The sequence below is a fragment of the Aquabacterium olei genome, from assembly GCF_003100395.1.
GTDB classification, from domain to species: domain Bacteria; phylum Pseudomonadota; class Gammaproteobacteria; order Burkholderiales; family Burkholderiaceae_C; genus Aquabacterium; species Aquabacterium olei.
Window position 1 is genome coordinate 168401 of the sequence record NZ_CP029211.1, and the last position, 113430, is coordinate 281830.

103 protein-coding genes (2 of these 103 only partly in view) are annotated in these 113430 nt (G+C 67.3%); 55 read left to right on the top strand and 48 right to left on the bottom strand.

The window, feature by feature from the left end; translation table 11 throughout:
* Positions 1-481, bottom strand: partial view of a pentapeptide repeat-containing protein gene (locus DEH84_RS18115; protein ID WP_109038612.1) — the 5' portion only. Its footprint begins 125 nt before the window's first position; 481 of the gene's 606 nt are visible here — the first part of the coding sequence; it begins with the start codon at positions 479-481; its stop codon lies off the left edge, out of view.
* Between the two features lie 77 nt (positions 482-558).
* Entirely contained in the window at positions 559-2439 is a 1881-nt protein-coding gene (locus tag DEH84_RS18120; RefSeq protein WP_218929804.1) for a methanol/ethanol family PQQ-dependent dehydrogenase, read from the bottom strand.
* Between the two features lie 388 nt (positions 2440-2827).
* On the opposite strand from DEH84_RS18120, the gene DEH84_RS18125 reads away from it, so the two are divergent.
* The gene (locus tag DEH84_RS18125; RefSeq protein ID WP_109038613.1) at positions 2828-3457 is read left to right on the top strand and encodes a response regulator; all 630 of its coding nucleotides are present in this window, start codon (positions 2828-2830) and stop codon (positions 3455-3457) included.
* A gap of 19 nt (positions 3458-3476) precedes the next feature.
* Here DEH84_RS18125 and DEH84_RS18130 read toward each other — a convergent pair whose 3' ends face one another.
* Together DEH84_RS18130 and DEH84_RS18135 are read right to left on the bottom strand one after the other, a co-directional pair.
* Positions 3477-4469, bottom strand: coding sequence for an FAD:protein FMN transferase (locus tag DEH84_RS18130; RefSeq protein WP_109038614.1), 993 nt, complete (start codon positions 4467-4469; stop codon positions 3477-3479).
* On the bottom strand, positions 4466-6604 hold the full coding sequence (locus tag DEH84_RS18135; RefSeq protein ID WP_109038615.1) for a 4Fe-4S binding protein: 2139 nt from the start codon (positions 6602-6604) through the stop codon (positions 4466-4468). Before DEH84_RS18135 ends, DEH84_RS18130 begins: the two co-directional genes overlap by 4 nt.
* A gap of 332 nt (positions 6605-6936) precedes the next feature.
* On the opposite strand from DEH84_RS18135, the gene pedF reads away from it, so the two are divergent.
* On the top strand, positions 6937-7413 hold the full coding sequence (gene pedF / locus DEH84_RS18140; RefSeq protein ID WP_109038616.1) for a cytochrome c-550 PedF: 477 nt from the start codon (positions 6937-6939) through the stop codon (positions 7411-7413).
* 156 nt (positions 7414-7569) lie between these two features.
* Positions 7570-8430, top strand: a complete 861-nt coding sequence (locus tag DEH84_RS18145) for a substrate-binding periplasmic protein (protein WP_109038617.1) — start codon at positions 7570-7572, stop codon at positions 8428-8430.
* Between the two features lie 6 nt (positions 8431-8436).
* Here the strand turns inward: DEH84_RS18145 and DEH84_RS18150 are convergent, their stop codons facing one another.
* Positions 8437-9579, bottom strand: coding sequence for a methyltransferase (locus DEH84_RS18150; protein ID WP_109038618.1), 1143 nt, complete (start codon positions 9577-9579; stop codon positions 8437-8439).
* Between the two features lie 103 nt (positions 9580-9682).
* Between DEH84_RS18150 and DEH84_RS18155 the strand changes: the two genes are divergently transcribed.
* Both DEH84_RS18155 and DEH84_RS18160 read left to right on the top strand, forming a co-directional pair.
* The gene (locus DEH84_RS18155) at positions 9683-10330 is read left to right on the top strand and encodes a DUF47 domain-containing protein (protein WP_109038619.1); all 648 of its coding nucleotides are present in this window, start codon (positions 9683-9685) and stop codon (positions 10328-10330) included.
* Between the two features lie 16 nt (positions 10331-10346).
* On the top strand, positions 10347-11357 hold the full coding sequence (locus tag DEH84_RS18160; protein WP_109038620.1) for an inorganic phosphate transporter: 1011 nt from the start codon (positions 10347-10349) through the stop codon (positions 11355-11357).
* Between the two features lie 72 nt (positions 11358-11429).
* Here DEH84_RS18160 and DEH84_RS18165 read toward each other — a convergent pair whose 3' ends face one another.
* The 4 genes from DEH84_RS18165 to glpD are packed head-to-tail and all read right to left on the bottom strand — an operon-like array spanning position 11430 to position 15084.
* Positions 11430-11876, bottom strand: a complete 447-nt coding sequence (locus tag DEH84_RS18165) for an SRPBCC family protein (protein WP_109038621.1) — start codon at positions 11874-11876, stop codon at positions 11430-11432.
* A 23-nt stretch (positions 11877-11899) separates the two neighbouring features.
* On the bottom strand, positions 11900-12454 hold the full coding sequence (locus DEH84_RS18170) for a DUF924 family protein (protein ID WP_245932828.1): 555 nt from the start codon (positions 12452-12454) through the stop codon (positions 11900-11902).
* Positions 12455-12469: 15 nt separating this feature from the next.
* A complete protein-coding gene (locus tag DEH84_RS18175; RefSeq protein WP_109038622.1) occupies positions 12470-13513 on the bottom strand; it encodes an NAD(P)H-dependent flavin oxidoreductase in 1044 nt (347 codons plus the stop codon).
* A complete protein-coding gene (gene glpD, locus DEH84_RS18180; protein ID WP_109038623.1) occupies positions 13501-15084 on the bottom strand; it encodes a glycerol-3-phosphate dehydrogenase in 1584 nt (527 codons plus the stop codon). The genes DEH84_RS18175 and glpD overlap by 13 nt, the downstream gene beginning before the upstream one ends.
* A gap of 86 nt (positions 15085-15170) precedes the next feature.
* Between glpD and glpK the strand changes: the two genes are divergently transcribed.
* Positions 15171-16661 (top strand): glycerol kinase GlpK, encoded by a 1491-nt coding sequence (gene glpK / locus DEH84_RS18185; protein ID WP_109038624.1) that lies wholly within the window; start codon positions 15171-15173, stop codon positions 16659-16661.
* A gap of 27 nt (positions 16662-16688) precedes the next feature.
* Here the strand turns inward: glpK and DEH84_RS18190 are convergent, their stop codons facing one another.
* From DEH84_RS18190 to DEH84_RS18200, 3 genes are all read right to left on the bottom strand, one after another.
* Positions 16689-18200, bottom strand: a complete 1512-nt coding sequence (locus DEH84_RS18190; RefSeq protein WP_109038625.1) for a protein adenylyltransferase SelO — start codon at positions 18198-18200, stop codon at positions 16689-16691.
* Positions 18201-18412: 212 nt separating this feature from the next.
* On the bottom strand, positions 18413-19411 hold the full coding sequence (locus DEH84_RS18195) for a response regulator (protein WP_109038626.1): 999 nt from the start codon (positions 19409-19411) through the stop codon (positions 18413-18415).
* Positions 19408-22821, bottom strand: a complete 3414-nt coding sequence (locus DEH84_RS18200; protein WP_109038627.1) for an MHYT domain-containing protein — start codon at positions 22819-22821, stop codon at positions 19408-19410. The genes DEH84_RS18195 and DEH84_RS18200 overlap by 4 nt, the downstream gene beginning before the upstream one ends.
* 204 nt (positions 22822-23025) lie before the next feature.
* Here DEH84_RS18200 and DEH84_RS18205 point away from each other — a divergent pair, with 204 nt between their 5' ends.
* Positions 23026-25878, top strand: a complete 2853-nt coding sequence (locus DEH84_RS18205; protein ID WP_159099063.1) for a bifunctional diguanylate cyclase/phosphodiesterase — start codon at positions 23026-23028, stop codon at positions 25876-25878.
* A 10-nt stretch (positions 25879-25888) separates the two neighbouring features.
* Here DEH84_RS18205 and DEH84_RS18210 read toward each other — a convergent pair whose 3' ends face one another.
* Genes DEH84_RS18210 through moaA form a run of 3 tightly spaced genes read right to left on the bottom strand, consistent with a single transcriptional unit; the run spans position 25889 to position 29156 of the window.
* A complete protein-coding gene (locus DEH84_RS18210; RefSeq protein WP_109038629.1) occupies positions 25889-26143 on the bottom strand; it encodes a MoaD/ThiS family protein in 255 nt (84 codons plus the stop codon).
* 25 nt (positions 26144-26168) lie between these two features.
* A complete protein-coding gene (locus DEH84_RS18215) occupies positions 26169-28160 on the bottom strand; it encodes a type IV pili methyl-accepting chemotaxis transducer N-terminal domain-containing protein (protein WP_109038630.1) in 1992 nt (663 codons plus the stop codon).
* Between the two features lie 12 nt (positions 28161-28172).
* Positions 28173-29156, bottom strand: coding sequence for a GTP 3',8-cyclase MoaA (moaA, locus tag DEH84_RS18220; protein ID WP_109038631.1), 984 nt, complete (start codon positions 29154-29156; stop codon positions 28173-28175).
* Positions 29157-29343: 187 nt separating this feature from the next.
* On the opposite strand from moaA, the gene DEH84_RS18225 reads away from it, so the two are divergent.
* The 11 genes from DEH84_RS18225 (at position 29344) to DEH84_RS18275 (ending at position 43265) form a co-directional block, all read left to right on the top strand.
* The gene (locus tag DEH84_RS18225; protein WP_109038632.1) at positions 29344-30066 is read left to right on the top strand and encodes a response regulator; all 723 of its coding nucleotides are present in this window, start codon (positions 29344-29346) and stop codon (positions 30064-30066) included.
* 100 nt (positions 30067-30166) lie between these two features.
* Complete coding sequence (locus DEH84_RS18230) at positions 30167-31435, top strand: MFS transporter (protein ID WP_109038787.1); 1269 nt, start codon at positions 30167-30169, stop codon at positions 31433-31435.
* A 24-nt stretch (positions 31436-31459) separates the two neighbouring features.
* Positions 31460-32914, top strand: a complete 1455-nt coding sequence (locus DEH84_RS18235; protein ID WP_109038633.1) for a NarK family nitrate/nitrite MFS transporter — start codon at positions 31460-31462, stop codon at positions 32912-32914.
* A gap of 30 nt (positions 32915-32944) precedes the next feature.
* Entirely contained in the window at positions 32945-36757 is a 3813-nt protein-coding gene (locus DEH84_RS18240) for a nitrate reductase subunit alpha (RefSeq protein WP_109038634.1), read from the top strand.
* Between the two features lie 18 nt (positions 36758-36775).
* Positions 36776-38299 carry a nitrate reductase subunit beta gene (narH, locus tag DEH84_RS18245; protein ID WP_109038635.1) on the top strand — a complete coding sequence of 508 codons (1524 nt, stop codon included), beginning with the start codon at positions 36776-36778 and terminating at the stop codon, positions 38297-38299.
* A 3-nt stretch (positions 38300-38302) separates the two neighbouring features.
* Positions 38303-39034: a nitrate reductase molybdenum cofactor assembly chaperone gene (gene narJ / locus DEH84_RS18250; protein WP_109038636.1), complete on the top strand. Its 732-nt coding sequence runs from the start codon at positions 38303-38305 to the stop codon at positions 39032-39034.
* Positions 39031-39732 (top strand): respiratory nitrate reductase subunit gamma, encoded by a 702-nt coding sequence (gene narI, locus DEH84_RS18255; protein ID WP_109038637.1) that lies wholly within the window; start codon positions 39031-39033, stop codon positions 39730-39732. Before narJ ends, narI begins: the two co-directional genes overlap by 4 nt.
* Positions 39733-39780: 48 nt before the next feature.
* Entirely contained in the window at positions 39781-40578 is a 798-nt protein-coding gene (locus DEH84_RS18260; protein ID WP_109038638.1) for a peptidylprolyl isomerase, read from the top strand.
* Positions 40579-40595: 17 nt separating this feature from the next.
* Positions 40596-41291, top strand: coding sequence for a carbonic anhydrase (locus tag DEH84_RS18265; protein WP_109038639.1), 696 nt, complete (start codon positions 40596-40598; stop codon positions 41289-41291).
* Between the two features lie 31 nt (positions 41292-41322).
* Positions 41323-42039, top strand: coding sequence for a Crp/Fnr family transcriptional regulator (locus DEH84_RS18270; protein ID WP_109038640.1), 717 nt, complete (start codon positions 41323-41325; stop codon positions 42037-42039).
* Positions 42036-43265, top strand: a complete 1230-nt coding sequence (locus DEH84_RS18275; RefSeq protein ID WP_109038641.1) for an NnrS family protein — start codon at positions 42036-42038, stop codon at positions 43263-43265. Before DEH84_RS18270 ends, DEH84_RS18275 begins: the two co-directional genes overlap by 4 nt.
* Here DEH84_RS18275 and ubiT read toward each other — a convergent pair whose 3' ends face one another.
* From ubiT to DEH84_RS18300, 5 genes are all read right to left on the bottom strand, one after another.
* On the bottom strand, positions 43266-43730 hold the full coding sequence (ubiT, locus tag DEH84_RS18280) for a ubiquinone anaerobic biosynthesis accessory factor UbiT (protein ID WP_109038642.1): 465 nt from the start codon (positions 43728-43730) through the stop codon (positions 43266-43268).
* Positions 43727-44632: a ubiquinone anaerobic biosynthesis protein UbiV gene (ubiV, locus tag DEH84_RS18285; RefSeq protein ID WP_245932802.1), complete on the bottom strand. Its 906-nt coding sequence runs from the start codon at positions 44630-44632 to the stop codon at positions 43727-43729. The genes ubiT and ubiV overlap by 4 nt, the downstream gene beginning before the upstream one ends.
* A 14-nt stretch (positions 44633-44646) precedes the next feature.
* Positions 44647-45648, bottom strand: a complete 1002-nt coding sequence (gene ubiU / locus DEH84_RS18290) for a ubiquinone anaerobic biosynthesis protein UbiU (RefSeq protein WP_342755640.1) — start codon at positions 45646-45648, stop codon at positions 44647-44649.
* A 98-nt stretch (positions 45649-45746) separates the two neighbouring features.
* Positions 45747-47096 (bottom strand): type II toxin-antitoxin system HipA family toxin, encoded by a 1350-nt coding sequence (locus DEH84_RS18295; RefSeq protein ID WP_109038645.1) that lies wholly within the window; start codon positions 47094-47096, stop codon positions 45747-45749.
* A gap of 3 nt (positions 47097-47099) precedes the next feature.
* Entirely contained in the window at positions 47100-47369 is a 270-nt protein-coding gene (locus DEH84_RS18300; protein WP_109038646.1) for a helix-turn-helix domain-containing protein, read from the bottom strand.
* Positions 47370-47508: 139 nt separating this feature from the next.
* On the opposite strand from DEH84_RS18300, the gene DEH84_RS18305 reads away from it, so the two are divergent.
* The 5 genes from DEH84_RS18305 to arsB are packed head-to-tail and all read left to right on the top strand — an operon-like array spanning position 47509 to position 50431.
* Positions 47509-47859: an ArsR/SmtB family transcription factor gene (locus DEH84_RS18305; RefSeq protein ID WP_109038647.1), complete on the top strand. Its 351-nt coding sequence runs from the start codon at positions 47509-47511 to the stop codon at positions 47857-47859.
* A 12-nt stretch (positions 47860-47871) separates the two neighbouring features.
* Entirely contained in the window at positions 47872-48375 is a 504-nt protein-coding gene (locus DEH84_RS18310; RefSeq protein WP_109038648.1) for an ArsI/CadI family heavy metal resistance metalloenzyme, read from the top strand.
* A gap of 9 nt (positions 48376-48384) precedes the next feature.
* A complete protein-coding gene (locus tag DEH84_RS18315) occupies positions 48385-48879 on the top strand; it encodes an arsenate reductase ArsC (protein WP_109038649.1) in 495 nt (164 codons plus the stop codon).
* A gap of 6 nt (positions 48880-48885) precedes the next feature.
* A complete protein-coding gene (locus DEH84_RS18320) occupies positions 48886-49389 on the top strand; it encodes an arsenate reductase ArsC (protein ID WP_109038650.1) in 504 nt (167 codons plus the stop codon).
* Between the two features lie 10 nt (positions 49390-49399).
* Entirely contained in the window at positions 49400-50431 is a 1032-nt protein-coding gene (gene arsB / locus DEH84_RS18325; RefSeq protein WP_109038651.1) for an ACR3 family arsenite efflux transporter, read from the top strand.
* Positions 50432-50446: 15 nt separating this feature from the next.
* Here arsB and DEH84_RS18330 read toward each other — a convergent pair whose 3' ends face one another.
* The 6 genes from DEH84_RS18330 to DEH84_RS18355 all read right to left on the bottom strand — a co-directional run bounded on the left by DEH84_RS18330 (position 50447) and on the right by DEH84_RS18355 (position 55723).
* On the bottom strand, positions 50447-51070 hold the full coding sequence (locus DEH84_RS18330) for a LysE family translocator (protein WP_109038652.1): 624 nt from the start codon (positions 51068-51070) through the stop codon (positions 50447-50449).
* Positions 51071-51116: 46 nt separating this feature from the next.
* A complete protein-coding gene (locus DEH84_RS18335) occupies positions 51117-51869 on the bottom strand; it encodes an anaerobic ribonucleoside-triphosphate reductase activating protein (protein WP_109038653.1) in 753 nt (250 codons plus the stop codon).
* Positions 51820-52011 (bottom strand): anaerobic ribonucleoside-triphosphate reductase, encoded by a 192-nt coding sequence (nrdD, locus tag DEH84_RS19695; protein ID WP_109038654.1) that lies wholly within the window; start codon positions 52009-52011, stop codon positions 51820-51822. Before nrdD ends, DEH84_RS18335 begins: the two co-directional genes overlap by 50 nt.
* A gap of 20 nt (positions 52012-52031) precedes the next feature.
* Positions 52032-53813 carry a ribonucleoside triphosphate reductase gene (locus DEH84_RS18345; RefSeq protein WP_170119689.1) on the bottom strand — a complete coding sequence of 594 codons (1782 nt, stop codon included), beginning with the start codon at positions 53811-53813 and terminating at the stop codon, positions 52032-52034.
* Between the two features lie 149 nt (positions 53814-53962).
* Complete coding sequence (locus DEH84_RS18350; protein WP_109038655.1) at positions 53963-54445, bottom strand: GreA/GreB family elongation factor; 483 nt, start codon at positions 54443-54445, stop codon at positions 53963-53965.
* Between the two features lie 21 nt (positions 54446-54466).
* Entirely contained in the window at positions 54467-55723 is a 1257-nt protein-coding gene (locus DEH84_RS18355; RefSeq protein ID WP_245932803.1) for a M16 family metallopeptidase, read from the bottom strand.
* A 193-nt stretch (positions 55724-55916) separates the two neighbouring features.
* Here DEH84_RS18355 and DEH84_RS18360 point away from each other — a divergent pair, with 193 nt between their 5' ends.
* The gene (locus DEH84_RS18360; protein WP_245932804.1) at positions 55917-56723 is read left to right on the top strand and encodes an NYN domain-containing protein; all 807 of its coding nucleotides are present in this window, start codon (positions 55917-55919) and stop codon (positions 56721-56723) included.
* A gap of 102 nt (positions 56724-56825) precedes the next feature.
* Positions 56826-56978: a hypothetical protein gene (locus DEH84_RS19215; RefSeq protein ID WP_159099064.1), complete on the top strand. Its 153-nt coding sequence runs from the start codon at positions 56826-56828 to the stop codon at positions 56976-56978.
* Between the two features lie 276 nt (positions 56979-57254).
* On the opposite strand, the gene norR is transcribed toward DEH84_RS19215, so the two are convergent.
* On the bottom strand, positions 57255-58805 hold the full coding sequence (norR, locus tag DEH84_RS18370; RefSeq protein ID WP_109038658.1) for a nitric oxide reductase transcriptional regulator NorR: 1551 nt from the start codon (positions 58803-58805) through the stop codon (positions 57255-57257).
* A gap of 154 nt (positions 58806-58959) precedes the next feature.
* On the opposite strand from norR, the gene ytfE reads away from it, so the two are divergent.
* The 6 genes from ytfE to DEH84_RS18400 all read left to right on the top strand — a co-directional run bounded on the left by ytfE (position 58960) and on the right by DEH84_RS18400 (position 65179).
* The gene (gene ytfE / locus DEH84_RS18375; protein ID WP_109038659.1) at positions 58960-59613 is read left to right on the top strand and encodes an iron-sulfur cluster repair protein YtfE; all 654 of its coding nucleotides are present in this window, start codon (positions 58960-58962) and stop codon (positions 59611-59613) included.
* A gap of 15 nt (positions 59614-59628) precedes the next feature.
* The gene (locus DEH84_RS18380) at positions 59629-59811 is read left to right on the top strand and encodes a hypothetical protein (protein WP_109038660.1); all 183 of its coding nucleotides are present in this window, start codon (positions 59629-59631) and stop codon (positions 59809-59811) included.
* A gap of 285 nt (positions 59812-60096) precedes the next feature.
* A complete protein-coding gene (locus DEH84_RS18385) occupies positions 60097-60969 on the top strand; it encodes a c-type cytochrome (RefSeq protein WP_109038661.1) in 873 nt (290 codons plus the stop codon).
* A 15-nt stretch (positions 60970-60984) separates the two neighbouring features.
* Complete coding sequence (locus DEH84_RS18390; RefSeq protein WP_109038662.1) at positions 60985-62364, top strand: cbb3-type cytochrome c oxidase subunit I; 1380 nt, start codon at positions 60985-60987, stop codon at positions 62362-62364.
* 6 nt (positions 62365-62370) lie between these two features.
* On the top strand, positions 62371-63171 hold the full coding sequence (locus tag DEH84_RS18395) for a CbbQ/NirQ/NorQ/GpvN family protein (RefSeq protein ID WP_109038663.1): 801 nt from the start codon (positions 62371-62373) through the stop codon (positions 63169-63171).
* Between the two features lie 4 nt (positions 63172-63175).
* Positions 63176-65179, top strand: a complete 2004-nt coding sequence (locus DEH84_RS18400) for a nitric oxide reductase activation protein NorD (protein WP_109038664.1) — start codon at positions 63176-63178, stop codon at positions 65177-65179.
* Between the two features lie 18 nt (positions 65180-65197).
* Here DEH84_RS18400 and DEH84_RS18405 read toward each other — a convergent pair whose 3' ends face one another.
* Positions 65198-66442 (bottom strand): MFS transporter, encoded by a 1245-nt coding sequence (locus tag DEH84_RS18405; protein ID WP_109038665.1) that lies wholly within the window; start codon positions 66440-66442, stop codon positions 65198-65200.
* A 158-nt stretch (positions 66443-66600) separates the two neighbouring features.
* Here DEH84_RS18405 and DEH84_RS18410 point away from each other — a divergent pair, with 158 nt between their 5' ends.
* From DEH84_RS18410 to DEH84_RS18420, 3 genes are all read left to right on the top strand, one after another.
* Positions 66601-67092, top strand: a complete 492-nt coding sequence (locus DEH84_RS18410; protein WP_109038666.1) for a hypothetical protein — start codon at positions 66601-66603, stop codon at positions 67090-67092.
* Between the two features lie 120 nt (positions 67093-67212).
* Entirely contained in the window at positions 67213-68190 is a 978-nt protein-coding gene (locus DEH84_RS18415) for a GlxA family transcriptional regulator (RefSeq protein WP_109038667.1), read from the top strand.
* A gap of 142 nt (positions 68191-68332) precedes the next feature.
* Positions 68333-68881, top strand: coding sequence for a cysteine hydrolase family protein (locus tag DEH84_RS18420; RefSeq protein ID WP_109038668.1), 549 nt, complete (start codon positions 68333-68335; stop codon positions 68879-68881).
* 9 nt (positions 68882-68890) lie between these two features.
* Here DEH84_RS18420 and chrA read toward each other — a convergent pair whose 3' ends face one another.
* Positions 68891-70261: a chromate efflux transporter gene (gene chrA, locus DEH84_RS18425; protein ID WP_109038669.1), complete on the bottom strand. Its 1371-nt coding sequence runs from the start codon at positions 70259-70261 to the stop codon at positions 68891-68893.
* A gap of 131 nt (positions 70262-70392) precedes the next feature.
* Between chrA and modA the strand changes: the two genes are divergently transcribed.
* The 8 genes from modA to DEH84_RS18465 all read left to right on the top strand — a co-directional run bounded on the left by modA (position 70393) and on the right by DEH84_RS18465 (position 78670).
* Positions 70393-71142, top strand: a complete 750-nt coding sequence (gene modA / locus DEH84_RS18430) for a molybdate ABC transporter substrate-binding protein (RefSeq protein WP_109038670.1) — start codon at positions 70393-70395, stop codon at positions 71140-71142.
* Positions 71143-71395: 253 nt separating this feature from the next.
* Positions 71396-71602 carry a hypothetical protein gene (locus DEH84_RS18435; protein WP_109038671.1) on the top strand — a complete coding sequence of 69 codons (207 nt, stop codon included), beginning with the start codon at positions 71396-71398 and terminating at the stop codon, positions 71600-71602.
* Between the two features lie 129 nt (positions 71603-71731).
* Positions 71732-72427, top strand: coding sequence for a PEPxxWA-CTERM sorting domain-containing protein (locus tag DEH84_RS18440; RefSeq protein ID WP_245932805.1), 696 nt, complete (start codon positions 71732-71734; stop codon positions 72425-72427).
* 27 nt (positions 72428-72454) lie between these two features.
* On the top strand, positions 72455-74743 hold the full coding sequence (locus DEH84_RS18445) for a TonB-dependent receptor domain-containing protein (RefSeq protein WP_109038672.1): 2289 nt from the start codon (positions 72455-72457) through the stop codon (positions 74741-74743).
* Positions 74744-74791: 48 nt separating this feature from the next.
* Complete coding sequence (locus tag DEH84_RS18450; protein ID WP_109038673.1) at positions 74792-75880, top strand: hemin-degrading factor; 1089 nt, start codon at positions 74792-74794, stop codon at positions 75878-75880.
* Entirely contained in the window at positions 75877-76749 is an 873-nt protein-coding gene (locus DEH84_RS18455) for a heme/hemin ABC transporter substrate-binding protein (RefSeq protein ID WP_109038674.1), read from the top strand. Before DEH84_RS18450 ends, DEH84_RS18455 begins: the two co-directional genes overlap by 4 nt.
* Positions 76746-77864, top strand: coding sequence for a FecCD family ABC transporter permease (locus DEH84_RS18460; protein ID WP_109038675.1), 1119 nt, complete (start codon positions 76746-76748; stop codon positions 77862-77864). The genes DEH84_RS18455 and DEH84_RS18460 overlap by 4 nt, the downstream gene beginning before the upstream one ends.
* A 14-nt stretch (positions 77865-77878) precedes the next feature.
* Complete coding sequence (locus DEH84_RS18465; RefSeq protein WP_109038676.1) at positions 77879-78670, top strand: heme ABC transporter ATP-binding protein; 792 nt, start codon at positions 77879-77881, stop codon at positions 78668-78670.
* A gap of 4 nt (positions 78671-78674) precedes the next feature.
* Here the strand turns inward: DEH84_RS18465 and DEH84_RS18470 are convergent, their stop codons facing one another.
* Both DEH84_RS18470 and DEH84_RS19220 read right to left on the bottom strand, forming a co-directional pair.
* Entirely contained in the window at positions 78675-80009 is a 1335-nt protein-coding gene (locus DEH84_RS18470; RefSeq protein ID WP_109038677.1) for a replication initiation protein, read from the bottom strand.
* Positions 80006-80251, bottom strand: coding sequence for a hypothetical protein (locus DEH84_RS19220; protein ID WP_159099065.1), 246 nt, complete (start codon positions 80249-80251; stop codon positions 80006-80008). Before DEH84_RS19220 ends, DEH84_RS18470 begins: the two co-directional genes overlap by 4 nt.
* 521 nt (positions 80252-80772) lie before the next feature.
* On the opposite strand from DEH84_RS19220, the gene DEH84_RS18475 reads away from it, so the two are divergent.
* Together DEH84_RS18475 and DEH84_RS18480 are read left to right on the top strand one after the other, a co-directional pair.
* Entirely contained in the window at positions 80773-81900 is a 1128-nt protein-coding gene (locus DEH84_RS18475) for an AAA family ATPase (RefSeq protein ID WP_245932806.1), read from the top strand.
* Positions 81897-82964: a ParB/RepB/Spo0J family partition protein gene (locus DEH84_RS18480; protein ID WP_109038679.1), complete on the top strand. Its 1068-nt coding sequence runs from the start codon at positions 81897-81899 to the stop codon at positions 82962-82964. Before DEH84_RS18475 ends, DEH84_RS18480 begins: the two co-directional genes overlap by 4 nt.
* Before the next feature lie 138 nt (positions 82965-83102).
* On the opposite strand, the gene DEH84_RS18485 is transcribed toward DEH84_RS18480, so the two are convergent.
* The 5 genes from DEH84_RS18485 to DEH84_RS18505 form a co-directional block, all read right to left on the bottom strand.
* The gene (locus DEH84_RS18485) at positions 83103-85277 is read right to left on the bottom strand and encodes a site-specific integrase (RefSeq protein WP_109038680.1); all 2175 of its coding nucleotides are present in this window, start codon (positions 85275-85277) and stop codon (positions 83103-83105) included.
* 631 nt (positions 85278-85908) lie between these two features.
* The gene (locus DEH84_RS18490) at positions 85909-88362 is read right to left on the bottom strand and encodes a catalase (protein WP_109038681.1); all 2454 of its coding nucleotides are present in this window, start codon (positions 88360-88362) and stop codon (positions 85909-85911) included.
* Positions 88363-88482: 120 nt separating this feature from the next.
* Positions 88483-89691 (bottom strand): MFS transporter, encoded by a 1209-nt coding sequence (locus tag DEH84_RS18495; RefSeq protein WP_109038682.1) that lies wholly within the window; start codon positions 89689-89691, stop codon positions 88483-88485.
* The gene (locus DEH84_RS19725) at positions 89688-90188 is read right to left on the bottom strand and encodes a GntR family transcriptional regulator (protein ID WP_109038683.1); all 501 of its coding nucleotides are present in this window, start codon (positions 90186-90188) and stop codon (positions 89688-89690) included. The genes DEH84_RS18495 and DEH84_RS19725 overlap by 4 nt, the downstream gene beginning before the upstream one ends.
* Positions 90188-91585, bottom strand: coding sequence for an aminotransferase-like domain-containing protein (locus DEH84_RS18505; protein WP_109038684.1), 1398 nt, complete (start codon positions 91583-91585; stop codon positions 90188-90190). The genes DEH84_RS19725 and DEH84_RS18505 overlap by 1 nt, the downstream gene beginning before the upstream one ends.
* A 350-nt stretch (positions 91586-91935) precedes the next feature.
* Between DEH84_RS18505 and DEH84_RS18510 the strand changes: the two genes are divergently transcribed.
* From DEH84_RS18510 to DEH84_RS18560, 11 genes are all read left to right on the top strand, one after another.
* A complete protein-coding gene (locus DEH84_RS18510; protein ID WP_109038685.1) occupies positions 91936-92418 on the top strand; it encodes an MSMEG_0572/Sll0783 family nitrogen starvation response protein in 483 nt (160 codons plus the stop codon).
* A gap of 23 nt (positions 92419-92441) precedes the next feature.
* Positions 92442-93485, top strand: a complete 1044-nt coding sequence (locus tag DEH84_RS18515) for a Nit6803 family nitrilase (protein ID WP_109038686.1) — start codon at positions 92442-92444, stop codon at positions 93483-93485.
* A 75-nt stretch (positions 93486-93560) separates the two neighbouring features.
* Entirely contained in the window at positions 93561-94658 is a 1098-nt protein-coding gene (locus DEH84_RS18520; protein ID WP_109038789.1) for an MSMEG_0568 family radical SAM protein, read from the top strand.
* A 15-nt stretch (positions 94659-94673) separates the two neighbouring features.
* Complete coding sequence (locus tag DEH84_RS18525; RefSeq protein ID WP_109038687.1) at positions 94674-95261, top strand: MSMEG_0567/Sll0786 family nitrogen starvation N-acetyltransferase; 588 nt, start codon at positions 94674-94676, stop codon at positions 95259-95261.
* Positions 95258-96313 (top strand): sll0787 family AIR synthase-like protein, encoded by a 1056-nt coding sequence (locus DEH84_RS18530; RefSeq protein ID WP_109038688.1) that lies wholly within the window; start codon positions 95258-95260, stop codon positions 96311-96313. The genes DEH84_RS18525 and DEH84_RS18530 overlap by 4 nt, the downstream gene beginning before the upstream one ends.
* Entirely contained in the window at positions 96310-97500 is a 1191-nt protein-coding gene (locus DEH84_RS18535) for an MSMEG_0565 family glycosyltransferase (protein WP_109038689.1), read from the top strand. The genes DEH84_RS18530 and DEH84_RS18535 overlap by 4 nt, the downstream gene beginning before the upstream one ends.
* On the top strand, positions 97493-97783 hold the full coding sequence (locus DEH84_RS18540) for an MSMEG_0570 family nitrogen starvation response protein (RefSeq protein WP_109038690.1): 291 nt from the start codon (positions 97493-97495) through the stop codon (positions 97781-97783). The genes DEH84_RS18535 and DEH84_RS18540 overlap by 8 nt, the downstream gene beginning before the upstream one ends.
* A 53-nt stretch (positions 97784-97836) precedes the next feature.
* Positions 97837-99126: an MSMEG_0569 family flavin-dependent oxidoreductase gene (locus DEH84_RS18545; RefSeq protein ID WP_109038691.1), complete on the top strand. Its 1290-nt coding sequence runs from the start codon at positions 97837-97839 to the stop codon at positions 99124-99126.
* Between the two features lie 75 nt (positions 99127-99201).
* Positions 99202-99924: an acyl-CoA dehydrogenase family protein gene (locus DEH84_RS18550; protein WP_109038692.1), complete on the top strand. Its 723-nt coding sequence runs from the start codon at positions 99202-99204 to the stop codon at positions 99922-99924.
* Between the two features lie 2 nt (positions 99925-99926).
* Positions 99927-101369 carry a cytochrome c oxidase accessory protein CcoG gene (ccoG, locus tag DEH84_RS18555; protein WP_109038693.1) on the top strand — a complete coding sequence of 481 codons (1443 nt, stop codon included), beginning with the start codon at positions 99927-99929 and terminating at the stop codon, positions 101367-101369.
* Positions 101366-102274, top strand: coding sequence for a DMT family transporter (locus DEH84_RS18560; RefSeq protein ID WP_245932808.1), 909 nt, complete (start codon positions 101366-101368; stop codon positions 102272-102274). The genes ccoG and DEH84_RS18560 overlap by 4 nt, the downstream gene beginning before the upstream one ends.
* Positions 102275-102312: 38 nt before the next feature.
* On the opposite strand, the gene DEH84_RS18565 is transcribed toward DEH84_RS18560, so the two are convergent.
* The 12 genes from DEH84_RS18565 to DEH84_RS18620 all read right to left on the bottom strand — a co-directional run.
* Positions 102313-103776, bottom strand: a complete 1464-nt coding sequence (locus DEH84_RS18565) for an NAD-dependent succinate-semialdehyde dehydrogenase (protein ID WP_109038694.1) — start codon at positions 103774-103776, stop codon at positions 102313-102315.
* 54 nt (positions 103777-103830) lie between these two features.
* Entirely contained in the window at positions 103831-104442 is a 612-nt protein-coding gene (locus DEH84_RS18570; protein ID WP_245932809.1) for a GntR family transcriptional regulator, read from the bottom strand.
* A gap of 153 nt (positions 104443-104595) precedes the next feature.
* Positions 104596-105609, bottom strand: coding sequence for a porin (locus DEH84_RS18575; RefSeq protein WP_109038791.1), 1014 nt, complete (start codon positions 105607-105609; stop codon positions 104596-104598).
* 108 nt (positions 105610-105717) lie between these two features.
* Positions 105718-106827: an ABC transporter ATP-binding protein gene (locus tag DEH84_RS18580; protein WP_109038696.1), complete on the bottom strand. Its 1110-nt coding sequence runs from the start codon at positions 106825-106827 to the stop codon at positions 105718-105720.
* Positions 106817-107626 (bottom strand): ABC transporter permease, encoded by an 810-nt coding sequence (locus DEH84_RS18585; RefSeq protein WP_109038697.1) that lies wholly within the window; start codon positions 107624-107626, stop codon positions 106817-106819. The genes DEH84_RS18580 and DEH84_RS18585 overlap by 11 nt, the downstream gene beginning before the upstream one ends.
* Positions 107616-108497, bottom strand: a complete 882-nt coding sequence (locus DEH84_RS18590) for an ABC transporter permease (RefSeq protein ID WP_109038698.1) — start codon at positions 108495-108497, stop codon at positions 107616-107618. Before DEH84_RS18590 ends, DEH84_RS18585 begins: the two co-directional genes overlap by 11 nt.
* Positions 108498-108557: 60 nt before the next feature.
* On the bottom strand, positions 108558-109601 hold the full coding sequence (locus DEH84_RS18595; protein ID WP_109038699.1) for an ABC transporter substrate-binding protein: 1044 nt from the start codon (positions 109599-109601) through the stop codon (positions 108558-108560).
* A 40-nt stretch (positions 109602-109641) separates the two neighbouring features.
* Positions 109642-109956, bottom strand: a complete 315-nt coding sequence (locus DEH84_RS18600; protein ID WP_109038700.1) for an NIPSNAP family protein — start codon at positions 109954-109956, stop codon at positions 109642-109644.
* Positions 109957-109958: 2 nt separating this feature from the next.
* Positions 109959-111434, bottom strand: coding sequence for an aldehyde dehydrogenase (locus tag DEH84_RS18605; protein ID WP_109038701.1), 1476 nt, complete (start codon positions 111432-111434; stop codon positions 109959-109961).
* 17 nt (positions 111435-111451) lie between these two features.
* Positions 111452-112489, bottom strand: coding sequence for an LLM class flavin-dependent oxidoreductase (locus tag DEH84_RS18610; RefSeq protein ID WP_109038702.1), 1038 nt, complete (start codon positions 112487-112489; stop codon positions 111452-111454).
* Between the two features lie 23 nt (positions 112490-112512).
* A complete protein-coding gene (locus tag DEH84_RS18615; protein WP_109038703.1) occupies positions 112513-113406 on the bottom strand; it encodes a flavin reductase family protein in 894 nt (297 codons plus the stop codon).
* Positions 113403-113430, bottom strand: the final stretch of a protein-coding gene (locus DEH84_RS18620) for an alpha/beta fold hydrolase (RefSeq protein ID WP_109038704.1). It continues 818 nt past the right edge of the window; the window shows 28 of its 846 coding nt (coding positions 819-846); its start codon lies off the right edge, out of view; it ends in the stop codon at positions 113403-113405. The genes DEH84_RS18615 and DEH84_RS18620 overlap by 4 nt, the downstream gene beginning before the upstream one ends.

A 113430-nucleotide genomic window follows, 5' to 3' on the forward strand; every position in this document is an offset into this window, starting at 1 on the left:
CCTCCTGCAAATTGGCACCCGCAATGCGCGCCCTGGCAAGCCATGCAAACTGCAAGCGCGCCATCTCGAGGTTGGCACCCGTGAAGTCGGCCTCACTGAAGTCGCTGCGCATCAGGCGTGCCTGATCGAGGTCGGTTCCGACAAGGCGGGCCCTTCTAAACGTGGCGGCAGGGGCGTTGACATGGTTCATCTTCGCCGCCGTGAGGTCGGCATCGTCAAGCAGTGCACCAGCGAGGTTGGCAGCGTGCAGGTCTGCACGGATCAGTTTGGCCCCGGTGAGGTCCGCACCCACCAGATTGGCCCCGGCCAGCCTTGCGTGCCGGAGATCCGCCCCGGGACAACGGGTGTAGGGCCAGATGGGACAACCGTTGACCACCATCGGCACAAAGCCCGGGCTCTCCCCTGCAGGGGGCGCGGCACGCAGGCCGGTGGTGAAAAGCGCTGCAGCAATGATGAGCAGACGCGCGACGCAGAAAGCCATGGCGGGTTCTCCGGTGGAAGTAAGTGCGCAGAGCAGGGGCATGGCCCCCGCTCTACCTGTTGCAAGTTGGGAAACGCTTACTTCCTGGCCTTCGGCAGCTTGAAGGCCCAGAACGACCCACCCTGTGTGACCTGCTTGGTCAAAGCTGCCATGTCACCGCCCCACAGCGGCACCGCGCCACCAAAGCCACTCGATACGCCGATGTACTGCTCGCCATCGGTTTCCCACGTGACCGGCACCGAGACGATGCCGGAGCCCGTCTGGAACTTCCACAACTCCTTGCCGGTCTTCGCATCGAAGGCCTTCACGTAGCCGTCGGTGGTGCCGGTGAAGACGAGGTTGCCGGCGGTGGTCAGGGTCCCGGCCCACAGGGGGAAGGTCTCCTTGTGCTCCCACGCGATCTTGCCGGTCTTCGGGTCAATCGCGCGCAAGATGCCCACGTGGTCATCGAACAGGCGCTTGATGCGGAACCCCTGCCCCAGATAGGCTGAACCGGGCTTGTAGGTCAGGTGCTCGGTCCAGTAGTCCATCGCCCAGTGGTTGGCCGGAATGTAGAACAACCCGGTATCGGGGCTGTAGGACATCGGATGCCAGTTCGTGCCTCCCAGAAACGGCGGCGAGACGAATACGGTCTCGCCCTTTTCCTGCCCGTCCTTGGGCTGGGGTGGGCGATTCCCCGTTTCCACGGGACGCCCGGTCTTCAGGTCAATGCTCTTGGCCCAGGTGATCCCGTCCACGAATGGCCATGCACCGATCAACGATGTCGGCTTGTTGGGATAGCCGCTGCCTGTGGCCAGCTTGGTGCGGTCGGTCACATAGAAGAAGCCATTGCGGTCGGCGTGTGCACCGGCCTTCACCAGCTTGCCGTTCTTGTCCTTGTACTCGAACAGCACGATCGAGTTGTTGCCGGAAAAGTCCCAGGCATCGTTCGGGGTGTGCTGATAGAAGCCTTTGAGCTCGCCATTGGATGCATCCACATACGCCTGTCCCGAGGTGAACAGACTGTCCCAGTTGCGGGGGTCGTCGCCTTCCTTCGTGCGCTTCCAGGTGTTCCACGGCGCGGGGTTGCCAGCGCCGATGACAATGGTGTTGGTCTCGACGTCGAAGCTCGCCGTCTGCCAGGGCGCGCCTCCACCGTGGCTCCATGCCTCGACGAGTTTGCCGTCCTTGTCACGGGGCCACGAGGGGGCCTTCGGGTCACCGGTGTACGAGCCGTCCTTGCCATTCAGACGGCCCTTGTGGCCCTCCACGAACGGCCGGGCCCACACCTCTTCTCCGGTCTCCGGGTCGCGTGCGAACAGCCAGCCCACCACACCGAACTCATCGCCTGACGACCCGTGGATCAACAGCACGCGGCCCGTCTTCTGGTCCTTCACGACGAACGGTGCACCGGTCATCGTGTAGCCCACCTTGTGATCCGCAAAGCGTTCCTTCCAGATCAGCTTCCCGGTGTCCTTGTCCAGCGCGATGATGCCGGCGTCCAGGGTGCCGACGAACAGCTTGTTGCCGTAGATCGCTGCGCCGCGGTTCACCACGTCACAGCACGGGCGGATGTCGTCCGGCAGCCGGGCTTCGTACTCCCAGAGTCGCTTGCCGGTCCGCACGTCCACGGCGAACACGCGCGAATACGAGGCGGTGATGTAGGCCACACCATCGTGCACCAGCGCCTGGCCTTCCTGACCACGCTGCTTCTCACCGCCGAACGAGAAGCTCCATGCCGGGACGATGTTGGCGACGTTGTCCTTGTTGATCTTCTTGAGCGGGCTGTGGCGCTGTGCCTTCATGCCCATGCCGTAGCTCAGCACATCGCCTGTCGTCTTGTCGTCGTTGACGATGTCCTCCCAGGTTACCTTTCTGGCTTCGGCGGCCGCACCAATCAGCAGGCAGGCAGCCGCAATCAGAGTAAGAACGGGGCTCGCTGTCCTGCGATGCGAGGCGGGCTTGAGGAACATCGTCATGGAGGGTCTCCAGTGTTTGTGAGGTGGAACAGGTGTGCGGGTCTGCACACGGTGTTCAAAACGCACCTCTCATGCCCATCCGACCCGGGATTCAGGGAATTCTTCCCTTGCCGATCGGGAAGCCTTCCTGAAATGATCTCGGGCTGCAAACCCAAGTCCGGATTTCCATCAAAGTCGTCAGCCGCGACGGTGCATCGAACCCGTCATCGGATCGAATCCCGACTGGCTCAGTCAATGAGCCTAAGTGGCAACCCGCAATATCGCCCCGCGAGACGCTCCAGATGGCGGTCAGCTGACATGGCCTGGGACATCCGGTGCTTCAAATTGGCACGCGATCTGTCGCGACATCAATGCACAGGCCATCACAAAGAAAGGCAACGAGATCGAGATGACGATCAACGTGATGTTGGTGGACGACCATGCCGTGGTCCGCGCTGGCTATAAGCGCCTGATCGACAACGAGCCCGGCCTTCGGGTGATTGCCGAAGCCGAGTGCATTGCCGAGGCACAGGAGGCCATGCGATCACACGAGGTGAACGTGGCGGTGATGGATCTGGCTTTGAGGGGGGAAAGTGGCATCGAAGGCATCAAGCGCCTGGGCGGACGCTACCCTCATCTCCGCATCATGGTCTTCAGCATGTACGACCACTGCGTGTATGTGAGCCAGGCTTTGCGGTACGGTGCTCTTGGCTATGTCACGAAATACGCTCGCCCGATGGAGATGCTGTCGGCGCTGCGCAAGGTGGCTGCGGGGCAGCGGGCCCTGTCCTCGGACATCGTCGAGATCCTGGCTCAGCACGCAGCAGGCGGCGGATCCCCGCTACACGACCTGACGCCTCGCGAATTCGAGATCCTTCGCATGACGGCCAATGGCCTGACACCCAACGACATCGCCGCCCACATCAAGCTGAGTCCCAAGACCATCTTCAATCAGCTGTCGGCCATCCGATCGAAGCTGAACGTCCGATCAGACATCCAGCTCTACCGCCTGGCCCTGGAGGAAGGCCTGGTCGACTGAGCGATCGCGTCGTGGCCGCTCAGATCTCGCGCAGCCCGGCCGTGACGCCCCGGTTGCCCTGCTTGTCCACCCACAGCACGTCCACGCCCCACTGCCTGGCCAGCGTGTCGACCTGATCCGGCCCGGCCACGAAAAACACCTTGGTGAGGGCATCGGCCAGCGCGCCGCTCGGCGCCGCCACCGTCACCCCCGAAAGCCCGAGCGGCGATCGGCCAGTGCGCGGATCGAAGATGTGGTGGTTGCGGAAGTCGGCCGTGAAGGTCGTGGTGCTGTCCGCCGACGTGGCGAGCGCCCGGCCATCGGCCACCAGCCGGGTGATGAAGCGGGATTCGTCGCGCGGATCGGCCACGCCCAGCACCCACGGCACCTGGCGCACGCTGCGCCCCACCGGCAGCCATTCGCCGGTGTCGATCAGGGCGTGCTGCACCCCATAGGACTGCAGCAAGGCCTTCACGCGGTCTGCCGCGTGGCCTTGCGCAATGCCGTTGAGGGTGATCCCCATGCCCTTTTGCGAGAAGCGGATGCGCTCAGGCTCGACCTGCATGTTGCGCCAGCCCACCAGCGCCCGTGCCGCGGCCAGCCGCCGTTCGTCCGGCACACCGCCACGCCGCCGGGCGCCCTCGAAGGCATCCCACAGCGGTTGCACCGTGACGTCGAACTTGCCATCGCAGCGCGCCGAGATGGACTGCGCCACCTCCAGCACCTTCACCAGCTCGGCCGGCGGCTTCTTCAGCTCGCCCTTGTCGTTCAACTGCCGCACCGCGCTGTCTTCGCGGAACAGGCTGAGGATCTGGTCGAGGTGCTGCAGCAGCGCGACCGACTCGTCCAGCGCATCCGCGAGCGCACCGATGTCGGAATGGGCGGCCTTGAGGGTCAGCGTCGTGCCGAATCCTTGCAGGCGGCGCTCGCGCCACACCAGTTCGGTGGTGGCCGGCGCGGTGTGACCTGTGCCCAGCGCCCAGAGGGTGCCCAGGCCCATGGCCTGGCAGAGGCGACGGCGGGTCGTGTTCATGCCACCTGCTCCTTGATTGTTCTGATGGGTATCGTCTGCCCCTTTCGGGCGCTGATCAATGGGGCACAACGCGTATCGCTGTCATGAATTGCCACGCAGTCCATGCACTGGAAGCACTCGTTGTAGTCGATCTGACCCTGGGGTTCGATGGCCTGGTAGGCGCAACGGTGGCGGCAGGTCTGGCAGGGCTGCCCACACTCGACACGGCGCGGAATCCAGCGCAGCAAACGCGCCCGCCCCAAGATCGCCATCGTGGCACCCAGCGGGCACAGGTAGCGGCAGTAGCCCTTGTAGACGAAGACACTGAGCAGCACCATGGCCACCGCCCACACCACAAAGGGCCAGCTGCGCACGAAGGCCAGCGTGATGGCCGTCTTGAAGGGCTCGACCTCCACCGCCGAGTCCACCAGGTTCGAGCCGGGGATCAGCGCCAGGGCGACGATGACGGCCAGGACCACGTACTTGACCCCTTTGAGACGGCGGTCCCAGACGCGCGGCACAGCGCGGCGCTTCCACTTCTTGTACACACCGAGGTAGCCGGCCAGCTGGCTGATCAGATCCTGCAAGGCACCGAACGGGCAGAGCCAGCCGCAGAAGGTGCCCCGGCCCCACACGAAGAAGGTGAGGGCCGCATAGCCCCACAGCAGCACCGTCATCGGGTCGTACAGCAGGAAACCCAGGCTGCGGCCGTTGACGATGGCCTGCAGGATGCCAGTGAGGTTGACGATGGACAGCTGTCCCTGTGCAAACCAGCCAATGAAACCGAGGGTGTAGAGCAGGTAGGCGTTGCGCACCCAGCGCATGCGCCGCTCGTCGCGCACAAGCCAGGCGGGGCGCGCCAGCATCACCGTAAGGAGCGCCAGGCCCACAGCGAGCACAGACAGGTCGAGCTTGCGGCCCGTCCAGCTGGTCTTCCAGCTTTGCTGTTCATTGCCTGAGGGAATGGCGTAGTCCTCGGGGAGCTGGATCTCCATCTCGAACTCCTTACGGACCTTCTCAGGAAGGATCAAACCCTTTTCACGGGTCACGCTGAGCGCAAACTTCATCGGCTGCGTCGGGTCGAGGCTGGCCTGGCTGATGACCTTGAAGACCTTCCAGTGCACATCCGCGCCCCTCCAGTCCTCTGGAAGGCGAATCTTGTCGTCCACGTCCAGATCCCGCAGTTCAATCGGCAGCCCGCCCTGGCTAAGCGTCAAGCGGGTGGGCACGGCCCCACCCTGGTAGTCCTCGCCCACAAAGCTGTAACGCCCGCGGGTGGCCACCAGAAAGGCATGGTCGCCTGGCTCGATCCAGGTCTTCAGGTACCGCCAACCCTTTTCTGTCAGGATGTTGCGGCCCACGGTGGGCACGTTGAGATGCAACACCATCCATTCCGTAAAGAGGCCACCTGGATTGCGCCTAGCTTCTTCATCTTGCCCCTCGCCCACGGAACCGGCAAACGCGGCCTCGACATCGCGGTTGCGCAGCGTCTGCCGCGTCACCAGCTCCGCTCTCTGCAGGGCATTGAAGTCCAGGGGCTCGAACACGTCCTCACGAATTCGGCCGATCAACGACGGGTCGCGCCCTTCCGCAAAGCCCATCTTCGCGCGGGCGACGGCCAGAGCCGACGACATCAAGCTTTGGTTCACGATGCGGACCGATGCCGTGGCCTTCGCCACGCCGTCGATGATGACGTTCGCGCTGGCGTCCTGTCCGGCACTTTTGGCGCGGCTGTCGATCTTCACGTGCTGCTTGAGATTGAGCCCCTTGTACTGAGCGACGAACTTCTCGAGCGGCTCCGGGCCCAGGCCATCCAGAAACACCGGCTCGTGCTGCGACAGCACGCGCACATCGCGAAAGCCGCCTTGCGCATCGAGCAGCACGAGCAGGTTCACGGGCACACCCGAGAAGCCGGGCAGGGGCGCAAGGTCGATCGATTCAAACGCGTAGCCCACCAGAATGGTCTCGGTGGCTTCCTGCTTGTAGATGGGCCAGACCGGGAGCGCCTTGTCCTTCTCACCCACCACCAACGGGAGGGGGAAGGCCTGCTTCATGGATGCGCCATCCATCACGCCAGCGCGCGCCGGCAGGAAAACCAGGCACGCCAGCAGCGTGAGCAGCCAGACTGCCAGGGGCCGCCACAGGGTGGATGCCATCGTTTGTCGCCTCTTGTGTTTGTTATGCAATGGGGGGCGATTGAGCAAGGCATGTGCCGCCCCGAAAGGGCCGATTTCCACGCGGTTCCGGGCGGTTTCAGGGACTGTCACATGCTCCACGGTGGGACAGATCAGGGGTCTCCCTTGGGTGCAAACCCGAGGGCCGGTGTGTCACGTGCTCCATCACCATGTGCCGGTCAAAGCCGTGTCACCCGGCCCGAGGCGCACCCTGTATCAGGGTTAGCCCTCGGCTTTGACGGCAGATCGACCGGTGGCATGGCCTTTGCGAAAACAGCCCCATCGTTAGACCCCCGGACCCCTGGAGACAAACCATGACTCACCACACCGCCAGCTGGCTTCGCCGTTCCGCCCTCGCCGTTCTTCTTGCCAGCAGCAGCCTCGCCGCAATGGCCCATGGTGACGTCGTTCCCCAGGCTGTGGACACCGCCGGCCTGTCCGAGCTGGGCAAGGAATGGCTCGCCACCAACCCCTACGTCGGCAACAAGAAGGCCATCGAGATCGGCACGTCGGCCTTCGGTCAGAACTGCGCCCGTTGCCACGGCATCGACGCCATCTCCGGCGGCATCGCTCCTGACCTGCGCAAGCTTGACAACGAGTGCGCCACGCTGAACCAGCGCAAGCGCGAAGCCTGCGTCGCCGATGTCGACAACTACTACCTGACCACCGTGCGCAATGGCCGCACCCGCAATGGCGCCGTCTACATGCCGCCGTTCGAAGGCATCCTGAACCAGGAAGCCATGTGGGCCATCAAGGCCTACCTGGTGTCGCGCCGCGAAAAGGCGTTCTGATCCAGCATGCGGACTGGCTCATGAACTGAGACAGTGCCGTTGCATCACAACCTGCAAGCCGGATCCTGGCTCAGGGTTGTCCCTCACGGGCCTGGCCTCCCTCCGCCAGGCCCATCGTGTTTTCAGTGCCTGAAAGACAGCTAGAAGGAGACAGACATGCACCAACCCAATCGCCGCGACATGCTGCGTCAGATGGCCCTCGCGGGCCTGGCTGGCGCAGGCGCGCTGGGCTTGCCCGGGCTCGCGCGCGCCGAAACCGGCAACCTCGAGCAGATCAAGTCCCGTGGCGTGCTGACCGTCGCCGTCTACGACGACCTGCCCCCTTTCAGCACCGAGAAGGGCCATGGCGGCATCGACGCCCTGCTGGCCCAGGCGATCGCTGCGCAGCTGGGCGTCAAGGCCAAGCTGCTGCCCTTCCCCGGCGGCGAAGACATGGAAGACGACCTGCGCTTCATGGTCTGGAAGGGGCACTACCTGGGCTACGGCCCGGCCGACCTGATGCTGCACGTGCCCGTCGAGGCGCCGCTGATGAACGCGAACCCGCAGGTCAACATCTTTGCGCCGTACTGGCGTGAGCGGGTGATGGTCGCTCGCAACCGCGAGCAGGTGTCCGAGCTCAAGGGCCTGGACGCCTTGAAGGGCCTGGACCTTGGCGTGGCAGGCCAGACGCTGGCCGGCTGGCTGTTGGCCAATGCCGAAGGCGGCAGCTTGCAGCCCCGCCTGAAGACGACGTTCAAGGACGGCGTGGCGGCGGCGCAGGCGCTGCTGCGTGGCGAGATTCAGGTGGCTGCGGGCATGAACTCCGAGTTGCTGCATGTGCTGGCCGCAGACAAGCGCTTTGCGGTCGAACCCTTCCCGTCGCCGCGCGCCGGTGGCGGCTGGGTGATCGGCTGCGCGGTGAAGCGCGAAGCCGAACCCCTGGCCGTGGCGGTGCAGACCGCCATGAACACGCTGATGGACTCGGGCGAACTCGCCAGCATCTTCCAGAGCGCCCAACTCACGTGGCGCCGCCCTTGATCGGGCTCAGGCTGCGGGTGCCGCCCGCAGCCGCCACAGCGAGGTGACCTCGCGGGCGCGCGCCCGGTGCAGCGGGTCGGTGGGGTCGCTGGCCTTCGGGTGAACCGGGCGGGCGTCCAGCCGCCCGGCCACGACCAGCCCTGCTTCCGCGATCCACTGCAACAGCGATTCGCGGCTGCGCAGGTTCAGGTGCTCGGCCAGATCCGACAGGATGAGCCAGCCTTCACCGTCTGCGGTGAGGTGATCCCGCAGGCCGCTCAGAAAGCCACGCAGCATCCGGCTGTCCGGGTCGTACACCGCGTGTTCCAGCGGCGAGGTGGGCTTGGCCGGCAACCACGGCGGGTTGCACACCACCAGCGTGGCGCGCCCGGGCGGAAACAGATCGGCCTGCTGCAGGGTCACCTGCTGAGCCAGCCCCAGGCGGCTCAGGTTGTCTTGTGCGCACGCCAGCGCCTGCGCGGACAGGTCGGTGGCCACGATGGGCTGCACACCGCGACGGGCCAGCACAGCCGCCAGCACGCCGGTGCCCGTTCCGATGTCGAACGCCGGCCCGGATGCCGGCAGCGGCGCCTGGGCCACCAGGTCGACATACTCGCCGCGCACCGGCGAGAACACGCCGTGGTGCGCGTGGATGCGCCCGCCCACGGCCGTCAGCGGCACGCCCTTCTTGCGCCACTCGTGCGCGCCGATCAGCCCGAGCAGGTCGCGCAGCGGCATCACGCCGGGCTCATGACCCGGGCCGAACACGGCCGCGCAAGCCGCCTGCACATCGGGCGCGCGACGCAGCGGGCACACGTGCCCCACATCAAACGGGATCAGGACCATGCCGAGGACGCGCGCCCGCTGCCCCTGGGCCTGGCGGTGCGCATGGAAGGCTGCGCCTGCATCGGCCACCGGTACCGGCGACCTGGGCCGGCGTTTGTCGATGCGACGCTGCAGTGCTTGCAGCAGGTGCCGCGCGTTCTGGAAGTCGCCCTGCCACAGCAGACCCGTGCCTTCGCAGGCCAGCTTGTAAGCGCGATCGGCCGGGAGCGTGTCGTCTGCCACCACAACGCGGCGCGGCGGGGGCAGCCCGGCAACCGAGCGCCACGCGGCAGTGTGCGTGGCCTCGCCGTCGGACCAGCTCAAAGTGGAAGTGTCGTGGTGCATGGCCGCCTTTCGAGGGCCGAAGTGTAAGCGCGCCGCCCCCAAAGAGGTAAAATGACAGGCTTGTGTCAAGACCGTGTCACCGGCGTGACATGAAAGCCCCATCATGATCTTTGGAAAACTGCTGCCCCGTGAGGGCAATTTTTTTGAGCTGTTCAACCAGCACGCCAACCACATCGTGGCCGCCGCGCATGCGTTTGCCCGGCTGGTTCACCACTACAACGACCCGCAGCTGCGTGAGAAGTACAACGTCGAGGTCGACACCGCGGAAAGCGCAGCAGACCAGGTCACCCGGGAAGTGAACCGCCTCCTGCACACCACCTTCATCACCCCGATCGACCGCGAGCAGATCCACTCGCTGATCAACACGATGGACGACGTGGCCGACCTGATGCAGGACGCCGCGGAAACCATGGCGCTGTACGACGTGCGCCGGATGACGGACGAGATCGTGCGCCTCACGGACCTGTGCGTGAAGAGCTGCGAGCGCCTGAAGGATGCCGTGGCCCTGCTCGACGACATCGGCGATGCCAAGACGGCGGCCGCGGCCCTCAAGACCTGTGAGGAGATCGACCAGCTGGAATCGGATGCGGATCGCGTCATGCGCTCGGCCATGAGCAAGCTGTTCCGCGACGAACCCGACGTGCGTGAAGTCATCAAGCTGAAGGCCATTTACGAGCTGCTGGAAACCGTCACCGACAAGTGCGAAGACGTGGCCAAGCTGATCGAGGGCGTGATCCTCGAGAACTCCTGATCGGACGGAGCTCACCATGGCAACCATGCAGGTGGCCCTCTGGGTCATCGTGGCGCTCGTCATTCTGGCGCTGCTCTTCGACTTCATGAACGGCTTCCACGACGCGGCGAACTCGATCGCCACCGTCGTGTCGACGGGCGTGCTGCGCCCGACGCAGGCCGTCGTGTTCGCGGCGTTCTTCAACTTCGTTGCGATCTTCGTGTTCCACCTCAGCGTGGCGGCCACCGTGGGCAAGGGCATTGCCGACGCCGGGGTGGTGGACGTGCATGTGGTGTTCGGCGCTCTGACCGGTGCCATCACCTGGAACGTCATCACCTGGTACTACGGCATCCCCAGCAGCTCGTCGCACGCGCTGATCGGGGGCATCGTGGGTGCGGTGGTGGCCAAGGCAGGTGCCGGCGCGCTGATCGCCACCGGCATCGTCCGCACGGTGACCTTCATCTTCGTGTCGCCGCTGCTGGGCTTCACGCTGGGCTCGCTGATGATGGTGCTCGTGGCGTGGATCTGCCGGCGCACGGCGCCCTCGAAGGTGGACCGCTGGTTCCGCCGCCTGCAGCTGCTGTCGGCCGGCGCGTACAGCCTGGGCCACGGCGGCAACGACGCGCAAAAGACCATCGGCATCATCTGGATGCTGCTCATCTCGACGGGCTATGCCGCGGCCGGCGACAAGGCCCCGCCGACCTGGGTCATCATCTGCTGCTACGCCGCGATCGGCATCGGCACGATGTTCGGTGGCTGGCGCATCGTCAAGACGATGGGGCAGAAGATCACCAAGCTGAAGCCGGTGGGTGGCTTCTGTGCCGAGACCGGCGGTGCCATCACGCTGTTCCTGGCCACGGCCATCGGCGTGCCGGTGTCGACGACGCACACCATCACCGGCGCCATCGTGGGTGTGGGCTCGGTGCAGCGCGCCAGCGCGGTGCGCTGGGGTGTGGCGGGCAACATCGTGTGGGCCTGGATCTTCACGATCCCGGCCTCGGCCACGGTGGCAGCCATTGCCTACTGGGTCAGCCTCACGCTGTTCTGAGGCCCCTCCCGCGCTTCACTTCGAAGGCCCCGCAAGGGGCCTTTCCTTTTGCCCGCGCAGCCCTGCGCGATGTCAGCCCGGGATCTCGGGCTCCACCAGCAAGGCCAGCAGGGCGAGCGAATCCTGCCAGCCGAGATAGCACATCTCCGTCGGAATGGCCGCCGGGATCCCCTCCTGCACGATGCGCAATTCGGTGCCACACGCCACGGCCTTCAGGTCCATGGTGGTGATCATCTCGCCGGGCAGGTTGCTGTCGTCGAAGCGGTCGGTGTTGCGCACCCGTTCGCCGGGCACCAGCTCCAGGTAGGTGCCGCCAAAGCTGTGGGACTGCCCGTTCGAAAAGTTGGTGAACGACATCCGGTAGCGGCCCCCGACCTGGGCGTCGAGTTCATGCACCGTCGCCGTGAAGCCATGGGGCGGCATCCACTTGCACAGCGCGGCGGGGTCGAGCAAGGCACGGTAGACCCGGTCGGTCGGGGCCTTCAGCACGCGGTGCAGGGTGACGGTTCCGGTGGTCATGGCGAGGGGTCCTTTCCTGGGTTTCAGAAGCGTGATCCGGGCTGGGTCAGGAACTCGGCCTCTTCGGGCGTGGTCTCGCGGCCGAGGATGGCGTTGCGATGAGGGTAGCGGCCGAAGCGGTCGACGATGGCCTTGTGCCGCAACTCGAAGTCGAGGTTGGTGGCCGGTGCATGGTCGCGGTAGAGCTGCTCGGCCCAGACATGGATGGCCGGCGATTCGCTGTGCATGAAGGGCAGCAACAGAAACGCACATTGCACCGGCGTGAGCGCGAGGTGAGCCTGCGCACGCACGGCCTCCTGCGCGAGCGCCAACGCCATCGCATCCTGTGCAAAGGCCCGGGGCGTGTTGCGGAACACATTGCGGGAAAACTGGTCGAGCACGATGATCTCGGCCAGACGGCCGCGAGGCGTGTCGCGCCAGGCATGCAGCTCCCCCTGCGCGGCCTGCTCCAGCGTCAGGAGGAAGCGATCGCGGATCTGCGCATCGAAGTCGTCATCGGCACGCCACCACTGGGCGGGCTCGGTCTCGTCGAACCAGAATCGGAGGACGTCTTCGTAGGCGGTCATGTCGGCTTTCATGGGAGCGCGTCGCTTTCAGCCTGCGCCGCCGGCCAGCGCCCGGGTCAGCTGAGCGGCCGGCATGTCCTGGCATCCGCTGGCGTTCTGCCCCGACCAGAGCGGCGTGAAGTCGGTCGAGCCCAGGCGCTCGGCCTGCGCACGCAGGGGCGCCACGGCGGCCGTCGCGAGGGGAAACGCCGGGGGCGCGGCGCTCATGGGGCCCAGCTCCCGCATGACGCGGTTGACAATGCCGCGGGCCGGCCGGCCCGTGAACAGGTTGGTCACCGCCGTGTGCCGTGCGCTGTCGCTCTGGAGGGCGGCACGGTGCAAGGCGCTCGTGGTGGCTTCCGGGCAGCACAGGTAGGCCGTGCCGACCTGCACACCGGCCGCCCCGAGCGCCAGCGCCGCCCGCACGCCTTGGGCATCGGCAATGCCCCCTGCCGCAATCACCGGCACGCGCACCGCCGCCACCACTTGCGGCAGCAAGGCGAAGGTGCCCATCTGCCCGGTGAGGTCGTCCGAGAGGAACATGCCGCGGTGCCCGCCGGCTTCGAGCCCCTGCGCAATCACGGCATCGGCCCCGTTCGCTTCCAGCCATTGCGCTTCTTCAACCGTGGTGGCCGACGAAAGCACCCTGGCCCCCCACCGCTTGACGCGCGCCAGCAGATCCGGCGAAGGCAGCCCGAAATGGAAGCTCACGACCGGTGGGTGGAAGGCCTCCAGCACCTCGGCCAGTTCTGCGCTGAATGGCGCGCGCCCGGTTCCGGCCGGAACGTCGCCGGGATCCAGCTGCAGTTCGGCGTAGTAAGAGGCCAGGGCAGCGCGCCAGGTGGCCTCACGCGCGGCATCGGGCTGCGGTGGCGTGTGGCAGAAGAAGTTGACGTTGTAGGGCCGGTCGGTGGCCGCCCGGATGGCCTGCAGTTCGGCGCGCAGCGTGTCCACGCTCAGCATGGCGCAGGGCAGCGAACCGAGCCCACCGGCGTTGGAGACGGCCGTCGCGAGGGCATGGCCCTGTACGCCGGCCATGGGCGCCTGGATGATGGGCAGTTCGATGCCGAGAAGGCGGTTCAGGGTGTCCATGCCTGAGTGTGCCCGAGAAGCGTCGCACGGGTGAACCACGAAGCCACGTCGGCGCGCTGGGCTTCCGTGAGGTGCAAGCCGAGCTTGCTGCGACGCCAGAGCACGTCGTCCGCCGTGCGCGCCCACTCCTCGTCGCGCAGGTAGCTGAGCTCGGCCTCGTACAGCCCCGGGGCGCACGGCTCACCGAGGGCATCCACGTTGCGCGCACCGCACAGCACCCGCTCAATGCGTGAGCCATAGGCACGCGCCAGGCGTTGGGCCAGCGCGGGCGGCAGCCAGGGGTGCCGGTCCTGGACAGCCTGGAGGAAGCGGGCGAAGTCCCTCGCGGGGTGGCCGCTCACGTCGATCCAGCCCGACAGATCGCCACCGGGCAGGCAGGCACCCCGGGTCCAGGCGGGCCGGTTCTCGTGCAGCATGTGGCCGAGGGCGTTGCCCGCGTCTTCGGCCAGTTGCCGGAAGGTGGTGATCTTGCCGCCCCACACCGTCAGCAGCGGCGCGGCCAGGTCATCGGTCTCCAGGCGGTAGTCGCGCGTCACCGCAGCCGGGTTGCCGTGGGCATCATCCAGCAGCGGCCGCACCCCGCTGTAGCGCCACACCACATCGGCGGGGGTGACCGGCCGGGCCAGATAGCGGCTGGCCTGCTCGCACAGGTAGGCCACCTCGGCGTCATCGGCCCGGGCATCGCGCGGGTCACCGTGGATCTCCTGGTCCGTGGTGCCGATCAGGGTGAAGGCGCCTTCGTACGGGATCGCGAACAGGATGCGCCCATCGGGGTTCTGGAACAGGTAGGCATGGTCGTGCTCGAAGCAGCGCGGCACCACGATGTGGCTGCCCTTGACCAGCCTCAGGTGGCGCGTGATCAGCGGTTCGACGCCGGCAGGCTGGGTCACCTGACGCAACAGGCGCTCGGCCCAGGGGCCTGCCGCGTTGACCAGGGCGCGGGCCCGCACGGTGGCCGCGCGACCGTCGGACTCTTCCACTGTGACCACCCAGTGCCGCGCTTCGCGCCGGGCCTGGGTGCAGCGGGTGCGCGTGCGAATCACCGCGCCGTGGGCCTGTGCGTCCAGCGCATTGAGCACGACCAGTCGGGCATCGTCCACCCAGCCGTCGGCGTACACAAAGCCTTGCTGCAGACGCGGCTGCAGCGGTGCACCCAGCGGCGACCGGCGCAGGTCGACCGAACGAGAGGCGGGCAGCACATCGCGCCGCGCGAGGTGGTCATACAGGAACAGGCCCAGCCGGATCAGCCAGGCCGGGCGCATGCCCGGGTCGTGCGGCAGCACGAACTGCAGCGGCCACATGATGTGCGGCGCCGAGCGCAGCAACACCTCGCGCTCGGACAGGGCCTTGCGCACCAGCCCGAAGGCGCGGTGCTCGAGATAGCGCAGCCCGCCGTGGATGAGCTTGGTGGATGCCGACGAGGTGTGCGAGGCGAGGTCGTCCTGCTCGACCAGACACACCGACCAGCCGCGTCCGGCCAGATCACGGGCAATGCCGGCACCGTTGATGCCCCCTCCGACAATCAGGACGTCGACCTCTTGGGATGGCGGCACCCGCGTTTCATGGACCATGCCTCGGACAGTACGGGAGCCACGTGACTTTTTCAATGCCGGGATCACCCACCGTTGCAAACGGCATCCAACCCTAGACTGACACCATGACCGACCACCTCCTCGCCCTCGATCAGGGCACCTCCAGCTCGCGCAGCATCCTGTTCACGGCCGATGGGCAGATCGTGGCGATGGCCCAGCGTGAACTGCGCCAGATCTACCCGCAGCCGGGCTGGGTGGCCCACGACCCGCGCGAGATCTGGCAGGGCCAGATCGACACGGCGCGCGAGGTGCTGGCAAAAGCCGGTGTGACGGCGGACCGGGTACGCGCCATCGGCATCACCAACCAGCGCGAGACCACGATGGTGTGGCACCGCGGCACCGGTCAGCCCCTGGGCGACGCCATCGTGTGGCAGGACCGCCGCACCGAAGCCCAGTGCCAACGCCTGCGCGACCAGGGCGCCGAAGCCCTGGTGCAGGCACGCACCGGCCTGCGCATTGACGCGTACTTCTCTGCGACCAAGCTGCAGTGGATCCTCGACCACGTGGACGGTGCACGCGCCGCAGCCGAGCGTGGCGAGCTGGCCTTCGGCACCGTCGACAGCTGGCTGATCTGGCAGCTCACCGAAGGGCGGGTGCACGCGACCGACGTCACCAACGCCTCGCGAACGATGCTGTTCAACATCCACACCGGGCAGTGGGACGACGAGCTGCTCGCGCTGTTCGACATCCCGAAATCGCTGTTGCCCGCCGTGCAGCCCTCGGCCTCGCACTTCGGTGACACCACGCTGCTGGGCCCGCGGCTGCCCATCGGCGGGGTGGCCGGCGACCAGCAAAGCTCGTTGTTCGGCCAGGCCTGTTTCCGGCCGGGGCTGGCGAAGAACACCTACGGCACGGGCTGCTTCATGCTGATGCACACCGGCGGCACGGCGCAATCCAGCCGCAACGGGCTGGTGACCACGGCGGCGGCCCAGACCGACGCCCACCGGGCCTATGCGCTGGAGGGCAGCGTCTTCATCGGCGGCGCGGTGGTGCAATGGCTGCGCGACGGCCTGCAAGCCATCCGGGCTTCCAGCGAGGTGCAGCAACTGGCCGAAAGCGTGCCGGATGCAGGGGGCGTGGTCTTCGTGCCGGCGTTCACGGGCCTGGGCGCGCCCTACTGGCACGGCGAGGCACGCGGCGCCATCCTGGGCCTGACCCGGGGCAGCACGGTGGCCCACATTGCCCGCGCGGCGCTGGAGAGCATTGCGTTCCAGAGCGCGGCGCTGCTGGAGGCCATGAGCCGCGATGCGATCGCGCACGGCGGCACGGCGGTCAGCGAACTGCGGGTGGATGGCGGCGCGTGCGCCAACGACCTGCTGATGCAGATCCAGGCCGATCTGCTGGGCATCCCCGTCGTGCGGCCCCGGGTGATCGAGACCACGGCTCTCGGCGCGGCCTACCTGGCGGGGATGAGCACCGGGGTCTATCGCACGCTCGGTGAGCTCGAAGCGCAGTGGCAGGTCGAGCGGCGCTTCCTGCCCACGCTGTCGCGGGACGCTGCGCAGGCACGCATGGCGCGGTGGGAACATGCGGTGCGGCAAACACTGGCGCCCTGACCAACGCGGTGGCGCGCGGCAGGGCGCTCAGGTCCCGCAGAACGTCCGATAACAAGCCGTCACGGCAGCTGGCGCCGGCTCGCCGTAGGCGGTGTTCTCGGGCGTCTCGTCAAAGGGCCGCTGCAACGCGTCCATCAGGCGATCGAACGGGTCAAGGTCGCCCTGTTCGGTGGCGGCGGTCAGGGCTTCTTCGACGCGGTGGTTGCGCGCGATGACCCACGGGTTCACTTGCCGCATCGCCGCGGCCCGCACGGTGCCCGCCACGCCCCCTTCCTGCGCGCACCGCTGTTGCCAGCGGGCCAGCCAGGCGTCCACCGCCTGCGGCTCGGCAAACAGCCGCCGCAAGGGCTCGGTCTGGCCTTCGGCCGCATCGGCCAGCCGACGCCACGCCAGGGTGAAGTCCACGGTGTGCTGCTGCAGCAGGTGATACCAGTCCTGCAGCAGCGCCGCATCGGCGGCGTCCGTGTCCGCGCCCTGGGTCGTGAGCCCCAGCTTGGCGCGCTGGCCTCGCCACAGCGCGGCCTCGTACAACGCTGGGAAGCTGTCGATCACCTCGGTGGCCTGCGCCACACCGGCCTGCACCGCCGCCTCGGACGGATCCGCCACGATGAGCGGCAGCAGCGACTCGGCCAGGCGGGCCAGATTCCAGCGCGCAATGGCCGGCTGGTTGCCGTAGGCATAGCGCCCGCCTTCGTCGATGGAGCTGAACACTGCCTCGGGGTCGTAGGCCTCCATGAAGGCGCACGGACCATAGTCGATCGTCTCACCCGAGATCGTCATGTTGTCGGTGTTCATCACGCCGTGGATGAAACCGACATTCATCCATCGCGCGATCAGCTCGGCCTGACGCGCCGCCACCCGCTGCAGCAGGGTCAGGTAGCGATCGGGGCCGTCGATCAGATCGGGGTCGTGCCGGGCGATCGCGTAGTCGGCCAGGCGTTGCAGGGTCTGGCCATCACCGCGCGACGACACGAACTCGAAGGTGCCCACCCGCAGGTGGCTGGCTGCGATGCGGGTCAGCACCGCGCCGGGCAGGGGCCGCTCGCGCCGCACGGGCTCGCCGGTGGCCACGACGGCCAGCGCCTGCGTGGTCGGGATCCCCAGGGCCCGCATCGCTTCACCGAGCAGGGCCTCCCGCAGCATCGGGCCCACGGCGGCCTTGCCATCGCCGCCCCGGGAGAAGGGGGTGCGTCCCGAGCCCTTGAAGGCCACGTCACGGCGGCGCCCTGCCTGGTCGATCAGCTCACCGAGCAGCAACGCGCGGCCATCACCCAACTGGCGTGAGAAATGGCCGAACTGGTGGCCCGCATAAGCCTGCGCCAGCGGCTGGGCGCCGCCCGGCACCGCGTTGCCGGCCAGGATGGCCACGCCCTCCGGGCTCTCCAGCACCTGGGGATCCAGCCCCAGCTCCATGGCCATCGGCGCGTTCAGATAGAGCAGCGAGGGCGAGGGCACGGCCTCGGGCTGCCACAGCGCGTACAGCCCTTCCAGGTCACGCGCGTAGGTGTTGTCGAAGCGAAAGGCAGTGGAAGCAGACATGGGCAAGGCCGGCAGCGAGGGGAAGGCAACAGAGTATGCGCAACCCAGCGCCGCGGCGGGCCGGGCGCCGCGCTTGACCCTTTCCACGCCTCGGCCGCCGGGTGCCTCATCGTGAGGCACCCCAAGTCGCCCGCAGGGGCAGACCCACTTCCCCCCGGCTTGCCAACACAGTTATCCACAGAAAAAGTGGATAACCGCGCCTCGCCGAAACGTCACTCCGCGTCCATGTGCCGGGCGCGGACGGCCAGGATGTCGGGCAGGTGGTCGAGGAAGACCGGTAGCAGCGCGGGGTCAAAATGCGTCCCCGCATCCAGTTTCAGGCGTTCCACGGCCTCTTCCACCGGCCACGCCTTCTTGTAGGGCCGCGCGGTCGTCAACGCATCGAACACATCCGCCACGGCGACGATCCGGGCCTCGATCGGAATGGCTTCCCCCTGGAGCCCGGCCGGATAGCCCGTGCCATCCCAGCGCTCGTGGTGGCACTCCGCAATGCGGCGCGCCATGCGCAGCACGGCAGAAGGATGGTCGCCGATGATCTCGCCCCCGATGGTGGGATGCTGCTTCATCGTGGCCCACTCCTCCGGCGTCAGCGGTCCGGGCTTGAGCAGGATGTGATCGGGGATGCCGATCTTCCCGATGTCGTGCATGGGCGCCGCATGCAGCAGGTCATCGGCCTGTTGCTCGCTCCACCCCATGCCCAGCGCCAGGATGCGGGCGTACTGGCTCATGCGCACCACGTGCAAGCCGGTCTCGTTGTCCTTGTACTCGGCCGCCCGCCCCAACCGCTGGATGATCTGCAGCCGGGTCTCGCGCAGCTCGTCGGCCCGCACAAGCGACAGGTGGGTGCGGACACGCGCCCGCACGATGGGCGGGCTGACGGGCTTGGTGATGTAGTCCACCGCGCCCGCTTCGAACCCCTGGGCCTCGTCTTCGACATCGGCCAGCGCGGTCACGAAGATGACCGGAATGCCGGCCGTGGCGGGCTCGGCCTTGAGCTGCCGGCACACCTCGTGGCCCGTCATGCCCGGCATCATCACGTCGAGCAGGACGAGCTGCGGGTGCTCCTGGCGGGCCAGCTCGAGCGCCCGCTGGCCATCTTTCGCGAACAACAGCCGATGGTCGGCCTGCAGGATCTGGCGCAGCACCTGCAGGTTGGTGGGCTCGTCGTCCACGACGAGAATGACAGGGCGGGAATCGGGCTCGGTCGTCATGCTTGAGAGGGCTCGCTGTGCAGTTCCAGGCGCGCCCGCAGACCTTGCAACTGCGTCGCGCCCATGTCGAAATCGAAGTCGTGGATGGCCTGGCGCAAGGCGGTCAGGTCATCGGAGGGCAGAACCCCCCGGGCGTCGGCGATGAAGCGCTCCAGCAGCGCATCCGGCTGTTCGCCACGCGCCAGGGCCTGCTGCAACACCGTCACCTGGCTCATCAAATGAGCCAGTTCGTCCGCTTCGGGGTGGCGCAGCGCTGGCGGCAGAGGGGCCATGGCATCCGACTGCGTGGCGTCCCGGGCTTCACGGGCGCTGTAATGCACGGCCAGCAGCGTCTCACGCAAGACGGAAAGCAACGCGGTCCAGGCGGCGTGCAGTCCGGCGGGTTCTTGCGGATCGTCCGCCTCGCCCGCCGCCTTTTCAAGCTGGGCGCCAGCAGCCTGGAGGGCAGGCAGCCCCAGGTTGGCGGCCACCCCGCGCAGGCGATGGCCCGCGTTCCTGGCAGCGTCCCGGTCGGGAAGGCGCTGAGGATCCTGCTCGTCCAGCCAGATGCGCTTGGCTTCGCCGAACTGGCGCAAGGCATCGGCGAGCGCGGCCGCGTCGCCCCAGCGTCGCAGCCCCTGTGCAGGATCGATGAGCGGCAGCAGCGCCGCCCCACCTTCCGGCTCCGGGGTCTCGCCGGCGTCGGGCAACGCACCGGGCAGCATGGCGGCATGCCCGGTCACGCGGGCCATCTCCAGCATCAGCGTGTCGAACTCCACCGGTTTGAAGGCAAAGCCGTCCATGCCCGCTTCGGCCGCCTTGCGGCGGTCTTCCTGGAACACACTGGCGCTCAGGGCGATCACCGGGGTGCGCGGCAGGCCCTCGGCCCGTTCGCGCGCCCGCAGGCGCAGCGTGGCATCGAAGCCGTCCAGCTCGGGCATCTGCAGGTCCATCAACACGACGTCGAAGCGGTCGCGTTCACAGCACGCCAGGGCCGTGAGGCCGTTGTCGGCCTCCACCACCGAGTGCCCTTCGCGGCCCAGCAGCAGGATCAACAGGTTCCGGTTCTCGGGCACGTCATCCACCACCAGCACGTGCAGGGGCGGCAGTGTGTGCACCACATGCACCGCGATGGCGGGCGTGGCCCCCGCGGGCGCAGCCTGGAGGGGAATCCGGACGGTGAAGGTCGAGCCCTCGCCCGGCGTGCTCTCGGCCGTGATCTCGCCCCCCATCAGCTCCACCAGCTGACGGCTGATGGTGGTGCCCAGCCCGGTGCCGCCATAGCGGCGGCTCATGGAGGCGTCGGCCTGCGTGAACGGGTCGAAGATCTGCTCGAGGCGATCGGACGCAATGCCGATGCCCGTATCCCGCACGCTGAGCGTCAGCCAGCCGCCATCCTGGCGCGCCCTCAGGATGACGCGGCCCTGCTCGGTGAACTTCACCGCGTTGCCCAGCAGGTTCACCAGCACCTGCTTGAGGCGGTGGGCATCCCCCATGAGGACCGACGGGATCGTGGGATCGAAATCGAGCGACAGGGCCAGCCCCTTCTTGCGGGCCTGCAGGCGCTGCTCCTCCACCACCTGGTGCAGCAACGCGGGCAGGTCGTAGGGCAGCGATTCGAGCGACACCGCGCCGCGGTCCAGCTTCGAGGTGTCGAGGATGTCGTTGAGCAGCACGAGCAGCGAGCGCGCGGAGTTGCGCACCGTTTGCAGATGCTGACGCGCGTCCGACGGGAGCGGCCCGCCCAGCACCACGTCGGTGAAGCCGAGGATGGCGTTCATCGGTGTGCGGATCTCGTGGCTCATGTTGGCCAGGAAGGCCGTGCGCGCCTGCGCGGCACCTTCGGCCTTGAGCTTGGCCTCGCGCAGCGCTTCTTCCATCTGCCGGCGGTCCGACACGTCGAGGATGACGCCATCGATCCAGGTCACGCGCCCGTCCTCATCGTCCTTCACCGCTCGCCCGTGGCTCCACACCCACCGGCTCGAGCCATCCCGGTGGTGAAGCTGGAACTCGACCCGGAAGGGGCGATTCTGCTCGATCGCCGCGCGGACCTCCGTGACGATGCGGGTCGCGTCGGCGGGGCTGATCAGGTCGTTGAGGCGCACACGCGGCGCCTCACCCACAAAATCGCTGGCCGGATGACCGGTCAGGCTCAGTGCGGCTTCGCTGACGAACTCGACCGGCCATCCGTTCACCGGCTTCAGCCGGAACGTGACGCCTGGCAGGTTGCTGATCAAGGACCCCAGCTGCTGCTCACGCCCGCGCAGCGTGCGTTCCATCGCCATCTGCTGGCTGACATCGGAGAACGACGCCACATACAGCAGGCGGCCGCCCTCTTCCGCGCGACGCACCACCATGCGCACCGGCACGGGCCGCCCGCCGCGGGCCGTCAGGCGCGCGTGGTATTCCCGCCCGTCGCTGAAGCGACGGGCAAAGCCACTGAAATCGCCCAGGGCCTCGGAGCGCAAGGGTTCCGGCATCAACTCGGCGGCCGGCTTCCCGATGACCTCCTCGCGCGGGATCCCGAAGATGCGCTCGGCGGCCACGTTGAAGGCCAGCACTGCGCCCGACGGGTCGACCACCACCATGCCGTCCAGCCCGGTGGCGAACACGGCACGCAATTCGGCCGTGCTTTCCTGCAGGGCCTTCAGCAGGTCGCGGTAGCGCATGAGGCCGGCCGCCGCGGCCACCAGGCCAGTGCCGATGACGGTGACCAGGGCGACGCCCAGCGCCATCGGCAGCGGGTCGCCCATCATGGCGACATCGCCCGAAGCCCGCTCACCCGTGAAACGGGCAGCGGCCATGCCGGTGTAGTGCATGCCCGCAATGGCCAGGCCCATCACCGTGCCGGCCACCAGGCTGCGGACCATCTGCCCACCCCGCAGGCGGTCCGCCACACCAAACCGCACCCAGAGCGCCAGCACCGCCAGGCCCACCGCCACCACGAGCGACCCGATGAACATCCAGGGGTCATACCGCAGCACCGCCGACATCTCCATGGCCGCCATGCCCAGGTAGTGCATGGTGCCGATGCCGCCACCGACCAGCAGGCCGCCCGAGCACAACTGGGCGCGCGTGATCCTCTCCCGCCTCAGCAGCCCCAGCGCCACCCACGACGCGGCCACGGCCGGCAGGATGGACAGCAGGGTCGGGCCGGCCGCATAGCGCACAGGAACGCACAACTGGAACGCCAGCATGCCCACGAAGTGCATGGCCCAGATGCCGCCGCCCAGGCTGACGCTGCCCGCGGCGAGCAACAGCCGCGCGGAGCGGCTGTCGGTCGCGCGCGCCTGCGCGGCCGCCTGCAGCGCCATGGTCGAGGAAAAAATGGCGACCAGGACGGACAAGCCGACCAGCCAGAGGTCGTGCGACCCCGGCAGAAGCAGTACGGGATCGACGTCCCGGACGAAGAACGTGTGCGCAAAATCCATCGTGCATTTTCGGAAAGCTGCAGGGCACTTTGTCACCGGCGGACGAGGTCAGAGTGTGAAAAACACGCGCTTTCCCGGGCCGGCCTTCCGGTCACCTCCGTGGGGGTGCGGCGCTGCCCCTCCACGCGCCGCACCCATATATGTATCATTCTGTAACTAACGCCCGTGTGTGGCACTGCGCTTCGGCGCGGGATGTGGTTGCTGATGCTTGATTTCGAACACCGCGGCGGTCGTTTTGCCCGTGCCGCCATCGTGCTGGGCCTCGCCGCAGGCTCCCTTCTCATTGTGTTGACGACCGGCACGCCGCTGCCCTGGCCGACACCCGCCGGGATCGAGCCAGCGGCGGTCCATCTGCTGCTTGACCTGCTGTGTGTGGTCGTGGCGTCGTTGACCGTGGCCACGGCCTGGCACGCCGTCGGCCGCGAGCGCACCACCACGGGCCGACTGGTGCTCAGCGGCTTCACCGTCGTGGCCGGCGTGCACCTGGTCCACGCGATCAGCCAGGCCGGCCTGGCTCCCTGGTCCGCATCCGACGTGATGGTCAGCGGCTTCTTCTGGCTCAGCACCGGCGCGGCACAGGTGCTGACCATCGGCGCGGCCACCCTGCGCGTGCAGACAGGCGCCGGCCGCATGACCTGGTTCACCGCAGGCCTGGTCACCCTGCTCGCCTTCATCGGCACCGGGCTGGTGATCGGTCGCGCCGGGCCTCATCCCTCGCATGCCGAAGCCGTCGTGGTGGCCCTGGGTTGGGCGCTGGGCGTGCTCAATGGCATGACGGCGGCATGGAACTGGAGCCACTACCAGCGCACACGCGAGACCCGTTACCTGTGGTTTGCAGCCGCCTGCGCCGTGGCGGCCCTGGGTGAACTGGCGCGGCTGACGGTCGACGCAAGCGAGGTGCCGCTGCTGGCCCATCTCTATCGCCTGGTGGGCTATGCCTTCATCTATCGAGGCACCTTCACCGCCAGCGTGGAAGCCCCCTACGCGCAGCTCGAGCTCTCCGAAGCCACGGTGAAACGCCAGCAGGACCAGCTCAACACGCTGTTGCGCAATGTGCCGGTGGGCCTCGCGCAGCTCGATCGCCAATTGCGTTACCGCTATGTGAACCCGGTGCTGGCCTCACACCTGCATACGACACCCGGTGATCTGGCCGGCACGCACTGGCGCAACTACCTGCCAGCCTCCTGGCAGCATCCGGTGGGGGCCCACCTGCACGAGACCCTGGAAGGCAAGCGCACCGAGTTCGAGTTCGAGTACCAGAGCGAGCATGGCGACACCCGCCACGCGAACGCCATCATGGTGCCCGAGCGCAATGCCCACGGTGAGATCGAAGGCGTGCTGGCCATCTTCACCGACCACACCGAGCGGGAGCGTGCCCGGCGTCAGCTGGCCGAATCGATGCGGGAGGTGACGGAGTTGAAGTCAGCGCTCGATGCGCATGCCATCGTCGCCGTCACCGACGCACGCGGCGTCATCACCCGTGTGAACGACAAGTTCTGCATCATCTCGAAGTACCGCCGCAGCGAGCTGCTGGGCAGCACGCACCGGCTCATCAACTCGGGCCACCACCCGCAGTCCTTCTTCGACACCCTCTGGAAGACCATCAGCTCCGGCATGGTGTGGACGGGCGAGATCTGCAACCGCGCCAAGGACGGCTCGCTGTACTGGGTTTACACCACCATCGTGCCCTTCGTGGGCGAAGAGGGCATCCCCGTCCAGTACATCTCCATCCGCGCCGACATCACCGAGCGCAAGCGTGCCGAGCAGGAAGCCCAGCACATGGCCCTGTACGACGTGGTGACCGACCTGCCGAACCGGCGCCTGATGGGCGAACGGCTGCGCGAGGCGCTCACTTCGTCGACCCGTTCCGACCAGTACGGCGCGCTGATGCTGCTGGACCTCGACAACTTCAAGCAGATCAACGACACCCTCGGGCACGACCAGGGCGACACCCTGCTCCGAATGGTGGGCGAGCGGCTGCAATTCAGTGTGCGCCAGGCGGACACCGTGGCCCGCATGGGCGGCGACGAGTTCGTGGTGATCCTGTCCGATCTGGGGCGCGGCATGCAGACCGCGCTGGCTGCCGTGCAGGCCATCAGCGAAAAGATCCGCCTCTCGCTGAGCGAGCCCTATGATCTGGACGGGGCCGCCCTCGACGTCACATCCAGCCTGGGCGCCGTGCTGTTCCAGGGCGAAGACGAGCGAGAAGACAAGCTGCTCAAGCGGGCCGACATGGCGCTCTACCGGGCGAAGGCACAGGGTCGCAACCGCCTCAGCGTGTTCGACCCCGGACTGGAATCCGCCATCCTGGCGCAGGCCAGCCTGCTGCAGGACCTGCGCCAGGCCTTGCCTCGCCGCGAACTGGTGCTGCACGCACAGCCCATCGTGGACGAGACCGGCGCTGTGCGCAGCCAGGAGATCCTGCTGCGCTGGGCGCACCCGACGCGCGGGCTGGTTTCGCCGGGCGAGTTCATTGCGCTGGCCGAGCAGCACGGGCTGATCCTGGACATCGGCAACTGGGTGCTGCGCCGCACGTGTGCATGGCTGGCGGCATGCGGGCGCGACCCGGCACGGTCCGCGTGGACGGCCGCCATCAATGTCAGTGTCCGTCAGCTGCGGGACCCCGGGTTCGTGGATGCCGTGCTGCGCGCGCTGGCCGAAACCGGTGCGCCGGCACACCGGCTGCGGCTGGAACTGACCGAGAGCATGCTGCTGACGGAGGTGGACGAGACCATCGCCAAGATGTCGCGCCTGCGGGAGGCTGGCGTGCGCTTTGCACTCGACGACTTCGGCACCGGCTACTCGTCGCTGAGCTACCTGCGCCGGCTGCCGCTCGACGAGCTCAAGATCGACCGCAGCTTCATCGCCGACGTGGCCGGCGAGGGCAACGATGGCGTCATTGCGCGCACGATCATTTCGCTGGCCAACAGCCTCGGCCTGAGCGCCGTCGCCGAAGGCGTGGAAACGGCCGAACAGTTCGAGGCGCTCAAGGCGCTGGGGTGTCACGCCTTCCAGGGCTACCACTTCGGGCGGCCCCTGCCACTGGCCGACCTGTGAGCCCCGTGGCTCAGCCGCCCGTCACGGGCGGAAAGAACGCCACCTCGGCACGCTCCGTCACCGCGTGAGCGTCATCACACAGCTCGTGGTCACACGAGACGCGGATGCCGGCCCGCGCGGCCAGGGCCTCGGCATGCAGCGGGCTGCGGGCCATCAGCGCCTCGCGCACCCCGCCCACGGTGGGCGTGCCCAGTTCGTGCAGGGCCAGGGCGTCGCCGTCGCCCAGCTTTTCGCGCAGCGAGGCAAAGTAGCGGATCGTGATCATGTTCGGTATCGAAAGCGGGTGAGGGTCAGTAGGGTTGATCCAGCGTGAGCGTCACGTGCGTGCCGGCCCCGTCGGAGCGCACGTCCAGCCGGGCCCCGATGCGCTCGGCCCGCTCGCGCATGATGCTGATGCCCACGTGGGTGCCGTCCGGCGCGCCATTGTCGACGTCGAAGCCGCGGCCGTTGTCGCGCACGGTGATGCGCCAGCGCGGCCGCGCCACCACATCGAGCCAGACCTCGCTGGCCCCGGCATGCTTGCGCACATTGGACAGCGCTTCCTGCACGATGTGCAGCACCTGGATCTGCACATCGGCTGGCAGTGGCACGCCATCGTCCTGATACTGGAAGTGCGTGCGCAGGCCCGCCTGGATCTCGAACTTGGACAGCGTCTCGCGCAGGGCCAGGTCGAGCTGGCCGCTGTCGGTGCGCACCCGGAAGTGCAGCAGCAGCTCGCGCACATCGCTGTAGCTTTCCTTGATGCCCGCGTCCAGTTCCGACATGGTCGACTCGACCGCCGCACGGTCCTGCTTGTTCATGGCCGAGCGCAGCAGCGCCATCTGGATCTTCAGGAAGGCCAGCGACTGGGCAATGGAGTCGTGCAGCTCCTGCGCCAGCAGCTTGCGCTCGCTGGCCACCGCCGACTCGCGGTCCAGCGCGGCCATGCGCAGACTTTCCATCGCGCCCGCCAGGTGGCTGCCCAGGGCTTCGAACAGGCTGCGGTCTTCCACGCTGAAGGCGGTGTCGCTGCGGTAGAAGAGCTCGATCTCGCCCAGCAGCCGGTGTTGCAGGTTGAGCGGGATGGTCACCAGCGTGGTGTAGCCCTCTTCGGCGCAGCGGCGCTGGACCTTGGCGGAACCCGCATCCGCCTTGCGCGCCTCTTCCATGATGGGGATCACGCGCAAGCGGGCCGCCGAGCCGGGCTGCGGCCGGTCTCCGCAGAAACAGGCGCCCGTCAGCACGCACTGCTCCTCTTCGGCCAGGATGCGGGGCAGGCTGTCGCTGGCGAGCAGCATGTAGCGGTCGTTGGCCTCGTCCGACCAGCGGATGGCCACCGCATCGGCGTGGGCGATCAGGCGCATCTTGCGCGCAAAGCCCTCGCCCAACGCCTGCAGCGTGTCGGCCGACGCCACAAAGGTCGACACGTCGTACAGCGCCTTGAGCCGCGCCTGCTCCTTGCGCAGCTTGCCGGTCTTCTCGGCCACCTTGGCTTCCAGACCGCCGTACAGGGCCCCGAGCCGCTCGGTCATGCGGTTGAAGCCCTCGGCCAGCTCACCCAGTTCGTCGGCCGCACCGGGCGGCACACGCGCGGCAAAATCACCCTGCTCGACCCGCTGCGCGGCATGGCGCAGGTTGGCAATGGGCTCGAGGATGACGACGTGGCTGGCATACAGGATGGCGAGTGCGCTCAGCACGGCCAGCACCATCATCACCAGCTGGAAGGTGTGCAAGGCCACCGTGCGCGTCTCGAGGCGCTGCTCGATGGACGACACCAGCGCGTCGACCTCGTCCACAAAGGCCTCGACCCGCAGGACAGGATCATGCGGCGCCTGACCGGACAGGGACTGCAACACCTGAGCCCGCAAGACGCCCCAGCTGTGCTGTACGCGGGCCAGATGGCCCTGCACCTCGTGGTTGCCCGGCACGCTGAGCGGGCGGCGTGAATCCCCGCTGGTCAGCAGGGCCAGGCTGCCATCCAGCTCGGCCACGCGGCGCATCACACCCTGCAGCGCCTCGGCATCCCGGCCGGCCTGCAGGTCGCGCACCTGCAGGGCGATCTGGTAGGAGCGCATGCGCATGCGGCCGGCTTCGTTGATGGCCGCAGCGCCGCCTTCCAGCTGCCACGTCACCCACATGGACAACCCCACCGTGAACAAGGCCACGGCCAGGAACACGCCCCCGATGGCCGCCAGCTTGCGCGCGAGCGTCAGGTCGGACGAGCGTGACAGTGAGGACCCGGGGCGATCCAGGCGATCGTGGACGTCGGGAGGCGGTTCTGCAGAAGGAGACACAAGGGCCATGTTGCGCGGTGGTCAACCACCGGTCTGGGCCATGAAGCGCACGATCTTCTCCGGCCGGTCAGTGAACTCGTGCCGCTCCGGCTTGTGCGCAATGCCATCGAGGATGGCCTGGCGCAGCTCGTCGTCACCCGCGCCGTCACGAAGCAAGCGGCCCAGCGGCACCTGGTCATTCTGCCCGAGACACAGATAGAGCGTGCCATCCACCCCCAGGCGCACGCGGTTGCAGGCCGCGCAGAAGTGCTGGCTCATGGGCGTGATGACCCCGAAGTTCATGCCACTGTGCGGGTCGACCCAGTAGCGTGCTGGCCCCCCGCCCCCGCCACCCGGCAGCTGCGGAATCAGCCCGATGCGGCGGGCCAGCGCCTCGCCCAGCGCCGTCAGGTCGCGGCCCACGGTGGCCCGGCCGGTGTCCCCCACCGGCATGGGCTCGATCAGGCGCAGCACCAGCCCGTGCTGGCGCGCATAGGCCACCATGTCTTCCACTTCGTGGTCGTTGACGCCCTGCTGCACCACCATGTTGAGCTTGATGGGCGCAAAGCCGGCGGCCACCGCCGCGTCGATGCCGCGCAGCACCTCGCTGAGGCAATCGCGCCCGGTGATGCGCGCCATGCAGCCGGAATCCAGGCTGTCGAGGCTGATGTTGAGGCGGTCGACACCGGCCTGCCGCAGGGGCACCGCCATGCGGTCCAGCCGTGTGGCATTGGTCGAGACGGACAGGTCCTGCAGACCGGGCAGGCGCTTCAGGCTGGCTGCCAGGGTGTCCACGCCCCGGCGCAGCAACGGCTCGCCGCCGGTCAGCCGCACACGGCGCACACCCAGATCGACGAACAGGCCGACCAGGCGCTGCATCTCGTCCAGTGTCATCCAGTGGGCCGGTTCCTCGAAGCCCTTGAAGGACTTGGGCAGGCAGTAGGTGCAGCGCAGGTCGCAGCGGTCCGTGATCGACACCCGGAGATAGTCGATCACGCGTTGGTACGGGTCGATGAGGGTGGGCATGACAGCGGACGGCAAGGCAGTGAGCATCGTGGCCTGGCCAGTCTAAGGAAGCACGCAGGCGCTGACCATCCTTCTGTAGCAGTAGTCCCCCCGGATCGGCCGCCCGGCGCACCCGTACCCTGCACAGGTCGAACCACATGCCGGACAATCGGGCGCTTTGTCGCTGCCCTCTTCCCCCGGAGCTGCCATGCCCATCCGACTGCTGGTGGTCGACGACCACACCCTCTTTCGCCGCGGCCTGATCGCGTTGCTCGGTCAGTTCAGCGAACTGGAGATCGTGGCCGAAGCCGGCGACGCCGGCGAGGCGCTGCGCCACATCCAGACCCACCAGCCCGACGTGGTGCTGCTGGACAACCACCTGCCCGGCGTGCACGGCATCGACGCCCTCCCCCAGCTGCTGGCCCACCAGCCGGCGCCGCGGGTGCTGATGCTCACCGTCAGCGAAGACGCCGATGACCTCGCCACGGCCCTCTCACGCGGGGCCAGCGGCTACCTGCTCAAGACCGTGGAGGGCGACGACCTGGTCGACGCCATCCGCCGCGTGCACCGGGGCGAATCGGCCGTCTCGCCGGAAATGACGGGCAAGCTCGTCGCCGCCTACCGCCAGGCGGTGCAGCAATCGCCGCAATCGCCGGGCGTGGCGGCCGAGGCGCCGCCCCCCGCTGCCACGCCCACGGCGGCCGATCGGGCCACCGAAGCCACACCCCATCCGCTGGCCAAGCTCTCACCGCGCGAGCGCGACATCCTGCGCGAGATCGCCCGCGGTGCGAGCAACAAGGAGATCGGCCGCAAGCTCGACATTGCCGAGACCACGGTGAAGATTCACGTGCAGCACATCCTGCGCAAGCTGAACCTGACCTCACGGGTCCAGGCCGCGGTGCTGGCTTCATCTGATCCAGATCAAACCTGACCGCCGGACTACTCCGATCGAACGACCCCACCTGATCCACAGAAGGATACCGATGTTCGCCTGATATTCCGACACTGCCGACATGGAAAAGGAGTCGACCATGTCGAGCAGTAACAGGAGGGCCATCTCGGTTCTTGTCGTGAGCACACTCGCCTTCACGGTGTGCTTCATGGTGTGGATGATGTTCGGGGTCATCGGGATCCCGCTGAAGAAGCAGCTGGGTCTGTCGGCCACGCAGTTCGGTCTGCTGACCGCCACGCCCGTTCTCACTGGCTCGCTCGTGCGCGTGCCGCTGGGCATCTGGACCGACCGCTTCGGTGGCCGCATCGTGCTGTTCATCACGATGCTGGCCTGTGTCGTGCCCATCTGGCTGATGGCCTATGCCACCGAATACTGGCACTTCCTGGTGCTGGGCCTGTTCGTCGGTCTGGCCGGGGGCTCGTTCTCGGTCGGCACGCCGTACGTGGCCCGTTGGTTCCCCAAGAACCAGCAAGGCTTTGCGATGGGCGTGTTCGGCGCCGGCAACTCGGGTGCGGCCGTCAACAAGTTCGTCGCGCCCGTCATCGTGGTGGCCCTGGGCTGGACGATGGTGCCGCAGGTGTACGCGGCCGTCATGCTGGGCACCGCGCTCCTCTTCTGGTTCGGCAGCGCGCATGACCCGGCCCACCTGGTGCCGCCCTCCAAGGGAGGCTTTGCTGCGCAACTCAAGGCCCTGAAGGACCCGCGCGTGCTCAAGTACTGCCAGTACTACAGCATCGTGTTCGGCGGCTATGTGGGCCTGTCGCTGTGGATGGTGCAGTACTACGTCGGCGAGTTCGGCCTGGACCTGCGCGTCGCCGCCCTGCTGGCCGCGTGCTTCTCGCTGCCCGGCGGTGTGCTGCGCGCCATCGGCGGCTGGCTGTCCGACAAGCACGGCGCGCACAAGGTGACCTGGTGGGTGATGTGGGTGAGCTGGATCTGCCTGTTCCTGCTGAGCTACCCGCAGACCGACTTCACCATTCAGACCCTCAACGGCCCGCAGACCTTCCACATCGGCCTGAACGTCTACACCTTCACCGCGCTGATGTTCATCCTGGGCATTGCCTGGGCCTTCGGCAAGGCCAGCGTCTTCAAGTACATCAGCAACGACTACCCCCAGAACATCGGCGCCATCAGCGGCATCGTCGGGCTGGCCGGCGGCATGGGCGGCTTCATCCTGCCCATCCTCTTCGGCTACCTGCTCGACCTCACCGGTGTCCGCTCCAGCGCCTTCATGCTGCTCTACGGGGTGGTGTGGGTCTCGCTGATCTGGATGTACCTGACCGAAGTGCGCACCCGCGACGTGCTGGGTGGCGAACCGCAAGGCGCCGTTGCCGGCAGCCGCTCCTGATTTCTCCTGAACAAGGACCACACCATGGCCATCCATGCAAGCACGGCGGGCGCCAAGCCCCGCCCGGGCTCCACGCTGACCGTCTGGACGCCCGAAGACAAGGCCTTCTGGGCCTCACAGGGCCAGGCAATCGCCAAGCTCAACCTCTGGATCTCGGTGCCCGCACTGTTCCTGGCCTTCGCGGTCTGGCAGCTGTGGAGCGTCGTGGCAGTGAACCTGCCGCAGATGGGCTTCCAGTACTCCACCAACCAGCTGTTCTGGCTGGCCGCGGCCCCGGCGCTGTCGGGCGCCACGCTGCGCATCTTCTACTCCTTCATGGTGCCGGTGTTCGGTGGTCGCCGCTGGACGGCCATCTCGACCGCCTCGCTGCTGATCCCCGCCATCGGCATCGGCGTGGCCGTGCAGGACCCGACCACGCCCTACCCGACCATGCTGATCCTGGCGCTGCTGTGCGGCCTGGGCGGCGGCAACTTCTCGTCGTCGATGGCCAACATCAGCTTCTTCTTCCCGAAGGAGCGCAAGGGCTCGGCCCTCGGCGTCAACGCTGGCCTGGGCAACCTGGGCGTGTCGGTGGTGCAGTTCCTGAGCCCCATCATCATCTCGGTGGGCGTGTTCGGGGTGTTCGGCGGTGACTCGCAGCACATTGTCAACAAGGCCGGCCAGCAGGTCGAGGTGTGGGCGCAGAACGCCGCCTTCGTCTGGGTGCCCTGGATCGTCATCGCGGCGCTCGCATCGTGGTTCTTCATGAACGACATCGCCGATGCCAAGGCCTCGTTCGCCACGCAGGCGGCCATCTTCCGCAACAAGCACAACTGGCTGATGTGCGTGCTGTACCTCGGCACCTTCGGCTCCTTCATCGGCTACGCCGCGGGCTTTCCGCTGCTGATCAAGTCGCAGTTCAAGGACGTGAACCCGCTGGCCTACGCCTGGATCGGCCCGCTCGTCGGCGCGCTGATCCGCCCGGTGGGGGGCTGGCTGGCCGACAAGCTCGGCGGTGCCCGCGTCACCTTCTGGAACTTCATCGTGATGGCGGCGGCCGTGGTGGGCGTGCTGTGCTTCCTGCCCAAGACCACCGGCAGCGCCTGGGCCTTGCCCTTCGGCCCGCATGACGGCAGCTTCATCGGCTTCTTCCTGATGTTCCTGGTGCTGTTCCTGACCACGGGCATCGGCAACGGTTCGACCTTCCGGATGATCCCGGTGATCTTCCTGAACCTGAAGACCCGCCGCGTGCCCCGCAACGACGAGGTGGCCCAGGCTGCTGCCCTGAAGGAAGCCAACACCGAAGCCGCTGCCGTGCTGGGCTTCACCGCGGCGTTCGCAGCCTACGGCGGCTTCTTCATCCCCAAGAGCTACGGCTCGGCCATCGCCGCCACCGGCGGCCCCGAGCTCGCCCTGGTTGCCTTCATCGCCTTCTACGTGCTGTGCATCGGTCTGACCTGGTGGTACTACGCCCGCCGCGACGCCGAACTGCCCTGCTGATCCCCCTTCTTCTCCAAAAGAGCCAAGAACATGAGCCACTTTCTGGACCGACTGACCTTCTTCTCGCAAGCGAAGGAAGGCTTTGCCGACGGCCACGGCGTCACCACGGGCGAAGACCGCACCTGGGAAGACGCCTACCGTCATCGCTGGCAGCACGACAAGATCGTGCGCTCCACCCACGGCGTGAACTGCACGGGCTCCTGCTCGTGGAAGGTGTACGTCAAGGGCGGCATCGTCACCTGGGAAACCCAGCAGACGGACTACCCGCGCACCCGCCCGGACCTGCCCAACCACGAACCCCGTGGCTGCGCCCGCGGCGCCTCGTACAGCTGGTACCTCTACAGCGCCAACCGGGTCAAGCACCCGATGGTGCGCGGTGAGCTGCTCAAGCAGTGGCGTGCTGCCCGCACCGTGGCCAAGACCCCGGTCGACGCCTGGGCGACGCTGATGGCCAACGAAGAGACCCGCCGCAGCTGGCAGAAGCAGCGCGGCCTGGGCGGCTTCGTGCGCACCACCTGGGACGAGGTCAACGAGATCATCGCCTCGGCCAACGTCTACACCATCAAGCAGCACGGCCCCGACCGCATCATCGGCTTCTCGCCGATTCCCGCGATGTCGATGGTGTCGTATGCCGCCGGCAGCCGGTATCTCAGCCTGATCGGCGGCGTGTGCATGTCGTTCTACGACTGGTACTGCGACCTGCCGCCGGCCAGCCCGCAGATCTGGGGTGAACAGACCGACGTGCCCGAATCGGCCGACTGGTACAACTCGAACTACATCATCGCCTGGGGCTCCAACGTGCCCCAGACCCGCACGCCCGACGCCCACTTCTTCACCGAGGTGCGCTACAAGGGCGCGAAGACCGTGGCCGTCACGCCCGACTACTCTGAAGTCGCCAAGCTGGCCGACATCTGGATGCACCCCAAGCAGGGCACCGACGCGGCCGTGGCCATGGCCATGGGCCACACCATCCTGCGCGAGTTCTACGTCGAGAAGCGCAGCGCCTATTTCGACGACTACGCCCGCCGCTACACCGACCTGCCGATGCTGGTGATGCTCAAGGAGCAAGACACCCCCGCCGGCAAGGCCCTGGTGCCGCACCGCTACCTGCGCGCCAGCGACATGAACAGCGCGGCAGCCCAGAGCAACAACCCCGAGTGGAAGACGCTCGCCTACGACGGCGAAGGCCGTGTCGTGGTGCCGCAGGGCTCGATCGGTTTCCGCTGGGGCGCCGAAGGCCGCGCCGACCAGGGCCAATGGAACCTGGAAGCCAAGGAGGCGACCGAAGGCCGCGAGGTCAAGCTCAAGCTGTCGGTACTGGAAGACGAACACCACGCCGAGACGCAAAAGGCGGACATCCAGGCGGTGGCCTTCCCCTACTTCGGCGGCATCGATTCGCCCGGCTTCCCGAGCAACAAGCAGGGTGACGTGCTGCTGCGCAACGTGCCGATGCAGCGCATCACCGTGCAGGAAGGCGGCCAGCCGCGCGACGTGTGGGTCGCCACGGTGTACGACCTGCAGCTGGCCAGCTACGGTGTGTTCCGTGGCCTGACAGACCGCAACGACCAACTGGTCGACAACGGTGCGCAGAGCCTGGACGACAACGTGCCCTACACGCCGGCCTGGCAGGAGCAGATCACCGGCACGCCGCGTGACCAGGTGCTGACCGTGGCCCGCCAGTTCGCCGACAACGCCGACAAGACCAAGGGCAAGTCCATGGTCATCATCGGCGCGGCCATGAACCACTGGTACCACTGCGACATGAACTACCGCGGCATCATCAACATGCTGATGATGTGCGGCTGCATCGGCCAGTCCGGTGGCGGCTGGGCTCACTACGTGGGCCAGGAAAAGCTGCGCCCGCAGACCGGCTGGACGGCGCTGGCCTTCGCACTCGACTGGTCGCGTCCGCCGCGCCAGCAGAACTCCACCAGCTTCTTCTATGCGCACACCGACCAGTGGCGCTATGAAAAGCTGGGCGTGGAAGAGGTGCTCTCGCCGCTGGCCGACAAGTCGCAGTTCGGCGGCAGCATGATCGACTACAACGTGCGCGCCGAGCGCATGGGCTGGCTGCCTTCCGCCCCGCAACTGCAGACCAACCCGCTGCAGGTGGTGAAGGACGCCGCTGCCGCCGGCCTGGATCCGAAGGATCACGTGGTGAGCGGGCTCAAGAACGGCTCGCTCAAGCTCTCGTGCCACGACCCGGATCACCCCGCCAACTGGCCGCGCAACATGTTCGTGTGGCGCTCCAACATCCTGGGCTCGTCGGGCAAGGGGCACGAGTACTTCCTCAAGCACCTGCTGGGCACCACCCACGGCGTGCAGGGCAAGGACCTGGGTGCCGATGAGGCCAAGCCGACCGAAGTGGTCTGGCACGACCAGGCCCCCGAAGGCAAGCTCGACCTGCTGGTGACGCTCGACTTCCGCATGAGCACCACCTGTCTGTACTCGGACATCGTGCTGCCGACCGCCACCTGGTACGAGAAGAACGACCTCAACACCAGCGACATGCACCCCTTCATCCACCCGCTGTCCACCGCGGTGGACCCGGCGTGGGAAGCCCGCTCGGACTGGGACATCTACAAGGGCTTCGCGAAGAAATTCAGCGAAGTCTGCGTGGGCCACCTGGGCGTCGAGAAGGAAGTGGTGATGACGCCGCTGATGCACGACACCCCGGCCGAAATGGCCCAGCCCTTCGGCGTGCAGGACTGGAAGCGCGGCGAGATCGACCTGCTGCCGGGCAAGACCGCCCCGCAGATCACCGTGGTCGAGCGCGACTACCCGAACACCTACAAGCGCTTCACGTCGCTCGGCCCCTTGATGAACAAGCTGGGCAACGGTGGCAAGGGCATCGGCTGGAACACGCAGGACGAAGTGCACCAGCTGGGTGAGCTCAACGGCATCGTGCGCGAAGAAGGCGTCAGCAAGGGCATGCCGAAGATCGAGACCGACATCGACGCCGCCGAGGTGGTGATGATGCTGGCCCCGGAGACCAACGGCCATGTCGCCGTGAAGGCCTGGGACGCGCTGTCCAAGCAGACTGGCCGCGAACACGCCCACCTGGCCCTGCACCGCGAAGACGAGAAGATCCGCTTCCGCGACATCCAGGCGCAGCCGCGCAAGATCATTTCCTCGCCGACCTGGTCGGGGCTCGAGAGCGAGAAAGTCTCGTACAACGCCGGCTACACCAACGTGCATGAGCTGATCCCATGGCGCACCCTCACCGGTCGTCAGCAGTTCTATCAGGACCACCCGTGGATGCAGGCCTTCGGCGAAGGCTTCGTGAGCTACCGCCCGCCCGTGGACCTGAAGACCCTCGATGACATCGGTGGCCGCAAGCCGAATGGCAACAAGGAGATCGCGCTCAACTTCATCACGCCGCACCAGAAGTGGGGCATCCACTCGACCTACTCGGACAACCTGCTGATGCTGACGCTCAACCGCGGCGGCCCGGTGATCTGGCTGAGCGAGGACGACGCGAAGAAGGCCGGCATCGTCGACAACGACTGGGTCGAGCTGTTCAACACCAACGGCGCCATTGCGGCCCGTGCGGTGGTGAGCCAGCGTGTCAACCCGGGCATGGTCATGATGTACCACGCGCAGGAAAAGATCATCAACACCCCGGGGTCGGAGATCACCGGCACGCGCGGCGGCATCCACAACTCGGTGACCCGCGTCGTGCTCAAGCCGACCCACATGATCGGCGGCTACGCCCAGTTGAGCTACGGCTTCAACTACTACGGAACCATCGGCACCAACCGCGACGAATTCGTGCTGGTGCGCAAGATGAACAAGGTCGACTGGCTGGATGGCGAAGCCACCGCCGCGCCCACTCACGCCTGATCGCAAGGAGCCCACACCATGAAAGTCCGCGCCCAGATCGGCATGGTCCTCAACCTGGACAAGTGCATTGGTTGCCACACCTGCTCGGTGACCTGCAAGAACGTCTGGACCTCTCGCCCCGGCGTCGAGTACGCCTGGTTCAACAACGTCGAAACCAAGCCCGGCATCGGTTACCCCAAGGAATGGGAGAACCAGGAGAAGTGGAAGGGCGGCTGGATCCGCAAGGCCGACGGCCGCATCGAGCCCCGTCAGGGCGGCAAGCTCAGCTTGCTGATGAAGATCTTCGCCAACCCCAACCTGCCGCAGATCGACGACTACTACGAGCCCTTCACCTTCGACTACGACCACCTGCAGTCGGCCCCGAAGACCAAGGCCGCCCCCACCGCCCGCCCGCGCAGCCTGATCACCGGCAAGCGCATGGAAAAGATCGAGTGGGGCCCGAACTGGGAGGAAATCCTCGGCGGCGAGTTCAGCAAGCGCAGCAAGGACGCCAACTTCGAGGACATCCAGAAGGACATCTACGGTCAGTTCGAACAGACCTTCATGATGTACCTGCCGCGCCTGTGCGAACACTGCCTGAACCCGGCGTGTGTGGCCTCGTGCCCCTCGGGCTCGATCTACAAGCGCGAGGAAGACGGCATCGTGCTGATCGACCAGGACAAGTGCCGCGGCTGGCGCATGTGCGTGTCGGGCTGCCCGTACAAGAAGATCTATTACAACTGGCAGTCGGGCAAGGCCGAGAAGTGCATCTTCTGCTATCCGCGCATCGAAGCCGGCCAGCCGACCGTGTGCTCGGAAACCTGCGTGGGCCGCATCCGCTACCTGGGCGTGCTGCTGTACGACGCAGACCGCATCGAGCAGGCTGCCAGCACCGAGCACGACCGTGACCTGTACCAGGCCCAGCTCGACATCTTCCTGGATCCGAACGACCCGAAGGTGATCGAACAGGCCCGTGCCGACGGCGTGCCCGAGGCGTGGCTGACCGCCGCCCGCAACAGCCCCGTCTACAAGATGGCCGTGGACTGGAAGGTGGCCCTGCCGCTGCACCCCGAGTACCGCACGCTGCCGATGGTCTGGTACATCCCGCCCCTCTCGCCCATCCAGGCCGCCGCCCACTCGGGCCACGTCGGCACCAACGGCGAGATCCCGGACGTCAACCAGCTGCGCATCCCGCTGAAGTACCTGGCCAACCTGATGACGGCCGGTGACGTGGCCCCGGTGTCGCGCGCCCTGGAACGCATGCTCGCCATGCGTGCCTACATGCGTGGCAAGCACGTCGACGGCCAGCCCAACATGAAGGCCATCGACCAGGTGGGCCTGACGCCCGAGCTGGTGGAAGACATGTACCAGATCATGGCGATCGCCAACTACGAAGATCGCTTCGTGATCCCGTCGGCCCACCGCGAGTACGCCGAAGATGCCTTCGACATGAAGGGCGGCTGCGGCTTCTCGTTCGGCAATGGCTGCTCGGACGGTCACAGCGAGCCCAGCCTGTTCGGTGCCAAGAAGAAGCGCACCATCCCCATCAAGTCGGAGATCTGAGCCATGAGCGACATCCTGAATGCCGACCTGGCCGTGGCTCCAGCCGCCACCCCGGCGCGCAGCCTGCGTGCCCTGGCGCGCCTGCTGGCCTACCCGGACGCGACCCAGCGCGAACACCTGGACGATCTGGCCCAGGCCCTGCGTGACGAGCGCTGGCTGTCGGCCGACCGCCAGGCCGGTCTGGCTCGGCTGGTGAGCCAGCTGCAGCACAGCGATCCGTACGAGGTCGAGTCCGACTACGTGGAGCTGTTCGACCGGGGCCGCGCCACCTCGCTGCACCTGTTCGAACACGTGCACGGCGATTCGCGCGACCGCGGCCAGGCCATGGTCGACCTGATCCGCACCTACGAGGAAGCCGGCCTGCACCTGCACCCCGACCAGGGTGGCGAGCTGCCGGACTACCTGCCTCTGGTGCTCGAGTTCGTCTCGACGCTGGACGGCCCGGCCGCACGCGACTTCACCGGCGAGTTCGCCCACATCCTGAACGCGCTGTACGCGGCGCTGCTGAAACGGCGCAGCCTGTATGCCCACATCCCGGCGGCGGTGCTCGAGCTGATGGCCCAGGCCATCGAGCCGACCGAAGTCACCGAGGACGAAGCCCTGGACGACGCCTGGCAGGAGCCGGATGCCTTCGGCGGCTGCAGCAGCCGCGGCCAGCAGCGCCCCGACGTTCCCCAACCCATCCACATCGTGCGCAAGCAAGCCGCTGCGCCGCAACGAGGAGCATCAGCATGAGCCTCACCCACCAGTTCTTCTTCGGGATCTATCCCTACATCGCCATGGTCGTGTTCTTGCTGGGCAGCCTGGTGCGTTTCGACCGCGACCAGTACACCTGGCGCAGCGAATCGAGCCAGATGCTCTCGGGCGGCCTGCTGCGCGCCGGCTCCAACCTGTTCCACCTGGGCATCATCGGCCTGTTCTTCGGCCACCTGGTCGGCATGCTGACCCCGGCCGACCTGGTGCACGCCCTGGGCGTGACGGCCTCGCAGAAGCAGATGCTGGCCGTCGTGGCCGGCGGCATCCTCGGCAGCGTGTGCCTGATCGGCCTGCTGATGCTGATTGCCCGCCGCCTGAACGACCCGCGTGTGCGCGCCACCTCGAAGCCGCGCGACTTCGTCGTGCTGTTCTGGATCCTGGGCACCCTGTTGCTCGGCCTGTCGACCGTGCCGCTGTCACTGCAGCACCGCGATGGCGAAACCATGCTGCAGCTGATGGCCTGGGCCCAGCACATCGTGACCTTCCGCGGCGATGCGCCCGCCATGATTGCCGACGTGTCGACCGTCTTCAAGGTCCACATGGTCGCCGGCATGACGCTGTTCATCCTCTTCCCCTTCACGCGCCTCGTGCACGTCTGGAGCGGCTTCGGCTCGGTGGGCTACATCGCCCGTCCGTGGCAGATTGTCCGCAGCCGCCGCACCGGCCTGCCGCGCTGAAACGCCCCGAGCCACCCGCCCGAGTGCACCGCCTGAAAGGCACCCATCATGGACATCCACACCCCATCGACCCCCGCGCCGCAGATGATCCTGCGCGTGGGCCCCGACGTGCTCCACCCCGAGCCCGTCGCCCTGAGTGAGGCCGAACGCCGCCAGATCGCCAGCCTGGCACTGCTGCGACTGGCCGCCATCGAAGAGGGTCTGCTCGATGACACGGACCCGGTGCCGCTCGGCGGCGTGCTGAGCGAGGCCGCAGCCGACGCCATCGATGCGTGGCTGGCACGGCACATCACGCTGCCCGAGCCCGACGAAGCCACGTGCCGCCGCTATCACGCGGCGCACCCGGCCCGTTACGCCCAGGGCGAGCGGGTGCACGCGCGGCACATCCTGTTCGCCGTGACCGACGGCGTCGACGTGCAGGCCTTGCGCCAGCGCGCCGAGCAGGTGCTGATCGCGGTTCGCGCCGCGCCCGAAACCTTTGCCGAGCAGGCCCGCGCCATGTCCAACTGCCCCAGCGGGGCCGAGGGCGGTGCGCTGGGCTGGCTGACGGCCGAGGAATGCGCGCCCGAGTTCGCCCGCGAGCTGTTCGGCCAGGACGAGGCCCAGGCCCACATCGGCGTGCTGCCCCGCCTGGTGCACAGCCGCTTCGGCCTCCACGTGGTGGAGGTCAGCGAGCGCGAGGCGGGCATCCAGCCGCCGTTCGAAGCGGTGCAGCAGGCCGTGGCCCAGGCACTCAAGCAACAGGCCTTCGCCACCGCCCTGCGCCAGGCCTGTGCCGTGCTGGCCGCACAGCACGGGGTGGAAGGCGCCGACATCGACGCGGCCACCTCGCCGTTACTGCAGTGAGTGTGGAAGGTCCCCCCATGGACGACCTGCTGCAGCGTCTGCGACGCTTTCATGACGATTTCTTTCCGGAGCACCAGTCGCGCTTCCAGACGCTGGTGACGGATGGCCAGCATCCGACCACGCTGTTCATCGGCTGCTCCGATTCCCGTCTTGTGCCCTACCTGCTCACGGGCGCAGGGCCGGGCGAACTCTTCATCGTGCGCAACGTGGGCGCGCTGGTGCCACCGTACATGGGCCTGCACGGCCTGCACGGCACAGCGGCCGCCATCGAGTTCGCGATGCTCAACCTCAAGGTCTCGCGCATCGTGGTGTGCGGGCACTCGCACTGCGGCGCCATGAAGGCGCTGTACGAAGAAGTGCCCGCCGAAGCCCGCAACCTGCAGGGCTGGCTCGACATGGCCCGCGAAGCCGCCCTGCCCGTGCAGGTGACGCCCGAAGCCTTGCGGCGCACCGAGCAACGTGCGGTGGTGTTGCAGCTCGAGCGGCTGATGGACTACCCCATGGTGCGCGCGCGGGTGGAGCGCCGTGAGGTCACGCTGCACGGCTGGCACTACGTGATCGAGGACGGCGAAGTGCACGTCTTCGACGTGCGGACCGGGCAGTTCCTGCCGGCCTCGCAAGCCAGCCACAGCGGCACCGGCCCGTATCACGAGCCACCGGCCGACGACGCGGTGGTGTTCAACGAAATCGACACGCGCTGGGGCAGCCACTGAGCGAGCCGACGCGCCAAGGAGCCTTGCGACCATGCCCATGGACACCAGCGGCGCCGCTGCCCGCCTGGCTGAAAACACCGCCTTCTCGCGGCTCGACCACGCGCGGCTGGTCGACCTGATGGCCCAGTGCGAGCTGCGGTCAATCCCGCGCGGCGGCACGGTGTTCGCGGCCGGCGGCCTCTGCGAAGGACTGCATGCCGTGCTGGACGGCCAGGTCAAGGTCTACGCGCGTGCCCCGGATGGCCATGAGAAGGTGATCGACGTGGTGGGCCGGGGCGAAACGCTGCCCGGCACGCACATGACCCACGCCGAAACGCATCAACACCATGCGCAGGCGCTGAGCGCCGCCGTGGTGCTCATCGTGCCGGGCGACGTGCTGCGGGTGGAATTGCAGCGTGATCCCGAGATGGCCACGCGTCTGCTGGACGATGCGGCCCGGCAGGTGCGCCGCATGATGCGCGAGATCGAGGTGACCACCTTGCGCACCGCCATGGAGCGGGTGTGCAGCTACCTGCTCCACCTGCCGACGCTGGCCCGGTCGGCTCCCACCGCAGAGGCGCCGTCGGATGAGGGCGAGCAGCGGCTGGTCGAGCTGCCGGTCAGCAAGAACACGGTGGCGTCGTTGTTGTCGATCACCCCCGAACACTTCTCCCGTATCCTGCGTGAGCTCCACCTGGCCAGGCTCATCCACATGCACCGTCGCGAAATCTGCATCCCGCATCCCGAGCGGCTGGCCGTCCAGCGATGAAACCCACCCGCCCGGCCGAGCCCGGTCCCATGCGCCTGGCCCACCTGTTGTGGGCCCCTCACCGCCTCGGCTTCTTTCTGGCGGCTGTGAACCTGCTGGCCGTCTCGGGCTGGTGGGCCTGGTTCAACGCCCTGCGCTGGACGGGCCACCCCGGCATGGCCCTGCCACCCGGCTGGCTGCACGCGCAGCTGATGGTCGGTGCCTTCATGCCGCTGTACTTCACCGGCTTTCTGTTCACCGCCGGCCCGCGCTGGCTGAACGTGACGGCGCCCACGGCCCCGGACCTCGTACGCGGCAGCGTCGCGCTGTGCGTCGGGTGGTGGGTGGCGGCCATCGGGGCGTACTGGCATCCCGCCTGGACCAGCGCCGGACTGCTGTTGTCCCTGCTGGGCTGGCTTGATCTGCTGGTGCGCTTCATTGGCCTGCTGCGGCAAAGCCGGCAGGAAGACACCCTGCATGCGCGGCTGATTGCGGTGTCGGGCTGCGCAGGGGCCGTGCTGCTTGCAGTGTCTGCCGTGGCCCTGCAGCAAGGCGCCTGGCCGCTGTGGCACGCCACGTTGCTGGGCCTGCTGTGGTTCTGGATCGCCCCCGTCTTCGTGGTGGCGCTGCACCGCATGATCCCCTTCTTCACGGCCGCCGCCATGCCGGCGCTCAACGCGTGGCGCCCGAACTGGCTGCTGTGGACACTGCTGACCGGCCTGTGGGCCCAGGGTGTCCTGCACGTGGGCGATGCGCTGGGTGTGCTGCCCCGCGCCGCGCTGCCTGCCTTCGTCCGCCCGGCCCTGGCGCTGCCCTGGGGCCTGCTGGTGATCGCCCTGGGCGTGCGCTGGGGTCTGGTGCAGAGCCTGCGCATTCGCCTGCTGGCCATGCTGCATCTGGGCTTTGTGTGGCTGGGCGTGGCCTTTCTGCTCGAGCTTCACGCCGATCCGCTGCTGGCCGTTCATGCACTGGGCATCGGCGCGCTCGGCTCGCTGCTCATGGCCATGGTGACCCGCGTCAGCTGCGGCCACGGCGGGCGCACCCTGGTGGCCGACGACTTCGTGTGGACTGTGTTCCTGTCTCTGCAAGGCGTGGCCATGGCCCGGCTCGCGGCACAAGCGTGGCCGGAGGCTTCGTGGTGGCTGACGCCGGCGGCCGCCTGGGGGTGGCTGGCCGTGCTGGGCGTGTGGTGCCTGCGCCTGATCCGGTGGTATCTGCGACCCCGTCGTGACGGGCGTCCGGGCTGATCAGCCCCGTGCGGCGGGCCGCCAGGGGCGCCACTCGACCGGACCGATGGCATCCAGCGTGTTCTTGAGCAACAGTGCAAAGGCGGTGTCACCCTCCATCACCAGCCGTTGCTCGAAGAACAGCGTGTCCGGGTCATCGCGGCCCTGCATCAGGTCGATGAAGGCACGGGCCTCGGCCTGCAGGCGCACGGCCACCGGCTCGCTCGCCTGAGCGACCACCAGCCCGGCCGGCGTCGCACGGAGGTGCAGCGTCAGGCCCAGGTCTGTCACCACCACATCCACCCGGCGACCGCACAGGCGGGGCCGGATCTCGGACGACACGAGTGGCCACCAGCGCTGCGTCAGGAACTGTGCGGCGGCCCACGAAGGCGGCTGCGTGGGCAGGCGGCGCGCCACCGCAGACAGCGTGGGCGCCACACGGGCCAGGGCCGTCCACGGCCAGGCGGAGGTCGAGGTCGTCGTCATGCCATGCTCCAGTTCATGCCCGGCTCACGGGCCGTTGCAAAGCCATCGGCCAGCGGCCCGGGCAGCCGAAGGCCGCGCAACACGCGCTCGGCCTCCTGCGCGGCCAGATCGCCAGCCACCAACGCCTCGTACACAGCCATCACCAAGCGGAAGTCCTGCGAGCACGGTGACAGCCGCAGCGCATCCACCCCCGCCGCGCGCAAGGCCGGCAGGTGGTGCACCAGACACTGCACGGCCCCGGACTGCGTCTGGATGCCATTGAGCGCAAGAAACACCTGGCCTTCTTGCGACTTCACCGTGCAGCCATCCGCGTCCTCGCGACAGATGAAGCCGCACTGATCCTTCTGCAGGTTGTGATGCCGCGCGGTGAAGCAGCGCGCCGACAGTGCAAGCGGCAGACGGCCGAAGGCCATCACCTCCACCGCGATGGCGTCGCGGTGGGCCTGTGCCACCGTCCGCACGCCGTCCAGATCCAGCTCCACCGGGGCCAGCCAGCGGGTGGCCCCCATGTCACGGTATTCGGCCAGGGCCTCGCTGCTGTAGACGTTCACATGCGTGCCGATGGACCAGGGCCGCCCCGCGTGCCAGGCCAGCCGCACGGCCGCCGCGTCGTTGGCCTCGATCTGCACGTCCCCGCGCTCGACCGCCTGCCGCACCGCACGCAACTCCGCCTCGGTTTCGATCAGCGCGAGCGTGCCCAGCCACACCTGCTTGCCGGCCTGGGTCAGCTCCGCCGCTATGGCCATCCAGTCGCTCGGCTTCATGTCGCGACGCCGAGAACACACCACCTCGCCGATGACGATGTCGCGCGCGGCGCTGTCGGCCACGTCGGCGTAGAACTGCAAAAGGGTATCGCGGCCCCAGTGGTATTGCACTGGCCCGACCGTCAGGCTCAAGCTCATGTCGTGATCCGGTGTCATTGCCATGGGCGGCTCAGCGCGCCCAACGTCGTCTGGCGGCCTTCCGAGACCCGCTCCAGCGTCTGTCGCCATGCCGGCGCCACGTGGAAGCGGTCGAGACCCGCCATCGCCTGGTCGATGGCCTGGCGCCACACCTTGGTGACCTGCCCAATGTAGGCCGCGCTGCGCTGCCGCCCTTCAATCTTGATGGCCGCCACGCCGGCCTGGATCAGCTCGGGCAACACATCGAGCGTGTTCAGGCTGGTGGGCTCCTCCAGCGCGTGGTCGAGCTGCCCCGCCACATCGAACCGTCCCTTGCACAGGGTGGGATAGGCCCGGTGCTCGCCGGGCTGGTAACGGTCGATCAGCACGCCGCCCAGGCGCGCGTCGACACGGCCGCCCTGCTCTTCCCAACTCACCGCCTCTGCTGGCGAGCACACCCCGGCGTTGTTCGGCGAGCACCCCGTGGCGTAGGACGACAGCGCACAGCGGCCTTCCACCATCACGCACAGGCTGCCAAAGCCGAACACCTCGATCTCGACCGGCGACTGGCGCACCACGTGCGCCACCTGCGAGAGTGTCAGCACCCGGGGCAGCACGGCACGCTGGATGCCATAGCGCTCGTGGTACAGCGCGATCGCCTCATGGTTGGTGGCCGAGCCCTGCACCGAGAGGTGCAGGCGCAGTTCGGGGTGATGGCGCCTCGCATAGGCCATCACCGCCACATCGGCCACGATCAGGGCGTCGACGCCGGCCTCGGCAGCCGCGTCCACGGCGCGAAACCAGCCTGCCGGGTCGGACGCCAGCGCCTGCGTGTTGATCGCCATCAGCACCTTGCGGCTCAGCTTGTGAGCCTGTTGCACGGCGGCCTTCAGTTCGGTGGGGGAAAAGTTGAGCCCGGCAAAGTTGCGGGCATTGGTGGCATCGCGCAGGCCGAGGTAGACCGCATCGGCACCGGCTTCCAGTGCGACGTCGAGCGCGCGCGGTGAACCGGCCGGACAGACCAGTTCGGGCTTCATGACTGCATCCATGGAGGCGCACTCTAGGCACCCCCTGGCAGCAGGGCTTTGCGCAGGGTCAACCTGCAGCGGTGACGTTGCCTCGGCCCGTCAATGCCTCAGCCGGCCAGGCGTCGGGCCGCATCCTGCAGGCCGTCGAGGATGGTGTCAGCCACCTGCGCAGGAAATCCAGCCGGCAGCTTCGCCTGCACGGCCGCCACCACCGCCGGCGTGCGGGTCACCACCGCGTCGATCAGATGCGACACTTCACGGCCTTCCTCGGTCAGCACCCCGTGCCGCGTGCCGAGCGCCACCCAGTGGCGACGCAGGATGTCGCGCCGATGCCAATGGGCGTTGCGCGCGCGCACCGCCATGGCCATCCGGGCGCGCAGCGGCGCGATCTGCCCCGGGCCACCGCCCAGCACCGGATAGGCCGATAGCACGTCGTACAGCGGCGTCAGCTGGTAGCGGCCGCCCGGGCGAAGAAACAGGCTGAAGTTCTTGGCATGCCCATCGGGGGCGCACAGCATCCAGAAGAGCAGCTGCGCCAGAAAGAAAGTGCGCCGATCGAGCTCCCGGTTCATCGATCCATCCAGCACATCGAGGATGCGGTCGATGCCGGGCCCGCCGTCGGCCTCGTACTTCGCCTCGGGGGGCACGCCGGTGGCCTGGCACAGGTCCTCCTGCGGCAGACGCAGAAGCCGGCGGTCTCCGGCCGGCGACGTCCACCAGGCCCGGTCGAAGCGCTCGACCACCAGCACCTTGAACTCCTCGAACTGCGCCGGCTGACACGCGGCCACCGGCACGCCAAAGGCCTGAAGAATCAGGGCGCACAACCACTCGTTTTCCACCGAGTGGCGCATGTCCAGGCGCATGCCACCGATCAGTCCCAAAGGCAGCTTGAAGATGTGCGTGGTGGGCGTGTGGCCGCGTGGCAGGCACCACCGTCCGTCATGCCACAGCAGGGCCGTCTTCTCCTGCGCACCGGCAATCGAGATGCGGAAGTCGTCGGCCTCGCCTGACCATCCCAGCGGCCGCGAGGTGGTGGCACTGCGCAGCACCTGCGCGACCCGGGCTTCCGTCAACGCTTCGGCCTGTAATGGCGCCACCCCGGCGGCCGGGGTGCCTTCCGGCAGGATCTCCAGGGCGCCCACGCAGTCGCGCCCCACCTCGGCCAGCAAGGCAAACGCTTCGGTGGAGCCGACCTGAAATCGGTGCGCCATGCGCTCGCGGATGTCCTTGCTGTCGGGCAGCAGGTTCTCGAAGTAGGCGCGCACGGCCGGGCCACGGTGCGGGGCGTTCCCCGGGGTGAAGGGCAGCGACAGTGAAAGCGGTCGCCCCTGCGACGAGGCCATCCAGGCGGGGTCGTACTGCAGCGTGTCCGGCGCGTTCGGGGACACGCGCCAGACCCCGACGCGCTCGCCGTTCATCCAGAGGCCAAGCGTGCGGGTGTGCGAGAGACGGCCCATGGCTTACCAGACCGGCTTGTCGGTGCCGGTGTCCGAATGAGCCGGCGCGGCCTGCACCGGCTGGGCCAGCACCACTTCCACGCCGAGGATGTGCAGCAGCTTGAGCAGCCTCGCCGCCCCCACCTTGTCGGCATTGCGCTCCATGGCGGAGTACGTTTGCTGTGACACGCCCAGGCGCAGTGCCACCTCACGCTGCGTGAGACCGGCTGCCTTGCGAAAGGCCTGCAGCAAGGGCGGCAACTGGGCCGCGGTGCGGAGGGGGAACTGGGGCATGGCGGACACAGCTTTGGATTTGTATTTCGATATTACAGCCTGCGATACGTAAAACGCAAATACAAACCGCAACCTGTACACGTGCCACGGCCGAACCGAACCGGCTTGACAGCTTCATCAATTCAATTATTATTGAATTATGGAAGAGAAAGACGTCATCAAGTCCCTGGCCGCCCTGGCTCAGCCCATCCGCCTGCGCGTCTTCCGCGCCCTGGTGGTGGCCGGCCCGGATGGCCTGACCCCCGGCGCCCTGACCGAACAGCTCGATGTGCCCGCCACGTCGCTGTCCTTCCATCTCAAGGAATTGACCCATGCCGGGTTGATCTTCCAGGAACGCGATGGGCGTCACCTCATCTACCGCGCCGCGTTCGAGCACATGACCGACCTGCTGGGCTACCTGACCGAGCACTGCTGCCAGGGCCAGTCATGCAGCGCCACCGACCTTCCCACCGCAAGCAAGCAGTCACCGCGCGCTTGTTCCCCCTGCTGACAGGAGTCCGCCATGAAGCGCTTTCACGTTCACATCCACGTCGAAGACCTGGCTCGCAACATCGACTTCTATTCGAAGATGTTCGGCGTCCAGCCCGCGCGGGTCGAATCCGACTACGCCAAATGGATGCTGGAAGAGCCGGCCGTGAACTTCGCCATTTCCACGCGTGGTCAGGGCCACGTGGGGCTGGACCACCTTGGCATCCAGGTGGACGACGAAGCCGACCTGGCCACACTCAAGACTCAGGCCCAGGCGGCCGACCTCACCCTGATCGACGAGGGCGCCACCACCTGCTGCTACGCCCGCAGCGACAAGCACTGGGTACTCGACCCACAAGGCCTGCCCTGGGAGCACTTCCGTACCCTGGGCAGCATCCCGACCTTCCGCGCGTCCCCGGACCTGGCCCAGCCGGCCTCGGCCACCGCCAGCGCCGAAGCCGGCGCCTGCTGCACCCCCGTGAAACGGACCCAGCCCTTCCCCATTCCTGTCAAGCAAGCCGGCTCCGCTTGCTGCTGAGGCGCCCTCATGACCGACTCGCTGCACCACGTCCTGTTCGTCTGCACAGGCAACTCCGCCCGTTCCATCATCGCCGAGGGCCTGCTCAACAAGCTGGGCTCAGGCCGCTTCCACGCGTGGTCCGCAGGCAGCCAGCCCAAAGGCGCCGTGCATCCCCTTGCGATCGACGTGCTGGCGCGCCTGGGAATGCCTCAGACCCACTTTCGCAGCAAAAGCTGGGACGAGTTCGCGCAGCCTGGCGCACCCAGGCTGGACTTCGTCTTCACCGTCTGCGACAACGCGGCGGGCGAAGTCTGCCCCGTGTGGCCCGGTCAACCGGTTACCGCGCACTGGGGGGTTCCCGACCCGGCGGCCGTCGAGGGCAGCCCGGAGCGGCAGAAGCAGGCCTTCACCGACGTCGCCCACATCCTGAAACGGCGCATCGAGCTGATGCTGTCCCTGCCGGAGCCGAGCCTCACCTCGCTTTCCATCCAGTCCCAACTCAACGCCATCGGCAAGCTCTGATCCGCCATGACCGTCCACGTCCTGATCCTGTGCACGCACAACTCGGCACGCAGCGTCCTCTCCGAGGGCATGCTCAACCACCTGGCCCGCTCTCTGGGCAAGGATGTCCAGGCCCACAGTGCCGGCAGCGCGCCCCGCGGCCGCCTCAATCCGTTCGCGCTCGAGGCCCTGAACAACGCCGGCATCGACACGTCGGCCTACCGCAGCAAGAGCTGGGATGAATTCACCGGGCCGGACGCCCCGCCGCTGTCCATCGTCATCACGGTGTGCGACAGCGCCGCGGCGGAGGCCTGCCCCGTCTTCTTCGGGGGCCATGGCCAGCCAGTGAAAGTGCACTGGGGCTACCCCGACCCCTCGAATGCCGAGGGGGGCGACGAGGGCAAGCGTCGGGCTTTCGAGCTCACGCGTCAGGCCATCGGCTACAGGATGCTGCAACTGCTGGCCCTGCCGCTCGACACGATGGACAAGTCCGAACTGGCTGACGCCCTGTCCGCCATCGCGCGCAGTTGAGGTGGCCGCCATGAGCATTTTCGAGCGCTACCTCACGGTCTGGGTCTTCCTCTGCATCGTCGTGGGCATTGCCCTGGGCCAGTTCATCCCGGCCCCCTTTCACGCCATCGGCCGCATGGAGGTGGCGCAGGTCAACCTGCCGGTGGGCCTGCTGATCTGGGTGATGGTCATCCCCATGCTCATCAAGGTCGACTTCGCCAGCCTGTCGCAGGTGAAGGCGCACTGGAAGGGCATCGGCGTCACGCTGTTCGTCAACTGGGCCGTCAAGCCCTTCTCCATGGCCTTTCTGGGCTGGCTGTTCGTACGCCAGGTGTTCGCACCCTGGCTGCCCGCCGAGCAACTCGACAGCTACATCGCCGGCCTGATCCTGCTGGCGGCCGCGCCCTGCACGGCCATGGTGTTCGTCTGGAGCCGTCTGACGAACGGCCACCCCCTGTTCACGCTGAGCCAGGTCGCACTCAACGACACCATCATGGTGTTCGCCTTCGCGCCCATCGTGGGGCTGCTGCTGGGCCTGTCTGCCATCACCGTGCCGTGGGACACCCTGATCACCTCGGTGGTGCTGTACATCGTGATCCCGGTCATTCTGGCGCAACTCATCCGCAGGGCCTTGCTCGCCCGCGGGCCCGCCGCATTCGAGGCCACCCTGGCGAAGATCGGCCCCTGGTCCATCTCGGCCCTGCTGGCCACCCTGGTGCTGCTGTTTGCCTTCCAGGGCCAGGCCATCATCGAGCAGCCACTCGTCATCGCCATGCTGGCCGTGCCCATCCTGATTCAGGTGGCCTTCAATTCGGCGCTGGCCTACTGGCTCAATCGCCAGGTGGGCGAATCGCACAGCGTGGCCTGCCCTTCGGCCTTGATCGGCGCCAGCAACTTCTTCGAGCTGGCCGTGGCCGCCGCCATCAGCCTGTTCGGCTTCCAGTCGGGTGCGGCGCTGGCCACGGTCGTTGGCGTGCTGATCGAAGTGCCGGTGATGCTGCTGGTGGTGCGGCTTGTGAACCAGAGCAAGGGCTGGTACGAGCGGGGGGCGGCTCGGGCGTGACGCCCCGGCAGGCGCTCAACGATGGGCGTTGGCCAGCGCCACCCCGAAGGCCACGAACACGCCGCCGGTCACCCGGTTGAACCAGCTCGCGTGGTTGCTCAACCAGGGGGCAATGCGCTGGGCCAGCGCCGCCAACATGGCTTCGTACAGCACCTCGACGACCACGAACGTGCCGCCAAACACGGCCAGCTGCGTCCAGAACGACACGCCGGGCACGATGAACTGCGGCAGGAACGCGGCGAAGAACACGATGCCCTTGGGGTTGGACACGGCCACCAGAAAGCCCTGCAGGAAAAGCCTGAACGCCGATGCGGTGGGCATGTTTTCACCATCGGCCGCCACGGTGATGGGTTGTGCGGGTGCCATCCACAGGCGCAAGCCCAGGTAGGCCAGGTACGCGGCGCCCAGCATCTTGGCCATCAGGAAGCCGCGCTCGGATGCGGCCAGCAGCGCCCCCATGCCGGCCAGCGACACGGCGATCAGCACCAGAAAGCCCAGCGCACCGCCGAGCACCGTGAACAGCGTGCGCTGCAGGCCGAAGCGCGCGCCATGCGTCAGGGCCAGCAGCCCATTGGGCCCCGGCGCAAAAGACAGCCCCACGGCCGCCACAAGGTAAACCAACCAGAGTTCGAAGGACACGACTCGCTCCACAGTGCAGCGGTCACTGTAGCGCAGGGCGGGACAATCAGGTGCCGCGCAGCTGCACGGTGAGCCCGGGCCGCGGGAGACGACTCACCAGGGCCGCGGGCGGCGTCTGCCAACCCGCACCCAGCGCCCCCTGCTTGTCTGGCGTCGGGCGATAGCCTTGCAACATCCATGTGCGTGCACCTGCCTCGGCCAGTTCATCCGCCAGCCGCATGAGCGCCCCATCGGGCAACAGCGCGGGGTGCCATGTGGTGCGTAACTCATGGGGCTTGCCACTGGCCAGCACCCGATGCAGGCTGTCCCGCACCGGCTCTCCGCTGCCGGGTACAGCCGTCACCGCCTCGTAGTCGTCGAAGGCGGTCTTCACGTCCAGCGCCACCCAGTCCACCAAGGGCAGACAACGGGCGAGTCGCTCCGGGTACAGCCCCGCCGTGTGCAGACCGACCTCAAAGCCCAGATCCCGCACCTGCCGGATCGCGTGGGGCAAGGCCGCATCCAGCGTGGGTTCGCCGCCGCTGAACACGACGCCATCAAGCAGCCCCACGCGCTGCACCAGCGTGTCCAGCACCCGATGCCATCGGGTCGCATCGGCCGCGGGCCGCGCCTGCAGATCCGGGTTGTGGCAATAGCGGCAGCGCCACGGGCAGCCCTGCACGAACACGACGGCCGCCAGCTTGCCGGGCCAGTCGGTCGTGCTCAGCGGCGTGAACCCGCCGACAGCCAGGCAACCGGGCACGCGCGGCTCAGGCGCGAACGGCTTCGCGGTCAGGCTCGATGAAGTAGCGCCGTTCATGGAACTCGCCTTTCTTTCCGATGTTGAACGAGGCCACGGGCCGGTGGTAGCCCATCACGCGGGTCCACACCTCGCAGCGCTGGCGTTCGTGCTCGGCCAGAACCGGGTGGGGGGCGTCGGGGGTGTGTGCAATGTCGGACATGGGTTTCCTTTCAAGCGGGATCAGGCGGGTTGGAGATCAGGGGTGGTCGACGCTGGCTGCCGGCGCGCCAGAGCGGCTTCGTCGCAGTGCGGGCAGAACGCGTGCTCGCCCGCCAGATAGCCGTGCACCGGGCAGATGGAGAACGTCGGCGTGACGGTGATGTAGGGCAGCCGGAAGCGGCTGAGCGCGCGGCGCACCAGCGCCTTGCACGCCTCGGCCGAGGACACGCGTTCACCGAGGTAGAGGTGCAGCACCGTGCCACCGGTGTAGCGGGTCTGCAGCGGCTCCTGCCGGGCCAGGGCCTCGAACGGGTCGTCGCTGAATCCCACGGGCAATTGCGACGAGTTCGTGTAATAGGGCTGGGTCGCCGTGCCAGCCTGCAGGATGTCGGGCCAGCGCTGGCGGTCTTCCTTGGCGAACCGGTAGGTCGTGCCTTCGGCCGGTGTGGCTTCAAGGTTGTACAGGTGGCCCGTGGCCTCCTGCATGGCGGTGATGCAGGCGCGGATGTGATCCAGGAAGCGCACCGCAAAGGCCTCGCCCCACGGGGTGGTGATGTCGTGCGCATCGCCCGTGAAGTTGCGGATCATCTCGTTGATGCCGTTCACGCCCACGGTCGAGAAGTGGTTGCGCAGCGTGCCCAGGTAGCGCTTGGTGTAGGGAAAGAGCCCGGCATCCATGTGCTCCTGGATGACCTTGCGCTTGATCTCCAGGCTGCGCCCGGCCAGATCGAGCAGCGCGTCGGTGCGGGCCAGCAGCGCGGCCTCGTCGCCCGCATGCAGGTAGCCCAGCCGCGCGCAGTTGAGCGTGACCACACCGAGCGATCCCGTCTGCTCGGCCGACCCGAACAGCCCGTTGCCGCGCTTGAGCAGCTCGCGCAGATCCAGCTGCAGGCGGCAGCACATCGAGCGGATCATGTGCGGCTGCAATTCGGAGTTGAGGAAGTTCTGGAAGTAAGGCAGGCCGTACTTGGCCGTCATCTCGAACAGCCGCTGCGTGTTCGGATGGTCCCAGTTGAAATCCTTGGTGATGTTGTAGGTGGGGATGGGAAAGGTGAACGCCCGGCCCTTGGCATCGCCCGTCATCATCACGTCGATGTAGGCCTGGTTGATCATGTCCATCTCGGCCTGCAGCTCGCCATAGCTGAACGGCATCTCGACGCCACCAATCACGGGCACCTGCTCGCGCAGGTCTTCGGGGCAGGTCCAGTCGAACGTCAGGTTGGTGAAAGGCGTCTGCGTGCCCCAGCGCGAGGGCACGTTGAGGTTGTAGATCAGCTCCTGGATGCACTGGCGCACTTGTGCATAGTCGAGTGCGTCCTTGCGGATGAAGGGCGCGAGGTAGGTGTCGAAGGAGCTGAAGGCCTGGGCCCCGGCCCATTCGTTCTGCAGCGTGCCCAGGAAGTTGACGATCTGGCCCACCGCCGACGACAGGTGCTTGGGCGGGCCGGCCTCGACCTTGCCCGGCACCCCATTGAGGCCCTCGTGCAGCAGCGTGCGCAGCGACCAGCCGGCGCAGTAGCCCGAGAGCATGTCGAGGTCATGGATGTGGACGTCTGCCTCGCGGTGGGCCTGCCCGATCTCGGCCGGGTACACGTGGCTGAGCCAGTAGTTCGCAATCACCTTGCCCGACACGTTGAGGATCAGCCCGCCCAGCGAATAGCCCTGGTTGGCGTTGGCGTGGATGCGCCAGTCCTGGCGATCGAGGTATTCGTTGACCGAGCGCTCCACATCCACGGCGATCCGCCGGTCTGGGGGCGGGATCTCGGCCCGGGAAGAGGTCGCGGCGGTCACAGGCGCGGTCATGTCGTCTCCACTACATCTAGTGTCCGGGACCACCCCGGAACGCTATCGGTAGTGTTCTGACCTCTGAACAAGAGGGTTTTGACGGGCGTCAAACGCGGGCGGCGGATCACCGAGCGAGGCCGCAAGGTGACCGCGGTCTCGGTAGACCGTCAATCAACCCGCAGCACCTCGAACTGCTGTCGGATCTGAGCCACCTCGAGCGACACTTCGTCCCCCTCGCACTTGCCCAGCATGGCGCTGCCCAGAGGGGATGCGCCGCTGATGACCTGAACGAGCTGCGCACCGCTGACCAGCTGCATGCTGCCCCCATCCGGGCCGAGAAAGAGGTGTTGCTGCTTGTCGTCGGCGTCGACCAGACACACCAACGCGCCAAGCTGGATGCCTTGGCTGGCATCGTAGGGGCGCGGACGGAACTGGCGCCAATGGGCGATCGCCTGGCGGATGGCCTCGGCGCGACGGGCCTGGCCGGTGGCCAGGTAGGCGGCCTCGAGCCCCAAGGTGTCGTACTTGTTCTCGGCGATGTTCTCTTCGTGCGTCGCCGTTTCATGGGCCGTCCGCGCTGCCTGTTCGACCTGAAGCAAGTCGTCGGCGAGCCGTTCCAGCACCTGCTGCTGCAGCAAGAGTTTGTCCATGATGAAAGACTTCGAACTCGCCTACGGTTTCTGAAGGACGCTGGCGGCCAGACAGCCCGCCAGGTGCCGCGCAGACTTGGCGCTGACGCCCTTGCCGGTGATCGACAGCGCCGGGGGATGGGCGAGCATCCGCACAAAGACGTCCCGCACTTCTTCTGCGCGGATGTCGTCGATCAGGGCCATGGTCTCGGCCAGCAGCGTCACGCTCCCGCTGGCCCAGAGTTCTTCGACGGCCCGCTCCATCGTCGCAAAGGGTCGCTCACTGGCGCGCACGTACGAGACGGTCAACTGGTTTTTCGCGCGCTCCAGATGGACCGGGTCGATTCGGGTCGTCTGGGCATGCAGCAGCTCGCCCGTCGCCTGAACCAGCGCCTCGATCTTGTCCGGGGTGGTCACGGCATGCACGACGAAATTGAGCCAGTTGTCTCCGCTGTCGATGCTGGCATCGGCCGTGTAGGCCAGGCCGAGCCGCTCGCGCACCATGTCGACCCATGGGGCCGACATTCCACAGCCGAACAGATGCGCCGCCAGCGCAGCGGCCAGACGCAGGCGCCGCGATGGCATGCCGTCCGGACCCATGGGCATCACAGGATAGGCAACGTTCAGGAACACCTGCGAGACTTGGGTAAAGCGCCGGGCCACCGCCTGGCCGGTATATGCCGCGGGCGTTGGCGGATGCGACCAGCCACGGTCTGCCGATGCGGGCATGGCCTTGAACAGATCCTCGGCGCAGCTCACCCAGGCGTCGACGTCGAAGTGGCCCGCCGCGACCACGACCGTGTTGTTGGCCACGTAATGCCGCTGCACATGGCGAACCAGATCGTGGCGTGTGAAGCCCTCGATGTTCTCGACCGTGCCGATGACGGGCATGCCCATGGGATGGGCGCCCCAGATGGCGCGGTCGAGCAGGTCGTTGCCGCTGTCGTCGGGGTCTTCGTCGTACTCGATGGCTTCCTGGCGGATCACCTCCAGTTCGCGCTGCAGTTCCACCTCGGGAAATGTGCTGTGGAGCACGATGTCGGCCGTCATGCCGAGCAGTTGCTGGGCGTGCGCTCCCAGGCCGGTCATGAAATAGCCGGTGCTGTCCTTGCCCGTGTAGGCGTTGACGTCTGCGCCCAGCCGCTCCGCATCCAGGTTGATCGCCTGCACCGAGCGCGTGGTGGTGCCCTTGAAGGCCATGTGCTCGAGGACATGGCCGATGCCATTGGTGGCGGGCGTCTCATCGCGAGACCCGACGCGCAGGAACACGCCCACGCTGACGCTCCGTACGTGGGGCATGGGAAGGGCCAGCAGCCGGACGCCGTTGGGCAGCGTACGGAGAAGCGGTCGAGTACCAATTTCTGGATGCATGGCCCATTGTCGCTGCGACCCGGACTTACCGGATGTCCGCTACCTGCGCCCCAACCCTCAATCGCGTGAGACCGTGCATGTACATTGCCTGAGTACGATTGAGTACGAAAGGAAGCACAGCTTGGCCGACAACGACAACACCCGATCCGTGGCAATTTACTGGGACTTCGAGAACCTGCATGCCGGCGTGATGGAAACGAAGTACGGCGAAGGTGTCTACGCCAAGCAGGACAACCGCTTCAAGGTGCAGGAGCCGCTGGTGGATGTGCAGGCCCTGGTCGAGTTGGGTGCATCGTATGGGCCCATCGCCATCAACCGGGCTTATGGCAACTGGCAGTATTTCGGGCGCTACCGTGACGCCTTATTGCAAGCATCCGTCGAGTTGATCCAACTCTTCCCGCCGGGCGCATCGGCCAAGAACGGTGCAGACATCAAGCTGTGCCTCGATGCTGCCGAAGACATCGGCCGCTTCCAACATATCGGCACGGTCATCATCGTGGGCGGCGACAGCGACTTCATGCCCGTGGCACAGAAAATCAAGGCGGCAGGACGCACGCTGATCGGCATCGGGACGAAGCGGAACACGAACAAGCATTGGGCAAAGAGCTGCCACGAGTTCCGCTTTTATGAAAGCCTGTTGGAGGCTGAAAGCGTTGAAGCTGCGCTCGAAGACACAAGCCCCGCCATACCCGCGCCTCCGGCGAACCCTGCGGCGGAGTTACTGCGCCGCGCGGTGCGGCTGCTGGCTGAATCAAAGGGCGATGCGTGGGTGAACAAGGCGAGCGTGCTGCCGATGATCAAGCGGCTCGATCCAACGTTCGATTTCAAGGATCACGGTTACGGCAGCTTCAGCGAAATGATCAAAGGGTTGGCCGATGCGGTGGAGTTGCGCAAGGGGGATGTGGACCATCAGTTGAGGGTCAGGTGAACCTGACTTGCAGTGTGCGTGTTCGGAGGAAGCAGTCATCTGAATCGCCTCCAACTGACACGGCCGATAGCCGATTCAAACACCTTCAGACGGAGCAGATCCGTGTCGAACCGGAGCTGCGCGCTGATCTTGATTCGGTGCTTCTGCCCGGCGAGAACGCTGACTGAATTTGTCGAGGAATCGGTGCGTCGCGCCGTTGAATTTCGCCGCGTGCAAACGGACTTCGCCGCGCGGGTGAAGCAGTTGGGCAAATGACGTTCGGAGTCGAGTTCACGCCGGAGGCCGAAGCCGATCTGGATCGCTTGTTCGACTTCCTGCTGGATGGCGCTACGACTCTGGAGGAAGCCATGAGCTCATCATCCCGTTCGGCTCCACCGGATACGTTCTTCGCTTCGACATACGCAGCCCTGAACTGGTCCTCATCATCGGCACGCGCCCCCAGCGGGATGAGGATTTTCAGTGACCGTGGTGCACACGGTCGCCGCCGGTTTCTCTCGGCCTGGCGTCATGGGGAAGGGCAGATCGATGCGCTCACTTCAAGCCCAACCGCTTCGCCAGCTTGTGCAGGTTGCTCGCATCCAGCCCCAGCTGGCGCGCTGCCATCGCCCAGTTCCCGTCCGTGCGCCGCAGTGCCTGCCGAATGGCCTGCCGCTGAACCCGCTCCACCTGCTCGTTGAGGCGGGTCGCCTGCGGTTCATCGTCCTCATGGGACGGACACGCCATGGCGGGCTCATTCAATGAGCCTGTCGACATCCCATCGGAAGACAGGTCCAGCAGGTCCACCGTCAGCGTGGCGATGTCGCTGCGGCTCACACCGCGGGTCAGCAGCTTGAGGGCCGCCCGGCCGATCACGTGCTCCAGCTCGCGCACGTTGCCCGGCCAGGGGTAGGCCAACAATGCCGCTTCGGCGGCCGCATCCAGCCTCAGGCTGCGCAGGCCCAGTCGAGCCCGGTTCACTTCCAGGAAGTGGCCGGCCAGCAGCAGGATGTCGTCGCCGCGATCACGCAGCGGCGGCACGTGCACCGGGTACACCGACAGCCGGTGATACAGGTCGGCGCGGAAGGTGCCATCGGCCACGGCATCGCGCAGCGCCCGGTTGGTGGCCGCCACGATGCGCACATCCACCTTCACCGGCTTGTCGGCCCCCAGTCGCTGCACCTCGCCATTCTGCAGGGTGCGCAGCAATTTGGCCTGGATGGTGAGCGGCAACTCGCCCACCTCGTCCAGGAACACGGTGCCGCCCCGCGCCGCCTCGAAGCGCCCGGCACGGTCGGTGGTGGCGCCAGAGAAGGCGCCGCGCACGTGGCCGAAGAGCTCGCTTTCCGCCAGCGACTCGGGCAGTGCCGCGCAGTTCACGTGCACCATGGGTTTGCCCGCGCGCGGCGAGTGCTCGTGCACGCGGCTGGCGAACAGGTCCTTGCCCACGCCGGTCTCGCCCATCAGCAGCACCGGCAAGTCCGACTGCGCGACCACATCCACCTCGTGCAGCACGCGTTGCAGTGCCGGGCTGTGACCGATCAGGCCCAGGCGGGTGCCGCCGCTGGGGATGCGCCCGGTCTGTTCTGGCTCGGCCACCCGGGCCTGCCGCAGCGCCTGGACTTCCTGTTCGAGCTGGCTCATGCGAACGGCGGCCGCCACCCAGGGCAGACAGTGAAGCAGGGCCTCTCGCGCGCTGTCGTTGAAGGTGCCTGGGCGCAAGGCGTCAAGCGTGAGCACGCCCCAACGGTGGCCGTCAATCATCACGCTGGCGCCCATGCAGTCGTGTACCGGCAAGGGCTCGCCAGCCATCGCGTCGACCAGACCATCGTAGGGATCGGGCAAGGTGCTGGCGTGTTCGAAGTGCACCACGCCGCGTCCCAGCAGGATGGCCGACAGGCGCGGGTGCTGCGCAATCACGAAGGCGCGGCCCATGGCGTCACGCGTCAGGCCATCGACGGCAAGGGGGCGCAGTCGCTCGCCCTCTTCCTGCAGCAAAGCCACGGCGTGACAGGCGAACTGCGCCTTCAGTTGCGACACCAGCCGCTGCAACCGCACCGCCCGGGGCAAGGTGACCGCGAGATCGGCCCAACCCAGGGTCGCCATCGTGGTGATACTTACCCTACCAATGGTCATTTTTACCCCACTTAATAGGGTTCATTCTACCCTTCATTTTGCCAAGTGCTTGATTTTCAAGGGCCGGGAACCTGGCCCGGGCCTTGCGCTATGGAAGGCATCTCACACGAAGGAGTCCTTCACCATGAACCACGCTGACGAATCCCTGGGCCTGCTGGCCCGCACCATCCCGGGCGCCACCAAGGTGTTCCACGAATACCACCTCGACTTTTGCTGCGGCGGCAAGCAGACCCTGCAACAGGCGGCCGACAAGGCCGGCATCGACGCCGCCCGCATCATCGCGCAACTCGCCCGGCTGCAACCGCAGGCCGATGGCGCGGTCGACTGGACGGATGCCCCCACCCCAGCGCTGATCGAGCACATCCTCGAGCGCTTCCATGCGCGGCACCGTGAGCAGCTGCCCGAACTGATCCGTCTGGCGCGCCGCGTGGAATCCGTGCACGGCGATCGACCCGAGTGTCCGCTGGGGCTGGCCGACCACCTCGAGAACATGCTGCAGGAGCTCGAGAGCCACATGCAGAAGGAAGAGATGGTGCTGTTCCCGATGCTGCAGCGCGGACAGACCGACATGGCCGCCATGCCGATCCAGGTGATGCGCCATGAGCATGACCATCACGGCGGCGAGCTCGCCAAGCTGGAGGCCCTCACCAACGGCATCACCCTGCCCCGCGGCGCCTGCAACACCTGGCGTGCGCTGTACCTGGGCCTTCAGACGCTGCGCGAAGACCTGATGGAGCACATCCACCTCGAGAACAACGTGCTGTTCGAGCGCGGATGACACGCCGCTGAAACGGTGTTCGAGCAGTGGTTCGCGCGGCCGATCGCCGACATCGTCCACCGGCCGCTGGAAGCCCTGCTGGTCGATGAGGCGTGGACGCGCAAGCTGAAGGCCGCCCTGAACGGCGGGCCGCGCCGGCCCTCCTGGCTCATGCAACGAGCCAGTCCAGGAGAGGATTTACCGGTCAAACCTGCCTGACGGAAAGACCGACGCTGGCACGCCTGCCCACCCCTCTCTGAGCACAGCATCCCGGCTGCCAGGGAACACCGCTTGCTCTGCTTGGCCACCCGGCGCCCCACCGCCGGCTTCCTGCCCGCAAGGACAGGGCCTCCCAAACCAGGCACAACAAGGGGGTTTCCATGCACGGCCCGCTCAAGATCGTGAGCTACGTCATCGTGCTGCTGATGGCCCTGGCGGTCATCTACGCGGTCTACATCTCGGCCACCTACTGGGCCGGCATCGGCGTCTGACGAGGAAGGCGCCATGAACAAAAAGCAATCCCGCACCTTCGCCATCGCTTGCACGGCGGTGGCCACCGTGGCCTTCCTCGGGCTGACGATCGACAGCCATCGGCAGTTTCCCAAGCTCACCAACGCCGACCAGCTCACACCCCAGGTGATTGCCGGCAAGGACGTCTGGCACAAGTTCAACTGCGTGAACTGCCACACGCTGTTTGGCGAAGGCGCCTACTACGCACCCGATCTCACCAAGATCGCCAAGCTGCGCGGCGACGCCTACCTGCAGGCCTACATGCGCAACCCGGCGCAGTTCTACGACGAGCAGCGTCACCGCCGCCTGATGCCCAAGCAGGATCTGAGCGACGAGGAGATCCGCAACCTGGTGAGCTTCCTGACCTGGGTGAGCAACGTCGACAACCAGGGCTGGCCGCCGCGTCCGATCCTGGTGACGGGGGCCACCTTCCCGGGCACCGACATGACCGCACAGCAGCAGGCCGAGACCTCCGGTGAGAAGACAGACGGCAGCGCCGTGCCCCCGGGCGCGCGGCCGCTGTCGGGCAACGAGAACCCGATTGCGCTGGGCGAGCGCGTGTTCCGCGCGGCCACCCCCGCTTGCGCTGCGTGCCACTCGCTGGCCCCGGGCGTGAACATGGCCGGGCCTTCGCTGTCCGGCGTGGGCAGCCGAGCCGCGCAGCTGATCGGCTCGCCGGATTACAAGGGCAAGGCCAGGGACGTGGCCGGCTACATCCGCGAGGCGGTGCAGAGCCCGAGCGCGCATGTGGTGCCCGGCCCCATGTACTCGGCCAACGGTGTGTCGTTCATGCCCGATACCTACAGCAAGAGCCTGACGCCCGAGCAGCTGGATCAGCTCGTCGCTTACCTCTCATCGCTCCGATAACCCGCGAGGTCCCGCATGCGATACCACTCTCAATCGGTCGCTTACTGGTACTTCGCCGTGGCGATGGTGCTCTTCGGCCTGCAGATCGTCTTCGGTCTGCTGTCTGCGGCCAAATACCTCGGGCCAGATCCCCTGCTCTACATCCTGCCGTTCGACGTCACCAAGGTCATCCACACCAACCTGCTGGTGGTATGGGTGCTCACGGGCTTCATGGGCGCCACCTACTGGATGGTGCCCGACGAGTCGCGCACCGAACTGCACAGCGTGAAGCTGGCCTACATCCAGCTGGGCCTGTGGGTGCTGATGGGCGTCACGGCCGTCATCGGCTACCTCTTCCGCTATGGCACCGGCAACAAGCTGCTGGAGCAACCGCTGCCCCACAAGATCGTCATCGTGGTGGTGATGCTCATGTTCCTCTACAACATCGTGATGACGATCCGCAAGTCGGGCCGCTTCACGACCACCGAGGGGGTGCTGTTGCTGGGGATTGCCGGTGCGGCGGTGCTGTACCTGCCCGCGCTGATCGAGCACGACAACTACGTGGTCTCCATCTTCTACCGCTGGTGGACCATTCACCTGTGGGTGGAAGGCGTGTGGGAGATGATCCAGGGCGGCTTCCTGGCCTACCTGCTGATCCGGCTCTCGGGCGCCGACCGCGAGGTGCTCGAAAAATGGCTGTACGTGATCGTCGGGCTGGTGTTCATTGCCGGCATCCTCGGCACGGCGCACCATTACTACTGGGTGGGCGTGCCCAGCTACTGGCTGCCGATCGGGGGCATCTTCAGCGCGCTGGAGCCCGCCGCCCTGGTCGGCATGGCAATCTACGCGTACTCGGCCATGCGGCGCTCGGGCCTGGCCCACCCCAACACGCTGGCCCTGCATTGGACCCTGGGCAGCGCCATCTTCACGCTGTTCGGCGCGGGGCTGCTGGGCCTGGCCCACACCTGGCCCAGCGTCAACAAATGGACGCACGGCACGCTGATCACCGCGATGCACGGCCACGCCGCCTTCTATGGGGCCTACGCGATGATCGTGCTGGCCATGATCACGTATGCCTTGCCGGTGATCTCGCCCGCGCGCCGCGAACAGGGCACGGCCATGGGCTACTGGTCGTTCTGGCTGCAGCTGGTCGGCATGTTCGGCATGACGCTGTCGTTTGCGACCGCCGGCATCGGGCAGGTCTATCTGGAGCGCATCATGGGACTGGGCTACCTCGACGCCCAGCTCAAGATCCAGGTGCACTTCCTGATGCTGATCGGCACGGCGAGCCTGTTCGCGCTGGGGGTCGCGCTCTTCATCATCGACTTCTTCCGGTACGCGCCGCGATTCGAGGTGGTGAAGGACGAGGATGAACGCATTCCCACACCAGCCCCCGTCCGGCCGGTGCGGGTCTGACCCGTGATGAACGGCGAGGCCGAAGCCAACGGTGGGCCACCCTTCTACATGGCCTCGGGCGCCGAGGTCGAGATCTTCACGCAGTGCCATCAGCGCCACCTTGCCGTGATGCTCAAGGGGCCGACCGGCTGCGGCAAGACCCGCTTCGTGGAGCACATGGCCTGGCGGCTGGGCCGCCCGCTGATCACGGTGTCCTGCCACGACGACCTGACCGCCAGCGACCTCATCGGCCGCTTTCACATCCGGCACGACGGCACGCAGTGGCAGGACGGTCCCCTGACCCGGGCCGTCCGGGAAGGCGCCATCTGCTATCTGGACGAGGTGGTGGAAGCCCGGCAGGACACGGTCGTGCTGGTGCACCCACTGACCGACTACCGCCGCGTGCTGCCGGTCGACAAGACGGGCGAGCTGATCGAAGCGGCGCCCGGCTTTCAGCTGGTTGTCTCGTACAACCCGGGCTACCAGCGCATGCTCAAGGACCTCAAGCCCAGCACGCGCCAGCGCTTCGTGGCCCTCGACTTCAGCTTCCCGTCGCCCGAACAGGAGGCCCGCGTGGTGGCGCATGAAAGCGGCATCGACGCGGGCATGGCCCACGGCCTGGTGGCCCTGGGCGGCCGACTGCGCATGTTGCAGGATCAGGGCCTGGCCGAGGTGCCCAGCACCCGGTTGCTGGTTCATGCCGGGCGCCTGATGGCCGGCGGGATCGAAGCGCGACAGGCCTGCCATACCGCGATCGTTGCGCCGCTCTCGGACGACCCGACGCTGGTGTCGGCCATGCGCGACCTGGTGGACGCCACGTTCGTGTGACGCCATGGCGGAAGCCGAAGATGTCCTTCAGGACGCCGCACGACACGCCACGATCTTCGTGCGTGACCTGTGGCGGCGGCACCGACCGCCTGCATCGCGCGTGGAGGGCATCCCCCTGCGGGACGTGAGCCGGCGGCTCGACCTGCTGGCGCATGCGGTCTTCGGGCGTGCGTTTGCGCTCCGGCAGGCCGATCCGCCCGCCCCGGCCACACTGCTCGACAAGCTGTTTCGCCGCGGTGAAGGCGTGCGGGTGCAGCAGGCTCTGCCGGCCACCGATGGCCACACCATCTGGCTGCCGGCCATCCTGCCCTTGGGGCGCGAACCGGCTGACATCACCCCCTATCGCCTGGCGCTGCTGCAACAGGCGATGCGGGCTGTGCGGGGCAGTGCCGCGGTCTGGTCTTCGCTGAACCACCCCGTCGAGCAGGCGCTGTTCCTGGTGCTGGAGGCCGATGCCGCCGATGCCGCGCTGGTCCGGATGCTGCCCGGCGTGGCGGCTGCCCTGCACAACTGGCGTCAGCAGGCGCTCTCTGCCCGTCCGCCGCCGGCGGCGCTGCCCGCCCACCGACAGCCGCTCGAGGCGGTGGTGCGAAGGATACTGGCCCAACCCGTGAGCCAGTGCAAGACGATGCCGGTGGAGGCCGTGTGGCGTGAGGCCCGCCATGCAGCGCGCACCCTGCCGGACGCGCCACCGGGCCGCCTGCTGTACCGCGACCTGTGGACGGGCGAGTTCCGGCGCCCTGCCCCGGCCGCCCCCATGCGCCCCGGCGATCCGCAAGCCGATGGCCTGCCACCGGCCCCCGCACGCAGCGCCCGCCTGCCGCGCAGCCCGACGGTGCGCGAAGCCCCGGACGACGAAGACGACACACGGCAAGGCGCGTGGATGGTGCAGACCGCCCAGCCGCACGAGCAGGCCGAAGACCCGATCGGCATGCAGCGGCCCACCGACCGCGACGACACGACGGCCGCCGAGGAATTCGCCGATGCGCTGTCCGAGCTGCCGCAGGCCCGGCTGGTGGCCACCCCGAGCCGGCCGAAGGAGGTGCTGCTGTCCGACGACCTGCCCGCCTCTCGCGCCAGGGCAGCCCCCCCGAGCCGGGATCCCGGCACCGCGGGGCGCTACCGCTATCCGGAGTGGGATTACCGCAGCCAGACCTATGTGGAAAGCGCCGTGACCGTGCATGTGAGCGAAGCCCCGGAGGGCCCGCAAGCGTGGGTCGATGCCACGCTTGCGCGGAACCAGGGCCTGCTCAGCCTGGTGCGCCGGCGGTTCGAGATGCTGCAGGCTCAGCGGCTGCGCCTGTACCGGCAGCTCGACGGCGAGGAGCCGGACCTGAACGCCTGCGTGGAAGCCTGGGCCGATCTGCGTGCCGGCCGGCCGATGCCGACGCACCTGTACCAGACGGTGCGGCCGGCGCGACGCGACATGGCGGTGCTCATCCTCACCGACATCAGCGGCTCGACCGATGGCTGGCTGTCTGCCCATCGCCGGGTGATCGACGTGGAACGGGAGGCCCTGCTGCTGGTGAGCCGCGCGCTCGAGAGCATGCGTGAGCGGCATGCGCTTCAGGCGTTCTCGGGCGAAGGCCCTCGCGGCGTGGTGGTGCGGGTGCTCAAGGATTTCGACGAACACCGCAGCGACCTCGTGGCCCGGCGGATTGCCTCACTGGAGCCCGAGCACTACACCCGTGCGGGGGCCGCCCTGCGGCACGCCACGGCCACCTTGATGCAGCAACCTGCCCACCATCGCCTGCTGCTGCTGCTGTCCGATGGCAAGCCCAATGACATCGATGATTACGAAGGGCGGTATGGCGTGGAGGACATGCGGCAGGCCACCACGGAAGCCCGACTGCAGGGCATCCATCCCTTCTGCCTCACGGTGGACCGGCAGGCCGCCGCCTACCTGCCCCAGGTGTTCGGGCCGCATCACTACGCCATGCTGCCCCGGCCCGAGCGCCTGCCGATCGTGCTGCTGGAATGGATGAAGCGGCTGGCGGGATCCGGCTGAGACCCGGCGGGCCCGCGATCACACGGGGCGGGCGAGCGGGCTGCGCGTGTCAGGGAGGAACGCCGTGGCCAGGCCCAGCAGCGGCAGGAAGGACGTCAGCCCGTAGACCCAGACGATCCCCTTGGCATCGGCCAGTTCACCGAGCGCCGCAGCGCCGAGGCCACCGATGCCGAACATCAGCCCGAACATCAGCCCCGACACCATGCCGACGCGGCCGGGCACCGCCTCCTGCGCGTAAACCACCATGGCAGAGAAGGCCGACGACATCACCAGCCCGATGACGAAGGCCAGGACACCCGTCCAGAACAGGCTGGCGTAAGGCAGGGCCAGAGCGAACGGTGCCACCCCGAGAAAGGACACCCAGATGACGGCCTTGCGCCCGATGCGATCGCCCACCGGCCCGCCGAAGAAGGTGCCCGCCGCCACCGCACCGAGAAAGAGGAAGAGGAACATCTGGCTGTGCTGCACGCTCAGGCCGAAGTGCTGGATCAGGTAGAAGGTGAAGTAGTTCGTGAACGACGCGATGTAGACGAACTTGGCGAACATCAGCACGCAGATCACCGCCACCGCCTGGATCACCTGCCGGCGCCCCAGGCCCTCGCCACGCGCCGCGGCGAGGCTGCGGGCCTTGGCCTGACCGTGACGGCGTACCCAGGCCGTCAGGCGCAGCAGCACCACGATGGCCAAGACGGCCGCCACCATGAACCAGGCCGCTGCCTGCTGCCCGTGCGGGATGACGATGACCGCGGCCAGCAAAGGGCCGATGGCACTGCCCGTGTTGCCACCGACCTGAAAGGTGGATTGCGCCGTACCGAACCGCCCACCCGACGCCAGACGCGCCACGCGCGACGCCTCGGGGTGGAAGGTGGCCGAACCGACCCCGACCACCGCCGCGGCCACCAGCAGCATGGCATAGGAACTGGCCAGGGCCAGCAGGCCAATCCCGATCAGGGTCATGACCATGCCGGAAGGCAGCAGGTAGGGCTTGGGGTGCCGGTCGGTGTACATCCCGATCCACGGCTGCAGCAGCGACGCGGTGATCTGGTAGACCAGCGCGATCACGCCGATCTGACCGAAGCTCAGCGCGAAATTGCTCTTGAGCAGCGGGAAGATGGACGGCAGCATCGCCTGGATCAGGTCATTGAGCAGGTGTGCAAAGGCCGCGCCGCCCACAACGGGCAACAGGAAGCCATGCGAGGGCACGTCGGCATGCGAGGGCGCCGGCGGGATCGGGGTGCGGTGGGCATGGAGTTCAGCAGACATGGCGGGCTTCGATCGCGGGAGAGCGCAAGGGTAAGGCAATGCAGCCGAGGTGCCGTCCCGAAGGGCGATTCGGCGGGGTTGGATGGGCCAGGTGCGTTCTTTGCTCCACGCGTTGCGTTACAACGCCATCGCCCGGCCAACCGCGGGCGTCTCACATCATGAAGATGCCCAGCCTGCTTTTTTCCGCGCTGATCGGCGCGGTGGCCAGCGCCCGTTCCATGACCCCCATGGCCGCCATTGCCGCGACGCGGCTCACCGGCGCGCAGACACCGGGGCGGCTGTTTCTCCTCGACTGTCCTCTGTTCAAGTTCGGGGCGCTGGCCATGGGCGTGGGCGAACTGCTGGGCGACAAGATGAAATCCGCGCCAGACCGCACCGTCTTCCTCGGCCTGTTGGCCCGCGTGATGAGTGCTGGCATCGCAGGCGCGGCGCTGGCGCCCCCCGGCAGGGAGCGAGCGGGCGCGTCCGTCGCCATTGCCACCGCCGTGCCGCTGGCCTATGTGACGCTGTCTCAGCGCAAGCGCGCCATGGCCCGCATCGGCCAGACGCGCAGCGGCCTGATCGAGGACGCGCTGATCGTTGGCGCCGGTGCGGCGGTTCTGGCGCTCGCCACCCGACCGAAGCACATCAGGCCGGCAGACTTGCGCTGACCGTCGTGCGGGTCTGAGCGAGCACCGCCAGATGGCGCTATCGTGCCGGGGCCTGTAGCGTGTCAACCTTCCGTTGGAGCGCATTCAGCATGGCGGGCTTCTCGGACTGGAAGGTGGCAGATGGCAGAGATCGGTGTGGTGGTTTATCCAGGCGCTCAGCAGTCTGCGGTGCTCGGGCTGACCGACCTGTTGTGCCTGGCCAGCGGCTTCGTCCGAACGCGCGAGAAGGCCGAGCGCGTTCCCCTGCGGGTCTCGCATTGGCGCCCGGACGGAGACGACGCAGTACCGTCGCGCGTCTTCGACAGCCACCCGGACGCCGCGTCGGAGCCGCTCTCTGCGCTCATCCTCCCACCGACCTTGCAGAATCCGGATGGCGTCGATGTGGCGCCCTCCATGTCGACGTGGTTGCGAGACCAGCACGCGCAGGGCGTGGTGATGGGCGCGGTGTGCGCGGGCGCTTTTCTGCTGGCCGAAACCGGGTTGATGGCCGGACGGCCGATGACGACGCACTGGACGTATGCCGAGCGGCTGCAGGCGCGCTATCCGACGGTCCGGGTCGATGCCGACCGGCTGATCGTGGACGACGGTGACGTCATCACCGCTGGCGGCCTCATGGCCTGGACCGACCTGGGCCTGCGCCTGGTCGACCGTCTGCTGGGCCCGACCGTGATGATGGAAACGGCCCGCATGCTGCTGGTCGATCCGCCGGGTCGCGAACAGCGTTACTACAGCGTGTTCTCGCCGCGGTTGACGCACGGGGATGCGGCCGTGCTGCGTGTGCAGCACTGGCTGCAGGCCACACAGGCCAAGGACGTGTCCCTGCCCACCCTGGCCGCCCAAGCCCGACTGGAAGAGCGCACGTTCCTGCGGCGCTTCCAGAAGGCCACCGGCATGACCACCACAGAGTACTGCCAGCGCCTGCGCGTGGGCCGCGCACGCGAGCTCCTTCAGTTCGACAAGGCGACCATCGACCGGGTGGCATGGGAGGTGGGCTACAGCGACGCGGGCGCCTTCCGCAAGGTGTTCACGCGCATCGTGGGCCTCTCTCCCAGCGAGTACCGCCGCCGCTTCAGTGCTGACCAGGGCGTGGGGCACTGAACACAGGCGCAGTGCCGGCGCCTGCCCGCTGTTGTCGGTGGCGCCACGGAAGTTGTCGGTCTGGCCACTTCGCGGCAGGGCGCCTTCAGGTGACCATGGCGACGCTCTAGAGCAACCCCGAACAACCGAACCGGAGACCTCCATGAAAAAACGCGCCGTGATCGTCATCGACCTGCAGAACGAATACCTGCCTTCGGGCAAGCTGCCCCTGTCGGGCATTGAAGCGGCATCGGCCAATGCGGCCAAGGTGATCGCCGACGCCCGCAGCAAGGGCTTCCCGGTCGTTCACGTGCGTCACGAGTTCGCCAACAGCGAGGCACCCGTGTTCGTGCCCGGCACGAACGGCGTGGAAATTCAGCCGACCGTGGCACCCCATGGCGACGAGCCGATCATCGTCAAGAACCACATCAACGCCTTCCGCGGCACCGACCTCAAGCAGCAACTCGAAGCCCGTGGCGTCGAAGAAGTCGTGGTCGTCGGGGCGATGAGCCACATGTGCGTCGACGCCGGTGTGCGCGCCGCCGCGGACATGGGTTATGGCGTCACGGTGCTGCACGATGCCTGCGCCACGCTCGACCTCGAATTCGGCGGTGTGACCGTTCCGGCAGCGCAGGTGCACGCAACCATGATGGCCGCCTTCGCGTTCGGCTACGCCACGGTGAAGTCGACCGGAGAGTACCTCGCAGCCTGAGGTCGCTCCTCACTGAAGCAGGGCTGGCAGCCCTGACACACCCAGGCCGATCACGGCACAGGCTGCCAGCAGCGGCATCACGCCGACCTTGAACCGGAACAGGGCGACCGCGGCCCCCAGCGCGATCGCCGCAGAAGCGCCATCGAAGGGGCCCTGAAAGCCGCGCGGCCACAGCACGTGGTACGCGAAGAACAAGGCGAGATTCAGGATCACGCCCACCACCGCGGCCGTGATGGCGGTGAGTGGCGCGGTGAACGCCAGCTTGCCATGCGTGGACTCGATGAGCGGACCACCCGCCAGGATGAAGACAAAGGACGGCAGGAAGGTGAAGAAGGTCACCACGCCGGCCGCGGTGGCACCGGCCAGAAACAGCGCATCCGGCCCGAACAGTTGCTTGAGCCATCCTCCCACGAAGCCGACAAACGCCACCACCATGATGAGCGGACCGGGCGTCGTTTCACCGAGCGCCAGGCCGTCGATCATCTGGGGCCCGCTGAGCCACTGGTGATGCTCGACCGCGCCCTGGTACACGTAGGGCAGCACTGCATAGGCTCCGCCGAACGTCAGCAAGGCGGCCTTGGTGAAGAACCATCCCATCTGGGTCAGCGCGCCACTCACGCCCTGGGTGGCGGTCAGCATGGCCATGGCCCCCAGCCAGAGTCCCGCACCGGTGGCCAGCACGGCGGCGAGGTGCCCGCGGCGAAACACCGCGTGGGGGGGTGTCGGGGTGTCGTCGTCAATGAGGGCAGGGCCATAGCTGGCCTGCGCCCCACCATGCCCCCCGCCCATCGCAAACACGTGGGGTGCCAAACGGGCACCGAGCGCACCCAGACCGCCGGCCACCAGCACGATCAAGGGAAACGGCGCGTCCAGCACGAAGATGGCCACGAAAGCACCGCCCGCGATGGCCCACAACCACGGGTTCTTCAAGGCGCGGCTGCCGATGCGATGCGCAGCGTGGATGACGAGCGCCGTCACCGCAGGCTTGATGCCATAGAAGAGCCCGGCCACCAGCGGCAGGTGACCGAAGGCCACGTACACCCAGGACAGGCCGATGAGGATGAACAGCGAGGGCAGCACGAACAGGGCGCCCGCCACGATGCCACCCCCGGTGCGGTGCATCAGCCAGCCGATGTAGGTGGCCAGTTGCTGGGCCTCGGGGCCGGGCAGCAACATGCAGTAGTTCAGTGCATGAAGAAACCGCCGCTCGCTGATCCAGCGCCGCCGCTCCACCAACTCCGTGTGCATGATCGCGATCTGGCCAGCGGGCCCGCCGAAGCTGATGAAACCGAGCTTGAGCCAGAAGCGGAACGCCTCCCAGAAGCCAACAGGCGAGGGGCGGACTCGGGTGGGGGGCGAGGAAACGGGGGCGCCAGTCATGCGGCGTTCTCCTGGGTACATGGTCTTGACCGGGACACCGTGATTGTCTTGCTGAAGGAAGCGGCTGGCAGGGGCGACCGTTGCGGATGCTAGATTGGCGCTTTGCAATCCGACCGACCGCGAACCCCGACATGAAGCGTTTCCTGCTCGCCGCAGCGGCCCTGCTGGCCACGTCACTGCACGCTCACGGGGCCGAGGTCTCTGTGGCCGTGGCGGCCAACTTCACCGCGCCGATGCAGAAGATCGCCGCGCTGTTCGAGCAGGACACCGGCCACAAGGCCGTGCTCGCCTTCGGCTCCACCGGGCGCTTCTACGCGCAGATCCGGAACGGGGCACCGTTCGAGGTGCTGCTGGCCGCCGACGATGAAACCCCGGCCCGACTCGAGCGAGAGGTGCTCGCCGTCCCGGGCAGCCGCTTCACCTACGCCGTGGGCAGGCTGGTGCTCTGGAGCAAGCGGGCCGGGCTGGTGGACGGACAGGGCCAGGTGCTCCGCCGCCGCGATGCCTTCGACAGGATCGCCGTGGCCGACCCGAAGCTCGCGCCCTACGGTGCGGCCGCCATCGAGGTGATGGGCAAGCTCGGCGTGCTCGATGCGTTGCGGCCCAGGATCGTGCAGGGCGAGAGCATCGCGCAGACCCACCAGTTCGTGGCCACGCAGAACGCGGCGCTGGGCTTTGTCGCCATGTCACAAGTCTATGTGAATGGCCATCTGGGCGAGGGCTCGGCCTGGATCGTCCCGGCCGACCTGCACGCGCCCCTCCGACAGGACGCCGTGCTGCTGAAGAAGGGTCAGGGGAATGCCGCTGCCACCGCGCTGCTGGCCTTCCTCAAGGGTGACAAGGCCAAGGCCTTGATCCGGGGCCACGGGTATGGCCTTTGAAAACCCGGTGAACCCGGACTGCGCCCTGCTCTAGCCCTTTGAACTGCCTCATTCTTGAGCAAACCAGGGGGTGCCCTGGGAGCGAGACGACTTGCCCGCCCCGAGCCCACAGAGTTATCCACAGCTTCTGTGGGTAAGAGCCGGCGCGGCCTGCGCCCCACGTTCGAGGGGGGTTTCCTTCTTGTGTTGCGAATGATTCTCATTAACAATGAGCACATCACGCACTTGCGCGGGCCCTCTCCCGCAGACACCCGTGGACACCGCTTCTTCCCTCGCCCCGGTCCAGCACCGCCTGCTCCACCTGCTCGACGAGCTGATCCGTCATGACGGCTACGGCTCGCTGCGGATCGACGTGCGCCTGCTCAAGCGGGGCCAGAAAGAAGTGATCCTCGATTGCGGCAAGCAGCATCGCTTCGTGGTCGACGTGCCCGCGGCAGCCGTCAAAGACGCCAGCGCGTGAACGTTTTCTGCCCGAGGGCGTGGCGCCCTGGGCCTGCGGACATCTCCGTCCGCCTGCATTCCTCTTCATCACCCTGCTGTTGTGGCCTTTGTGGGTAAGGAACACGGCGCCCTCTTCAGAGAGCACCTCATGTCCATGTCTGCACGCGCTTTGGCGCCCGCCCTTTCTTCCATCGCCCTGGCCCTTGCGGCTACCGGTCAGGCCCACGCCACCGCCGGCCAATGGGACAGCAGCGTCGCCGGCTTCAGCGGCACAGGCGCCTCGGCTGCCACGCCGTGGATCGCTTCGCCGGCCACCGGCAGCACGTATGCCGAGTGGAACGCGATCTTCAGCTACCCGTCCGACAACACGCCCGACATCGGTGGCGTCGGCACCCTGACTGAAACCACGGGCTCCGCCTTCCCGACCAGCGGCGGCAACATCTACAGCATCTCCGGCGCCTCGGCGTTCTCGCTGGATCTGGGCACGGCAGCAGCCGGCACCTGGGACGTCTACCTGCGCGTGTCGACCGTGGGCTCGGCCGTGGCCGACACCGCCAAGCTCAACGGCGTGAGCGCCACCCGCGTGACCACCTTCAGCCAGGCCATCACCGGCGGCTTCGGTGGCACCGAGGAAGAGAGCCTGTGGAAGTGGACGGTCACGCTGAGCAGTCCCGCCACCTGGCTGACGAGTTTTGCGGCCAGTGGTGCACACATGAGCCTGGACCAGGTGGCCTTCTACGCCGTGCAGACGCCGGCTGCCGCCGTGCCGGAACCCCAGACCTGGGCCCTGATGCTCGCCGGCCTCGGTGCCATGGGCGCCTTGCAGCGCCGTCGCCGCGCCTGAAGTCGACCGAACCGATCTGGAACAGAGGTGAAGTCGGCCTCGACCTCGTCGTGCTGGCGGGCGGTGGGCAGCGGGTTCGCGGTTGCCGCCGCCTGCCTGCCTGCCGCCCTGCCGGTTTCCGCGGCCACGGCCGCTGCAGACGCAGACGCTGAACAGGAGATGCCCGCGGTGCAGGTGAAGGCCCGCGCCACGCGGCCGCCGGAGGGTGTCACGATGGCGCCCACCCAGGCGCGCACCACCGTGACCGAAGCGACGCTGAGGCAGCGACAGCCGGACTCGGTCTTCCAGGTGATGGACGAGGTGCCGGGCGTGACCGTGCAGGGCGGACCGCGCAACAGCGGGATGGGCTTCAACATCCGCGGCTACAGCGACAACGAAGACGTGCGGATCGAGCTCGACGGGGTGGTGAAAGGCTTCGAGAAGTACCGCTTCGGCGGCACGTTCATCGAGCCGGAGCTGCTCAAGTCCATCGAAGTGCGCCGGGGTGCGCAGGTGGAAAGCGCCGGCGCGTTGGGCGGCACCGTGAGCGCCACCACGCGCGATGCGCGCGACATGCTGCGCGCCGGGCAACAGTGGGGCGCCCGCGCCCGCATCGGGCACGCCACCAACAACGACGAGCGCCAGGCCATGGTGGCCGTGTATGGCCGCCCCACCGAGGCCACGGACACGGTACTCGCCTTCACGCGCCGCGCCGGAGGCAACCTCAAGCTGGCGGGGGGCGACACCCTGCCCTTGTCCGAGGTCGACATGGGCAGCGGCCTGGCCAAGGCGAGCTGGTGGCTGAGCGACACATGGCGGCTGAGTGCCAGCTGGATCCGCTACCGGGACCAGGGCCTGCAGGCCTACGACACCTTCAGCGGCACGATGGGCACCGGCACCACGCCCATGGCGCAGGTCGGCACATTCGGCCAGGTGCAACGCCGCATCGACGACGACACCGTGTCGCTGCAGGCGCTCTGGACCGACGAGGCCGCGGGCCACGAATGGCAGACGACGCTGGGTCGCAGTCGCACGCGCGTGCAGGATCACTTCGAACCCGGGTGGTCGGTGTTTTCGCTGTCCACCCAGGTCGACGACGATGTGCACCAGACGCACCTGACGCTGGACAGCCGACTGCGCTGGCAGTGGCTCGGCAGGCCGTCCACGTCTTCTTCCGTGGCCTCGTCCGGTACGCAGGCGCAGCAGCTGGCGGTGCGCGCCGGTCTGCAGGCTGGCCAAAGCGACCGTGCCGCCGAGCGCGTGACCGGCAACGCCGTGCTCAACCAGGCGCTCTACCGCGACGGCTACAACCCCGCGCAGCCGCCTGGCACCCGTGACACGCAGGGCGCCTTTCTGCAACTCGACTGGCGCCTCGGCCGCATGCAGGTGCTGCCGGGTGTGCGCTGGGACCAGATCGCGTCCACTGTCCACGGCGCCAATGCCGACCTGCTGAAGGCCGTGGGCGAGTCCGATACGGTGCGCTACACCGAGGTCTCGCCCAGTCTGACCTTGAGTTATGCGCTGGTGCCCGAGCGGTGGACGGTGTTCGCCACGACCGCCCGGTCCTTCCGCCCGCCCCTGCTGGACGAGGCCTTCATGCGGGCCGGCTACGGCGTCTGCAACAACAACGCCCTGTTGCGCATGGGCACCGGCACAACGCCACGCGTGCCGGGCTATGCCCCCGGTGCCCAGGTCGCACCGTCCACGGGCATCTGCAGCAACGCCTTCGTGCCCGAGACGTCGGAGGGCTTCGAGGCCGGCGTGCACACCCGCCAGGTCGATCTGTTCGGGCCGCGCAGCACGGCCCAGGCCAAGCTCACCGTCTTCTTCAACCACACCGATCACCTCCTCGAATCGCTGATGGCCGAGCCCGGCGGCAGCGGCCGCCTGATCCAGCCCGGCTGGGAGCGACGCCGCGGGATCGAGCTGGAAACCAGCGTGGGCTGGGCGCAGTGGCGCACGCGCCTGGCCGCCTCACGCCTGCGTGGTCGCCAGTTCGACGGCCTGTTTGAAAGCGACCTGGTCGGCGTGCCCGGCGACCGGGTGCACCTGAGCGTCGGGCGCCAGCACCCGTGGGGCGAATGGGGCCTGCGCTGGCAACAGGTCTGGGCACGCCGCTACTACGTGGACACCGCCCGCACCCAGGTGGCCGAAGCGCCGGGCTACCGGCTGCTGGGCGCCTCGCTGACCTGGCGACTGAACCCCACGTGGGAAACCACGCTCACCGCAGACAACCTGGCCGATGCGAGCTACAGGCTCGACAACGGACTGAGCGGCGCCCTGGGCACCGCCGGCCCGGGTCGCAACGTCCGCATCTCCCTCAGCGCGCGCTACTGAGCGCGCACCCCTTGCTCTCTTTCCTTGCCAAACCCATGGAGCCCGACGATGACACCGACCTCGAACGACCTCTTGCGCTCGTCCTTCGCCGCCCTGCGGGCCGAGGGCTTGCGCGCCCGCGACGCGGCCGCCCGCATGGGCCTCAGCGAGGGCGCCGCAGTGGCTGCCCATGCTGTGAGCCCGACCCGGCCGGCACACCCGGCCGACAGCCTGCTGCACGCCGTCGTGCTCGACGCTGACTGGCTGGGTCTGTTGCGCGGCCTCGAACAGGTCGGCGAGGTCATGGCACTGACCCGCAACGAACACATCGTGCACGAGAAGATCGGCGTGTACCGACACGCCTCTGCACAGGGTCCCGTGGGCCTCCTCGTCGGCCCGGAGATCGACCTGCGGCTGTTCTTCTCCCACTGGCACGTGGGCTTTCATGTCACCGAATCCACGCCGCGCGGGCTGCAGCACAGCCTGCAGTTCTTCGACCGGCATGGCGTGGCCGTCCACAAGGTGCATGCCCGGCCGCAGACCGACTTCGACGCCTGGCACGCCCTGGTGGCGCGCCATCACAGTCCCCTGCCCTCGCCCGGTTTCGAGCCCGGCGAGCCCCTCCGCACAGCCGACCGCCCCGATGCCGAGATCGACGCACTCGGGCTGGGTGAGGCCTGGGCCGCGATGCACGACACGCACGAGTTCTTCGATCTGCTCAAGCGCTTTCAGGTGGGCCGCCTGCAGGCACTGCGGCTGATGGAGGGCGTGCACACGCGCCCCGCCCCGGCCGATGCCACCGCGCGCCTGCTGGCCCAGGCACGCGACGCCGGCGTGCCCATCATGGTGTTCGTCGGCAGCCGAGGCTGCATCCAGATCCACACCGGCCCCTTCCATCGGGTCGAACCCATGGGCCCGTGGCTCAATGTGCTGGACGATGGCTTCAACCTGCATCTGCGCGAAGACGCCATCCATGAAACCTGGCTGGTCAGCAAGCCGACCGACGACGGACCGGTGACCTCCATCGAGGTGTTCGACCGCCACGGCGATGTGATCGTGATGTTCTTCGGCGCTCGCAAGCCCGGCCAGCCCGAGCGGCCCGACTGGCGGGCGCTGGCCTTCGGCCTGACATCGGCCCCCGAGCGGGAGGCCGCATGATGCGACGTCGCCACCTGTTCGCCCTGGCCCTGACGCCCTGGATGCCGGACGCAAAGGCCGCTCCGGCCGCACGCGGGCGCCCACCGCGGCTTGTGACGGTGCACGGCAGCCTGACGGAGATCGCCTTTGCGCTGCAGGCGGAAGCCACGCTGGTGGGCACCGACACGACGAGCGCCTACCCGCCCGCCGCACAGCAAACCACCAAAGTGGGCTACATGCGCAGCCTGTCCGCGGAGGGCCTGCTCGCGCTGCAACCGACCGCCGTCCTGGGCACCGAGGAGGCCGGCCCGGCCGTGGTGCTGGCGCAGATCCGCGCGGCGGGCATCCCGGTCACCCTGACAGCCTCACGCCACCGCTTCGAAGACGTGACCGACAAGATCCACCTGATCGCCCAGGCCACCGGGCGCGCTCCGGCCGGTCGCGACGTCGCAGCGAGCCTGGAGCGCCAATGGCAGACGATGCAGGCACACGTGGCACGCACGACGGCGTCACGCGTGGCCCGCAAGGCGGCGCCGCCACGGGTGTTGTTCGTGATGGCGCACGGCGGTGCCGCCCTGACCGCCGGCACGGACACCGCCGCCGATGCGGTGCTGGGCCTGGTCGGCGCGTCGAACGCTCTCACAGGCGTGCGGGGCTACCGCGCCCTCAACGCGGAAGCCGCCGTCGCCGCCCAACCGGACGTGGTGCTCACCACGACCGAATCGCTGGCGTTCGTGGGCGGCACCGAGCGCTTCTGGCAACAGCCGGGCCTGGCCCTGACGCCCGCCGCGCGGCACCAGCGCCTGATCGCGCTGGACGCCATGGGGCTGCTCGGCTTCGGGCCGCGCATGCCCGCCGTGCTCGACGACCTCAGGCGGCAGCTGGCATGAGCGCCACGACGGAGCCGTGCCCGGCAGACTGGCGACCGGCCACATCCACCCGCCCGCATCGTGACCCGCGCTGGGTGTGGGCCATCGGGCTACCCCTGCTCGTGATCGCCCTCGCCTTCGCCGCCACCCAGGGAGCCTACGCCCTCACCACCGGGGACCTCGGACGGCTCTGGTTGTTGTGGCAGCAGCCAGCTGGCTCACCTCATGAGCCTTCGCTGGCCGGAGCGCAGGTGTTCTGGCACATTCGCGCACCGCGTCTGGCGATGGCCGTGCTGGCCGGCGCCGCCCTCGGCCTCGGCGGTGCACTGGTTCAAGGGCTGTTCCGCAATCCGCTGGCCGACCCCGGCCTCATCGGCGTGAGCGCGGGCGGCGCGCTCGGCGCGGCCACCTGCATCGTCGTGTTGCCGCTCACAGGGTGGGTGCTGCCGGAATTCAGCCAGCGAGGGATCGGGGCATGGGCCACGATGATGGCCGCGTTTGCCGGTGCGCTCCTCGTCACCGCCCTCGCCTGGCGCCTGGCACGCCGGCAAGGCCGCATCCCGGTGGCCCAGCTGCTGTTGGTCGGTGTGGCCATCAACGCCCTGGCCGGCGCCGGGCTGGGCCTGCTCACCTACCTGGCCAACGACACCCAGCTGCGCGCCCTCACCTTCTGGCTGATGGGCAGCCTCGCACCCAGCCAGTGGCCTGCTGTGATGGCCGTGTGCCCTTGGGTGGTTGCAGCGGTGCTGCTCTGCCCTGCCCTGACCCGGCCGCTCGACGCCCTGGCCCTCGGTGAGGCCCAGGCGCACCTCATGGGCGTGCGCATCGGCCGCGTTCAGCGTGCCTCGGTCGCACTGACTGCACTCGCCGTAGGCAGCGTCACGGCGGTGATCGGCATGGTCGGCTTCATCGGACTGGTGGCCCCTCACATCGTGCGGCAGCTCTTCGGGCCGCGCCATCGGGTGGTCCTCCCCGGGTCGGCCCTGTTCGGGGCCAGCCTGGTGGTCCTGGCCGACACGGCGGCCCGCACGCTGTTCGCACCGGCCGAGCTGCCCCTGGGGGTGCTGACGGGCCTCATGGGTGCGCCGGCCTTTTTGTGGATCCTGCAAAGGCGCCCCGCAGCGTCGACAACTTGAAAGGCGCATGACGCATGGAACTGCACGCAAAGCACCTTCGGGTCGAGCATGGCGGCCGCTGCGTGCTCGACGTTCCCGAGCTCCGACTCCAGGCCGGACAGGTACATGCCCTGCTGGGTCCCAATGGCGCTGGCAAGTCCACCTTGTTGAACGCCATGGCGGGCCTGGATCCCGCGCTGAGCCACACCATCACACTGGGCGGCAGGCCCCTGTCCGGCTGGCCGCCACGGGAGCTGGCCCGTCAACGTGCGTTGTTCTCCCAGGAGCACACGGTGCCGTTCGATTTCAGCGTGCACGACATCGTCGAGATGGGCCGATATCCCCATGTCGACTGTCCTCATCCCCGAGAGGCTCATCTGATGAGCGAGTCTTTGGCCCGCACGGAGACCAGGCATCTCGCAGGTCGCCTGCTTGCCACACTGTCAGGGGGAGAAAAGGCCCGTGTTCACCTCGCTCGCGTGCTGGCACAGATCACCGCGCTGCCCGATGACCCGCAACCCCGCTGGCTCTTTCTCGACGAGCCCACCGCAGCGCTGGATCTGGCCCACCAGCAGGGCGTGATGCGCCTGCTGCGCGCGCTGGCGTCGCAGGGATGCGGTGTCGTGGTCGTGCTGCACGACATGAACCTGGCCAACAGCCATGCCGACCAGGTCGTGGTGTTGGCCCGAGGGCACATCGTGAGGGCCGGCACCAGCAGCGAGGTCCTGCAGCCCCCGCTGATCCGAGCGGTGTGGGGCGTCGCATGCGAACGGGTGCAACTGCCCTCCACTGCCCGGGTTCAGCGCGAGTGGCTGACCTTTCCCTGAGTCGTCATGGCTCGATCGCGGGTTCCGGCTGCTGTGCCAGGTAAAGCTTCACCATCTCGGCCTTGAGCAAGGGGGACGTCCAGTCCCCTTCCCTCACGCGCTTGGCAATGGAGGGCGTCAGCAGCCCCTTCTCCCTCAACTGGGCCGACAGCACCTGCAGCAGGCCGGCCCGCACCGGCGCGGGCAGATGCGCAATCTCGGCCACGGCGCGGTCGAAGCGCTCGCGCCGGGCGGCTTCGGTGGCGTCCACCACCACCGCCGGCGCCGGCACAGCCATCTCCCTGGGCGCCCGCTCGGCGGGGGCGGGTTCCGTCACACGGGGGGAGGCCTCGGCGGCCCGCGGGTCCAGCAGGCTCATCAGGTACATCAAGGGGTTGCGCACGGGCGAGAGGTCGGTGCGCTGCACCCGCGCCCGGGTGTCCAGCAAGGCTCGCACGAGGCGGTCCTCGCTGTACTGCGCCACCAACGGCGCGAGCTGGGCATCTTGCAGACCCAGCCCCTCGGCCGCCTGACGAACACGCGTGGGTTGCGTGGCCAGCCCGGCGTTCGCCGCGTCCACGGCGGCCCATGCGGCATCGCTGGTCGTGGGGCCGCCCTTGTCCTGACGCTTCTTGCGCACCGCGAACTGCACCTCGGTCACCGCCCTGCCCTGCCGGTGTTCGAGCAACTCGACTTCGATGTCCGACTTTTCATTGATCTCGGCAATGGCAGCCAGCACCGATTCGTTCTTGACCTTGCGCCACTCGCGCTTCTTCGGCGAGGACGACAGTGCCGACACCCACCACGCCGGCGAGGCCCGGTTGGTCACGCCCGAAGGGTTGTTCTTGTAGCGGCTGCAGATGTCGTACAGCGCAATCGCACCATAGCTTTCCAGTCTGGCCAGAATGGGCAGATCCTGCAGTGTCCAGAGCTTGGGGTCCAGCAAGGCCTTGATGAGGTCCGGCGGAAACGCCCATTGCACCAGGCGCTCGCCGTGACGCATCTCGAAGGCCGCCTGCGACAACAGTGCCATGTCGCGCCATTCCGGGCCATTGGTGGTGCCGGGCGCTTCCCAGGTCATGGCCATCTTGCGCATCTCCCGCAGATAGCCTTGCGCCAGGGTGCGCGACTCGGTGCTGCTGCCGGCCAGCAACAACGCACGCCGCAACGGCATTTCAAAAAGATGCGTCGCCTCGGGTACGCGCCCGAGCGACCTCATCTGTTGCTGCGCCTCCCACAGCAACACGGTGTAGAGCTTGCGGGCCACAGCGGTCATCCCCTTGTCCTTGCTGATCATCACCAGCACCTCGTTGGGCTTGCGCAAGGCGGGCAGGGAGGCGGTCAAGGGATCGTCGCTCATGGCATGACAGTGTACTCGATCTGTCCTTCATTGATTGCCTTGTCGGACAGTTCGAGAACCGGCATACCGGCGGGCCACTGTCCAGCTTTCAACCGAGGCGGCGACATTTCCGGCGTCCGGTTGATTTCTGGACAGGTCCCGAGGTGAGGAATCCACTGCCCTTCCGAACGCCGCGCCGCACAGCCCGGTTGAAAGCCGGACAGCCGGGCCGTGGGCTGACGACCGACGCGCTCATCGAGCACGGCTGTGCTCTCCGCAGCCTTGCCGGATGCCCGCCGCCCCGCCGCTGTGACTGCACCCTGTGGACAAGCCGGTTGGAATCCGGACACTTCGGGAGTGATCAGGACAGAAGCGGGCACCCCGTGGACACATGCGGTTGAATCCCGGACACTGGCGGTTCAGGACTGGACACAGCAGATCTGTAAGTGCCTGTCAGGAAAAGGATTTCCTGGCTATCCACAGGCTTAGATCTACTTGTATCTGTATTGAAGGAACTTGAATCCGGGAGCACTGACGTCGGTAAGATGGCGAGAATCCCAGTGCTGGCGTCCAGGCTCGCTCCGGCAAGCCTCTTGCCACACCGCGCCGGGGGCAATGTGGCACAGCGAACGCTGATCCCACGTTTTAAATCAAAGCATCCAAAATTCGTGGAATGGATGGTCTTGACGGTGTGCTTCGTTAGAATGAAGCACATACAGTCCACCACCTTTCACACACGATGCTCAGAGACGATCGCAAAGCTTCTCTCCAAGACATTGAACGCATGTCTGCGCGGGCAGAAGTGGCCCTTGAAAAAATCCGCGGCACGCTGTTGAGCCCCGACGCGCGCAAGAGTGCGCCGGTGTTCTCCATCAGTCAACTGGAGCACTTCACCGGCGCCGACCGCAACAAGATCAATTACGCGGCCCGCAAAGGCGAACTCCCGGAGGGCACGATGCCCGACGGCGGTGGCCGTCGCACCTGGACCACCGAAGAACTCCAGAAGTGGACACGGCACTTCCGGGCAGACCGGCTGCGCCCCGAAGGCCTGGCTGGCATCACGATCTCGGTGGCGAACTTCAAAGGCGGTGTCACCAAGACGACGACCGCGGCCACCCTCGCCCAGGGGCTGAGCCTGCGCGGGCACAAGGTGCTGCTGGTCGACGTGGACCCTCAGGCCTCGCTGACCACGCTCTTCGGCTTGCTGCCGGGCGTCGAGATCGATGAGGAACACACGCTCTCGCCCCTGTTCAGCGGAGACGCGAGCGACGCGCGCTATGCCGTGCGCAAGACCTATTGGCCGGACCTGGACCTGATCCCGGCGATGACCCGGCTGTACGCAGCGGAGTTCAAGCTGCCTGCGCGCCAGAAGGACAACGCCGACTTCGAGTTCTGGAAGGTGTTGGACCTGGGGCTGGACCCGTTACGTGACGAGTACGACGTCATTGTCATCGACACCCCCCCTTCCCTCTCCTACACGACGATCAACGCCGTGATGGCATCTGACGGCCTGGTCGTCCCCGTGCCGCCCAGCACGCTGGATTTTGCTTCGTTGAGCCAGTTCTGGAGCCTGTATCTCGACATTGCCCACAGCCTGAGCGAGCTGCGGGGCGACGCCAAGAAGTTCGAGTTCGTGAACATCCTGGCTTCGCGTGTGGACGCCAATGACGCGTCAAGTCGCATCGTGCGGGGTTGGTTGCGTGAGGTCTATGCCGAGCGCGTGCTGGCCACCGAGATCCCGCGGACGTCGATTGCCGGCACGGCGGCGGTCGGTTTTGGCACGGTCTATGACCTGCCGAAGAGCGCGGCCAGCGCCGGCACCTACGCTCGCGCATTCGACGCCTATGAGGCATTCATCGATGAAGTCGACGCCCAGCTGCAAAGTGTGTGGGCCGGTTGGAGGGACGAATGAGCACGAAACGAGGAAACCGCCCCACCGACATCGGGGCGATGCTGTCGCTTGGCAACCTGGACGCCGCGGTGACGGCGCGCTCGACGCCGGCCACCGAGAGCCGGCCGCGAACTGCCGCCGGCGAGTTGCTGGCAGAGCGCCGCAGCGGCCTGGAGTCGGAGAACGCCCGGCTGAGGGCGCAGGTGGGCGACCTGCAGTCTGAGGTGCAGAAATGGTCCGACTCGCTGCCGGTGGTGGCTTTGGACCCGGATCTGGTCGAGCACAGTCGGTTTGCCAACCGCATCGCCGAGAGCTTTGACACGCCCGAGTTCCGCGAGTTCAAGGCCGAGATCCAGGCGGCCGGCGGCAACGTGCAGCCGATCAAGGTCGTGCCGATTCCCGGGACCGAGCCGCTTCGCTATTCGATCGTGTATGGCCACCGTCGCCATCGGGCGTGCCTCGAGTTGGGCATCAAGGTCAATGCCATCGTCGAGAACCTGAGCGAGCGTGGCCAGTTCATCGAGATGGAGCGCGAGAACCGGGGTCGACGCGATCTCTCGGCCTACGAGCAAGGACTGTGGTACTTGCGCGCCTGTTCACCCGTCATCCCAGCGGAGAAGGGTGGCCCGGCGGGTTGGGCGTTGTTCGGCAACATGTCGGAGATGGCTGAAGCACTCGGGGTGGACAAGGGCAATGTCTCGAAGGCCTGTCAGATTGCAGAGTTGCCGGACGCGGTGCTGGCAGCGTTCGGTCGACCGACCGAGATCCAGTTCAACTGGGCGACTGCGCTGACTCGGGCCCGCAAGCTGGATCTCCCCAGCCTGTTGAGCCGCGCTGCCGACGTGCGCCGTCGCCGGGAAGCGGGGGAGATCCTGTCGGCGAAGACCGTCTATACGCTGCTGACGTCGCCAGCGCAGGTGGCGGTGGAGCAGGGCGCCGAGGTCGAACTGACCCGTGCAGACGGTACGCGGTTTGCGCGGTTGCTGCGTGACAAGAAGGGTCGCACGGTGGTGGAGTTCGACGCGCCGTTGTCGTCTGCGGCCACTGACAAGCTGGTGGAAGGGCTGGTGAAGCTGTTTCAGTGAACTGCGAGGCGCCTCGCAGAAGCCGCCTTCGGGCGGCTTTTTTGTGGGCAGTTGTACCGTACAACTCGGTCGATCGGGCGGTTCAGTGCGAAGAGTTGTACGGTACAACTGGCGATCTCGTTGTACCGTACAACCTCTTCAGCGGCGTTTCATTTTGCTGAGCTCCCGCACCAGCACCTTCCGTTCGGTGTGCAGGTAGACCGAGGTGGTCTGCAGGCTGGCATGGCCCATTGCATTCATCAACGCGGCCGGGCTCACGTTGTCTGCGGCTGCCGAGTTGGCAAAGAAGTGCCTCAACCAGTGCGTCGACGCACGCCGCAGGGCGGCCGTATCCAGTGCCACCCCGTGCGCTTCGGCCAGGTCAGCACATCGATGAAAGAAGCGTTTCAGGGCCTGATGGAGCGCCGTGGGGTCCAGTGAGCCGAAACGGTCTGCGTTTTGCGGCGCGGTTCGATCCAAAACGGGCAGACCGCGCGCATCCAGCGTCCAGCGCGGCGGTGCCTTGCGTAGTGCGCCCACCAGGGGCAATGCGCCGTCGGCATCCGCATGACCATGCTGGGTGGCCGAGTCGCCAGGGGAGGGCGCCGCCTCCGGCGCCCGCAGTGTTCGAACCCGCGGATTGCGGGCGTCAAATGCCGTTTCTGCCAACTTCATGTCGAGGTGATGCTGGTCCAGCAAGGCTTTGATGTCCTCGTGCAGCAGCGCCTCCCGGTTGCGGTTGCCCTTGCCGACGATGCGAAGGAACCAGAATGCCTGGCCATCTACCTGTTGCCGAATCAGCGCGCTGCGGCGGGTCGTGACCAATTCGATCAGGCGTAGCCCGGTTGTGGCGCCCATCTCCAGCACCAGTCGGGTTCTGCGTAACGAAGCTGCCCGGGCAAAGGCCTGATCGGGATGAGCTGCGTCGGGCAGAAGCCGTGGAGTGCAGCCATCGTCTGATGTGGGACCGACGGTGGCATACAGCTCGGCCCAGCAACGCATCAGCCACTGCCATTGCTCGTCGGAGAAGCTGCGCGCAATGTCGATGCGGAAGTGCGGCAGCTTCATGCTGGGCAGCACGCCGCGGGCCGCATTGGCGCTCAGGTAGCCGGCTTCCACCAGTGCCGTCAACATGGCCGAGATGACCGAGAAGTTCAGCTTTTGGCTCGACAGACTCAATGGTCGCTTCAATGGCCGCCATTCGCTGCTGTGGCGATCCACTTTCGCACGCTGGATCCAGTCCGCCGGCGGCGCTGCCAGAAAGGCGCGATACGACTGAAAGTCTGCCTCGGTCAGCGACGACATCGGCTTGCGCCGCACCCAGACACACCACAGGTAGAAGCGCTCGGCGATGCGGCTGTAGTTGGCATGCGTCCGAGGCGAGGCGGCGTGGCGTTGCAACCAGGCGTGGATCGCCTCCAGATCGGTATGGGCACCAAGCGTGTTCGGGGTGGTGTTGCGAAAGAGACCTTTTCGTCCGTCAAGGCCCTCAGGCACCGCCAGGCGGTCCAGGGGAACCAGCCCGTAATGCCGAACGGAGCCGGGATCCAGCACACCCAACTCGCTGCCCCTGCGCAGCGCACGCAATGCAAAAGGCTTGAGCGCGCCATCGTGCAGCGGCCGCGCCATCTCTGCGGCCAACGGTGCCAGCCATCCCACCAGGCGTTCAGCACGCACCCGGCCCAGTCGTGGGACGCAGGTCCACCATCGGTGCTGTCTGAGGTTGATGAAGTCGATCAGATCACCCAAGGTCAGCAAGGGGAGGGCGCGACCGTCCACTTCCGTGCGCTGGAGCTGCGCTGCGAGGCCCGGACTCAGCCATGCCGTGAGGGCGTCGGTGAGGGCTGGGGGGCGGGCAAGCTCACCCGCGAGCCGATTGAGCGATTCGAGCGGCTGACGTGGCGCCTGCGTCTCCGCTGAGGGGGGGAGGGCGGTGGCCGGCAGGGGCAGACTCGGCTGATCGAGTCCATGCGCCGCTTCGTACTCGGCAAGCCACTCTGCCTGGCTCTGGAAGTCGACATCGACGCCGAGCGCTTCACACTGTTGCGCGACCCATTCGTCCAACGAGGGCAGGGCGGGTCGAAGTGGGTCAGCCTCGTCCCGTCCGTGTGGCGACAACGCCCGCCGGGCCTCGGCTGCGAGGCCGCGTTGGTCCGCTGCGAGGTGGATCTGACGGGTCAGGCGCTCAAAACGATGTTGGAAATGTCGCTCATCGTCTGGCCCGCCTTCGAACGCGAGGTACAGCGTCCAGGCCTTGCGCAGTGAGATGCCCTCCAGCACAGCGCGGACAAAGCTGAAGTGGTGGTGCCGCAGCTCGGCCGCAGCGATTTGCATTCTCTGTCCGGCGGGACGCCCTCGCCGCCGGGGCTCCAGGTCATGGCTCACCCTCGCTCCTTCAAGATATTCGGACAGCACCCACGAAGCTGGCTATCGCCGCTTCTGGTCGATTTCGGCTGCGACTGAGCCTCGGCCCTTGGCTCGCTCGTTTGAACGCGTCTGACGCCGTTCTGGAGGGTCGACTTTCGTCCCCATTCACGCTGCCGGCCGGGCCAGAGCTTCAGCTCTCTTCGCGGTGCATTTCGAACGTTGTGCCGCGTGGTTTCGTGCAGCTTGCCTGACACGTCACCGACTTGGGGCATTTTAAACAACACACGAATAAGAAAAGTTATCCATGTGTCATTTCACAAAGAAAACGCGGCGTCCGGGTGGCCAACGCCGCATCTTCTGAGCCAAGGCGCTCAATGGCCTCGCCCTTCCTGGGACGCCATCGTCCCGGAAGGCGTCGACGCGTGAATGCCTCAAACCTGAGACACCCAGGGAGGTGCGATGAGAACGTGCAGCCGCCACCCGTCTGGAACCCAGCCCGGGTCACTCCGAATGACGCCTCAGCGGCCTTACCGCTTCGCCGCTGTCCGTTGGCACATGCTCGCTCCCCACAGTGCGACGCCCCGGTAGGCCAGCTCTTTCACACCATTGGCGGATCGGTTTCCCGCTGGAAGTGGCGGTGCTGCGCGACGGCCTGAATGAAGGCTTGAGCCCCGCTGTCCGCAGCGTTGGCCAGCACGATGCCCGGGTCCGAGACCTCGCTGGCGGTGGCGGTGGGAATGCCGGCCGCCTGCAGCAGGTGCAGCCCGCTGCCCAGCACCAGGATGGCCTTGCAGTGGCGGTACTGGTCGCGGATGTGCTCGGCGGCATGGCCGTCGCCCAACAGGGCCTTTACGGCTGTCTCGCCGTCCGGCAGCACCAGAGCGTCGAACAGGAAGCCCGGCTCATTCTCTAGAGAGACGTCCGCCTGCAGCTCCACACCGTCGGCTGTCTGCACCGGCCCGATGCGTGGGGCGGCGATGCGCGGTACCGCGCCCTGCTCGAACAGCGCGGCATGCACAGCCAGCAGTGACTCGCCCATGACACCGTCGGCAGCCATGAGCATGATCTTGCGGCCAGCGATGGAGCCGTTGCCCGGCCGCGCGAACAACGACAGGGCGGCCGACACATTGACTTCCGGCTTGGGCGAGCGTGTCAGCACCTTCGGCATCGGGTCGGGCAACGGCATGTTGAGCCCGACCGCCACCCGGTTGGCGAGGTCTTCCGAGGCATTACGCAGCATCGCCAGCGTGCGCCCGCGGATGGCCGGCACGGTGACCTTGCTCAGCTCGAAGCGGAAGGCGGCGGCGATGTGGTTCTTCTCTACCGGCGACTGGCTCTCGTAGAACAGCCGGGCCTGGTTGTAATGCTCGGCAAACAGCTCCGGCTTGGCGCGTACCTTGGCACAGTCCTCCCGGTTGCGCAACCGCGCCGCAACGGACACGAAGCCCTGCTGCGCCGCGCCGGCCTGGAAGGGGCATCCGCCCGCCAGCGAGTTGGGCTCGTAGGACACTCGGCCACGGTGAATGGCCTGGCGGTGCAAACCATCGCGCTGGTTGTTGTGCACCGGTGCGATGGGCGAGTTGATCGGAATCTCGTGAAAGTTCGGCCCGCCCAGCCGGGTGATCTGCGTGTCCACATAGGAATGGATGCGGCCGGCCAGCAGCGGATCGTTGGTGAAGTCCAGCCCCGGGATGATGTGGGCGGTGCAGAACGCGACCTGCTCGGTCTCGGCGAAGAAGTTGTCCGGGTTGCGGTTGAGCACCATGCGGCCGATGGGACGGACGGGCACCAGTTCCTCGGGCACGATCTTGGTGGCGTCCAGAATGTCGAAGCTGAACTTGGCGGCTTCGTCCTCGGTGAACACCTGGATGCCGAGCTCGTACTCCGGGTAGGCGCCGCTCTCGATGCGCTCCCACAGGTCGCGGCGGTGGTAGTCGGGATCAGCACCAGAGATCTTCACGGCCTCGTCCCAGGTCAGCGAATGCGTGCCGGCCTTGGGCGTCCAGTGGAACTTGACCAGCACCGACTCTCCCGCGGCATTGACCAGCCGGAAGGTGTGCACACCAAAGCCCTGCATGGTGGCGTAGCTGCGCGGGATGGCGCGGTCGCTCATGACCCACATCAGCATGTGGGTGGATTCGGGCATCAGCGACACGAAGTCCCAGAAGGTGTCGTGGGCGCTTGCAGCCTGCGGCATCTGGTGGTGCGGCTCGGGCTTGACGGCGTGAACGAGGTCGGGAAACTTCATCGCGTCCTGGATGAAGAACACCGGGATGTTGTTGCCCACCAGGTCCCAGTTGCCCTCGTCGGTGTAGAACTTGACGGCAAAGCCGCGCACGTCGCGCGCGGTGTCCTTGCTGCCGCGCTCTCCCTGCACGGTGGAGAAGCGCACGAACACGGGCGTGCGCTTTCCGGCGGCCTTGAACGGCGCGGCCATCGTCAGCGCGCTGAGGTCCTCGTAGGCCTCGAAGTAGCCATGCGCCGCCGAACCGCGAGCGTGCACGATGCGCTCAGGGATGCGCTCATGGTCAAAGTGGGTGATCTTCTCGCGGAGGATGAAGTCCTCCAGCAGCACCGGGCCGCGCGTGCCCGCTTTGAGCGAGTTCTGGTTGTCCGCCACACGCACGCCCTGATTGGTGGTGAGCACCTGGCCGGTGGCGTCCACCCGCACGCGGTCCAGCGGGGCAATGGTGGCGTTGACTCCCTCGGGCGCTTGCGTGCCGACCTTGGGGCCGGTGTTCACCTCGGACAGGGTGCCGCTCGTGACGAGCCTCGACGGCGGCGTCACGTGCTGGCCTGTGGCCGGTGCCGTGCCCGGTACGGCGCCATACTCGCCACCCTTGGTGGCGTTGTAAGGCATGGAAGCCGCCGTCGCCTGCACATGCTCCATGCGCTGGGCCGCCGGGTCGCCGTCGTCCGAAGCAGGCGCCGTGTACGACGGTCCGCTGTCGGTGTTCCGGGCGGCAGCCTTGGCCGCGACGGACTTCTTCGCATGGGGAGAGGACTTTGCAGCGTTCTTTGCAGCCGCGGGAGTCGATGGCGTCTTGGGCATGGGCGTCCTGTGTGAGTGAAGTGGACAAGCCCGCCCGCCGGCAATCACCGTGCCCGCTTCTGCTGCAGGAGGCCGGCATGCAGTCCAGCGGTGAATGGGGCTCTGTGCAGAGCCGTCGCGTCACTTCCGGACGAGTCGCAATGCGGCCAGGCCCAGAAGCAGCGGCACGAAGGACACCCACAGCACGGTGTTCCAGCCGTATGCGGCCAGCAGCCCACCGGACGACAGTGAGCCGATCGCCATGACCCCGAAGACCGTGAAGTCGTTGATCGACTGCACGCGGGTGGCTTCTTCCGGCGTATGGCACTCGAGCACCAGTGCGGAAGCGCCCAGGAAGCCGAGGTTCCATCCCAGGCCGAGCAGGACCAGCGCGCCCCAGAAGTGCGCGACTTCAATGTCATGCAGCGCGACCATCGAAGACAGTCCGATCAGGGCGAGCCCGGCCATCGCGACGCGCGGGGCGCCGTAGCGCGCAATCAGCCGCCCGGTGAAGAAGCTCGGCGCGTACATCGCGATCACATGCCATTGAAGGCCGGTGTTCGAGGCAGAACGGGGCAGGCCACACAAGTGCATGGCCAAGGGAGCCGCCGTCATCAGGAAGTTCATCAGCAGGTAGGAGACGGCCCCGATCACCACCGCCGACACGAACTTGGGCTGCGCGATGATGTCGCGAACCGGTCGACCACCTGCGATCGTGTGCTGCGTGGGGCGAGGCAGCTGCACGCCCAGCAACAACAGCGCAGACGCGGCCGCCACGCCTGCCTGGCAGAGGAAGGTGGCAGCAAACGTGTGCAATGGCCACAGGTCCATCGTGCTGTTGACGAGTTGCGGCCCCACCATGCCGGCCGCCACACCGCCGCCCATCACCAGCGACAGCGCGCGGGGACGCCGCTCTGGGGCCACGCCGTCGGCCGCGGCAAACCGGAACGACAACACGACGGCCGCGTACGCGCCGCCGAGGAACATGGCCAGGCAGAACAGCCAGAAGTGGTTCGTGATCACCGCGAGCATCGCGACCAGGCCGGCCAGCGTGCCCGCCGCGGTGCCCGCGAGGAAGGCGGTGCGCCGGCCATGACGTCGCGCCACGGCGCCCACGGGAAAGATGCAGGCCGCCATGCCGATCACGAAGATGGAGACGGGCAGGGTGGCCAGCCACGGTGAGGGCGCCAGACCGTGGCCGATGATGGCGCCGGTGGCGTAGGCCACGACCGAGTTGGCACCGGCCAGGGCCTGGGCCACTGTCAGGCGCCAGATGTTGCCGCGTTGAACGGACTCGGGCAGAAGAAGCGGTGCGGTGGGCGCGATGGCGGCAGTCGGTGTCTGGCTCATGAACGGGGCGCTGGGGTGCTGGAGGACGAACGGGAGGGCGTCTGCAGCGTACCGCCAGCAGGGGATGGTCGCATGCGCAATGCCGCCTGCCGCTCAAATGAGCGCAGCCAGGGTCTCGATGGCGCGCGCCACCCGCCCATCGTCAGGGTGGCCTGCATTGAGTCTGAGGGCGTGCCGAAAGCGATGGTCTGCCGAGAACAGCGGTCCGGGCGCGAGGCTGAGACGGACACCTCGGTGCTGCCCTGAGCGACCGCCGCCGGTCCTTGCACGCCAGCCTGAACGGCCCGTGGCGCACAGACGTAGTAGCCCGAGCGCGGTCTCGCCTCGATCAGCCCGCGTGATTCGAGCAGGTAGTAGGCCTGGAAGACGGTGGACGGGCTGAGGTGGGTGTTCTGGCAGGCCTGGCGCACCGAGGGCAGCTTCTCGCCGGGCCGCAGTTGCCCCTCGCGAATGCGCAAGGTGATGGCTTCTGCGAGCTCTTCGTAACGCGTGCCCATCACATCACCGAGGCGTGAACCTGTTCGGGGTGGGCCAGCACGTCGGCCACGACACGCAGGCTCTGTTCGCATTGCGCCTGGGTGGTGGGCCCCCCCAGGCACAGCCGCACCGCCCGCGGCGGGGCGGTGTTGGTGGCGAACGCCGTGCTGGCCACCGCGGCCACCCCGCGCGAGCGCCAGAAGGACGCCGCCTCGTTCGGGCTCAGGCGGTCCGGCAGGCGCAGCCACGCATGGAAGCAATCCGGCTGGCTCCACACATCGTGGCCGCCAAGATGCCGTACCAGCATGGCGTGCCGCACGTTGGTCTCGCGTCGGACGGCCTGGACCACGGCCGAGGCCGTGCCATCGTTGACCCACTGTGTCGCGAGGGCCACCGTCGGGGGCGCGGCCATGACGCTGAGCGCCCGCAGTGCACCGGCGAGGCGTTGGGTGGCCTGCGCGGTGGGGGCGTGCACATAGGCCACGCGCAGACCGGCGCCCACACACTTCGCGAACCCGGTCACGTGGTACGTCAGCCCCGGCGCCAGTTCGGCAAGCGCGACGGGTTGTCGGGTGGGCAGGGCGCCGTAGGCGTCGTCCTCGATGATGGGGATGCTGTATCGCAGCGCGATGTCGGCCAGCGCCTCGCGGCGGGCTGCACTCATCGTCATCGCGGTCGGGTTCAGCATCGTGGGATTGCAGTAAAGCGCCTTGGGCCCGACGTGCTTGCAGGCGTCCTCGAAGTGGTCGGGGCAGGGGCCATCCTTGTCCACGGGCAACGCATACAGCTTCACGCCGAGTTGCGTGGCCAGCGCCTTGATGCCGGGATAGCTGACGGACTCGACACACAGCGTGTCGCCCGGGCGCACCAGCATGCTGATCAGGCCGGCCAGCACGCCATGAATGCCGGGGCCAACAAGGACCCGGTCCAGATGGGTCGGTCCCATGCTCGAGGCCAGCCAGCGCGCACCCGCGTCACGGTCGGCGGGGGTGCCACCAAAGTCCTGGTAGCGCAGATGGGCCAGCAGCCGCTGTGGCTCCTGGTAGATCTGGCGGCAGCCATCGGCCATGCGCGCCAGCAAGTCCGGGTCGTCGGGCTCGGGTGGCAGGTTCATGGTCATCTCGGCCGCCGTGCCGCCGCGCAATGGCACGGCCGGTGCCGCACTGCGGACGAAGCTGCCCCGCCCGGGCCGGGCCTCGATCTGACCGCGCTTCTGCGCCTCGGCCAGGGCGCGCGCCACCGTCGTGTAGTTCAGGTCCAGGGCATCCGCCAGTGTCCGCATCGGTGGGAGTCGGTCGCCCGGCGTGAGCCGTCCGCTCGCAACGTCCTCGGCCAGCAGCTCCGGGATCAACAGGTATGCGGGCTTGTGGCTGTCGCGCAGGCGGACAAGCCAGTGCTTATAGAGGGTGTGAGGCATGCCCGATTGATCGCATTCAATGTGCCAGATGATCGCATCAGATTGTGCACTCAAGCAGTGCGGGGCAGCCCGAAATCGTGCGGCGAAATGTCGTTCGCACGACGGCCTTGTCGCCTTTGGTGCGACCACGCACCTCGATCGCATGGCGCGGCACCTCAGGAGGCGCTCACCAGTGCGGTGACTAGATCGCATTGCGGCCGATCAACGCCCTCATTCGCGGGAGCTGCGCTGGATTCGGCCGCTTGATCGCAACTTGATCGCACGCTGATGCGGCCGCCTGGCACATCCGGTGCACCTGCTTCAGCAGCGCGCGCCCACCCTCTCTCATCCCTTACTTCTGGAGTGATCCCATGCCTGCTGTGACCAAAGCCCCCAATCAGATCGGCGACTTCCTCGTGGACTACGAAGAGAAGGTCTTCGAGGACGTGAAGGCCGAACCCGGCGACAAGGCCCTCGTCACCTTCCACACGGTGGCCTTCGAAGGTTCCATCGGCTTCGTCAACCTGCTGCAGGCCACGCGTCTGCAGCGCAAGGGCTTCGACACCTCGGTGCTGCTGTACGGGCCGGGCGTGACCCTCGGCGTGAAGCGCGGCTTTCCCAAACTGGGTGACGCCGCGTTTCCCGGCCACCTGAACTTCAACGACCAGATCGCCAAGTTCATCGCTGAGGGCGGCAAGGTCTACGCGTGCCGCTTCGCGCTGCAGGCCCTGTACGGGCACGGCGAGGGCTCGCTCATCGAAGGCATCAAGCCCATCAACCCGCTTGACGTGCTGGACATCATCCTGCTGCACCGCAAGGAGAAGGCCTTCATCCTCGACACCTGGACGCTCTGATCGACTCAACCGGGTACGCCACCATGAGCCAGCCACGCATCATCAAAGCCGCCGCCGTGCAGATCTCGCCCGTGTTGAACGAGGCCGAAGGCACGCTGCACAAGGTGCTCGACCGCATCGATGCCGCCGCCCGACAGGGCGTGCAGATCATCGTGTTCCCCGAGACCTTCGTGCCGTACTACCCCTACTTCTCGTTCATCCGGCCGCCCATGGCATCCGGGGCCGAGCACATGGCGCTGTACGAGCATGCGGTGGTCGTACCCGGCCCCGTCACCGAAGCCGTGGCCCAGCGCGCCCGCCAGCACGGCATGGTCGTCGTGCTCGGTGTGAACGAGCGCGACCACGGCACGATCTACAACACCCAGCTGATCTTCGACGAGACCGGCACCCTGCGGCTCAAGCGCCGCAAGATCACGCCCACCTTCCACGAGCGCATGGTGTGGGGGCAGGGCGATGGCAGTGGCCTGAAGGTGGTCGACACGGCCGTGGGCCGGGTCGGGGCACTGGCCTGCTGGGAGCACTACAACCCCCTGGCCCGCTATGCCCTCATGGCGCAGCACGAAGAGATCCACTGCGCCCAGTTCCCGGGCTCGCTCGTGGGGCCGATCTTTGCCGACCAGATGGAGGTGACGATCCGCCATCACGCACTCGAGTCTGGCTGCTTCGTCATCAACAGCACGGGCTGGCTGACGGACGAGCAGATCCAGTCCATCACGCCCGAACCCGGCCTTCAGCGTGCGCTGCGCGGGGGCTGCTGCACGGCCATCGTGTCGCCCGAAGGCGTGCATCTGGCGCCGCCGCTGAAGGAGGGCGAAGGCATGCTGGTGGTGGATCTCGACATGAGCCTCATCACCAAACGCAAGCGGATGATGGATTCGGTCGGGCACTACGCGCGGCCGGAGCTGCTGAGCCTGCGGCTGGATGACCGGCCGACGGCGCCGGTGCACCTGCTGGGTGGCACGGGCAACGAGCGTCTGCTTCATCAGCCGATGTCCACGGACCCTGGTGCTGCAGCCCCACCGGATGCCACTGCTGCAGCCCTCGCGCCGCTGAGCCGCGTCGCCTGATCCCTTCGTCCGCGTCCTTGTCCCCAGGAGACTGGCATGGCCCTCTCGACCCTCAGCCCTCACGCCCGCGAGCTCATCACCGAGCTGCAATCCCGAGGCCTGCGCCTGGCGGACCCCGGCGCCGGTGCCCCCAGCCGCCGCGGCGGGGCAGGCCCGTCCGACCACAAGGCCGTGACCATCGACGGGCACACCGTGATGGTGCCCGTCCACTCGGCACCGGCCTTCGACTCGCCCTTCCTGGCCGACGCGCCGGATGCGGCCGGCACGAGCACGCTCAAGCACGGCAGCATCCCCATCGCGCAGATCACCTTTCCGTCGACCCCGCGCTTCTACGAACGCCAGACCGCCGACGGCATCCCCTACCGCCACATCGCGACCCTGCACGGGCGCGATGTGCTGGCCACCACGGTGCTGCAGACCTGCATCCGCTACGAGAGCCGGCGCAAGAGCTGCCAGTTCTGCTCCATCGGGCAATCGCTGGCGGCGGGCCGCACGATCGCGCACAAGACACCGGCCCAGCTGGCCGAGGTGGCCCGCGCGGCGGTCGACCTGGACGGCATTCGCCACATGGTGCTGACGACCGGCACGCCGGCCACGCCCGACCGCGGCGCGGCCGTGCTGGTGGACAGCGCGCGCGCCATCAAGGCCGCCGTGCCGGATCTGCCCATCCAGGCGCAGTGCGAGCCGCCCGACAGCGACCTCTGGTTCCAGCGCTTGAAAGATGCCGGCGTCGACACGCTCGGCATGCACCTGGAGGCTGTCACGCCCGCCGTGCGCGAACGGGTGATGCCGGGCAAGGCCAGTGTGCCGCTGGCACGTTACTTCAGCGCCTTCGAGGCGGCGGTGGCCGTGTTCGGGCGGGGCCAGGTCAGCACCTACATCCTGGCTGGCCTCGGCGACAGCCGGGAAGCCATTCTGGACATGAGCCAGCGCCTGCTCGACATGGGCGTCTACCCCTTCGTGGTGCCCTTCGTGCCCATCAGTGGCACCCCACTGGAAAGCCATCCGGCGCCGACCACCGCGTTCATGCGCTCGGTGCTCGAGCCACTGGGTCAGATGGTGAGCCAGACCGGGCTGCGCGCCAGCGACATCAAGGCCGGCTGCGGGAAGTGTGGCGCCTGCTCGTCGCTGTCGGTGTACGAAACCGCCAGCCCGCTGACCGTTCTCGCCTGACTCAAGGAGCCCGCCATGCAAGCCTTGACCGTCTGTGAGTTGCCGATCGATTTTGCCCCGGCCGCTTTTCGCATCAAGTGCGTGAGCGAGCCCTGGGAGCGACGCGAGGCCCTGGCACTGCGCCGCGCGGTGTTCTGCGTCGAGCAGGGTGTCTTTGTCGGCAACGACCTCGATGCCATCGACGCACACGCCACCCTGCTGGTGGCCTGCGCGTGCGTGGCCGGCGAGTGCGACCAGGTGGTGGGCACGGTGCGCATCCATGAGGCCGAGCCCGGTGTGTGGTGGGGATCGCGCCTGGCGGTGCACCCGTCCTACCGGCACCTTGGTCGACTGGGGGCCACGCTGATCCGCCTGGCGGTCAGCATGGCGCATGCGCGGGGCGCGACGGCCTTCTGGGCGCACGTGCAGCAGCAGAACGTGGCGCTGTTCGAGAAGCTGAACTGGCACCTGCACGGGCCGGTGCAGCTGCACGGCCGGCCCCATGGGTTGATGGAGGCCAGCCTGGCGCACTACCCGCCATGCCATGAACCGGACTGGGGTTACTTCACGCTGCCGCAGGCCCGTGCCCGGGCGTCGGCGTCGGCCGGAGAGCGCCGGACATGAGCCACCCTCAGCGCCCATCCATCGACCTCGCGGCCTTGACGGCACAGTTGCGTGCCAGCCGCGGCTTCGCGCACAAGCAGGACATTGCCGGCGTGGCGCAGGCGCTCTCGCGCCACCTGCCTGGCGGCATGACCGACACCACGCTGGCCCAGCAGGCCGGCATCGGCCTGGGTGACGACTGTGCCGTCATCCCCGATGGGCATGGCGAGCACCTGCTGCTGGCCATCGAAGGCCTGGTCGAGGACTTCGTCAGCGAGATGCCCTGGTTTGCCGGCTACAGCGCCGTCATGGTCAACCTCAGTGACATCGCCGCCATGGGTGGCCGGCCCATCGCGGTGGTCGATGCGCTGTGGAGTGATGGGGTCGGGCAGGCCGAACCCATCGTGCAAGGCATGGCCGCCGCCTCGGCAGCCTATGGCGTGCCCATCGTCGGCGGGCACAGCAACGCACGCGCGCCCCGGCCGCAACTCGCGGTGGCGGTGCTGGGCAAGGCCCGGCGTCTGTTGAGCAGCTTCGCGGCACGGCCGGGTCAGCGGTTGCTGATGGCCGTGGACCTGCGCGGGCAATGGGAGGGCGGCTACCCGTTCTGGAATGCGTCGACGCGGACACCGGCCGACCGCCTGCGGGCCGACCTGGCCCTGCTGCCTCAACTGGCCGAAGAAGGGCTGTGCACCGCCGCGAAAGACATCAGCATGGCCGGTGTGCTGGGCACGGTGTTGATGATGCTCGAGTGCTCCCGAGTGGGCGCCACGGTGGACCTCGCTGCCGTGCCGCATCCACCCGGGCATGGGCCTGCCGATGGGCTGCCTGCGTTGCTGCGGTGGCTGCAGGCCTTTCCGAGCTTCGGCTACGTGCTGGCCGTGGACGATCACCATGTGGCGGCCGTGTGTGCGCGCTTCCACGCCCGCGGGATGGCCTGTGCGCCGATCGGCGCGGTGCAAGCGGGCAGCACCTTGCAATTGCAAGGCGACCCGGACAGCGATCCCGCCTTGCTGTGGGATTGGTCCGTGCAACCCTTCATCGTGCCGCAGCACGAGGCGGAGCCCGCATGAGCCTCCGCCCACTTCGGATCGCCTTGCTCATGCACTCGCTGAACCCGCGGGGCGGGGTGGTGCACACGCTGGAACTGGCCGACGCGCTGGTGGCCCAGGGCCACGACGTGACCGTGATGGCGGCCGCCGCGTCGGGCCAGACGCTGTTCAGGCCCACGCGGGCGCGGCTGTCGATCGCACCGCTCGCGGCCGGTCCCGCCGGGTTGGTGGCCATGGTGCGCCATCGCATCGACGCCATGACCGATCACCTGCGGACCTGGGATGAACTTGCGGACATCGACGTCTTTCACTCGCAGGACAGCATCACCGCCAACGCCCTGGCCAACCTGACGGAAGAGGGCAGGGTGGGGGGCTATGTGCGCACGGTTCACCACCTTGACGCGTTCGATGAGCCGCGGCTGGTCGCATGGCAGGCCAGGGCCGTGAATGCCGCCAGCCTGCTGTTGTGTGTGAGCGACCTGTGGCAGGGCGTGCTGCACCGTGACTGGGCGCGCGAGGCCTGGCGCGTGCACAACGGCGTGAACCTGCTGCGCTACACCCCCGCGGGGACGGCCGAGCAGGCCGCGATGGACCACGAGGCGCTGCGGGCGCTGGGCGTTCAGCCCGCAGGGCCGGTGTGGCTTTCCGTGGGCGGTGTCGAGGCCCGCAAGAACGCCGTGGCTCTGCTGCAGGCATTCGCGCGCGTGCGCCGGCTGGTTCCGCAAGCTCAATTGGTGATCGCCGGGGGCGCCAGCCTGCTTCAGCATGATGCGGCCGTGCAGGCTTTCCAGGCCATTCGACACGAGGCCGGTCTGGCTCCGGGGCAGCCGGATGCCGATCGCCTGGTGTGCACGGGGCCTGTCTCTGATGCCGTTCTCGCCGCACTGTACCGACGGGCCCGAGCGCTCGTGATGCCCTCCCTGAAGGAAGGCTTCGGGCTCGTGGCCCTGGAGGCCATGGCATGCGGGACGCCCGCCCTCGTCTCGCGCCGTGCACCGTTCACCGAGCACTTCCGTGAAGGCGAGGTGCTGTGGGTCGACCCCCTTGATGTGGATGACATCGCCCGCGGCCTCATACAGACCCTCGATCCGCATCACCACGCTGCATTGGCGCGCCAGGCCCGCGACGTGTGCCAGCGCTTCAGCTGGGCGGCCTCGGCCACCCGCCACATCGACCTTTACCAACACCACCTCGCCTGCCATGCCTGAAATGCACTTCACCGTCCGCTGGCCGGACGGCACGGAACAGACCTGCTATTCGCCCTCGCTGGTCGTGCGCGAGCACCTGACGGCCGGGCAACGCTACCCCTTGCCGGAGTTCCTGCAACGCACCCACACCGCCCTGTCCATCGCCTCCGAGCGTGTGCGAGCGAAGTACGGCTTTGCCTGCTCGCGCGCCATGGACCAATGGGCGGAAATCGAGAGCCAGGCCGAGCGCCATAGCGGGTCACCCCAGGCCGAGGTGACGGTCGTGCACCTGGATCCCGCCTGACAGCGTTTCATCCTTTTTCCACACATGCACCCACCCTCCGCGAGGACCCGACCATGCACGCCTCCCCCTCTTCCGTTCCTGCCCATCACGCCGTCCTCATCGTCGGAGGCGGCCAGGCCGGGCTGTCGCTCAGCCACTACCTGCAACAACGCGGCATCGACCACCTCGTGCTGGAGAAGCACACGCCCATGCACGCCTGGCGCACCCAGCGTTGGGACGCCTTCTGTCTGGTGACACCCAACTGGCAGTGCAAGCTGCCCGGCCATGACTACGACGGCCCCGAGCCGCATGGCTTCATGAAGAAGGACCAGATCGTGGCCTACCTGGAGGCCTTCCTGAAGAAGGTGAACCCGCCGATGCAGACCGGCGTGACGGTGCAGCACGTCAAGGCCCGTCCGGAAGGTGGCTACGCCGTACAGACCACGGCTGGTCTCTTCACCGCCGATCAGGTCGTGGTGGCGTCCGGTGGCTACCACGAGCCCGTGGTGCCGCGTCTGGCCGAACGCCTGCCGGCCCACATCACCCAACTGCATTCGGAGCAGTACCGCAACCCACAGAGCCTGCCTGAAGGGGGCGTGCTGGTCGTGGGCTCGGGCCAGTCCGGGGCGCAGATTGCCGAAGACCTGCACCTGGCCGGCAAGCGGGTGCACCTCGCGGTGGGTGATGCGCCACGGTGTGCGCGCTTCTACCGCGGCCGTGATGTGGTCGACTGGCTGGCCGACATGGGCTACTACGACATGCCGGTGGACCAGCACCCGCTGCGCGAAGGCGTGCGCGACAACACCAACCACTATGTGACCGGCCGCGATGGCGGGCGCGACATCGACCTGCGCGCCTTCGCGAAGCAGGGCATGAAGCTGTACGGTCTGCTGGACAGTCTGCAGGACGGTGTGGTCTCGTTCCAGGACAACCTGAAGGCGGCGCTGGACCAGGCCGACAAGGTCTACAACGGGATCAACGCGGCCATCGACAAGCACATTGCCGAACAGGGCATCGACGCCCCCGCGTGCGAGGTTTACGAGCCGGTCTGGCAACCCGATGGCAACCACACGCGGCTGGATCTGGCGGCCGAAGGCATCACCTCGGTCATCTGGTGCATCGGCTTCAAGCCGGACTTCAGCTGGCTGGATGCGCCGGTGTTCAACGGCCGGGGCCAGCCGGTCCACCACCGGGGCGTCACCCGGCAGGCGGGACTGTACTTCCTGGGGCTGCCGTGGCTGTACACCTGGGGATCGGGCCGGTTCTCGGGCGTGGCGCGCGATGCGCTGTACCTGGCCGAGGCCATCGAGAAGCAGGCGCTGCGCGCACCCGTGGCGGCCCGTGAGCCCGCCCTGCACAGCTGACAGGGCATCTGATACGGTGTTTTCTTCAGAAAACCGATCACACCATCCCAGGCCGCCGTGCGGGAGCATGGCGGCATGACATCGGATCTCACCTCCACCGGCGCTGAGCAGGCCGCGCCATCCCGCCTGACTTCCGTCGCACGCCGTGGGCTGTTGCGCTGTGCCGTGCCCCTGGCGCAGGGCGGCGACGGCGCCCCGGTTGACGAACTGGTCAGCCGGATCCGCGAGCTGGCCGGTCAGGACATGGCCTCCGCCCGCATCGCGTGGGCCCAGCGCCTCGCCATCGAGGCACTGGTTCACAGTCCCAACATCGCGCTGCGCGAGCACCTCTTGCCCGATCTGCTGACCGGGGCCCTGGCCGGCACCTTGTCCTGGCGCCAGGACCTCACCCTGGCCTCCGCACGGTCGCTGGTTCAGGCACAGCCGCTGGAGCGCGGCTGGCACCTGAACGGCCTGCTCGACGACGTGCCCAACCTGCAGTGGGAGGGCTATGTGGTCGTGTGCCCGGTGCGCTTTGATGCGCAGGTGGGCCAGCCCCAGCGCTGGGCCTGGGTGGTCCTGCGCAGTGAAGAGGACGGTCTGCGCCACCTGATCGACGTGGCCCGCCCCCAGGACGTGGCCACCGCCAGCGGCACCGTCCGCCTGAACAACGTCTATTTCCGTGAGGACGAGCTGCTGGCCGACGACCCGCACCGCCTCGCCCTGCACCTGCAACTGCTCGATCAGGCCCTGCGTCCCGCGATGCTGGCGGCGGCGCTGAGCCGGCCTGCGCCTGTCCACAAGAAGTACGAGGTCTGACCATGTCGTCCACCCCCCGCGTGATCCCCATCCAGCCCGTGTCCCTGATGCCGGGCGTGGAGGCTGCCAGCAAGGTGCAGCCCAAGTCCGTCAAGGGCCGATTCAGCCGCCTGCGCTGGCTGATGCTGGCTCTGACCCAGCTCTTCTTCTTCGGCCTGCCCTGGCTGGAATGGCAGGGCCGCCAGATGGTGCGCTTCGACCTGGAAGCCAAGCGCTTCTACCTGGGCAGCCTGATCTTCCTGCCGCAGGACCTGATCTTCCTCACCGGCCTGCTGGTGTTCTGCGCGATGCTGCTGTTCGCGGCCACCACCCTGGCCGGCCGCGTGTGGTGCGGCTTCAGTTGCCCGCAGACGGTGTACACCTCGCTGTTCATGTGGGTCGAGCGGCACACCGAGGGCGACCGCTACCAGCGCATCCGGCTCGATCAGTCGGGCTGGACCGCCAACAAGCTGCTGCGCCGGGGCGGCAAGCACGCTCTGTGGATCGCCATCAGCCTGTGGACGGGCTTTACCTTCGTGGGCTGGTTCTCGCCCATCCGCGAAGTCGGGCCGCAGATCCTGTACGGCACCGTCGGCTTCTGGGATGCGTTCTGGAGTCTGTTCTATGGCGTGGCCTGCTATGGCAACGCAGGTTTCCTGCGCGAGAAGGTGTGCCTGCACATGTGCCCCTACGGTCGCTTCCAGGGTGCCCTGATGGACAGCGAGACCCTGATCGTGGGCTATGACGTGAAGCGGGGTGAGCCGCGGGGCGTGCCCCGCAAGGGCAGCGACGAGCCCTCGCGCCCGGGCGCCTGTGTGGACTGCACCCTGTGCGTCCAGGTCTGCCCCACCGGCGTGGACATCCGCAATGGCCTGCAGGCCGGATGCATCGGCTGCGCGCTCTGCATCGACGCGTGCGATGCCGTCATGGACAAGATCGGTCAGCCGCGTGGTCTGATCCGCTACGCCCGGCAGCGCGAGCTTCAGGGTGAGGGGCAGGCCAGCCAGGCCGCCACGCCGGGCAACCTCGGTGGCCTTTTCATGCGCCATCGTCTCCGCCTGTATGCTGGCGTGATGGGCGGCTTGCTGCTCGCCATGGCCTGGTCGGTGGCGCACCGCCCCGACATCCGCGTGGACGTCATCCGCGACCGGGGCGTGATGGCCCGTCTGGTCGAGGACGGCGCCGTTGAAAACCTCTATCGCTTGCAACTCATGAACCAGACCGAGCAGCCTCAGCGCATTGCGATCACCGTCGAAGGCTTGCCGGGCGCTCAGGTGATGAGCCGGTCGGACATCGTCCTGTCGCCGGTGGCCGACATGCAGTGGACCGTGTCGGTGCGACTGCCCGTGTCCCAGGCCGCCAGGCTGGCAGGTCAGACCCTGCCGATCCGGTTCCAGGTGGCCAGCCGCAGCGCGACACGGGCCGACCTCGTGTCCGAAGGCAGCACCTTCATCGTGCCGCGATGAGGCCCCGCCCGGCCGGCGAGATCGGCGCCCGCCATGCAAGCGACAACCTGAGGGGCATGGCCTGGATGGTGCTGGCGATGGCCGCTTTTGCGCTGGAAGACGCCTTGCTCAAGCAGGTGGCCCGCATGCTGCCGATCGGCCAGGTCCTGGTGCTGTTCGGGATCGGGGGCGCGCTGGTGTTCGGGCTCTACCGACGCGAGGGCACGCAGCCCCTCTGGCACGCCGATGCGCGCTCGAAGCCCATGTGGGTGCGGGCCGGATTCGAGATCACGGGCCGCCTGTTCTATGTGCTGGCCATTGCCCTGACACCGCTGTCTTCCGCGACGGCCATCCTGCAGGCCACGCCGGTGCTGGTGGTGCTGGGCGCACGCTTTTACTTCGGCGAACGGGTGGGCACCGTGCGTTGGGTGGCGGTGCTGCTGGGCCTGGCCGGCGTCGCCGTGGTCCTGAGGCCGACCGCGGGCGACTTCTCCGTGCTCTCCCTGCTGACGGTGGTCGGCATGGTGGGCTTCGCCGGGCGTGACCTGGCCAGCCGTGCGGTGCCCGTGACGCTGGGCACGCGCCACCTCGGCTTCTACGGCTTTCTGGCCGTGGTGGTGGCCGGTGCGCTGTATGCCGTCAGGCAAGGGCAGGCATGGGTCTGGCCGGATCGCGCGGGCGTGGTGGCCCTGGTTGTGGCCGTGCTGGTGGGCACCGGGGCCTATGCTTCGCTGATGAAAGCCATGCGCACGGGCGATGTGGCAGCGGTCACGCCGCTGCGCTACACGCGCCTGTTGTTTGGCATTGGCCTGGGTGTAGTGGCGTTCGATGAGACGGTGGATGCCGCCACCGCGGTGGGATGCGGCGTGATTCTGTGTGCAGGCCTGCTGCTCGCGCTGAACGCGCGACGGAGCGGCCTGACATAGCGCCACGCCCCCGCGTTGTGCCGGGTGACGCGGGTGTGTTACCAGGCGACCGCAGCGTATTTGGTGACGAGGTACTCGTCGAGCCCCTGACGACCGCCCTCCCGGCCGATGCCTGACTGCTTCATACCGCCGAAGGGCGCCACCTCTGTGGAAATCAGCCCTGTGTTCACGCCCACCATGCCGCTCTCGAGTGCTTCCTTGACCCGGTGTACACGGCCAATGTCGCGGCTGTAGAAATAGCTGGCCAGACCGAAAGGCGAATCGTTGGCCAATGCAATGACTTCTTCTTCGGTGCGAAAGCGGACGAGGGCGGCCAATGGGCCGAAAGTTTCCTCGCGCGTCACGCGTGCGTCAGCTGGGACCTCGGTCAGCACGGTGGGCGCAAAGAAATGGCCTTGAGCCAGTTCACCCCCGCGCAGACGCTCGCCGCCCAGCCGCAGCGCGGCGCCGCGCTGAAGGGCGTCCTGCACGTGCTCCGCCACCTTATTGCATGCGGCTTCGTTGATGAGAGGGCCTGCCGTGACCCCGTCATGCGTGCCATTGCCCACGCGCAATGCCGATACCGCGGGCAGCAACTTCTCGACGAAGGCGTCGTACACCGCGTCCTGCACATAAATGCGATTGGCACACACACAAGTCTGTCCGCTGTTGCGGAACTTGGAGGCCATGGCTCCCTGCACGGCGGCATCCAGGTCTGCATCATCAAAGACGATGAAGGGCGCGTTGCCACCAAGCTCCAGAGACAGCTTCTTGACGCTGCCGGCGCATTGCCCATAAAGGAGTTTGCCCACCGCTGTGGAGCCCGTGAAGCTCAGCTTGCGCACCACCTCGCTGGCGCAGAGTGTGGCGCCAATGACCTTGGGGTCTCCAGTGATGACCTGCAGCAGGTTGCCGGGGATGCCGGCCTCCTGGGCCAGCTGCGCGAGGGCCAGGGCCGACAGCGGGGTGGCTTCAGCAGGTTTCACGATCATCGGATTGCCGGCGGCCAGCGCCGGTGCAACCTTGCGGGTGATCATGGCCAGAGGAAAGTTCCATGGTGTGATGGCCGCGCACACGCCAATGGGTTCACGGGTGACCACCAGCTGCCGGTCGGCTACCGGGCTGGGGATGGTTTCGCCGTAGATGCGTCGGGCTTCTTCAGCAAACCAAGCGATGTATGCCGCTGCATAGGCGACTTCACCGCGAGCCTCGGCCAGCGGCTTGCCTTGCTCGGACGTCAGCAGCAGGGCGAGGTCGTCGAGGTGCACCAGCATCAGATCGTGCCAGCGCATCAGCAGCTTGCCGCGTGTCGCTGCGGTCTGCCGTCTCCACGCGTGCCAGGCTAGCCTTGCGGCCTCTATGGCACGGAGGGTCTCCGCTTCGCCGAGCAGGGGCACGTGCGCTAGCACCTCACCGTTGGCTGGGTTGTGCACGGAAAATCGGGCGTGGGCGTCTGCGTCGGCCCATTCGCCTGCGAAAAAGGCCTGCTGACGCAACAGTTCGGGATGTTTCAGGGTGAGCATGGGCGTTCACGCCGGCTGAGCGTGTGGTGAAAGAGATCGCGGTTGATGGGAGGGTCAGCTCTGCTCTTGATGCAGTGCTTCGAGCGCACGTGCTGCGGCCTGCCGTACGTGGGCCTCTGCCGCTCTTTGCGCTGCCTCGGGCTGACGTTGACGGATCGCTTCCAGGACCTGCTTCATTTCCGCCGGGCCACTGCTGCTGCGTTCCCGACTGGTGATCGTGATGGCACGCAAGCGGTTGATGCGGGCGTTCAGGCTCTGGACGATGCTCCAGGCCACTGCTTCACGGCCTGCCGAGAACATCACTTCATAGAAACGGGTCGTCTCGGCCAACACCCCGACATGGTCGTTCTGCGCAAACGAGGCTTCAATCAACATGAGCGCGGCCGCCATGCGGACGATGGCCTGTTCATCGGCCAGTCTGGCGCAGGATGCTGCAGCATGCCCCTCAAGCAGCGCACGGATCTCGTAGATCTGGCGGGTGGTCTCGAGATCGATCGTTGCCACCATGGGGCCCTGCCCCTGAGGCGTTTCCACCAAACCTTCTGTTTCGAGGTGACGCAGGACTTCCCGCACGATGGTGCGGCTGACCCCGAGTTCGTCGCACAGCGTCCTCTCCACCAGGCGCTGACCTGGCTGAAAGTACTGTCCGATGATGGCGTTGCGCATCTTCTCCAGGGTCAACTCCCGCAGGGTCTTCTGGTTGCGGTCGATCCGGAGTGAGCTACCTTGGGCTGGCATGAATCAACTCTCTTGGCGGAGTGTGCGGGACCCGGGTGGGCCCCGCGTGACACGGGTTGGCTGAGATTGTCGCAGGCGTTCTCAGAAGCTGTGGTTCAGGCCCACACCGTAGCCTAGCTTGCCGTCGTTCGCATGCGGCTTGTAGTGGCTCAGGTTGGTGTAGATGTAGGTACGCTTCGAGAGTGGCAGCCGGGCGCCGACGGACGCCATGCGATTGACCTCGTCACCGATCGACTGCCGACCCAGGCTGGCCTGCAGGAGCACCGAGGTGAGCTGCCAGGTGGCACCCATCGTGGCTGCGTGCGCCGTGCTGTTGCTGAGGGTGCCCTTGTAGGTGCTGATGTCGTAGGCGCCCATGACGGCAACCGGACCGAAGGACTGCTTCAAGCCGAGGAACTTGACCGTGTCGCCATCGCCGTTGCGCCCGGTTGCCAGCATGGCACTGAAACCACCCTCGGCGTATTTCAATGCGCCAGACAGCGGCTTCGATTGACCGGCTCCCGCTGCGGTCGCCTTTTCAGGCGAGCCGGAGACCGACAGGGAGAAGCCGCCATAGGTGGGCGAGTCGTAGAAGATGCCGTTGCTCATCCGGAAGTACTCGGCGCTGCCATTGTTGCTGCGGCGGTCGACAGCGTAGTTGTAATGCCAGAAACTCCAGGCCGGAGAAGCGAGGCGATCGAAGTTGTCCCACGGGTCGTATGCCCAGTCGTTGGCGGTGACGGCGTCCATGGCCCGGCCGACGCGAATGTGGCCGAAGCCACCCTTGATGCCCACGGTGGATTCCCCGTGCCAGAAGGGCTTGTTCGTCAGCTCGGTGGAGCCGGTGTCGGTTTCGAAGCGGGTACTGAGTTTGAACGTGGCGGCCAGCCCGCCACCCAGGTCTTCGTTGCCGCTGAAGGTCAGGTTGCTGCGCGACAGCGGACCGATCTGCGTGCCCTTGGCGGTGTTGTAGCCATTGCCGCGGTAGGCAGCAATGTCCATGGTGCCCGAGAGGGTCACATTGGATTGGGCCATTGCACTGACCGCAGCCAGAGACAGTGCCGCGAGGGCCAACGTGCGGGCACGCAGAGAAGAAAGGACGGAACTACGGGACATGGTCATCTTCCTTGTTGGTGGGAGGGGGGAGCGAACAGGTAAAGCGGGGCCAGCAGGGCCGTTTTCCGGCCCTGGAACGGGGGGGTGATTCAGCGGGCGGTCGGGACGTCAGGCTGCCGCGTGCACCTGGCTTTGGGCGATGTCCCAGCTGAGGTGGGCGGTGGATCCGATCTGCCAGTCGGCCGGCACGCCAGGGCGAAGGGGGACGCGGATGTCGAGGTCCTGCTCCCAGGCTGTACTGAGATGAACCTGCATGACGTCACCGAGGTAGCTCAGGTCGGTCACGCGAACAGGGATGCTCGGGCCGTCGTGCCGCGCTGCGTGCTGCAGTGACAGACGGTCGGGGCGCAGCATGAGCGCCGCGTCGGCGCCTGTCGGTGCGTCACAGCGCAAGGGCGCATTGGCTACGCGACGTCCATCGGGCAGGACGACGTCGGCAAGCCCCCCTCGGCGCTGTTCCAGCTTGACGGGCAGGAAGTTGCTGTGGCCGATGAAGCCCGCCACAAAACGGGTGGCGGGGTGCTCGTACAGCTCGTGGCCCGTGCCCACCTGTTCGATGCGTCCTTTGTTAAACACGGCAATGCGATCAGACAGACGCAGCGCTTCCTCCTGATCGTGGGTCACGTACAGGATCGTGATGCCCGTGTCGTGATGAATGCGTTTGAGCTCGAACTGGATCTCCTCGCGCAGTTGCTTGTCAAGCGCCGACAGCGGCTCGTCCATCAGCAACACCGGCGGGTTGTAGGCCAGCGCGCGGGCGATGGCCACCCGCTGCTGTTGCCCGCCCGAGAGCTGGCTGGGCTTGCGGTCGCCGTGCTGATGCAGGTGAACCAGCTTGAGCATGGCCTGCACCCGCTCGGCGATGCGAGATCTCTCCCAGCCGCGCACTCGCAACGGGAAGGCAACGTTCTCCGCCACGCTGAGGTGGGGAAACAGCGTGTAGCGCTGAAACACCATGCCGATGTTGCGCTCGTTGGGTGGCACATTGAGCAGCGGTTTGCCGGCAAGCTGCACTGTGCCTTCGGTCGGATCCTGGAAGCCGGCGGTGATGTAGAGCGTCGTGCTCTTGCCTGAGCCTGACGGGCCGAGGAAGGTCATGAACTCACCCTCGCGGATGTCCAGCGACACGCCGTCGATCGCCACGGATTGGCCGTAGGTCTTGCGCAGGCCGCGGATGCTCAGGAAGGGGGCGTCAGGGGTTGTCGTTTCAGTGGCCATGGTCGTCGTCTTTCTTGAACAGGGCAGCAATCAGCATGAAGAGCAGGGTGATGCCGATCAGCACGGTGGACACCGCAGCGATCACGGGTGACAGGTCTTGCCGCAGGGCGCTCCAGATGCGCACTGGAAGGGTTTCCATGCCGGGCGTCGCCATGAAGATGGAAACGACCACTTCGTCCCAGGACACTAGGAAGGAGAACACGCCGGCGGCGAACAGGCTGAGGCGCAGGGCGGGCAGCGTGACACGCCACTTCACCTGCCATGGAGTGGCGCCGCAGATCAAGGCCGCCTCCTCGAGCGCGAAGTCATAGCCTTCGAGTGCGTTGCACAGCGTGATGATGGAGAAGGGCAGTGCAATCACCAGGTGGCCGATGACGAAGCCCACAAAAGTACCCGTCAGGCCGACCTTGAGACACAGTGCGTACAGCGCCACGGCCAGCACCACCACGGGCAAGACCATCGGGGTGATGAAAAAGCCTCGGAGTAGCGCGCGCCCCGGGAAGGTGCCTCGTACCAGCGCCAGGGCTGTGATGAACCCGAGGCTGACGGACAGCGCGGTCACGACGAGCGCGACGCGGGTGCTGTGCCACATCGCCTGCAGCCATCCGGGATCGGCCCACATTTCGCGGTACCACTGCAGCGTCCAGCCAGGCGGGGGAAAGATGAGCCAGGGTGAGGAGCCGAAGGACAGCAGGGTGATGAAGACGATCGGTGCGAGGAGGAACGCCACCACGAGTGTGCCGATGGCGCCCAGGCTCAGACGGAGGGGGAGGCCCAGGCGATCATGGTCAAGCAGCATGCTGGCCTCCCTTCGCTGGGAAGAGTTTGAGTTGAAGGGCGTACAGGCCCAGGGTGATGACGAGCAGCACCAGGGAGGCGGCCCCTGCAAGGCCCCAGTTGAGAAGGGACTGCACCAGCTGGGCGATCAGTTCGGCCAGCATCATGTGGCTGGCGCCCCCAAGCAAGGCGGGGGTCACGAAGTAGCCCAGAGACATTACAAACACCATCAGCGCGCCGCTGGCGACACCGGGCAGGGCCAGTGGCCAAAGCACCAGCCAGAACGCCTGCCAGCGCGAGGCGCCACACGTGGCGGCGGCACGCAGGATCGCCGGGTCCAGCGCCTTGATCGTCGCGTGCAGGGGCAGAACCAGGAAGGGCAGCATGATGTAGGTCATGCCGATGGTGACGCCCGTGAGGTTGTTGACCAAGGCGAGTGGTTCGTCGATGACGCCCCATTTCATCAAGGTCTGGTTGATGAAGCCAGTGCGTTGCAGCAGCACCATCCAGGCGTAGGTCCGAACCAGCAGGTTGGTCCACATGGATAGCAGCAGGCAGCCCATCAGGAACCGGCTCCAGCGGCTCGGCATGATGGCCATCAGCCAGGCGACCGGGAAGCCCAACACCACCGTTACCACCGTGACCACGGAGGCGACCAGCAAGGTGTTGTAGAGCACCTTGACGTAGGTCCAGCTGCCAACAAGTTCTGCGTAGTGCTGCAGGCCGAACTCGGGCTCTGTGATGCTGCGCAGGAGCAGGCTCAGAACGGGCAGCACGAAGAACAGAGCCAGCAGGGCCAGGGAGGGGGTGAGCCAGGCGAGGCCGCTGCGCCGTCTGGGCGGTGCAGCGGCGGCCGGTAGAGCCAAGGTGGCCGTCATGGTGTCAGTGGGCATGGGTTCATCCTCTAGGGGCAAGCGCAGGGGCCGAGCCCCTGCGCACTTCCGCGGTGCGGGTTACTGGGCCTGCCAGGCGTACCAGCGCTTGGCGACGACGTCGCGGTTCTCTGCCCACCAGGCCATGTTCAGGTTGATCTGGCCTTTGGTGAACTGATCGGGCAGGGTCTTGACCGCCGCAGGGGACATCAGCGCCTTCGAACCGAGGTTGACCGGGGCGTAGGCTGTGTCCGTCGCGAAGTCGGCCTGCCCCTTGGCACCAGCGGCATAAGCCAGGAACTTCATCGCCTGGGCCTTGCGCTTGCTGCCCTTGGGAACGACGAGCACGTCGGCGGCTGTCAGGCTTTGAGTCCACGACACGTCCACGTTCTGGCCACTGCTCTCGACAGAGTGCACGCGACCGTTCCAGAACACGCCGATGGGCGCTTCCCCCGAAGCCAGCAACTGCTGCGACTGGGCGCCTCCCGTCCACCACACGATGTTGCCCTTGATGGTGTCCAGCTTCTTGAAGGCGCGGTCGAGGTCCAGCGGGTAGAGCTTGTCGGCAGGCACGCCGTCGGCCAGCAGGGCCAGTTCTAGCACGCCAGGGGCGGACCATTTGTAGAAGGTGCGTTTGCCGGGGTAGGTCTTGGTGTCGAACAGGGCCGAGAAGTTGGCGGGGGCCTTGCCCTTGTAGATGTCCTTGTTGAAGGCCATCACGAAGGCGTAGTAAAAGCTGCCCACGTGGTACGGACCGGAGAAACGCGGGTCGAGCTGGGCCTTGGGGACCACGCTGTAGTCGATCGGCTCGAGCAGGCCATCCTTGGCGGCCTTCGCGGCAAAGTCGGCCTCGACGTCGACCACGTCCCATGTGACGTTGCCGCTCTCGACCATGGCCTTGAACTTGCCGTAATCGGTCGGACCGTCTTGCTGCACGGTGATGCCCGTGACCGCAGTGAAGGGGACGGCCCAGTGTTTCTTCTGGGCAGCCTGGGTGGTGCCACCCCAGCTGGTGAAGACGATGCCGTCTTGCTGGGCTTGCGCGCTCAGGCTGGTGGCGCCCAGCAGGCCCATCACAAGGGTGGCGATGGCGTGACGACGGGGGGAGCGAAGGGTATCGGTCATGGTCGTGTGCAGGTTGGGGTGGGGCGGAAGAAACAGGGGCTCAGGGCAAGGGGGAGAAGGAAGCCGGGCGCATGACCTTGCTGTCCATTTCCTCGATCAAGGCCTGGATGTGTGGGAGGAAGGCTTGCCAGGCTGGGTCGGCAGCCAGCGTGGCGCGGCGACGGTCGCGTTCGTCCAGGCTCTGGAAAGCCCAGATGTGCACGATCTGGTTCTGGGGTCCGATGTCGGACTGGAAGTACCCGACCAGGTGGCCGAGGTGCGCGCGCTGGATCGCGATGCCTTGCTCGCCCACCAGGGCCAGGTAGTTGGGCAGGGCGCCGACCTTGAGGCGATAGGTGCGGATCTCGTAGTACATGTTCAGCGCATCACGAAGGGGTCGGGGATGGGAGCGTCCGAGGTGTTGATCCAAACGGACTTGGTGCGGGTGTAAGCCAGCGCGGCTTCCATGCCACCTTCGCGGCCCAGACCGCTTTGGCCGAAGCCGCCGAAGGGCACAAGCGGAGAGACGACTCGGTAGGTGTTGACCCACACGATGCCGGCGCGCAATTCGCGGATGAGGCGGTGGGCCCGCGTCAGGTTGGTGGTGAACACGCCCGAAGCCAGACCGTAAGCGCTGTCGTTGGCCAGCGCGATGGCCTCGGCTTCGTTGTCGAAGCGGATCACGCTGAGCACGGGACCGAAGAACTCGGTGCGCAGGCTCGGGATGTCGGCGTGCGGACAGTCCAGGATGGTGGGCGCGACATAGTGGCTGTCGGGCGCGAAACCTTCTGCCGTGCCGCCGCCGCACACCAGCGTGGCACCCGCATCGATGCTGGCCTTCACGGTGCGCTGAAGGTGCTCGACCTGCTTGCGCGTGGCCAGCGGTCCCATCTCAGTGGCCAGATCTTGCGGGCTGCCGATGCGGATGCGGGCGGCCTTCTCGGCCAGCATGGCCAGCAGGCGATCGGCCACGCCACGCTGCACCAGCAGGCGCGAGCCAGCCACGCAACTCTGGCCGCTGGCACCGAAGATGCCAGCGACGATGCTGTTGCAGGCGCTTTCCAGATCGACGTCGTCGAACACCAGCACGGGCGACTTGCCACCGAGTTCGAGCGAGGTGTCGGCCAGGTTCTCGGCCGTGTTGCGCACGATGTGCCGCGCGGTCTCCGGGCCACCGGTAAAGGCCACCTTGTCGACCAGTGGGTGCGTGGTCAGCGTTTGGCCGCAGTCGTGGCCAAAGCCAGTGATGACGTTGACCACCCCGGCGGGGAAGCCCGCTTCATGCACCAGCTTGGCAAAGGCCAGCAGAGGCGCCGGGCCTTCTTCAGACGCTTTGAGCACCACGGTGCAGCCTGCTGCCAGTGCGGGACCCAGTTTGACGGCCGAGAGAAAGAGCTGCGAGTTCCACGGCACGATGGCGGCCACCACGCCCAGGGGCTCACGGCGGGTGTAGGCCTCCATGTCGGCCTTGTCCACCGGCAGGTGGCGGCCTTCCATCTTGTCGGCGAGGCCCGCGTAGTAGCGGTAGTACTCGGCCACGTAGCCGATCTGCGCACGGGTTTCGCGGATCACCTTGCCGGTGTCGCGCGTTTCCAGCTCGGCCAACATCGTGGCGTCGCGGGTGATCAGATCCGCCAGCCGGGCCAGCAACTTGCCGCGCGCACTGGCATGCAGGCCGCGCCAGGGAGACGCTGTCAAGGCCCGGTGGGCTGCTCGCACGGCACGGTTCACGTCTTCCGACGTGGCGGCGGGCATGCGGGCCCAGGCCTGGCCGGTGGCCGGGTCCACGCTGTCGAAGTGCGCGGTGCCCGGCTCGAATTGGCCGTCGATGTAGTGCTGGAAGGTCTGCAGCATGGCGGGCCTGAGTGGGTTCATTGGAAGGCGGGAACGACCTGGGCGATGAAGCGTTCCAGCGTGCGCTTCTTGGTCTCGAAGGGCATGCAGTTGTCGATCCAGAAGCTGTACTGGTTGTAGCCCTGGGCTTCGTACGACTTCAATCGGGCGATCACCTCATCGGCCTGACCGATCACCAGCGTTTCGCGCAGCTTCTCGGGGGCGTACTGCGGGAAGGCGTCGAGGTCTTCCTGGCGCAGCGGCTCCATCAGCCCTTGCTCGATCGGGCGTTCCTTTTTCACCCACTTCATGAAGTGGCAATAGAAGGCCTGCAGATCCTTGCACGCCTGGTTGACTTCCGCCTCGTCAGCACCGACGAAGGTGTGCATCAGCAGCATGATCTGCGGGCGCGGCACCTCGGGGTGGGCCGCACAGGCAGCGTTGAAGCGGTCCATCAGAGAGGCCACTTCGGCGTCGCCTGAGGCCAGCGGAGTGACCTGTACATTGCAGCCGCTTCCCACGGCGAAGTCGTGCGAATGCGGGTCGCGGGCGGCGATCCACATCGGTGGCCAGGGCGACTGCACCGGTCGGGGCAGCGGGGTGGTGGCCGGGAACTGCCAGTAAGGCGTATCGGCGGATGCATTGCCCTGGAACAGCCTTTGCAACAGCGGCACCATGTCGCGCATGCGGGCGCCGGCCTCCATTGCGTCCAGCCCCGGGAACAGGCGTTCGTATTCGAACATGTAGGCGCCGCGGGCAATGCCGAGGTCCAGCCGGCCCTTGCTGAGGGCGTCGACGAGCCCCGCCTCACCAGCGAGCTTGATCGGGTGCCAGAACGGCGCGATGACGGTGCCCGTGCCCAGGCGGATGGTCGACGTCTTGGCAGCCAGGTGGGCGAGGTTCACGAAAGGGTTCGGTGCAATGGTGAACCCCATGCCGTGATGCTCGCCGACCCATGCGGCCTCAAAGCCGCCCCGCTCGGCGATCTGCACCAGCTCGGTCATCTCATCGAGTTGCTGCGTGATGGGGGTCTGATCGTCGTAGCGCTCGACGTGCAGGAAAAGAGAGAACTTCATGATCGGGCTCCAGTCAGGTCAAGTCAGGCGGTGGCCAGGGGGCGCACTTCGCCCGCGTCCTGGTTGCCGATGTAGATGCCGAAGGCGTCCTGGGCACGCTCACGCGCATAGCGGTTGAGCATGGCCTGCAGGGCGGTGTTGGCCAGGTTGAGTCGCGGTAACTCGGCCACCGGGATGCAGCGCAAGGCATTGTCCTTGGGGGGGTGTGCGCTGCGGCCGCGGTACACGATGCGCGAGCCGGTCGGCGTGTCAAACACCGCGAAAAGGAAGTCGACCGAGGCCTGTACGCCATGTTGCTTCAGCGCGTCCAGCAGGCCAGCCACATCTCCTGAGGTGGGCAAATCCAGACCGTCCGGTCCGGCACTCAGCAAGACGCCATCCGGGGTCTCGATGAGGGCGGTGGTGCGTGCCTGGCGAGCCAGGGCTTCCTGCGCGGCCTGCTGCAGCTGGAAGCCGACATAGGCTCCCTGGCAATAGCCCAGCGGTCGGGCCGTGCGCTGGCCCATGTCCTGTACCTGCCCGATCAGGATGGTGTGGTCGCCGGCATCCACACGTTGATGCACAGTACAGTCGAACCAGGCCACTGCCCCGGCGATGAGCGGGGCACCGGTGGTGCCCGGGTGCCACGCCGCCTGGCTGAACTTGTCGGGCGACTTGGAAGCGAACAGACCACTGATGTCTCGCTGGTCTTCGGCCAGGATGTTGATGGCAAAGCGGTCAGCTTCCATGAACACGGGGTGGCTGGCCGTGGTCTTACCCAGGCAGACCAGCACGAGGGCTGGATCGAGCGACACCGAGGTGAATGAGTTGGCCGTCAGGCCGCGCGGCGTGCCGTCGGTGTCGACCGTGGTGACGACCGTCACACCGGTCGGGAAGTTGCCGAGGGCTTGCCGAAAGGCTTTGGGATCGATGCTCATGCGGCCTCCAGTTTGTTTGCGCGG

Excerpts from the sequence above, each read along its gene's own strand:
- DEH84_RS18170 (WP_245932828.1), bottom strand. The coding sequence starts at position 12,454 with ATGAAAGCCGACATGACCGCCTACGAAGACGTCCTCCGATTCTGGTTC.
- DEH84_RS18505 (WP_109038684.1), bottom strand. The coding sequence starts at position 91,585 with ATGCCTCACACCCTCTATAAGCACTGGCTTGTCCGCCTGCGCGACAGC.
- DEH84_RS18535 (WP_109038689.1), top strand. The coding sequence starts at position 96,310 with ATGAGCCTCCGCCCACTTCGGATCGCCTTGCTCATGCACTCGCTGAAC.
- chrA (WP_109038669.1), bottom strand. The coding sequence starts at position 70,261 with ATGACTGGCGCCCCCGTTTCCTCGCCCCCCACCCGAGTCCGCCCCTCG.
- DEH84_RS18275 (WP_109038641.1), top strand. The coding sequence starts at position 42,036 with ATGAAACCCACCCGCCCGGCCGAGCCCGGTCCCATGCGCCTGGCCCAC.
- DEH84_RS18455 (WP_109038674.1), top strand. The coding sequence starts at position 75,877 with ATGATGCGACGTCGCCACCTGTTCGCCCTGGCCCTGACGCCCTGGATG.
- DEH84_RS18355 (WP_245932803.1), bottom strand. The coding sequence starts at position 55,723 with ATGCCCCACGTACGGAGCGTCAGCGTGGGCGTGTTCCTGCGCGTCGGG.
- DEH84_RS18470 (WP_109038677.1), bottom strand. The coding sequence starts at position 80,009 with ATGAGCGACGATCCCTTGACCGCCTCCCTGCCCGCCTTGCGCAAGCCC.
- DEH84_RS18550 (WP_109038692.1), top strand. The coding sequence starts at position 99,202 with ATGACATCGGATCTCACCTCCACCGGCGCTGAGCAGGCCGCGCCATCC.
- DEH84_RS18260 (WP_109038638.1), top strand. The coding sequence starts at position 39,781 with ATGGACATCCACACCCCATCGACCCCCGCGCCGCAGATGATCCTGCGC.
- ccoG (WP_109038693.1), top strand. The coding sequence starts at position 99,927 with ATGTCGTCCACCCCCCGCGTGATCCCCATCCAGCCCGTGTCCCTGATG.
- DEH84_RS18420 (WP_109038668.1), top strand. The coding sequence starts at position 68,333 with ATGAAAAAACGCGCCGTGATCGTCATCGACCTGCAGAACGAATACCTG.
- DEH84_RS18390 (WP_109038662.1), top strand. The coding sequence starts at position 60,985 with ATGCGATACCACTCTCAATCGGTCGCTTACTGGTACTTCGCCGTGGCG.
- moaA (WP_109038631.1), bottom strand. The coding sequence starts at position 29,156 with ATGCCCACCCTCATCGACCCGTACCAACGCGTGATCGACTATCTCCGG.
- DEH84_RS18205 (WP_159099063.1), top strand. The coding sequence starts at position 23,026 with ATGCTTGATTTCGAACACCGCGGCGGTCGTTTTGCCCGTGCCGCCATC.
- DEH84_RS18415 (WP_109038667.1), top strand. The coding sequence starts at position 67,213 with ATGGCAGAGATCGGTGTGGTGGTTTATCCAGGCGCTCAGCAGTCTGCG.
- DEH84_RS18195 (WP_109038626.1), bottom strand. The coding sequence starts at position 19,411 with ATGACGACCGAGCCCGATTCCCGCCCTGTCATTCTCGTCGTGGACGAC.
- narH (WP_109038635.1), top strand. The coding sequence starts at position 36,776 with ATGAAAGTCCGCGCCCAGATCGGCATGGTCCTCAACCTGGACAAGTGC.
- glpD (WP_109038623.1), bottom strand. The coding sequence starts at position 15,084 with ATGGTCCATGAAACGCGGGTGCCGCCATCCCAAGAGGTCGACGTCCTG.
- DEH84_RS18465 (WP_109038676.1), top strand. The coding sequence starts at position 77,879 with ATGGAACTGCACGCAAAGCACCTTCGGGTCGAGCATGGCGGCCGCTGC.
- DEH84_RS18450 (WP_109038673.1), top strand. The coding sequence starts at position 74,792 with ATGACACCGACCTCGAACGACCTCTTGCGCTCGTCCTTCGCCGCCCTG.
- DEH84_RS18235 (WP_109038633.1), top strand. The coding sequence starts at position 31,460 with ATGGCCATCCATGCAAGCACGGCGGGCGCCAAGCCCCGCCCGGGCTCC.
- DEH84_RS18295 (WP_109038645.1), bottom strand. The coding sequence starts at position 47,096 with ATGGGCCGTCTCTCGCACACCCGCACGCTTGGCCTCTGGATGAACGGC.
- DEH84_RS18515 (WP_109038686.1), top strand. The coding sequence starts at position 92,442 with ATGAGCCAGCCACGCATCATCAAAGCCGCCGCCGTGCAGATCTCGCCC.
- DEH84_RS18320 (WP_109038650.1), top strand. The coding sequence starts at position 48,886 with ATGACCGTCCACGTCCTGATCCTGTGCACGCACAACTCGGCACGCAGC.
- DEH84_RS18270 (WP_109038640.1), top strand. The coding sequence starts at position 41,323 with ATGCCCATGGACACCAGCGGCGCCGCTGCCCGCCTGGCTGAAAACACC.
- DEH84_RS18350 (WP_109038655.1), bottom strand. The coding sequence starts at position 54,445 with ATGGACAAACTCTTGCTGCAGCAGCAGGTGCTGGAACGGCTCGCCGAC.
- DEH84_RS18130 (WP_109038614.1), bottom strand. The coding sequence starts at position 4,469 with ATGAACACGACCCGCCGTCGCCTCTGCCAGGCCATGGGCCTGGGCACC.
- DEH84_RS18305 (WP_109038647.1), top strand. The coding sequence starts at position 47,509 with ATGGAAGAGAAAGACGTCATCAAGTCCCTGGCCGCCCTGGCTCAGCCC.
- DEH84_RS18345 (WP_170119689.1), bottom strand. The coding sequence starts at position 53,813 with ATGACCGCGCCTGTGACCGCCGCGACCTCTTCCCGGGCCGAGATCCCG.
- DEH84_RS18475 (WP_245932806.1), top strand. The coding sequence starts at position 80,773 with ATGTCTGCGCGGGCAGAAGTGGCCCTTGAAAAAATCCGCGGCACGCTG.
- DEH84_RS18590 (WP_109038698.1), bottom strand. The coding sequence starts at position 108,497 with ATGCCCACTGACACCATGACGGCCACCTTGGCTCTACCGGCCGCCGCT.
- DEH84_RS18460 (WP_109038675.1), top strand. The coding sequence starts at position 76,746 with ATGAGCGCCACGACGGAGCCGTGCCCGGCAGACTGGCGACCGGCCACA.
- DEH84_RS18135 (WP_109038615.1), bottom strand. The coding sequence starts at position 6,604 with ATGGCATCCACCCTGTGGCGGCCCCTGGCAGTCTGGCTGCTCACGCTG.
- DEH84_RS18595 (WP_109038699.1), bottom strand. The coding sequence starts at position 109,601 with ATGACCGATACCCTTCGCTCCCCCCGTCGTCACGCCATCGCCACCCTT.
- DEH84_RS18560 (WP_245932808.1), top strand. The coding sequence starts at position 101,366 with ATGAGGCCCCGCCCGGCCGGCGAGATCGGCGCCCGCCATGCAAGCGAC.
- DEH84_RS18610 (WP_109038702.1), bottom strand. The coding sequence starts at position 112,489 with ATGAAGTTCTCTCTTTTCCTGCACGTCGAGCGCTACGACGATCAGACC.
- DEH84_RS18240 (WP_109038634.1), top strand. The coding sequence starts at position 32,945 with ATGAGCCACTTTCTGGACCGACTGACCTTCTTCTCGCAAGCGAAGGAA.
- DEH84_RS18615 (WP_109038703.1), bottom strand. The coding sequence starts at position 113,406 with ATGAGCATCGATCCCAAAGCCTTTCGGCAAGCCCTCGGCAACTTCCCG.
- DEH84_RS18440 (WP_245932805.1), top strand. The coding sequence starts at position 71,732 with ATGTCCATGTCTGCACGCGCTTTGGCGCCCGCCCTTTCTTCCATCGCC.
- DEH84_RS18165 (WP_109038621.1), bottom strand. The coding sequence starts at position 11,876 with ATGACCACCGGAACCGTCACCCTGCACCGCGTGCTGAAGGCCCCGACC.
- DEH84_RS19725 (WP_109038683.1), bottom strand. The coding sequence starts at position 90,188 with ATGGGCACGCGTTACGAAGAGCTCGCAGAAGCCATCACCTTGCGCATT.
- DEH84_RS18490 (WP_109038681.1), bottom strand. The coding sequence starts at position 88,362 with ATGCCCAAGACGCCATCGACTCCCGCGGCTGCAAAGAACGCTGCAAAG.
- DEH84_RS18335 (WP_109038653.1), bottom strand. The coding sequence starts at position 51,869 with ATGAACGGCGCTACTTCATCGAGCCTGACCGCGAAGCCGTTCGCGCCT.
- DEH84_RS18400 (WP_109038664.1), top strand. The coding sequence starts at position 63,176 with ATGGCGGAAGCCGAAGATGTCCTTCAGGACGCCGCACGACACGCCACG.
- DEH84_RS18225 (WP_109038632.1), top strand. The coding sequence starts at position 29,344 with ATGCCCATCCGACTGCTGGTGGTCGACGACCACACCCTCTTTCGCCGC.
- DEH84_RS18565 (WP_109038694.1), bottom strand. The coding sequence starts at position 103,776 with ATGCTCACCCTGAAACATCCCGAACTGTTGCGTCAGCAGGCCTTTTTC.
- DEH84_RS18315 (WP_109038649.1), top strand. The coding sequence starts at position 48,385 with ATGACCGACTCGCTGCACCACGTCCTGTTCGTCTGCACAGGCAACTCC.
- DEH84_RS18125 (WP_109038613.1), top strand. The coding sequence starts at position 2,828 with ATGACGATCAACGTGATGTTGGTGGACGACCATGCCGTGGTCCGCGCT.
- DEH84_RS18190 (WP_109038625.1), bottom strand. The coding sequence starts at position 18,200 with ATGTCTGCTTCCACTGCCTTTCGCTTCGACAACACCTACGCGCGTGAC.
- DEH84_RS18545 (WP_109038691.1), top strand. The coding sequence starts at position 97,837 with ATGCACGCCTCCCCCTCTTCCGTTCCTGCCCATCACGCCGTCCTCATC.
- DEH84_RS18585 (WP_109038697.1), bottom strand. The coding sequence starts at position 107,626 with ATGCTGCTTGACCATGATCGCCTGGGCCTCCCCCTCCGTCTGAGCCTG.
- DEH84_RS18145 (WP_109038617.1), top strand. The coding sequence starts at position 7,570 with ATGCACCAACCCAATCGCCGCGACATGCTGCGTCAGATGGCCCTCGCG.
- DEH84_RS18200 (WP_109038627.1), bottom strand. The coding sequence starts at position 22,821 with ATGGATTTTGCGCACACGTTCTTCGTCCGGGACGTCGATCCCGTACTG.
- DEH84_RS18210 (WP_109038629.1), bottom strand. The coding sequence starts at position 26,143 with ATGATCACGATCCGCTACTTTGCCTCGCTGCGCGAAAAGCTGGGCGAC.
- ubiV (WP_245932802.1), bottom strand. The coding sequence starts at position 44,632 with ATGAGCTTGAGCCTGACGGTCGGGCCAGTGCAATACCACTGGGGCCGC.
- DEH84_RS18310 (WP_109038648.1), top strand. The coding sequence starts at position 47,872 with ATGAAGCGCTTTCACGTTCACATCCACGTCGAAGACCTGGCTCGCAAC.
- DEH84_RS18150 (WP_109038618.1), bottom strand. The coding sequence starts at position 9,579 with ATGCACCACGACACTTCCACTTTGAGCTGGTCCGACGGCGAGGCCACG.
- DEH84_RS18410 (WP_109038666.1), top strand. The coding sequence starts at position 66,601 with ATGAAGATGCCCAGCCTGCTTTTTTCCGCGCTGATCGGCGCGGTGGCC.
- DEH84_RS18495 (WP_109038682.1), bottom strand. The coding sequence starts at position 89,691 with ATGAGCCAGACACCGACTGCCGCCATCGCGCCCACCGCACCGCTTCTT.
- narJ (WP_109038636.1), top strand. The coding sequence starts at position 38,303 with ATGAGCGACATCCTGAATGCCGACCTGGCCGTGGCTCCAGCCGCCACC.
- ubiT (WP_109038642.1), bottom strand. The coding sequence starts at position 43,730 with ATGACGACGACCTCGACCTCCGCCTGGCCGTGGACGGCCCTGGCCCGT.
- pedF (WP_109038616.1), top strand. The coding sequence starts at position 6,937 with ATGACTCACCACACCGCCAGCTGGCTTCGCCGTTCCGCCCTCGCCGTT.
- DEH84_RS18605 (WP_109038701.1), bottom strand. The coding sequence starts at position 111,434 with ATGCTGCAGACCTTCCAGCACTACATCGACGGCCAATTCGAGCCGGGC.
- DEH84_RS18155 (WP_109038619.1), top strand. The coding sequence starts at position 9,683 with ATGATCTTTGGAAAACTGCTGCCCCGTGAGGGCAATTTTTTTGAGCTG.
- DEH84_RS18525 (WP_109038687.1), top strand. The coding sequence starts at position 94,674 with ATGCAAGCCTTGACCGTCTGTGAGTTGCCGATCGATTTTGCCCCGGCC.
- norR (WP_109038658.1), bottom strand. The coding sequence starts at position 58,805 with ATGGCGACCCTGGGTTGGGCCGATCTCGCGGTCACCTTGCCCCGGGCG.
- DEH84_RS18175 (WP_109038622.1), bottom strand. The coding sequence starts at position 13,513 with ATGGACACCCTGAACCGCCTTCTCGGCATCGAACTGCCCATCATCCAG.
- DEH84_RS18405 (WP_109038665.1), bottom strand. The coding sequence starts at position 66,442 with ATGTCTGCTGAACTCCATGCCCACCGCACCCCGATCCCGCCGGCGCCC.
- DEH84_RS18600 (WP_109038700.1), bottom strand. The coding sequence starts at position 109,956 with ATGTACTACGAGATCCGCACCTATCGCCTCAAGGTCGGCGCCCTGCCC.
- ytfE (WP_109038659.1), top strand. The coding sequence starts at position 58,960 with ATGAACCACGCTGACGAATCCCTGGGCCTGCTGGCCCGCACCATCCCG.
- DEH84_RS18215 (WP_109038630.1), bottom strand. The coding sequence starts at position 28,160 with ATGGCCCTTGTGTCTCCTTCTGCAGAACCGCCTCCCGACGTCCACGAT.
- DEH84_RS18580 (WP_109038696.1), bottom strand. The coding sequence starts at position 106,827 with ATGGCCACTGAAACGACAACCCCTGACGCCCCCTTCCTGAGCATCCGC.
- nrdD (WP_109038654.1), bottom strand. The coding sequence starts at position 52,011 with ATGTCCGACATTGCACACACCCCCGACGCCCCCCACCCGGTTCTGGCC.
- DEH84_RS18485 (WP_109038680.1), bottom strand. The coding sequence starts at position 85,277 with ATGCAAATCGCTGCGGCCGAGCTGCGGCACCACCACTTCAGCTTTGTC.
- ubiU (WP_342755640.1), bottom strand. The coding sequence starts at position 45,648 with ATGAAGCCCGAACTGGTCTGTCCGGCCGGTTCACCGCGCGCGCTCGAC.
- DEH84_RS18575 (WP_109038791.1), bottom strand. The coding sequence starts at position 105,609 with ATGTCCCGTAGTTCCGTCCTTTCTTCTCTGCGTGCCCGCACGTTGGCC.
- DEH84_RS18510 (WP_109038685.1), top strand. The coding sequence starts at position 91,936 with ATGCCTGCTGTGACCAAAGCCCCCAATCAGATCGGCGACTTCCTCGTG.
- DEH84_RS18480 (WP_109038679.1), top strand. The coding sequence starts at position 81,897 with ATGAGCACGAAACGAGGAAACCGCCCCACCGACATCGGGGCGATGCTG.
- DEH84_RS18540 (WP_109038690.1), top strand. The coding sequence starts at position 97,493 with ATGCCTGAAATGCACTTCACCGTCCGCTGGCCGGACGGCACGGAACAG.
- DEH84_RS18395 (WP_109038663.1), top strand. The coding sequence starts at position 62,371 with ATGAACGGCGAGGCCGAAGCCAACGGTGGGCCACCCTTCTACATGGCC.
- arsB (WP_109038651.1), top strand. The coding sequence starts at position 49,400 with ATGAGCATTTTCGAGCGCTACCTCACGGTCTGGGTCTTCCTCTGCATC.
- glpK (WP_109038624.1), top strand. The coding sequence starts at position 15,171 with ATGACCGACCACCTCCTCGCCCTCGATCAGGGCACCTCCAGCTCGCGC.
- DEH84_RS18530 (WP_109038688.1), top strand. The coding sequence starts at position 95,258 with ATGAGCCACCCTCAGCGCCCATCCATCGACCTCGCGGCCTTGACGGCA.
- DEH84_RS18120 (WP_218929804.1), bottom strand. The coding sequence starts at position 2,439 with ATGACGATGTTCCTCAAGCCCGCCTCGCATCGCAGGACAGCGAGCCCC.
- DEH84_RS18160 (WP_109038620.1), top strand. The coding sequence starts at position 10,347 with ATGGCAACCATGCAGGTGGCCCTCTGGGTCATCGTGGCGCTCGTCATT.
- DEH84_RS18385 (WP_109038661.1), top strand. The coding sequence starts at position 60,097 with ATGAACAAAAAGCAATCCCGCACCTTCGCCATCGCTTGCACGGCGGTG.
- DEH84_RS18570 (WP_245932809.1), bottom strand. The coding sequence starts at position 104,442 with ATGCGCAACGCCATCATCGGACAGTACTTTCAGCCAGGTCAGCGCCTG.
- narI (WP_109038637.1), top strand. The coding sequence starts at position 39,031 with ATGAGCCTCACCCACCAGTTCTTCTTCGGGATCTATCCCTACATCGCC.
- DEH84_RS18230 (WP_109038787.1), top strand. The coding sequence starts at position 30,167 with ATGTCGAGCAGTAACAGGAGGGCCATCTCGGTTCTTGTCGTGAGCACA.
- DEH84_RS18300 (WP_109038646.1), bottom strand. The coding sequence starts at position 47,369 with ATGCCCCAGTTCCCCCTCCGCACCGCGGCCCAGTTGCCGCCCTTGCTG.
- DEH84_RS18265 (WP_109038639.1), top strand. The coding sequence starts at position 40,596 with ATGGACGACCTGCTGCAGCGTCTGCGACGCTTTCATGACGATTTCTTT.
- modA (WP_109038670.1), top strand. The coding sequence starts at position 70,393 with ATGAAGCGTTTCCTGCTCGCCGCAGCGGCCCTGCTGGCCACGTCACTG.